This is a genomic window from Kocuria marina (assembly GCA_014652975.1).
Taxonomy (GTDB): Bacteria; Actinomycetota; Actinomycetes; order Actinomycetales; family Micrococcaceae; genus Kocuria; species Kocuria marina.
Genome location: BMZV01000002.1, coordinates 56,822 through 172,164, shown reverse-complemented (window position 1 = coordinate 172,164; position 115,343 = coordinate 56,822). Strand labels below are relative to the sequence as shown.

Sequence of the window (115,343 nt, the reverse complement as noted above, 5' to 3'; positions counted from 1 at the left end):
GGGTGCACCTCGGCGTCCTCGGGGACCGTGAGCGCGAGCAGGTCGCGCGGCGGGTGCGGGTCCTGGCCGCGGACGACGACGAGCCCGCGCACAGCGTCATCGAGCACCTCCGCGGTGGGCCCGGGCAGCGCGGCGTCGCCTGTGTAGACGCAGCGCAGGAACCAGCGCGGACCGTCGATGCCCACGAAGCGTGCGAGCCGGAATCCGTTCTCGCCGGAGGGTGTGACGCCCGCGAACTGCGCGTTGACCTGCATGCCCAGGGGACCGTCGGAGACCGTGGGGTCGCCCCCGTCCCGCCGCAACCCGGCCACGAGCTCGGCGCGCACCTCGTCCCACAACCCGGAGGACTTGGGGGCCGTGAAGACCTGCACCTGGACGGAACCGCCCCCGAAGTCCATGTTCACGGCCCGCGGCACCCGGTCCCGCGGATCCAGCTCGACGCGCACGTCCACGCGCGCGACCGGCTTCAGCAGCAGAGCCCCGAGATCCAGGTACTCGGCGCGCTCACCCGGCATCTCGCTCTCGTCCCACGGGCCGTTGGCGCGAGGATTCGGCGCGTCCTGGTCCGGGGCGGCCTCGGTGGCAGCCGACGCGGTCGTGGACTCGGTCGGTGTCTGCTCCGAGGCCTCGCGGTTGCGCTTCTTACGTCCGAACATCAGTTGCTCCAAGAGTGGGTGGGGAATCTGCGGGGGCGAGGGCCGGCGATCAGCGGGCCCCCGTGGACCCGAATCCGCTTGCACCGCGCTCGCTGTCGGGGAGTTCGGTGGTGAGCTCGAAGCGGGCGGTGACCACTTCCTGGATCACGAGCTGGGCGATCCGCTCACCGCGGCGCACCGTGTAGCTCTCATGCGGATCCGTGTTGAGCAGGCACACCTTGAGTTCGCCACGGTAGCCGCTGTCCACGGTGCCCGGTGCATTGACCACGGTCAGCCCATGCTTGGCCGCGAGCCCGGAGCGCGGGTGCACGAGACCCACGTATCCCGCGGGGATCGCGAGCGCCACCCCTGTGTCCACGAGCGCGCGCCGACCCGGGCCGAGTTCGACGTCGTGGCGGGCGCGCAGGTCCGCCCCGGCGTCACCGGGACGTGCATAGGCGGGGGCGGGCAGGTCCGGGTCCAACAGATGCAGGGCCACGGTCACCGCGGCCGACTCGCTCATTTTGGTCACAATGCCCCACTGTAACGCGCGGGCCTGACGGCGCGGACGCGGGCGGCGTCCAGGGGGAATGTGTCAAGGTGGGGGCATGAGTTCCCACCCAGATTCCGGGGCGGCCGCGGCGTCCTCACCCGCAGAGCACCCGTCCCACGCCCAGGAGAACGTCCGAGCGGACGTGCAGTACGAGGAGAAGCTGATCGTCGCGTGGTGGGTATGGCTCATCGTGGTCTTCGTGGGTGCGGCCGGATTCGTGGCCGTGGCACCCATCAGCATCGCCGTGGGCGTGATCGTCGCGGTGGTGCTGATGGTCGTGATCGGGCTCGTGCTGCACCTGGGGGCGCCGAGCATCGTGGTCACCGACAAGGACCTGCGCGTGGGCCGGGCGTACATCGAACGGCAGTACGTGGGCAATGCTCGTCCGCTGGTCGGCGCCGAGGCGCGTGCTGCGCGCGGACCCGACCTGGACGGGCGCGCCTTCATGAACTTCCGTGTGTCGATGCCGGACCTGTGCCGGATCGAGATCGTGGACCCGGTGGACCCCACCCCGTACTGGCTCACCGCGACCCGCCACCCCGAGCGGTTGGCCGAGGCGATCAATGCGGGCTCCCGCTCGGCGAGCGACCGCGGCGACCGGGTCTGACGAGCACGATCACGGACGAGCAGAAAGACGACGGGCGCTCACCCGAGGGTGAGCGCCCGTCGTCATGCGGTCGTGGACCCGGGGCTCAGCCCAGGCACTCGTGGCAGTACTTCACGCCATCGCGCTCCTCGGCGAGCTGCGAACGGTGGCGCACCAGGAAGCACGAGCCACACGTGAACTCGTCGTCCTGGGCTGGGAGCACCACGACGGACAGTTCCTCGTTGGAGAGGTCCGCGCCGGGGAGCTCGAAGCTCTCCGCCGCGGTGGCCTCGTCCTCGTCAACGCTTCCGGACTGTTGGTCCGACCGCCGGGACTGGAGCTCCTCGATGGAGTCTTCCTTGAGGTCTTCGTCCTGCTTACGCGGTGCGTCGTAGTCTGTGGCCATGTGTCTATCCGCTCCAACCGGTCTTCACGAAAATCCCTGCGAAAAACAACTCCCGAGCGCTCTACCCCCGGGCCGTGTCGCGTAGATTGTTCACCATGGGCGCGGAAAAAGCCAGTGGCGACGCCGAGGTTTTCTCGCAGAGCAAGATTTCCACCTCGGGCGGTGGATCCGCTCGTCCGGATGACACACGCGGTGCCCGTGCGGGTGGCCGTCCCGCCGGTCCCGGACGGCGCCCGGGCGTGCCACTACACTGACGCTACGAGCGCGCCGAGCGCACCCCGGATCGCGTGGTGCCCCCAACGGCGAGGGAAGGACAGCATGGAGCAGTTGCGCCTGGTAGGAGTGCACGACGACGGTGAGCACCTCATCGTGGAGACCCCCGATTCGACCCGCTACCGGCTGAAGATCGACCAGCAATTGCGTCAGACGATCCAGCACGCGCGCCGCAAGCCCCCCTCTCATGGGCGCGGCGGAGGGTCCTTCGGTCCGCGTGACATCCAGGCCCGCTTCCGCGCCGGCGCGAGCGTCGAGGACGTCGTGGCCGAGTCCGGGTGGGAGGCCGAACGCGTCAAGCGGTACGAGTGGCCCATCCTGGCCGAACGCTCCCACGTGGTCGCCGAGGCGTGCCGGGTCACGGTCTCCGGGACCAACCCCTCCCACGAGGGCTACCGCTCCGTGTTCGAGGGCGAGCCCCGCACCCTGCGCGAGACCGTGGACGAGCGTGCCGCCGAGCTCGGGGTGGACCGCTCGTCCTTCGACTGGGACGCGTGGTTGCGCGAGGACCAGTTGTGGACCGTGCAGCTGAGCTTCTCCGCGGAGGACGCCTCGCAGGACGCCCCGGACATCCCGGGTCCCGCCCAGTGGAGTTACAACCCCGCGAACCGGACCGTGCGTCCGGAGAACGACTGGGCGCACGCGCTGGGTCAGGAGCACCAGGAGACCGGCCCGCTCGGCGCGGCCGCCCACGCGCTGCCCCCCGCACCCACCGCGACATTGCGGCAGTTGCAGCACGAGGCGAGCCAGGCGGACGACCTGCTCGACGTCCTGCAGTCGCGCCGCGGACGGCGGATCGGCTCGGACGAGGCGGGCGACGACCGGCTCGCGGAGATCCTCGGCCGCGGCATGGGTCAGGTGGACCAGCGCCCGCGCCCCATCGACGCCCCGGAGGATTCCACGGTGTTCGACCGGCCCATCCAGCCGGCCGCCTCGCAGGTCGCCGAGGCCCAGGCACTCGCCCAGGACGACGGGATCGAGATCGTCGACGATTCGACCCCCCTCGAACACGACGACGCCACCCCCTCCCGGAACGCAGCTGCCCCCGCCGTGCCGTTCGGGAAGGGCTCGTACGACGACTCCCCCGCAGCCTCCCGGAACGAGAACGTCCCCTCCGCCGTCACGGACCACCAGCCTGCGGATTGCATTTCCGAGGATCCCGCGCCTGAGGACTCCGGGTCGGAGAACTCCGGTGAGGACGAACACGCGGCCACGGAGACCGAAGCGCGCGGCACGACGTCGGATAGCGCGTTCGCCGTCGACGCCTCCGGCACGGCCACGGACGTGGCGGACGAGGACGAGCCCGCCGCGCAGGACACCGACGAACCGGCCCGTTCCGGCGATGCGGACACCACGGACGAATCGGGATCGAGCGACCGTCCCGCCCCGGGCCCGCGGGGTCGCACCCCCAAGGCCAAGCGGTCTTCCGTGCCGAGCTGGGACGACATCGTCTTCGGGGCCAACCGGTCCTGACGTCGGCGCTGCGCTCTCACGAGCGGTTGTGCGCGGGGAAGCCGGCACGCGGTAAAGTCACGTGAACGCACCGGGCCCGGGGAGAACACGGTCCGGTCGTGGACACGCACGGGCGATCTCGAGGGAATTTTTGCATGGGCAACTCCATCCAGGACGATTTATTCGGTGAGGACACTCAATCCCCCGAAGGCACCGCGACTCCGGCCCCCTCGGGTGCCCGGCGGTACATGGCCCCCGTCACGCTCGGTGGTGCGGCCCTGCTCGTCCTGGTGGGTGTGGGGGCCGTGGCTTTCACCGGTTTGTCGGGTTCGTCCGACGACGACCCCGCGAACTTCGCGACCGAGCCCCCCACCGTGACCCCCTCCCCCACCGTGACCCCCTCCCCCACTCCGAGCGCCACCCCGAGCGTATCTCCGACGCCGTCGCCGCAGATCACGCCGTTGGTCCCGCCCTCGAGGCCCGCGGAACAGTACTACGTGCCCGCTCCGCCCCCCGTGGTTCCCGCACCCCCGGTCGCTCCCGCACCGCCCGCCGCGCCGGTACCCCCGGCGCCCACGAGCACCCCTCGGCCCGTTCCGTCCACGGCTACGCCCGAGCCCACGAAGAGCCAGGCACCGGAACCGACCCGCGCACCTCGGCCGCCCCAACCACCGGCGCCCACGCGGCCGGCGGCGCCGACCGCCGATCCGGACCCCACGCAGAAGGAGACTAAGCCCGCGCCGATCACCACACCAGGGAAGGGACAAACCTCTCCTGGTCGGTGAGCGACCCGTGCTGGCCCACCATAGCCAGGGGCCGGGTTCCTTGTCGGGAGACGTCGTACAGGGCGATGTCCTCGCGGGCCAGCACCCACACGTCGCCTGCTCGTTCGAGCAATCCTTGATCCGGTTCGGGGCCGAAGTACCCGTGCGCGGCAAGGTGCTGCTTGGTGGCCACCCACACGACGTCCCCGTAGTGCGCGCTCCAACGGCTTGCCAGTTCTTCCGGATCGGTGTCCGCGTCCGTGTGCAGCTGCACCGCCCGGGGCTCACCCGCGGTGAGCCGCACCCCGGCCATGAGCTCGGGGACCGCACTGTAGTCCACGCGGTGCTCGGGGGCCACGTCCACCATGCCATGGTCCGCGGTGAGAATCACCCGGGTGTTGGCGGGCAATTTGGTCACGAGCCGCTTGAGCGCGGAATCAAGTTCCTCGAGGGAGCGTAACCAGTCGTCCGAGCGCCACCCCGCTTTGTGACCGGTCTTGTCCAGCTCGTCCCAGTAGAAGTACACGAGCCCGCGCCTGCCCTCCCGCAGTTGCTCGAGGGTGCGCGCGGTGCGGGCGTACACACCGTGGGCGCCCACGAAACGGCCACCACGCAGCACGGCCCTCGTAAGGGCGGAGGACTCGAAGCGTGGTGAGCTCACCGTCACGGCGTCCGCGTGCTGCGCGGCGCGCTCCAGGACCGTGGGCTCGGGTTGCCAGGCAAGCGGGTCCACGTCTGAGGGCCAGTTGCCGAGCATGTTGACCACGCGGTCGGAGGCGGGGTCCACGACGTCGTAGCCGAGCATGCCGTGACGCCCCGGTGTGGCTCCGGTGCCCAGGCACGAGAGCGAGACGGACGTGGTCGTGGGGAACGCGGCATCGAGCTCACCGAGTGACTGGGCCGCGCGCAGGGTGGGCGCGTAGCTCGCCGTCTCCCTCAGCAAGCGCGAGCCGAGACCGTCCACGAGCACCACCACATAGCGTTGCGCGGACGGCAAGCTGAGGGCGTTGCGGAAACCGGGGATGCCCAGGGCCGCGGCCGCGGAACCCATGACCTCCGCGACGCTGCGCGAACCGTAGCGCGGCGCACGCGGCAGCTCCGGGGCGGCGGGATCCTCCACATTCACGCGTTGCGCCCCGAATCGCGGCCGTTGAACCGGTGACCGAACCGCGGTCGCGGTGCCGGCGGTTCGGGACGGGCCGCGGTGGGGTGCTGCGGCGGGGACTGCGCGATCTGCGCACCGGAATCCGTCAGCGGTGCCACATTGGCCCGGCGCAGCGTGCGCGCGAACTCGCGAGCACCCTCCACGGCCTCCTGCCCGTCCGCCTCGGAGCTGATGCGCATGACCACGTCCTCGCTCGCGGCAGTGCCCGTGTAACCGTGGTCCGCCTGGCACTCGGGGTCCTCGCACATCGCGGGATACAGCTCGAGCTGTTGGGTCCCGGTCCAGCTCACGGCCAGGTTCAGCTCCATGATCGCGGTGCCCGGGACGTAGTTCTGCGGCTGGTGGTACGCGTAACTCAGCGTGACCGAGCGGATCTGGGAGATCGGCACGGTCTCGGACGAGACCCGAGCCACGGTGTCCGAACCGTTCTCGTCATACTGTTGGTCGTCCACGTGCGTGATGTGCAGGACGTCCTCCGCGAGCACGAGGGCCGTGATGTGCCGGTGCAACTCCGTGTTGGTGAAATGGGTTTCCAACTGCACCAGGTGGGACACCGGGCGCCGCCCGTCCAGGGAGTCCATGACCACGTCCGTGACCAGTTGCGGATAGAAACCCGCCTTCTCGATGTCCTGGACCAGGCGCGATCCATCGGGTGCTGAGTATGTCATGGCGCCATTGTCCTCCACCGCGCCGCCCGGGGCACATTGCGACCCTTCGCGGTCCGGCACACGGCGCAACCCTCCGCCGCCCGGCGCCTCACGGGGCCACCACGCACGAAACTGTGCCGTCCTCGAGCTTCGAACAGATCGGGGTCACGTCCGTGGTGGGCGCCGGTTCCGGGTCCCTCGTGGGAGAGATGGTGGGGGCCGGTGTCTGCACCGGTGACGGATCACCGCCCCACTGCACCAGCACGGGGCCGAGCCACAGGTACCCCGCGGCGAGGGCCAGGAGCGCGAGCGTGAGCGCTAGGACCCACCACGGCCAGCGGACCGCTCGCCGAGCGTGCGGCTCCCGTTCGTCCGCCGTGCCACCCGGGTCCACGCCGCCACCGGCTCCCGTGTCCGCTTCCCGCCCTCTGGCAGCCAGGCCGGTGGGGTTCACGCCCGTGAAGCCCGCAGGATCCACGATCGTGATCTCCTCGGACCGGTCCGGGGCGCTCGCCCCTCCCGAGGTGCCCACGGGGTGCCTTTCGAGCATCGCGGGCGTGCCCTCCACGGGGTTCAGCCGCTCGGTCGTGTCCTGCCCGGCACCGGTTCCGATCGCGTGCGCAGCGGTCACCTCGTTCACGGGGGCGAAGGGGCGCAACCGGTCACCGCCGCGCTCGGCCATGGGCCGGTGCTCACCCCCGGCGATTACCTTCCGGTGCACCGCGTGCCACGCGATGGGCGCCTCCGTGGTCCCGCCCGCCCCGGGAGGTAACCGCGCGGCGTCGAGCACCGGGGACAGCTCACGCTCCGTGGTGGGTTCGAGGACGTCGAAGACCTCGAACGGCTCGCCATCCACCGTCTCGCTGGGCCGGTCCCGGCGGGCGGCCGCCGTGGCCGTGAGACTCGCGAGCAGCTGGTCGGCGGCGCGCGTGCGCTCCGCGGGCACGATGCTGAGCAGTCCGGCCACGCCCGCGTGTAACAGCGGGGAACCCCCGAACAAGCCGAGGCGGGCCACGTCCTCCGGGCGCAAGGGGTCGCCACTGAGATCCACCTCGGGCAGGACCATGCGCACCGCCGTGACCCCGGCGGCATAGAGGTCCATGGTGCGAGACGGATTCCCCGGGGCGTACGCCTCGGTCGGCAGGTACCCGGGGGTACCCACCACGGTGCCGGCGTGCGTGAGGCGCGCATCGGTCACGCGCACGGCGATCCCGAAGTCCGCGAGCCGGGCCACGGGGGTCCCCGAACCCGTGGGTTCGAGCAGCACGTTGGCGGGCTTGACGTCCCGGTGCACCCAGCCGTGCTCGTGGACGAAGCGCAGTGCCTCGAGCAGCTGACACATCAGCTCCTCCGCGAGCCAGTCCGCCACGGGACCGTTGTCCTGCAGCGCGGCCTCGAGGGTGCCCCCGGACACGAGCTCCATGGCGATGGCCACGTGTTCGTCCTCCGCGGCCCAGCCGTACGGAGCCACGACGTGCGGGTGCTCGAGGTCCACGGACTGTTCCCGCACGAAGCGCAACAGCTCCGCCGAATCACGCTGCCGCAACACCTTGGCCGCGCATTCCCTGCCCCGGCGCAGGTCGTGGGCTCGCCACACGGCCCCGCTGCCACCCTCGGCGATGGGTGTCAGCAGTTCGAAGCGTCCGGCTATCGTGTCCCGCACTCGGTTCGCGGTCCCGTGCTAGCCCAGCATGGCGCGCCGGGCGCTGTCCGTGCGTTGTCCCGGGTCCCCGATCTTGACCGCGGCAGAAAGCACCGTGACGACGGATCCGGAGAGCACGACCGGGTTCAGTTCCAGGAACGCGATCTCGGGGAAGCGGTCCTTGAGAAAGGCCACATGGTTGATCAGCTGCTCCAATCCGGTGGTGTCCACGGGCGGGACGCCCTGGTAGCCGAACAGTTTCCGCGCGGCCTTGGGCGCGCGCACCATGCGAGTGATGTCCCGGTCGGTCAGCGGGGGCACGCGGTGGGCCCAGTCGTCCAGCAGGTGCACGGCGTCCCCGGCCATCCCGAAGGACAGGACGGGACCGATGAGTGGGTCCTCCGCGGCGCGCACCACCACGGTCTGACCCGTGGGCGCCATGGACTGCACCTCGAAATCGCTCGCGTTCCAGCCCGCGAGCGTGCGCTTCATGGTCTCGATCGCGGCACCCAGTTGGTCCGCGTTCGCGATGTTGAGCACCACGCCACCCAGGTCCAGGCGGTGGCGCAGGAACGGGTCCGTGGACTTCAGGGCCACGGGGTAGCCGAGCCGTTCGGCGGCGGCGTACGCGGCCTCCGGGTCCGTGAACCGCACGGACTCGAGCACGCGGATCCCCGCGAGACCCAGCAGCTCGTTGCGCTCGGCGATCTCCAGTTCGTAGAGCGCGTCCCCGCTGATCTTCTCGCGCAGCCGTTCCAGGAACTTCTCGACGCCGTCGGAATCGAACTCCTCGGGCGACACCATCACGCCCTGGTCCTGCGAGCGCCATGTCATGTAGTCCACGACGCTCGCAAGCGCGCGCAGGGCGGCGCCGGGCGAATCGAAGCACGGCAGGGCGGCGTCGTCCGCGGTGTGCACGGACGTGGTCATGGCCTCGGGGCCGTGCTGACCCGTGAACACGACCACGGTCGTTCGGTCGGCGTCGCGCGCGGCCCGGGCGACGTCGCTCGCGAGCGTCGCGGTGTCCAGGCCGCGCACGGGCATGAGCACGAGCACGACGCTATCGACCGCATCCGACGAGAGCTGAGCGCGCACGGCGTCCAGGACGGCCTCGTGCGCCCGCTCGGGCCCGTTGGAGGTGTCCACGGTGCCGTCCACGACGGCGGGGTCGAGCCGTAGGCGCAGAGCCGTGTCCTCGGCGAGCTGCGCGAGCGCGAGCGCGTTGGAGACCACGGCCACGCGCGGGGAGGCGGGCAGCGGCTGGCTCTCCGCGATCGCGGCGATGTCGAGCAACTGCTCGGCCGTGGTCGCACGGATCACCCCGGCCTGGCGAAACATCGCGTCGAGCGCGCCGGTCGGGGCCTGGGTGACCCGGCCCGTGTGGCCCGGCGGGAGCCGCAGGCCGGTGACCTCGGACTTCGCGACGATCACGGGCTTGCTCAGCGAGAGCCTGCGCGCAATGCGCGAGAACTTGCGCGGGTTGCCCACCGACTGCAGGTAGAGACCGCACACCGTGGTGGCGGGGTCGTCCTCCCAGTACTGCATGAGGTCGTTGCCGGAGACGTCCGCGCGGTTCCCCGCCGAGAGGTAGCTGGACATCCCCACGCCGTGGCGTTGCGCGGCACCGTAGAGCATGGTGCCGATCGCCCCGGACTGGGAGAACAGTCCCAGTCCTCCGCGGCGCGGCAACTCGGGCAGAACGGACGCGTTGAGCGAGACCTCCGGATCGGTCGTGAACAGACCCAGGCTCGCTGGGCCCACCACGCGCATCCCCGCGGCGCGGGCGATCCGCACCAGGCGGCGCTGGGCGGCCGCGCCCTGCGCACCGTCCTCGGCGTAACCGCCCGTCATCACGACGACGGCGCGCACTCCCGCCCTGCCGCACTGCGTCACGGTCTCCTCTACCGATTCGCGCGGCACCGCGATCACCGCGAGGTCCACGGTGCCCTCGATCTCGTCGAGGGACGAGACGAAGTGCAGCCCTTCGCGCTCGTACGGGGAATGACCTACGCCGTAGAGCGTGCCCGTGTACCCGCCCGTGAGGATGCCCTCGACCGCGTGGAACCCCGCGTGGTCCCGGTTCGCGGACGCCCCCACGACCGCCACGGTGGCCGGTGTCAGCAGGTCCGTGATGGACCGGGCCTCCGCGCGGTGCTCGCGCGCGGCCATCACCGCGAGCGACTTCTCGGTGGGGTCGATGTCGAAGTCCACGACCACCACGCCGTCCTCGAACTGACGGGAAACGTCGTAGCCGGCCTCCACGAAGACGTGGAGCATCTTGCGGTTCTCGGGCAGCACCTCCGCGGTGAAGCGGTCGATCCCGTTCTCGCGGGCGGCGGCGGCCAGGTGCTCCAACAGGATGGACCCGATTCCCCGCCCCTGGTGGTGATCGGAGATCATGAACGCGACCTCCGCCGAGCGCTGCGTGGTGCGGTCGTAGCGGCCCACACCGATCATCCGCTCCCCCAGGATCAGCACGAAGCACACGCGGTCCCGGTGGTCCACCGTGGAGAAGCGGTCCAGTTCCCGCTGGGACAGGGTCGGTTTGTAGGAGAAGAACCGCAGGTAGATGCTGTCCTCGGACTGCCCGGAGTGGAACTCCTGGAGCAGGTCCTGGTCCTCGGGGCTGATGGGGCGCAGGTGCGCGGTGGCGCCGTCGCGCAGGATGACGTCCGCCTCCCAGTACTCGGGGTAGGTCTGCTGCGGCGCGGCGTCGTCGGTGGTACCCATAGACTTCAGAGTAGCCAACCGCCTGCTCCGGTCACAGGAGCACGCCCTGATTTCAAGGAGTTACCCCTCGATGGCTCGTCGCCGCTCAGCCATGCGTTCTCCCCAGGACGAACTGCCCAAGGACTTCACCGAGCACATCGTGGACGTGGACGTCACGCAGGAGATGGAGACGAGCTTTCTGGAGTACTCCTACTCCGTGATCTACTCCCGCGCGCTGCCGGACGCCCGGGACGGTCTCAAGCCCGTGCAGCGGCGGATCCTGTTCATGATGGACCAGATGGGCCTGCGCCCGGACCGCGGCCACGTGAAGAGTGCGCGCGTGGTGGGCGAGGTCATGGGCAAGCTGCACCCCCACGGTGACGCCGCGATCTACGACGCCATGGTCCGCATGGCGCAGTCCTTCGCGATGCGCGTGCCACTCGTGGACGGGCACGGCAACTTCGGGTCGCTCGACGACGGTCCGGCGGCCCCGCGCTACACGGAGGCCCGGATGGCCCCGGCCGCGCGCACGCTCACGGGTGACCTCGACGAGGACGTCGTGGACTTCGTGCCCAACTACGACAACCAGTTCCAGCAGCCCGCGGTGCTGCCGGCCGCGTACCCCAACCTGCTCGTCAACGGGGCCACCGGGATTGCGGTGGGCATGGCCACGAACATGGCACCGCACAACATGCGCGAGGTCGCGGCCGGGGCCCGGCACCTCATCCTGAACCCCGAGGCCACGCTCGAGGAACTCATGCGGTTCATCCCCGGTCCGGACCTGCCCTCCGGCGGTCGGATCGTGGGCCTCGAGGGCGTGCGGGACGCCTACCGCACCGGGCGGGGTTCGTTCCGCACGCGCGCCACGGTCTCCGTGGAACAGGTCTCGCCCCGCAAGCAGGGCATCGTGGTGACCGAGCTGCCGTACATGGTGGGCCCCGAGAAGGTCACCGAGAAGATCAAGGACGCGGTCCAGGCCAAGAAGCTCGCCGGGATCTCGGACGTCGTGGACCTCACCGACCGCACCAACGGGCTGCGCCTGGTCATCGAGCTCAAGAACGGGTTCAACCCGCAGGCCGTGCTCGCGCAGCTGTACAAGCACACACCGCTCGAGGAGTCCTTCGGGATCAACAACGTGGCTCTCGTGGAGGGTCAGCCCCGCACCATGGGGCTGCTCGAGCTGTTGCGGGTCTACAGCGACCACCGGATCAGTGTGGTGCGCCGGCGCACCGCGTTCCGCCTGGCCAAGCGGCAGAACCGGTTGCACCTCGTGGAGGGGTTGCTGATCGCGATCCTCGACATCGACGAGGTCATCCAGATCATCCGTTCCTCCGAGGAGACGGCCGAGGCCCGGGACCGGTTGATCGCGGTCTTCGACCTCTCCCGCGCGCAGTCCGAGCACATCCTGGAACTGCGGTTGCGTCAGCTGACCAAGTTCTCCCGGATCGAGCTCGAGGCCGAGCGGGACACCCTGCAGCGGGAGATCGCCGAACTCGAGGCGATCCTGGGCTCGGAGACCGCGCTGCGCGGCGTCGTCGCGGACGAGCTCACCGAGACCGCGGAGAAGTTCGGCGACGAGCGGCGCACCGTGCTGCTCGAGGCCGAGGACCTGCCCGCGGTCACCGCGGAGAACGCGCGCGGGAAGAAGAACGCGGCACCGTCCGTGGCGCTCGAGATCAGCGACGACCCGTGCTGGGTGTTCCTGTCCACGACCGGGCGGATCGCCCGCAGTGCCGTGCGCACCCCGCTCGCGGACGGCTCCCGGCGCTTCAAGCACGACGCCCTGACGAGCGTGGTGCCCTCGACGGCGCGCGGGGAGATCGCCGCGATCACGTCCACGGGCCGGATGCTGCGCGTCTCGTGCGTGGACGTGCCCGTGCTGCAGGAGTTCGACGGCGTTCCCCGCCTCGCGGACGGCGTGCCCGCCGCGGACTTCCTGGGTCTGGACAAGAACGAGACGCTCGTGGGACTCGTGCCCAGCAATGCCGTGTTCGCGATTGGGACCGCGGACGGCGTGGTCAAGCGCGTGAACCCCGACTACCCGCTGAACCTGGACCAGTGGCCCGCGATCAAGCTCAAGGACGGGGACTCGGTGGTGGGTGTGGGTGCCGCGCCGGTCGACGCGGAACTCGTGTTGGTCTCCTCGGACGCCAAGCTGCTGCACTTCCCCGCATCCGCGGTGCGCCCCCAGGGCCGAACGGCCGGTGGCGTGGCCGGGATGAAACTCGCGCCGGACGAGCACGTGATCTTCTTCGGGGCGGTGGCACCGAGCGAGTCCACCGTGGTGGTCACCCAGGCCCGCAGTGACGGTCAGCTGCCCGAGATGGGCGAGGCGTCCGTGAAGGTCACCCCGCTCTCGGAATTCCCCGCCAAGGGCCGCGCGACCGCCGGTGTGCGGGCCCAGCGACTACTCGCGGGTGAGACCGGGTTGACCCTGGCGTGGGTCGGCCACGGGCCGGGCAAGGCCGTGTCCGCGGCGGGCGTCGCGCGATCGCTCCCCGTGGAGTATGGGCGCCGGGACGGTTCCGGTGTGGGCATCGACCGTGCGGTCGCGGCCGTGGGACCCGCGCTCAGAGGTCTCCCCGTGCCGGGGACCACGACGGATGGGGAGTCAGCCGCGGAGAACGAATGACCCGCGGACCGGGCGCCGCGGAGGAGGATGGATCGGCGACGGTCGGCGACCGACCCGCGCACGGGGCGACGGCGGCGTCACCCGCGGACGACCGACCGTCCGGGGCGTCGCGCCGCCCGGCGCGTGAGACGGCGCCGCTGCCCGAGCACACCACCTGAGGCGCTCAGGCGTCGATTTGCTCCTGGTTGAGCTGGGCGGCACCGGCCACGATGAAGTCCTTGCGTGGGGCCACCTGCGAGCCCATGAGCAGGGAGAACGCGCGCTCGGCGGCCTCGGCGTCGGACACGCGCACGCGCCGCAGGACACGGTGGCGGATGTCCATCGTGGTCTCCGCGAGCTGATCGGCGTCCATCTCCCCCAGGCCCTTGTAGCGCTGGATGGGCTCCTTGTACCGGCGATCCTGCTCCTCGAGGCTGCCCAGCAGCGTGTCGAGTTCGCGCTCCGAATACGTGTAGACCATCTCGTTGGGCTTGGAGCCCGGGTTGACGATCTGCACCCGGTGCAGCGGGGGCACCGCGGCGTAGACCCGTCCGGCCTCCACGAGTGGGCGCATGTAGCGGTAGAAGAGCGTGAGCAACAGGGTGCGGATGTGGGCGCCGTCCACGTCCGCGTCCGTCATCATGATGACCTTGCCGTAGCGGGCGGCGTCCAGGTCGAAGCTGCGACCCGACCCGGCCCCGATTACCTGGATCAGGGCCGCGCACTCGGCGTTCGCGAGCATGTCCGTGATCGAGGCCTTCTGCACGTTCAGGATCTTGCCGCGGATCGGCAACAGCGCCTGGTAGTTGGAGTTGCGGGCGAGCCGGGCGGTGCCGAGCGCAGAGTCACCCTCCACGATGAACAGCTCCGAGCGGTCCACGTCCGCGGAACGGCACTCCACGAGTTTCGTGGGCATCGACGAAGTCTCGAGCGCGTTCTTGCGCCGCTGGGTCTCCTTGTGCACTCGGGCCGAGATCCGGGACTTCATCTCCGCGACGACCTTCTCGAGCAGCTGACCGGCCTGGGCCCTGTCGTCCCGCTTCTTGGAGGTCAGCTGCTTGGTGAGCTCCGCCTCCACGACCTTGGCGACGATCTGGCGCACCGCAGGGGTGCCCAGCACCTCCTTGGTCTGCCCCTCGAACTGGGGTTCGGCCAACCGGACCGTGAGCACCGCGGTGAGCCCGGCCAGGACGTCGTCCTTCTCGAGCTTGTCGTTACCCGCCTTGAGCTTGCGGGAGTTGGTCTCCACCTGCTTGCGCAGGGTCTTGAGCAGCGCATTTTCGAAACCGCTTAAGTGGGTGCCACCCTTGGGCGTGGCGATGATGTTGACGAACGAGCGCACCGTGCTGTCGTACCCCACGCCCCAGCGCAGGGCCACGTCCACCTCGCACGTGCGATCCACGTCGGTGAGCCGGGCGTGTCCGGACTCGTCGAGCACGGGGACCCGCTCGGTGAAACTGCCCTGCCCCTGCAGCCGCCACACGTCGGTGACGGGCGCGTCCGCGGCGAGGAACTCCGCGAACTCCGAGATCCCGCCGTCGTACTGGAAGACCTCCTCCACGGGACCGTCCGCGCCCGGTGTACCCGGCAGGCGGCGTTCGTCCTGCACGGTGATCTTCAGTCCGGGGATCAGGAACGCGGTCTGGCGGGCGCGGCGCACGAGCTCCTCGGTGGAGAAGCGCGCGTCCGGGGTGAAGATCTGATCGTCGGCCCAGTAGCGGATCCGCGTGCCGGTGACGCCGCGCTTGGCTCTGCCCACGACCTGCAGGTGCGAGTCGGTCGTGAACGCCTCGAACGGTGCACTCGGGGACGGCGCCCCCTTGTCCGTGAACGTCCCGGGCTCACCGCGCTTGAACGACATCTGGTATGTCTTGCCGCCGCGGTCCACCTGCACGTCCAGGCGCGCGGACAGCGCATTGACCACCGAGGCACCCACGCCGTGCAGCCCGCCCGACGCCGTGTACGAACCGCCGCCGAACTTGCCGCCGGCGTGCAGTTTGGTGAACACGACCTCCACGCCCGTGAGGCCCGTGCGGGGTTCGGTGTCGATGGGGATGCCGCGACCGTCGTCATGGACCTCCACGCACCCGTCCCGGTGCAGGATCACCGTGATGTCCTGGCCGTACCCCGCGAGCGCCTCGTCGACGGAGTTGTCGATGATCTCCCACAGGCAGTGCATCAGACCGCGCGAGTCCGTGGAGCCGATGTACATGCCCGGGCGTTTGCGTACCGCCTCGAGGCCCTCCAGGACGGAGAGGTGGCGGGCGTTGTATTCGGAACGGGACGGTGTCACGGTGGTGCTACTCCGGGGTTCGGGGGCGGCCCGCGGGCGGTGCGGGACCATCCCACTGTAGTCGGCACCCGGGGTTTGTGCGCGGTGGGCGAAACAGGGCCTTCGTGGGAAGCATTGACTGCGCGCGTGGGTTGTACTGGTACGTGCGATCGGGGCGTGACACCCCTGATGGCCGTGCGGCGGCTCAGATGAGCGCCGTCGCATTCCGTACCCCGTGAGGAGGATCCCATGAACGCGACACTCGAAGCGCGTGAACTTAACGCGACCCACCGTTGCGACGCCTGCGGTGCCCAGGCATACGTCCGCGTGGTCCTCGAATCCACCGGTGGCGAGCTGCTGTTTTGCGCCCACCACGCTCGTGCGAACGAGGAGAAGCTGCGCCCGTTGGCCGCCACGTGGCAGGACGAGACGCAGCACATCGGCGCCTGAGCGACAGGCCCACCCGCGGCGTTCCGGTCCCCCGCCGGAACGCCCGGACACGAAGGAAGGCGCGCATCCTCGGATGCGCGCCTTCCTTGTCATGTGTCCTTCACATCATGTGTCCCTCACGGGCCGGGCTTGCGGCCCCACAGGATCACGTTGGTGCCCAGGTACTTGGTCTCGAAGTCCACGTCCGTGAAGCCGACCTCGCGCATGAGCTGCGCGACCTGCGCGGGCTGCATGAATCCGAGGGTGGAGCTCTCCAGGTAGGAGTAAGCGTCCTTGTCCTTGGCGACCACCCGTCCTAGCAGGGGCAACACAATCCGCATCCCCGCGGTGACCGCGAGCTTGAGCAGCCCCCGGGGCGGTGCCGTCTCCAGGACGACCACCCGCCCCCCGGGCGCGAGCACACGGAACTGTTCGCTGAGTACGCGCGGGACGTCGCTCACGTTGCGCAGCAGGTAACCGTGGGTCACCGCGTCGAAGGATTCGTCCGCGTACTCCAGCGAGTGGGCGTCCGCGAACTCCCACGCGATGCCGTCCGCGCCGGGCTTCGTGCGGGCGCGCTCGAGCATGTTCTCGGAGAAGTCCACCGCCGTGATCTCGGCGCGGGGTTCACGACGCCGCGCGGCCAGCGCGATCTCCCCCGTGCCCGTGGCGATGTCCAGCAGCCGGCCGCCCGGCGTCACGGCCGCCCGCCGGGCCACCTCGCGGCACCACTGGGCGTGCCGACCCAGGGTCATCAGCGTGTTGATCCGGTCGTAGGAGTCCGTGATCCGGTCGAAGATGCCCTGGACCTTCGTATCCCGTTCGGTCATGGAGTGCTTACCGTTCTTGTTCACCGAGGACATCAGTCCAGGTAGTCCCGCAGCACCTGCGAGCGGGACGGGTGACGCAGCTTGGACATGGTCTTGGACTCTATCTGGCGAATCCGCTCACGGGTGACGCCGTAGACCTTCCCGATTTCGTCCAGGGTCTTGGGCTGACCGTCCGTGAGCCCGAAGCGCATGGCCACCACACCGGCCTCGCGTTCGGAGAGCGTGTCCAGCACCGAGTGCAACTGCTCCTGCAGCAGCGTGAAGGACACGGCGTCCGCGGGGACCACGGCCTCGGAGTCCTCGATCAGGTCGCCGAACTCGGAGTCACCGTCCTCACCGAGCGGCGTGTGCAACGAAATGGGTTCGCGACCGTACTTCTGGACCTCCACGACCTTCTCGGGGGTCATGTCGAGCTCATTGGCGAGCTCCTCCGGGGTGGGTTCGCGCCCCAGGTCCTGCAGCATCTGGCGCTGCACGCGGGCCAGCTTGTTGATGACCTCGACCATGTGCACCGGGATGCGGATGGTGCGGGCCTGGTCCGCCATGGCGCGGGTGATGGCCTGGCGGATCCACCACGTTGCGTACGTGGAGAACTTGAAGCCCTTGGTGTAGTCGAATTTCTCGACCGCGCGGATCAGGCCCAGGTTGCCCTCCTGAATCAGGTCCAGGAACAGCATGCCGCGGCCCGTGTAGCGCTTGGCCAGGGACACCACGAGGCGCAGGTTGGCCTCGAGCAGGTGGTTCTTGGCGCGGCGGCCGTCGTGGATCACCCAGCGGTAGGCGCGGCGGGTGTCCGCGTCCATGGAGTCCTGTTCGTCCGCGAACTTGTGCTCGGCGTACAGCCCGGCCTCGATGCGCAGGGCCAGGTCCACCTCCTGTTCCGCGTTGAGCAGCGCGACCTTTCCGATCTGCTTGAGGTAGTCCTTGACGGGGTCCGCGGTGGCACCGGCGACGACCACCTGCTGGGCGGGAGCGTCGTCGTCGTCGTTGTTGGTCAGCACGAAGCCGCGCGCACTCTTGTCCTGGCGGCCCTTCATGAGCGGGGCCGATTCCTCCACTGAGGCCTGCTGGGACTCCTGGGTGTCCTCGTCCTCGAGGTCCTCCGGGGTGTCCTCGGGCACCAATTCGTCCTCGGCGAGCGCCTCCTCGACGGGATCCGCCTTCTTCCGACCGCGTCCGCCCGCGGGGGCCTTGGCGGCGGGCTTCGCGGCGGTTTTGGTGGTCTTGCGGGTACCCGTGGACTTGGCGGTGCCCTCCGCGGAGTCCGCGGTGGTCTTGGTGCGGGTCGTGGACTTGGTCGCCGCGTTCTTGGTCGCGGCCGTCTTCTTGGCGGCGGTCTTCCGGGTGGCGGTCTTCTTCGCCGCGGGCGCGGCGGTGTCTGTCTCGTTCGACGCCGCCGCGTCCGATGTGGCAGCGGTGGTCTGCGACGACGCCGCGGCGGTCCCCCGCGTGGCGGAAGCGCTCTTCTTAGCGGCGGTGCTCTTGCGCGCCACAGTCTTCTTGGCCGCGGCGGCCCGCTTCACGGCGGGCTTCTTAGCAGCGCCACTCGTGCTAGCGCCGCCCGTGCCTGCCTGAGAAGTGGTCTCAGCGGGGTCCGTCTGCGCCGTGGAGGCCTGAGAAGCGGACGCGGTCTTGCTGGCAGCTGGTGACACGGAGAACCTTTCGTTGGACAGATCTACGGGTGCGCACCGCATCAGCGGCCAACACACCTATGACCCTGTCAAGTCCGGCGTGGTGACACGGGGTCCCGCCGAGACTCTGAGGGCCTTATTCGCCCTAACACCGACCCTTCGCAGTTTGTTCCCGCACACCATGAAAAAATTTCGCCCGCCCCCGTTACCTCTAGCGATGTGCCCCCATCACCCCTGGTCCGAGGCACCGCGTTCCCACACGCCCCGGCCTGGCCACGCGGTACGCCGGTCCACGCACCACCACGGCGTGGGCTGGTGCCGCAACCGGTGCGCCACGTCGGCCGCCGCGGAACGGCCGGGCATCGCGGATCGTTCGGACCCCGCGGCACCCTCCCGGTTCGCGCAGCGTGCGAGCAACCGCGACGCCGTGTGGGCGCGACCCCGGTACACCTCGAGCTGCGCCAAGGTGGCCACGACGCTCGCGGCAGCCGCGGTCAAGGGTTGCCGGTCACTCGAGGGGTTTGGGTCACTTGACGGCTCTCGGTCACCCGACGTCTCCCGGGAATCCGACAAATCTCGAGGACCCAACGACTCCCGCGAGCCCGCCACGATCTCGGTGGGGTCGGCGAGCGGGTCGCGCCCCGCACCCAGGATCCCGTCCAGCACCTGCAACACCCGGTACGCACCGTCCAGGGTGTCCCAGTCCGGCGGGCCGTCCCATTCCCCGGCCACCGCGACCACGCAGCGCAGGGCCTCGTCGATCTCGTCCTGCGAGGGCTCGGACCCCGCGATGCCGCCGCCCAGTCGCACCATGGCGGCCCGCAACCCTGCGAGCGCCGCCGCGGCCCGAGCGGTGCTCCCGCTCAACCACGCGTACAGCAGCGCGTCCCTGACGAGGTCGTCGTGCACCCCCTCGATCAGCAGCGCGAGATGTCCGTCCGACAGACCCAGGACGGCATCCACCCAGTGCTGCCTGTCCGCCTGGACGCAACGCACCGCGCGGTGCCACGCCGTCAACGGATGCCGCGGATCGGGGTCGATGGTGGGCGGCGTCGGACCCGGCACCGTGGTCCGCGCAGGTGCGGAATCGCCGTCGTCCGTGCGCAGTCGCTCCCACGCACGCGTGACATGCTGTGCCCTCCGGGCGAACCGGTGCCGCCACCGCGGATGGTGCTCGGGCGCATCCGGTTCGGCAGCGCTACCCAGTGCGATCATCTGGGCGTTGACCGCGCTGTCCCGGATCAGCTCGACGGGCAACGCCCGGTCCGGTTCCGCGAGGTCCCACCAGTGCTGCGGACCCACCACGAGGGCGCGTAACACGGTGAGTCCCGCCCGTTCCACGGCGCACTCCCACCGGGCCGCGGCCACGGCCTCGCGATCCATCCCGCCCTCGAGGGCCTGGTCCGAGTACACCGTCACGACCACCTCCCCGCAGTGACGCACACGCGCGAGGACCTCGGCGAGCTCCGCACCGAGCTCGTACGGATCGGTCTCCACGGTGGGTGAGTTCATGCTCAGGCACAGGGCGCTGCTGTCGGCCACGGGGAAGAACAGCACCGAGGTGTTACGGGGCTGGCGACCCACCTGATGAGGGATCAGCGCGAGGAGGTCCTCGGTGCTGCGGATGCGAACGGTGTCGGCGGCTTCATGGGAAATGGTCATGACGCCACCCTGGCGACCGGACGCCCCTCGGTGGGGTCGGTCCGCGCGCATGTGCACGAGCTCGCTCCCGACACACCCCGGGGCGGTGCTGTGGAGGGCGCTTGCCGCGGTGGACGAAGTGGGGTGCCGTCGGCGGTGGAGCGGTAGGGCGTGGCGAGCCGGAGCCGTAATGGGACGCGCGGCGCGGGTTCCCACTCACCCAGGGGTCAGACGGAATCGGGGCCGTGCACCCGGCGCACCTTGCGTGTGCAGCGAAGGATCGCGACCGTGCCCACGAGGGCCACGAGAGCCTGGGCGGCGATCGCGGGACGGAACGCATCGGCGTCGTACAGCGTGGGTGTGATCCCGGCGCCGAACAGCAGGTCGAGCACGAGCCCCGTGACGTAGATCGCGAGCAGGGACGCCGCGAACCCGCCCACGTTGGCGAGTCCCGTGGCGGTGCCGTTGCGCTGCGGCGGGTTGAAGGAGCGCACGATGTCGAACGCCAGCATGGACGCGGGCAGGGACAGAGCGATCATGCACACGGCCACGTAGACGACCACGGCGGGGGCGTGGCCCGGCCAGACGAGCAGTGCCGTCCACCCGGCCCAGCTCACGAGCACGCATGCCAGGGACAGTGTGGAGCGCCGGCGCGCGAAGCGCGCACTGAGTTTGCCGATCACCGGCGCCACCGCCACGTTGAACACCACGTACACGGTCATCACGGCGGAGGCCTGCGTGGGGTCCAGCCCCTGTGCGTTCTGCAGGTACGGGTACGCCCACATGAGGGCGAACGTGTTGCCCACGAACTGCACGGTGAAGTGGACCCAGAAGCCCAGCTGGGTCCCCGGTTCCTTGATGGCCTGCCCCATGGAGGTGCGCACGGTCGCCAAGGAGATCGCGTCGTTGAGCTCACGCGCGCCCGGCGGGTTGCTGCGCAGGAACAGGCCGGAGAGCACCGCGGCGAGCAGGGCGATCGCCGCCATGACCGCGAAGGACGGCACCCAGCCGACCACGTGGAGCAACGCCGCGAACGGGATCACGGAGAAGAGCTGGCCCAGGTTGCCCGTCATGCCCACGACCTGGGTGAGCATGGGTACCTTCAGCGCGGAGAACCACACGGGGAGCAAGCGCATGACGCACACGAACGTGGCGGCGTCGCCGGCGCCCACGAGGATGCGACCCACCACGCCCTCGGCCACGGACTGCGCCGCGGCCAATTGCAGTTGTCCCGCCGCCATGGCCACGGCCCCCACGGTGATGAGGATGCGCGGGCCGAACCGGTCCACGAGCACCCCCACGGGCACCTGTAGTGCCGCATAGACGAGCACCTGCATCATGGAGAACAGGGACAGCCCCGAGGCCGCGGTCTGGAACCGGTCGGCGGCCTCCACCGTGGCCACGCCGAAACTCGTGCGCTGCGCGACCGCGGAGAAGTACGCGAAAACACCCACCGCGAAAATCAACCATGCGGTGGGTGAGTCCTTGTACCGGGACGGACGGGGTGCAACCGGTTCGGGCATGCGGATGGGCCTCCTACGGGCTCGGCGACGGAGGCCCGTGCATACCGGGTGCGGGGCCCTACTCTCGGTGGTCCTCCGGGTCGCTCTGCGCGGCCAGGAACGCCTCCGCGGCGGCACCGAGGTCGTCGGCGTCGGGCAGGTCGGCGTCGTCGGGCCCGGCGAGAATCGAACGACGGGCGGACGCGTCCACCACGTCATCGTATCGCCGTTCCATGTTCTGGATGACAGCCTGGACCTCGGGCGAGGAGTTCGCCTGCGCGTCGATCTGACGGATCACGTCCCGGGAGGCCTCCCGTAACTCGTCCGTGGGCAGAGTGCGCCCGGTCACGGCACTGAGATACTCGAGGGCCGCGACGGCCGCCTGCGGAAGGTAGGACTCCGCGAGGTACTGCGGCACGTGCACGGACAACCCCACGTGATCGATCCCACCCTCCTGCAATCGCAGTTCGAGCAGGTGCGAGGCGGATGCGCTGACCTCGAACGTGGGCTTGTTGCCGTCGATCCGGGGCAGCAGATCCGCACGCGGACCATGGGCGGTCACCAGGATGGGCCGCGTGTGCGGCACGGGCATGGGGATCCCTCCCACGAGCGCCACGAGACTCACCCGCAGTCGTTGCGCGAGCCCCACCACGGCGGAGCTGAACCGCTCCCACTGGGTGTCCGGCTCGGGTCCTGTGAGCAACAAGAAGTGCCGATCCAGCCCGTCGGTGACCACATGCAGGTTCAGCTCGGGCGCCTCGAAGTCCTCGAAGTGGTCCTCCGAGAACTTCACGTGGGGGCGCCGGGAGCGGTAGTCGTAGAGCTGGTCCAGGTCGAAACGGACCACGGTCTCGCTCGGCATGGAGTCGAGGATGACGGCCTCGATCTGACCGGCCAGGTGGCCGGCCTCCACGTATCCGGACAGCGCCACGATCATGGGCAGCCCACGCAATCGCTCGTCTCCCAGCAACGCGGGATTCCCCAGATACAGGGCCGTGGGATCCAGCACACTTCCTCCTCGTCGAATCATGGGCGCGGCACAGGGGCGCCGACGCTCGTGAGAAGGGAACGCCCGGAGCGACCCCGCCTATTCCCCGCTTCCCCGGGGCTGTGCTGGCTAGGATCGGAGTCGTGCGCGCCACACGAACGCCGCGCACGCCGCGGCCATCCGTACCGCGCCGCATCGTCGTCAGCCACCCGTGAAAGGACACGACAGTGACCACTCCGCAGGACATCCTGGCCACCCACGAGGTACGCCTCGAGAGCAGCACCAAGCCCCTGGGCACCTCCGCAGACGCCCTCGTGCTGGGGGTACGCCACGACGGCGAGCTCGCGGTACCGAGCGACGTCAAGGCGGGCGTGCGGCGTCGTCTGACGGAGCTCGCCGAACGGGCCCGGGTCTCCGGCGGGCTCGACCGCGTGCTCGTGGTGCCCGCCCCGGACGAGGTGGACGCGCGGTCCGTCGTGTTCACGGGACTGGGCCGTGGTGAGGACGACGAGCGTGGCGAGAACCTGCGCCAAGCGGCCGGTGCTGCGGCGCGGACCCTGCGCGGGGCGGCCGAAACCGCCGTGTTCGCGCTGCCCGTGGCCTCCGAGACCGAGGTCCAGGCCGTGGCCGAGGGGATCGGGCTGGGCGCGTTCAACTACGTCACGCAGAAGTCCCGCACGGCCTCCGAGGCCGACGTTCCGCTGAGCGCGGCGACCGTGGTCGTACCCAAGAACCTCGGCAAGACCGCGAAGGACGCCGTCATCCGGGCCGCCCAGGTGGCGCGCGCCGTGCGCCTGACGCGCACCCTCGTGGACCTCTCCCCCGACACCGCGACCCCCGAGTTCGTCGCGGCCGTGGCGACCACCGCCGCGAAGGGCACGAAGGTCTCGGTCGAGGTGCTCGCCGAGAAGGAACTGACCCGCGGCGGTTACGGCGGCCTGCTGGGCGTGGGGCGGGGCTCCGTGAACGGGCCGCGCCTGGTCAAGCTGCAGTGGTCCCCGGCCCGCGCCAAGAAGCACGTGGCGCTCGTGGGCAAGGGCATTACGTTCGACTCCGGCGGCCTGTCGTTGAAGCCGCCGGCCTCGATGATGACCATGAAGTCGGACATGGCCGGTGCCGCCGCGGTGCTCAGCACCGTCCTCGCGGCCGCTGCGCTCCAGTTGCCCGTGACCGTGACGGGCTGGCTGTGCCTCGCCGAAAACCTGCCCTCCGGCTCCGCGACCCGTCCGGGTGACGTGTTGAGCATGTTCAGCGGTCACACCGTGGAGGTGTTGAACACGGACGCCGAGGGCCGCCTGGTGCTCGCGGACGGGCTGTGGGCCGCGGGCCAGGAGAACCCGGACCTGTTGCTGGACATCGCGACCCTGACGGGCGCGCAGATGGCCGCGCTCGGCGTGCGTACCGCGGGCATCATGGGCGACGACGCCGCTCGCGAACGTGTCGTGCGCGCCGCTTCCCGCGCGGGCGAATCCGCGTGGCCCATGCCGCTGCCCGAGCACCTGCGTCCGTCCCTCGACTCGTTCGTGGCGGACCTGAAGAACATGGGCGACAAGTACGGCGGGATGCTCGTGGCCGGGCTGTTCCTGCGGGAGTTCGTCCCCGAGCAGCGTGGCCGGCGGATCCCGTGGGCGCACATCGACATCGCGGGCCCCTCCTTCAACGAGTCGCAGCCCTGGGGGTACACACCCAAGGAGGGGACCGGCTTCGGGGTGCGCACCATGCTCGCGGTGGCCCAGGACCTCGCCGAGTAGGTTTTCCCCGGTCGTGCGCCACGCTGCGGGGGTCCACCGGGATGCAATGTCTGGTGAGCCCCCCGGGGTGGCGTTAGGCTGGACCCCAACCGTGACCGCCCCACACACACCCAGGATCGGGACCCGGGCGGGCATCAGAAACCAAGAACTCGAACCCCGAGGGAGCCAACGTGGCCGACAACCAATACGACATTCTGGTCCTGGGCGGAGGATCCGCCGGGTACTCCGCCGCACTGCGCGCGGTGCAGCTGGGTTACAGCGTGGCGCTGATCGAGAAGGAGAAGCTGGGAGGTACATGCCTGCACTGGGGTTGCATCCCCACCAAGGCGTACCTGCACTCGGCCGAACTCGCCGAAGGCGCCCGGGAGTCGGAGAAGTACGGCATCAAGGCCTCCCTCGAGTCCATCGACATGGCGGCCGTACGCGAGTACAAGAACAAGGTCGTGCAGGGCAAGTACAAGGGTCTCACCGGGCTCATGAAGATGCGCAAGGTGGACGTGATCCAGGGCAACGGCAAGCTCACCGGCCCCAACACCATCGACGTGGACGGCACCACCTACACGGGTGAGCACATCATCCTGGCCACTGGTTCCTTCTCCAAGACCCTGGGCATCGAGATCGGCGGCCGCGTGATGACCTCCACCGAGGCCCTCGAGATCGACTTCGTGCCCAAGTCCGCGATCGTGCTGGGCGGCGGCGTGATCGGCTGCGAGTTCGCCTCCATGTGGCGCTCCTTCGGCGTGGACGTGACCGTGATCGAGGGTCTGCCCCACCTCGTGGCCAACGAGGACCCGGCCATCGTGAAGATCGCTGAGCGCGAGTTCAAGAAGCGCGGCATCAAGTACAACCTGGGCACGTTCTTCGAGAAGGTCGAGCAGAACGACGACGGCGCCAAGGTCACCCTCGCGGACGGCAAGGAATTCGAGGCCGAGATCGTGCTGGTGGCCGTGGGCCGCGGCCCCAACACCGAGGGCATGGGCTTCGAGGACCAGGGCATCCCCATGGACCGCGGTTTCGTGACCCCCGACGAGCGCCTGCACACGGGCGTGGCCAACATCTACGCGATCGGTGACATCGTCCCCGGCGTGCAGCTCGCCCACCGCGGCTACCAGCAGGGCCGCTTCGTGGCCGAGGAGATCGCCGGGCTCAACCCCGTGGTGGTCCCGGACATCAACGTCCCCAAGGTCACGTTCACCGAGCCCGAGATCGCCTCCGTGGGCTACTCCCAGCCCAAGGCGGAGGAGAAGTTCGGCAAGGACAACGTGGAGACCTTCGAGTACAACCTCGCTGGCAACGGCAAGAGCTCCATCCTGGGCACCGGCGGCATCATCAAGCTGGTGCGCGAGAAGGACGGACCCATCGTGGGGTTCCACGCGATCGGGACCCGCATCAGTGAGCAGATCGGTGAAGGCCAGCTCATGGTGAACTGGGAGGCCTACCCCGAGGACGTGGCGGCATTCGTCCACGCCCACCCGACCCAGAACGAGGCCATCGGTGAGGCAGCGATGGCATTGGCCGGCACTCCGCTGCACGGCTGATCCACTGCACCGGGTGCCCGCCCCACGGGGTGGGCACCCGGCCCCTCACCACCCCGGGACCGCACGGACCCGGGACACGTTGCACATTTTCCGATCTTTAGAGAGGGACGGACGACACAATGTCTGAAACCGTTAACCTGCCCGCGCTGGGCGAGTCTGTCACCGAAGGAACCGTGACCCGCTGGTTGAAGCAGGTGGGCGACGAGGTGGCCGTGGACGAGCCCTTACTCGAGGTCTCCACCGACAAGGTCGACACCGAGGTCCCCTCCCCCGTGGCCGGCGTCGTCGAGAAGATCCTGGTCGACGAGGACGAGGACGTGGAGGTCGGTGCCCCGCTGGTCGTCATCGGTGACGGCTCCGGTTCGGGTTCCGATGACTCCTCGGACGCTTCCGCCGAGGAGGTCGAGGACGCCGCGACCGAAGCCGATTCCGGTGAGAACACCGAACAGGCCGCGGAGACCGAGACCGAGCAGGCCCCCAAGGCCGACACCAAGCAGTCCTCGGGCAACTCCGTGGAGGTCACCCTGCCCGCGCTGGGTGAGTCCGTGACCGAGGGCACCGTGACCCGCTGGCTCAAGGAGGTCGGCGAGCAGATCGAGGTCGACGAGCCCCTGCTGGAGGTTTCCACCGACAAGGTCGACACCGAGGTCCCCTCCCCCGTGGCCGGGACCCTGCTGGAGATCAAGGTCCAGGAGGACGAGGACGCCGAGGTCGGCCAGGTCCTGGCGATCGTGGGCGACGAGTCCGCCGCCGGCTCCGGTGACTCCGACTCCGATAACGGTTCCTCCGACGAGTCGGGTGAGACCAGGGCCGAGCAGATCGAGGACGCCGCGACCGAAGCCGATTCCGGTGAGAACACCGAACAGGCCGCCGAGGCCAAGGCTCCCCAGAAGAGCTCCGGCTCCGAGGAGAAGCCCACTCCCGCCAAGCAGTCCGAGTCCGGTGCGTCCTCCGATTCCGGTGCCAAGTCCTCGGACTCCGGCACCAAGGACGTCCCCGGCTACGTGACCCCGCTAGTGCGCAAGCTGGCCCGTGAGAAGGACGTGGACCTGTCCACGATCACCGGCACGGGTGTGGGTGGGCGCATCCGCAAGCAGGACGTGCTCGCCGCCGCGGAGGAGGCCGCCAAGCAGTCCGAGGCTCCCCAGGTCCAGGACACCGGCGCCAACATGGCACCGGCCGTGTCCCGCCAGGGCTCCGAGGCCCAGCCGGCCTCCGCCCCCGCGCCGGACGCCAAGCGCGGCACCACAGAGAAGGCCCCCCGCATCCGGATGACCATCGCCAAGCGCATGCGCGAGTCCCTGGACGTCTCCGCCCAGCTCACGCAGGTGACCGAGGTGGACATGACCCGCGTGGCCCAGCTGCGTCAGAAGGCCAAGGACCAGTTCCAGAAGCGCGAGGGCGCCAAGCTCACGTTCATGCCGTTCTTCGCCAAGGCCGTGGCCGAAGCATTGCAGGCGCACCCCGTGCTCAACGCTACGTTCAAGGAAGAGTCCAAGGAGATCGTCTACAACGCCTCCGAGGACATCGCGATCGCGGTGGACACCCCCCGCGGGTTGCTTGTGCCGGTCGTCAAGAACGCCGGTGACCTGAACCTGGGTGGTCTGGCCAAGCAGATCGCGGAAGTGGGTGCCGCCGCCAAGGACGGTTCCATCTCCCCGGATCAGCTGACCGGTGGGACCTTCACCATCACGAACATCGGTTCCTTCGGTGCCCTGTTCGACACGCCCATCATCAACCAGCCGCAGGTCGCCATCTTGGGCACGGGCACGATCGTCAAGCGCCCCATGGTGCTCACGGACGCGGACGGCAACGACACCATCGCCATCCGCCACATGTGCTACTTGTCCCTGACCTACGACCACCGTCTCGTGGACGGCGCGGACGCCGGCCGGTTCCTGGGCACGCTCAAGAAGCGCCTGGAAGCGGGTCAGTTCGAGTCGGAGGTCGGCCTGTAAGGGTTGCCCCGTGACCCACCGCGGTCAACCGTTCGGTTGATATCCCGGCCGCCGGGATGTGTTCTGGATCACTCAGGACGCATCCCGGCGGTTTCGTGTGACGGGGCTCCGATAGGCTCGAATCATGTCTTTCCTCTTCAGCCTGATGTTGTTCCTCCACTTCCTCGGTCTAGCCGTCATCATCGGCACGTGGCTATTCACCATGAAGCGCCCCACCGTCACGTCCGGTCAGTTCTGGGCCGCGATCGTGATGCTGCTGACCGGTTTGGTCATGGTGGTCTTCCGCGAGATGCAGGACGGTTTCGCGGTCAACCACATGAAGATCGGCGTCAAGCTGATCATCCTGCTCGTCGTGGCCGTCGCGGCGTTCATCGGGATGCGCAAGACCAAGCGCGGTGAGCCCGTGTCCACCGGGCTGGCCCACGCGGTCGGCGGTCTGGCCGTGATCAATGCCGCCGTCGCCGTGTTCTGGTGAGCCACCCGCTTCCCTGAACGTCCCCCGTTCCCACCGCACGCCCCGGTGCCGCGCGTTCCCTTGGGATCGCGACGGCACAGGGGCTTCGCGTTGCGCGGGGGCCGTCATGGGCTGACTCTCACGGAGCGGCCTCGACCGGTGTGACGTCGGCGAGCCGCCACCCCCGCGGGGTGTGGGTCACCGAGATCCGCAGGGTCTGCAGGGCCTCGCCCCCCTGTCGGGTCACGTGGGAGCCCGTGGGTAACTCGCCGTGCCAGCCCCGCGTCCGGACCTCGGCGTCGTAGGTGCGAGTGCGGGCCGCCTCGGCGGGCGTGAGACCCGACCCGGCGCGGGGCCGCTGTTCGGTCAACCGGACGACGTCCATGCTCACACCGGACAAGGCCGTTAATCCCGATCCCGAGGTGTCCTGGGCCTTCGCGCGCCGGATCAGGTCCCGATCCCGCGCAGCGAGTCCCGAATCCGCGACGTACACTTCCGCGACGGCCGTCTCGTCCCCGGCCGCGAGCGCCGCCGCGCGGGCGGACACGAGGCCTTCAACGGCCCTTCGCGCCTCACCATCCTTGTCCTGCATGGTCTCTCCTGGCGCGGTGGCCGATCGCTCGGTGGCTTCCCTGGACGCCCCCGCAGCGTCCGGCACGGGGGTCGCCCCAGGGGACTGCGAGCTCGTTCCGGAGGGTGTCCCGGCGGTCGCATCCGGGGGCGACGACGCCGTCCCCACCCCGGCTGCCGACGTCGCACCGGATTCGGCGGGCCTGGCGACGGGCCCGCCACCTTCCCACGCGAGGAATCCCCACGCCAGGGCCGCTGCACCCAGGACTCCGGCGGCCGCGAGCCACGCCCTGCGCCGCACGGACGTGTCCACCCCGGCCACGGCGACGCCGCCCGGACTCATCCGAATCCGACGCGGGGGAACGAGCCGACGGGGAACGGGGCGCAGGGGCATGAGGCGGCGGGGCCGCACCACGGTGCCGTCCGCGCGGATGACCTCCGGGGTCATGCGTTCGGGTGGCCGGCCGACCGGTTTGCTCCGCGGTGCGGAGGCCGAGAAACCTGCGGCGAGTTCCTGCGCGGAGGGGCGCGCGGCGGGGTCGTCAGCCAGGGCGGCTTCGAGCATCAGCACGAGGTGACGCGGCGCGGCGGGACACATGAGCGTCAACGGCACCCGGTGCGACTCGGGGCCGGGGTGGCGGCCCGTGAGCGCGAGCCACCCCAGCACGCCCAGGGCATGCACGTCCTGCACCGCGGTGTATGCATCCTCCGCGGGGCCGAGCGCCACCCCGGGGTGCGCGGGCCGATCCGCGACACCCCATGGCACGGGCCCCACAGAGCTGCCCGCGGGAACGCCGTAGCCGTCCACGAGCGCGCGCCCGTCCGGCGTGAGGAGGACGTGATGCGCCGCGAGGTCCCCGTGCACCCAGCTGCGCTCGTGCAGGTGCGAAAGCGCACGAGCGACCGCCGTGAGAACCGGCGCGGTGTCCTCAGGCCGCAGCCGTCCCCGGTCGCGCACGGTGTCCTCAAGGGTCTGGCCGCGGACGTGGTCCGCCACGAGCGCCCGGGATGCGCCGTCCCCGCCGAGGGTCGCGCGCACGCTCACGAGCTCGGGATGCGGTGACTCCGCCCATGCCTCGACGAGGGCGGCGATCTGCTCCTCGCCGGCCCGCCGGTGTTCGCGGTCCTCGGTCACGACGAACGTGACGGTGTACTTCTCATGGGTCGTGCGTTCCCGGGCCAGCCACGTGCGGGACCCACCGCCCTCCCCGAGCTTCTCCACGAGTTCGAGACCGTCGCGCTCGACCGTCTCGGCGGCCGGATCGCTCATCGACTCGGGCGACTCCGCACGGTCGGCGGGCTGCACACGGTGGGCGGGTACCGAATGGCCGGCGGATACCGCACTAGCGGAGGGGGCCGCACCCGGGGACGCCGCGGCGTCGTCGTGTCCCTCGAGACCGTGACGACGCCGCTCACCCGCGCGCACGGCCCGCACGCGGTCCCGCGCGCTGTGCCCACGCGACGGCGCGGACGCGTCACGGGTCCTGGACGGTGCCTCGAGCTGCTCCGGTTCCTGCTCTGCGTTCATGACCCCACTGTGCCGGGAAACACGGCGGCCCGCTCGCGTTATCCACAGACGGGCGGAAGGGATAGGCTGGCGGAATGGCTCTGCACTTCGAACGCATCGGTCTGGCACCGGACTTCGTGAACTACCGCGAGTGCTTGGACCTGCAGCGGGAGGTCCACGGCGAGGTCGTGGCCGGAACCCGCGGCAACACGGTGCTGATGGTGGAACACGAACCCGTCTACACCGCCGGGCGCCGCACTGAGAAGCACGAGTACCCGTGGGACGGCACGGACGTGGTCCCGATCGGCCGGGGCGGGAAACTGACCTACCACGGCCCCGGGATGCTCGTGGGGTATCCCATCGTGCGCTTGCCGATCCCCTTGGACGTGGTGCGCTTCGTGCGTGTCCTGGAAGAGGTCATCATCGCCGTGGTCCGTGACTTCGGCGTGCCCGCGACCACCGTGGAGGGCCGGTCCGGCGCGTGGGTGCTCGCGGACGAGCGGGGCCCCGATCGCAAGATCTCGGCGATCGGCGTGCAGGTCTCCAAGCGTGCGACGATGCATGGTTTCGCCTTGAACTGCTCGAACGACCTGCGCCCGTTCGGCAAGATCATCCCGTGCGGGATCACGGACGCTGGCGTGACCTCGATCAGCCAGGAGACCGGGAATCGGATCGACCCGGCGGACGTTGTGCAGCGTATGGAGCAGGAACTCGCGGCCCGTGAGGCGGACCTGTGCGTCGCCTTCGAACCCGATGTCCCGGCACCGCCCGTGCGACTGCCGCACACGGGTGACTCCCGAGCGAGGGACGCCACACCCACCGCGGTGTCCTGACCGGGCCACAGCCACCGCACGAATCGCGGATCGTCGAGAACAGACCCCTGAGAACGGCCCGACCCGCTCATCCGCGTGGACCGGGCCCCGCCAGCGCCACCAGCGAGGAGTACTCATGACCATCGCCCCCGAAGGCCGCAAACTGCTGCGCGTCGAGGCACGCAACGCCGAGGTGCCCATCGAGAAGAAGCCCTCGTGGTTGAAGAACACCGCCAAGATGGGACCCCAGTTCACGGAACTGAAGTCCATGGCCCGGGGTCGCGGGCTGCACACGGTGTGCGAGGAAGCAGGGTGTCCCAACATCTACGAGTGCTGGGAGGACCGTGAGGCCACGTTCCTGATCGGCGGGGACACGTGCACGCGCCGCTGCGACTTCTGCGACATCGCCACGGGCAAGCCGGGCATGGTGGACGTCGCCGAGCCTCGCAAGGTCGCCGAGTCCGTGCGTGACCTGGGACTGCGCTACGCGACCGTGACCTCGGTGGCCCGTGACGACCTCGCGGACGGCGGCGCATGGCTCAACGCCGAGACCATTCGCGCGATCCACGCCCTGAACCCGAGCACGGGTGTGGAGATCCTGATCCCCGACTTCAAGGGTCAGCCGGACGCCCTGCAGCAGGTCATCGACGCCCAGCCCGAGGTCTTCGCGCACAACCTGGAGACCGTCCCCCGCATCTTCCGCCAGATTCGTCCCGCGTTCGCGTACGAACGGTCCCTGGACGTCCTGACCCAGGGCAAGGAGAACGGGATGATCGTGAAGTCCAACCTGATCCTCGGCATGGGCGAGACCGACGACGAGGTCTACGAGGCGCTGTGCGACCTGCACGACGCCGGCTGCGACATCATCACCCTCACCCAGTACCTGCGCCCCGGCCCCACGTTCCACCCGATCGACCGCTGGGTGAAGCCGGAAACCTTCGTGGAGCTGTCCAAGCAGGCCGAGGAGATCGGCTTCCTGGGCGTGATGGCTGGGCCCATGGTGCGTTCCAGCTACCGCGCCGGCAAGCTGTGGGCACGCGCCATGAAAAAGATGGGCCGCGAGATCCCCGAGCACCTGTCCCACATCGACGACTCGGGTTCCGCGAGCCAGGAAGCCTCCTCCCTGTTGGCCCGCCTGGGCTGACGCCCGCGTCAACACCGCTCCGCGGACGACGCCGCCCGCTTCCGGGCGGCGTCGTCCGTTCCGAGCGCCGCGCGGCACCCGGGAGGGCTTCCCTACGGACGAGACGCCGCGTCGTCGGGCCTCAGCGGATAGAATGGCGGAGATCCCCTGTGTCAGCGAGTGCGAGGAAGAACTGTGTCACCAGCCACGTCCACCAAGGCCAAGGCCGCCGAACGCGACCGTAAGCGCGAGGAGAAGCGCCAGCGCAAGGCCGCCAAGGGCCCGGGCATCTTCGCGCAGATGAAGCAGGTCTTCCAGATGACTCGCGAGCGCGAGCCGAACATCCTGTGGTGGATGATCCTGCTCGGCCTAGGCGTGCTGCTCGTGTTCCTGCTCATCGGTGTGCTACTCGGCAACTGGATCACGTGGTTGCTCATCGGCATCCCGTTCGCGGTGCTCGCCGCCGTGATCCTGCTGTCACGGCGGGCCGAGAAAGCCGCATTCTCGCGCATTGAGGGACAACCCGGTGCCGCGGGGGCCGCGCTGTCCACCCTCAAACGCGGGTGGATCGTGGAGGAGGAACCCGCCGCGATGGATCCCAAGTCCAAGGACCTGTTGTTCCGCGCCGTGGGCCGCCCCGGTGTCGTGTTCATCACCGAGGGCCCGGTCAACCGCGTGGACAAGCTCGTGAAGAAGGAACGCCGCCGCATCGGCCCGGTGATCCAGAACGTCCCCATCCACGTGCTCAAGTCCGGCAACGGCGAGAACCAGATCCCCCTGAGCAAGCTCACCAAGGAGATGAAGCGCCTGGAGAACAAGCTCACCAAGCAAGAAGTTCAGGTGGTCCACCGCCGAATGAACACCCTGCAGAACAAGCTGCCGATCCCCAAGGGCGTGGATCCCATGCGTGCGCGCCCAGATCGTAAGTCCATGCGCGGTCGCTGAACCAGCGCCCACGCGCCGTGGGGCGATCCGGCTGATCAGCGCACGCGCACCAGGACGGTGTCGACCGCGCGATCGTGCAGACCCCGTTGGTCCTCGTCCGCGATCAGCGCGGGGATCACCAGACACAACAGCAGCGTGCGAAGGGCCGCTCTGCCGAAACCGGCGGGGCGGCCCTTCATCGTCTGGACCTGCAACCCCATGATCCAGTGCCCCGGGGTGCGCCCGAAGAACCCGACCATGAGCACGCTGATCACGAAGAACACCGCGAGGTTCATCAGCCCCGACCCGTTCCACTGCGCCAGGAACAGCCCCGCGAGAACCACCGCAAGCACCCAGTCAATCACCAGGGCCACCAGGCGCGCAGGGAAGCGAGCGATCGAGCCCGGCCCCTCAGCGGGACGACCCAGACGACGACCGGGGTACGGCTGGCTTCCCTGGGGGGCGCCGTCGAGCCACGCGCCCATGTCCTGGCGAGAAATCATGACTTCACCCTAACGGGCCGACGTGGGAGCTCGCGCACCCGCCGGTAGACTGGGGCTCGTACTGACCGGTCGGCGAGCCCTCCGTGCATCACGCTCCGGGCGTTACACGGACGAAACATTCGTGTCATGGACGGGCAACGCCAGGTTCCTACGCTGGACATCAGAACCGAACGACCGCGGTGGTCCCCGCCACCGCGGCCTCGATCGGACGCCCACACAGAAGGAGAACAGGTCCATGTTCCAATCAGCCGAAGAAGTGCTCGCGTTCCTCAAGGACGAAGAGGTCATGTTCGTCGATCTGCGTTTCACGGACATGCCCGGTGTGCAGCAGCACTTCAACCTCCCGGCCAAGGCGGTGGACGAGGACTTCTTCACGGACGGGCAGTTGTTCGACGGTTCCTCCATCCGTGGTTTCCAGGGCATCGCCGAGTCCGATATGCAGCTGATCCCGGACCCCCAGTCCGCGTTCGTGGACCCCTTCCGGCTCGAGAAGACGCTCGTGGTCACGTGCTCGATCGTGAACCCGCGCACCGGCGAGCCCTACCACCGCGACCCGCGCGGTGTAGCCGAGCGCGCCGAGGCGTACCTGGCCTCCACCGGTATCGCGGACACCGCGAACTTCGCGTCCGAAGCCGAGTTCTTCGTCTTCGAGGACGCCCGCTTCCAGGTCTCCCCCGAGCACACCTTCTACCGGATCGACTCGGACGAAGCCTCCTGGAACAGCGGCCGTGAGGAAGAGGGCGGCAACCTCGCGAACAAGACCCCCGTGAAGGGCGGCTACTTCCCCGTGTCCCCCGTGGACAAGCAGGCGGACCTGCGCGACGCCATGTGCGTGGCCCTGGACGAGGTGGGCCTTGAGGTCGAGCGCTCCCACCACGAGGTCGGTGCCGCGGGTCAGGCGGAGATCAACTACAAGTTCTCCACGCTGACCGCCGCCGCGGACGACCTGCTCAAGTTCAAGTACGTGATCAAAAACACCGCGGACTCGTTCGGCAAGACCGTCACGTTCATGCCCAAGCCCGTCTTCAACGACAACGGCTCGGGGATGCACTGCCACCAGTCGCTGTGGAAGGGCGGGGAGCCGCTGTTCTACGACGAGAAGGGTTATGCAGGCCTGTCGGACGTGGCGCGCTGGTACATCGGCGGCCTGCTGGAGCACTCCTCCGCGGTGCTCGCGTTCACCAACCCCACCGTGAACTCCTACCGCCGCCTGGTCAAGGGCTTCGAGGCCCCCGTGAACATGGTCTACTCGCAGGGCAACCGCTCCGCGGGCATCCGGATCCCCATCACGGGCACCAACCCCAAGGCCAAGCGCCTGGAGTTCCGCGCGCCGGACCCCTCGTGCAACCCGTACCTCGCGTTCGCCGCGCAGCTGATGGCCGGGCTGGACGGGATCCGCAACCGCATCGAGCCGGCGGACCCCATCGACAAGGACCTCTACGAGCTGCCCCCGGAGGAGGCCAAGGACATCAAGAAGGCCCCGGGCACCCTGTCGGAGGCGCTCGAGGCCCTTGAGGCGGACCACGAGTTCCTGCTCGCCGGTGACGTGTTCACTGAGGACCTGATCGAGACCTGGATCGAGTACAAGCGTGAGGTCGAGCTCAAGCCGCTCTCTGTGGTCCCCCACCCGCTGGAGTTCCAGATGTACTTCGGCGTCTGATTCCCCGCTCCACACCAACGCCGCCCCGCTCCTCGTGAGCGGGGCCGCGTTCGCGTCACAGCACGGGCGACGTCGCCCGCTCGCCACGTGGGGGCCGCGCCACACGTCGGGTGGCCGGGTCCAGTAGCCACAGGTAGATGCCGTACGTCAGGGCCACGAGCGCGGCGATGACCCGCGCCGCGAAGAGGTTCAGGTCCAGATAAGGGAACACGTCCAGCTGGTCCGCCACGGCGTAGACCATGAAGAACGCGGTCACAAAGAACAGCACGTCCACCTGCCAGTCGTCGCGGATCCCGGAGATTGCGAACAACGGGATGAGCCACACCACGTACCATGCCTGGATGATGGGGGCCAGCAGCACGAACGCAGCGAGCGCCCACGCGAGCCGGCGGAACAGTTTGGCATCCCGCCCCACGAACATCAGCACGACCACCACCGCGGCGGAGAGCACCGTCCCGGCCGTGTGCACGGCGTCCATCCACGCGGAGCCGTTGAACCCCCACGAGCTGCCCACGAGCTGCGCGAACAACCCAAGCAGTCCGATCGGCGCGTACCAGATGTACACGGTGCCCGGTGTGGAGACCGCGGAGACCCACCCGAAACCGAAGCCGTTGACGAATCCCATGAGCGCCAACAAGGCCACGGAGTAGGCCAGTGTGAGGGCCCAGATCGCGAACCGGCGCGGCCACGACGCACCGCGCCCGGCCCAGAGCAGGCCCACGAACGGCAGGAAGATCAGTGTGATGGGCTTGATCGCCACAGACAGGGTCACGAGGGTCGTGCCCGCGATCCCACCCTTCCAGTTGCGGTGCATTGCCGCCACGTAGGTCCCGATCAGGGCCAGGGCCAGCATGATCGCGTCGTTGTGGGCGGCCACCACGAAGTTCGTGAGGAACAGCGGATTGGCCACCGATAGCCACATGGTCCGCCGCGGATTGACGCCGTGCAGCCGGGCCAGGCGCGGGATGACCCACATGCACGCGATCACGGACACCACGCACAAGGCCCGAAACAGCAGCACGGAGGCGTCCGGGTCCGCACCGGTCACGAGGACCACGAGCTGTTCGAGCCACAGGAACACCGGGCCGTACGGGGGCGGGGATTCCGCCCATAACTGGTCCGCGCCCAGTTGGAAGAAGTTGTCGATCGTGGAGACCCCGGACTCGTACGGGTTCAACCCGTTCGCTATCACGCGGCCTTGCCCGATGTACGAGTACACATCCCGACTGAACAACGGGATGCTCACGAGCATGGGCGCCGCCCACGCCGCGATCGAGATCAGCACCCAGCGGGCGCTCTCCGGTCCCCACGGTCTGAGTTTCTGGCCCAGGCGCAGCCACTGCCGCACCAGGAGCATGGCTCCGAGGGCGAGCATCACGACCGAGACCACCACGCCCACGGTCTCGAAGCGCATCCACATGATCAGCGGGATGCGCCGCAGCGAGGACACGCTCGCGAGCCATCCCACGCCCAGGGAGCCGAACAGTAGCATGAGCGAGCCCAGCGAGCCCATCACCACGGTGCGGGTCAATGACGCCGACGACGTCGCGTCTCGTCCCGGGGCTGCGTCCCGTCCGGTTCCGGGGAGCGTCGAGTGACGTTCCGTCCTGGACGTGATGCGCACTACGGGCCTCCCGGTGCTTCCGCGGTGGCCGCAGATGAGGGGTCTGGGAATCGTCCGCCGCGGCGCGCGGTGCGCGGGGGCGGCGTCGGGGTGATCCTACCGTGCGACGTCGTACGCCAACCGGATGCCCGGGGCGAGGCAGCGTCGCGGGGGTGCCCGCACGACGCGATAGATTGGAGGGCGTGACGACTGCAAACCGGAGAATAGTGTGGATCGACTGCGAGATGACGGGGCTGTCCCTGTCCGATGACGCGTTGATCGAGGTGGCCGCGCTCGTGACCGACGACGAGCTCAACGTGCTGGGCAGTGGCGTGGACGTGGTCATCAAACCCCCGCAGGCCGCGCTGGATCAGATGTCTTCTTTCGTGCGGAACATGCATGAGACATCCGGGCTGCTGCCGGAGCTCGAGAACGGCATGGACATGGCGCAGGCGCAGGACGCGGTGCTGGACTACATCCGCAAATGGGTCCCCGAACCGGGCAAGGCGCCGCTGGGTGGTAACTCCGTGGGGACGGACAAGACGTTCCTCACGCGGGACATGCCGCAACTCGTGGATCACCTGCACTACCGGGTCATCGACGTCTCCACGATCAAGGAGCTCGCGCGGCGCTGGTACCCGCGCGCGTACTTCCAGGCGCCCGAGAAGACGGGCAATCACCGTGCGCTCGGCGACATCGAGGACTCGATCGACGAGCTGCGATACTACCGCCACATCCTCTTCCCCGGCGATCCCGGCCCCACCTCCGACGACGCCCGCAAGATCGCCGCGCTCATCAAGGCCTCCCCGACCCGCTCGGGTTCCTGACCGGGACCTGACGCGTTCAGGCGCTCGATGCGGGAATCCGCCCGGGCGTGCGCTATAGTGGTCGTCGTTGCCCGGAGGGATCGAACGGTTCTTCCACGGGTTCAATGGTGGGCGTAGCTCAGTCGGCAGAGCGCCTGGTTGTGGTCCAGGAGGTCGCGGGTTCAACCCCCGTCGCTCACCCCATGCACGAGGTGCGAACATCGATCGGTGTACCGGTCGGGGTTCGCACCTCGTTCTCGTTGGCGGGTCAGTCCTGCATGACCTCGACCGCCCGCTTCCCAGCGGCCCGTCCGGCCTGACCACTCCCACCGCTGCGGCCATCCCCGCCACCCCGACCGCCCGCGCCCGCCGTCCAAATGCACGGTGGAGGAAAAGCAGCTTGGCGCGCGAATATCTGTTCTAACTCAGTAAAAGCACAGCCGGGGGTGCTCCTATGTTCTGAGTCAAACCGCGAGGGTGGTTGGTTCGGGGCTGGGGGTAGGTGCCATTGCGGAGCATCGCGTAGATGACGTTGCAGCGGCGGCGGGCGAGGCAGATGACGGCGGCGTGGTGTCGGTTTCTCTCGGCGCGCTTCCGGTCGTAGTAGGCCTTGGAGATCGGATCTGAGTCCGAGGCGACCCACGCGGAGTAGAACAGCGCGTTCTTCGGGCGTTTGTTGCCGGATCAGGCGGGGAACTCACTCCTGATCGAGGTCCCTGATCTTCGCGTGACCGGCGCGACGACGGCGTAGGCTGCGAGATGGCCTGCGGTCTCGAATGCGGAGCCATCGCCGATGGCCAGGAGGATCTGGGCGGCGGTCTTGATGCCGATCCCCGGCATGCTCATCAAGACCCCGGCGAGAGAGAAGTCCTCCAGCATAGCCTCGACCTCCCGGGCTACGGTCGCGCGTTGTTCCTTCAGCTCCTTGACCTGCCCGGCCACCCTCGGGATCACCAACTCCACGGCCGCGGTCGCTGGAACGACCACGGTCTGCTCGCTGAACGCCGTGAAGATCCGATCGACCAGCACCTCCGGGTCAGCGGGATGGATCTGTGTGGGCAGAGACCGGATCCGGTTCAGTGCCCGGGTGGTCTCGTGGGCGAGGTCCGCGGCCTTTCGCATCGCCAACCCGGGTAGGTAGGCCACCGCGCAGCCGACGTCGCGAGCGACTGCGATGGGCAGGGCTCCGATGGTGTTGGGCTGATCGACGACCATCAGCACGTCGCCGTGCTCCTGCAGGTGTGTGAAGAGGTCGCGCGGCTGGGCCTCGTCCTGCGGGAGGGGCTTGTCGAAGAGCCTGTTCCCGTCGGGGTCCAGCGCGCAGGCATGATGCCCGGTCTTCCCCACGTCCAGGCCGATTACGGCCGCGAATCTGGCGTTCATGATGTCGTCCTCGTTGAACGCATCACTGCTGGTCGCAGTCTTGAGACCCGATGCCGGCACCCACGTTACGAAGAGACCTCAGAGAAGCTGCCGTGTCCCTATGAGAGGTCAACGCGTGTCTCTCGACCGGGCGGCAACACCCCCCCGGACCATGGATGGCTGGGCAGACAAGCCATACCCGGTCGAGCACCAAACGCCCGGCGATCGGGGGTACTCACAACGTAACTGGCGGGCACCACGAAGCCCCTCCTACCTCCGAGCGCGCCGCGAGGTGGGAGGGGCTTCCTCGATCTTGCTTAGAACCGGAACGGAATGGGGATGGGCCCGCAGCAGCAGACTCCGCTCACGTCGCCGCGGCCCGCGGGGCCGAGCATGAGTGCCGCCCGGTAGCAGGCTGCGAAACGGAGCATCGTGGGGATGATCCCTCGGATCACGCCGTACTGCGCAATGATGCCGCGCACCGCCGCGGAGCAGGACTGCCCGCCCCGTGCCACGAGGTGCGCGCACGTGAATCCTTTACGCGGTGAGAGGTGGCGCTGGTATCCGCGGATGAGACGATCGACCCCACGGCGGGGTGCAGTGGCTACTCGAAGCAGTACGTCAGTCAAGGGCGACAGGCTCCTCTATCCAATCAGCATGGTCGTGGTGTGCACAGGGTCATGGCTTGAGGACCACCTTGATGCAGCCGTCCTTCTTCTCCTGGAAGATCTTGTACATCTCCGGTGCGTCCTCCAAGGACACGTGGTGGGTGGCCAGTGACTCGAGGCCGAGGACGTCGTCCGGGCGGCTCGCGATCTCCAGCAGCTCATCGGTCCAGTGGCGCACGTGGCACTGGCCCATGCGCATGCTGATGCCCTTGTCGAACATCTCCATCATGGGCATGGGATCCGCCATTCCGCCGTACACGCCCGACACCGAGACCGTGCCCGCGCGGCGCACGCTGTGGATCGCGGTGTGCAACGCGTCCAACCGGTCGATACCGGCCGTCTCGATGGCCTTGCGCCCGAGCGGCTTGGGCAGTCGCGCCGCACCGGCGACGATCTTCTCCGCAATGGGGTTGCCGTGCGCTTCCATGCCCACGGCATCCAGGACGCCGTCGGGGCCGCGCCCATCCGTCATGTCGACGAGCGTGTCGGAGACCTCGTCCACCTCACGCATGTCCACGGTCTCGATCCCCCAGCTCTTGGCCAGGGCGAGGCGCTCGTCCACACGGTCCACGGCGATGATCCGCTTGACGCCCTGCAGCTTGGCCGAACGCACCGCGAGCTGGCCCACGGGTCCGAGGCCCAGCACCGCGAGGGTGTCCTCCTCCCCCACGTTCGCGTACTTCACGCCCTGCCACGCGGTGGGCAGGATGTCGCTGAGGTAGAGGAAACGCTCGTCGTCGAAGTCCTTGGGCAGTTTCACGGGGCCGAAGTCCGCGTGCGGGACGCGCACCATTTCCGCCTGGCCCCCGGGGACCGACCCGTAGAGGGAGGAGAAACCGAACAGCGCGGCGCCCGTTCCCATCTCGCGGACCTGGGTGGTCTCGCACGCGGCGTACAGCCCGCGGTCGCACATCCAGCAGTGACCGCACGCGATCACGAACGGGACGACCACGCGGTCACCGGGTGCGAGGTTGCTGACCTCCGGTCCCACTTCTTCCACGATGCCCATGAACTCGTGACCCATCACGTAGTCCTTCTGCAGGTACGGGCCCAGCACGCCGTAGAGGTGCAGGTCCGAACCGCAGATCGCGGTGGACGTGACCCGCACGATGGCGTCGGTGGGATCCTGCAGAACGGGATCGGGGACGTTTTCGACCCGGACGTCGCCAAGTCCTTGCCATGTGAGCGCTCGCATTCACCCAGTAAAGCATGATCACCCCGCCCGGGCACCACCCCTGCAGGGGGGGGTCGAACCTGGGCGGCGCACCGCGTAGCGTGTCCCGTATGACCGCATCGCATCAGGTTGCCCTCGTGGCCGGAGCCTCCCGTGGACTGGGGCTGCTCGTGGCCAAGGAACTTCTCTCGCGTGATTTCGACGTCGCCGTGTGCGCTCGCGACGCCGCCGAGCTGGCCCGCGCGCGCGAGATGCTGTCCCCGTTCGGCACGGTGCACGACTACGTGTGCGACGTCGCCGAGGCGGACCAGGTCGAGGCCTTGGTGCGGGACGTGGAGCGCGATCTGGGACCGGTGGACGTGCTCATCACGGTCGCCGGGATCATCCAGGTGGGCTCGGTGGAGGGTGTCACGGTGGAGCAGTTTCGGGACGCCGTGACCACCATGACCATGGGTCCCGTGCACACCGCGCTCGCGGTGTTGCCCGGGATGCGCGAGCGTGGCCGCGGCCGGATCGGCACGATCGCGTCCGTGGGCGGACTGGTCTCCGTGCCGCACCTGTTGCCGTACTGCACGGCCAAGTTCGGCGCGGTGGGGTTCAGCGAGGGTCTCGCGGCGTCCCTGTCGGGGACCGGCGTCACCGCCACGAGCATCGACCCCGGCCTCATGCGCACGGGATCGCACGAGCGCGCCTACTTCACGGGCGAGTCGCAGAACGAGTACGCGTGGTTCGCGCCGTCCGCGTCCCTGCCGGTGTTGTCCATGAACGCCGACCGCGCGGCCCGCTTGATCGTGGACGGCGTTCTCGCGGGACGCCCGATCGTGCTGCTGGGGTGGTTGCCCAAGGTCGCCCAGCGAGTCCGGGGTATCGCCCCCGGGCTCACGATTCGCGCGTTGGGCGTGGTGAACCGGGTGCTCCCGTCCGCGTCCCCCCAGCAGACGGATCTCGTGGTGGGGGCCACCGCCAAGCAGCGCCTGGGATCCCGCGTGGTCAACGCCCTGAGCACGCTCGGCAGCAAGGCCGCACAGCGCAACAACGAGCGCTGAACGAACCGCGGTCGTCCGGCTCGCCGGTGCGCCCCGTGCCGGACGACGGCGCGCGCGGCGGCGGCATGCAGCGGCAGCGCCCGGCGGCGTGGTTCGCGACGGCTGTGCAGCATGGCGTGACGCGCCCTCACCAGCCGGGTCAGCGCCGTCGCACCCTAATCCCTCGGTACACGATGCCCAGCGCCAGCACGAGGACGCCGCCCGCCACGGACGCGATCGGGAGCGTGACCACGAGGACCACGCACAGCACCGTGCCCAGGACGGACACCGCGCGCGGGTAGCGGCGATGCGGCCCGGTCTGCGTGAGCGCACTGAGGTTGGCCACGAGGTAGTACAGCAGCACCCCGAACGACGAGAAGCCCACCACCCCGCGCACGTCCATGGTGAACACCGCGATCACGACCACCGCTGCCACCACGATTTCGATGCGGCGCGGGACGCCGTGGCGCTCGTCGAGCACGGCGAGGGGCGCGGGCAGATCCGCCGTGCGGGCCATGGCCAGGCCGGTCCGACCGATCCCCGCCGTGAGCCCCAGCAGCGCCCCGAGCGTGGCGGCAGCGGCCGCAATCGTGACTACAACCGTGGTCCACGGCCAGTCGGCGGCCGCGGCGAGGTCCGCGAGCGGCGTCGTCGTACGGGACAGGGCCTCGGGACCGAGGACGTGCAGCGAGAGCACCGCGAGTACGCCGTAGATCACGAGGACCGCGCTCAGGGAGATGACGATGGCCCGGGGGATGATCCGGGCGGGATCGCGCACTTCCTCCCCCATGGTGGCGATGCGTGCGTACCCGGCGAAAGCGAAGAACAGGAGTCCCCCGGCCTGCAGGACGCCGTACGCCCCGCCCGGCGGTGCCGCACCGAAGGTTGATGCGGCGGGGCCGGACCCGGCGAAGAGCCCGGCCACGAGGACCACGGCCAGGCCCGCGAGCACGATACCCACGAGCACCTTGGTGGCCGAAGCAGTGCGCGTCACGCCGAAGCAGTTGACCGCGACCACACCGAGCACCGCGAGAGCAGCGACGGGCCGTTGCCAGGGCTCGGGGACCACGTAGGCGGCGAACGTCATGGCCATGGCCGCGCAGCTCGCGGTCTTACCGGTGAGGAAACACCACCCGGCGAGGAACCCCGGCCAGGGGCCGAGGCGCTCGCGACCGTAGACGTAACTACCGCCGGCCACGGGGTACTGGGCGGCCAGCTGGGCCGAGGACAGTGCGTTGCACAGTGCGACGACCGCGGCCAGCACGAGGGCCAGCGGCAACCAGGCGCCCGCGGAGGCCGCAGCGGGAGCGAACACCACGAAAATGCCGGCGCCGATCATGGAACCGAGCCCGATGGTCACGGCGTCCGTCAGGCCAAGTCTGCGGTGCATGGCGGAAGGATTCGTCACGAGGCTCCCGGGTTTCACATCACGTGCCCGTGACACACCAATGGGCGGGCCGCGTATCGCGTCCCGCCCACGGTGGTGTCATGTGCACTTGTCTGTCGTGGCTCTCGAAGGTGGCCTAGAAGACGGGCTTGCCGCCGGTCACACCGATCACGGTGCCGGAGACGTAGGACGCCTCCGCCGGGCTGGCCAGGAACACGAACGCCCCGGCCATCTCGGAAGGCTGTCCCGCGCGGCCGAGCGGGGTGTCCGACCCGAACTGAGGCATGCTCTCGCCGGCCTTGGTCGCGGGCTGCAGCGGGGTCCAGATGGGTCCGGGGGCCACGGCGTTGACGCGGATCCCCTTCTTCCCCAGCTCGCTGGCCAGGTTGACCGTGAAGTTGTTGATCGCGGCCTTGGTGGAGGCGTAGTCGATCAAGTTCTCGGACGGGTCGTAGGCCTGGATGGAGCTCACGTTGATGATCGAGGAACCACTCTTCAGGTACTGCAGCGCCTGCTGGGAGACCCAAAACAGGGCGTACAGGTTGGTCTTGAAGACGCGGTCCATCTCCTCGGTCTTCAGACCCTGCAGACCGCCGTCACGGCGGGCCCATTGGAAGCCCGCGTTATTAACGAGGATGTCCAGGCCGCCGAGCTGCTCGGCGGCATCGTCCACGACCTGACGGGCGGTGGCTTCCTCGCGCAGGTCCGCGGGCAGCAGGACGGCCTTGCGACCGGCCTTCTCGATCCACTGCTTGGTGTCCTGCGCGTCCGATTCCTCGTCCGAGAGGTAATTGATGGCCACGTCCGCGCCCTCACGGGCGAACGCGATAGCCACCGCGCGGCCGATGCCGGAGTCGCCACCGGTCACGAGGGCCTTGAGACCCTCGAGGCGACCGCGGCCCACCCAGTTCTCCTCGCCGTGGTCCGGGAAGGGCTGCATGTCCGTGGACAGGCCGGGCGGGGTCTGTTCCTGCTCGGGGAAACCGCCCTCTTCACCGGCGAGTTCCCGTGCTTTCCTGGCTGCTGCGTACTTGTCTTCGGTCATGTGTCCATTGTGCCCCGCCGTACCCCGGGCTGTCGCCCACCCGGGAGGATGAAACCGCTGGTCGGTCCCGGATGACTCTGCGGGTTAGACCGCGGTCGTGCGCTGCTGCTGACCCGTGGGATCCATCCCGTGCTGGACACCCCACAACACGGCCTGACTGCGTCGCTCCACGCCCATCTTGCGGTAGGCGGAACGGATGTAGGACTTCACGGAGTTGATGCTGAGGTAGCAGTGCCGGGCGATTTCGTCATTGGTGAACCCCTGGGTGATCAGCGCGATCACCTCCGCCTCACGCGCGGAGAGCCCCTCGGGCCGGCCGGGCCAGTCCGGCAAGGTGATGTCCTCCCGCACTGGTTCGGGGGCCACCACGCGCTCCCCCTCGTGCACGCGCACGAGGGCGTCCGCGAGTTCGTCCGCGGTGAGCTCCTTGGAGAGATAACCGTGTATGCCCAGATCGAGTGCTTCGTCAACGTGCTCGGCGCGCACGTGCCACGTGTACATCACGACCTTGAGGCAGTGGGGGTCATCCAGTAGGCGCATCACGTCATGGGTGCCACGGTCCTTCGCGGCGAACGCGTCATAGAGCACCACGTCCGCGTCCGTGTGCGGCAGACACCCGGAATCGAGTTCCACGACCCGCAGGCGCGGATGACCCTGCAGCATACTCGCCACACCCTGGAGGACCACGGGATAGTCGTTGATCAGGGCCAGGGTGATGACAGGGCGTTCGGAACTCACACCCCGAGCATAATCGTATGCTCACGCATCATCGGTCGAACCCTGTTCGAAGACGTGCCAGTCCTCCCCTGCGCGTGTCAAGACCCCCAAGTTGCCGAGTTCCCGCAGCCACCCCTCCATGGGGTCGAACCCCCACGTACGGCGGAAGAGGTTGGCGTTGCGGGCGATCGCCGCGGCGTGCTGGACGGGCGGTGACTGGGTCGGGTGGTACTGGTGGTACGCGGCGGCTCCGCCGAGCCACCACAGGCTCCCCCCGCTCGCGGCCAGGCGCTGACCGAAATCCGTGTCCTCGCCCCCGTAGCCCACGTAGCGCTCGTCGAATCCGGCCGCCGCATGCCACGTCCGTACCGTGGTCGCCATCGTCAGCGACCACAGCATCCGGGGGTCGCCCTCGACCAGTTCCCCGGGCTCCGGCAGCACGCGGGCGGCGTGATCCCGTCCCGCGCGGGCGACGCCCTCGGGCGTGTAATCGGCCTCGGTCATTCCCTCCGGGAGGTACTGCACGCGCCCGCTCACCACGGCGCGCTGGTCTGCGAGCCGCTCGAGGGCGCGCGTGTAATCGGCCATCAGGTCACGGTGGGGAAGGCAGTCCACGTCCAGTAGCACCACGGTGTCCGCGCCCAGCTGCTCCGCGCGTGCCACGCCGGCATTGCGCGCGGCGGCCAATGGCAGTTCGGCGGCCGGCGGCAGTTCCACGAGGTCGGTGGGCAGTTCCGGCCGTTGCTCGAGCACTCCGCGGATCCCGGGATCGCCCATGCTCACGACCACATGGGTGATCGGGGGTTCGCTCTGCGCGGCCACCCAGTCCCGTTGCCGCCGCAGGTGGGTGTGCCGTCCGCTCACGATCGTGATCAGGGCAGCGGCCGTCACGACGTGACCCCGTGCAGCAGGTCCTCGAGCGCGCGCGCCGCACGGTATGCGCCGTCGCCATGGCGCCACGCGTCCCAGCGGGAGCCGCCGAGTTGCCGGGCACGTGCGAGCAACCGGGGCCACGCGGCGGCGGCGGGCCAGTGCTGCAGGCCCACGCAGATTCCCGCGCGCTCGAGCGCGGCGGCCGTGGCGGCTTGCTCGTCGTGCGGTCGCGGCTGGGCGACGACGACGGCGCGCGAGTGCGCCGCGGACAGCTCCGCCACGGCGTTGTTGCCCCCGTGGGAGACGACGACGTCCGCCTCGTGCAGTTCGCGCCACAGGTCCGGGGAGGGGTTCTCCGGCGAGCGCACGGTCCACGACCACCCGGGGGTCGCCGCGCGAGCCGCCTCGATCTCGGTGTCCCCCACATCGGTCCCGCCGCGGCCCCAGACCACCAGGACGCGTTGGCCGCCGACGTCGCTCGCGCCACTCCCGCTCGCACCTCGCGTCGCGGTGCGCTCACCGGGAGCTGGTTCGCCGGAAGAGTACGCGCCGGGAACGTGCTCGGCGGAGGAGCCCGGCACCCGCACGGGGACGTCGAAGCGGGAGATGGCCCCCGTGAACGTGGTCTTACGGGTCCATTCCTCGGGCCAATAGGTCTCCGCGGTCTCCCGGGACCACGGCGCGATCAGAGCGGTCGCGGCGTCGTACGCCGCACGGTGGGTGCGGTCGGTGCGATCCCCCCGCATGGCCATGACCACGGTGGGCACACCCAGCAGACGCGCGAGCAGGGTGACCTCCGCGGAGGTGTCCGTGACCATGAGTTCCACATCCGAGCGCAGGCGCTGCGCCATGAGACCCATGCGTTCCCGGTACCCGGGATGCTCGAGAGGCGCCCAGTGCAGCACGTCGTTGGCGGTGGGGTCCACGGGGTCCTGGGCGACATCGGGGGGCAGCTGGACCCACTCGCCGGGCCACGCCTCCGGGCGCTCCAGGGAACTGAACCCCGTCACGGGCACCGTGAGTTCCCGGGCGATCTGGGTGGCCCGGTTGCGGTGGCCCAGGCCCTGGTGGTGGATGTAGTACCCAATCACGCGCTCACCAGTTCCCGGTAGAGCGCGGCGTAGGCGTCCACGGTGACGTTGAGGGAACAGTGCTCGAGCGCGTAGTGGCGCACCCTGGTGCGGTCCAGGGCCACCACGCGGGGCAGCTCCGCGACCGCGGACGCCACCGTCTCCACCTCGCTCGCCCCGGGCTGGGACGTGTGCCCACCGGGATCGCGCACGATCTCGCTCAGGCCGCCGCGGGCCACCGCGAGCACGGGCGTGCCGCACGCCATGGCCTCCGCGGCCACGAGGCCGTAGGGCTCCTCCCATGCGGGCGTCACGAGGCTCGCGGCGCTATTGCCCACCAGGGTGCGCAGCTGCTGCGTGTCCAGGTGACCCACGTAGGTGATGTCCTCGTTGAGCAACGGCTTCAGCCGCGCCTCGAAGTAGTGCCGATCCGCGATGGGCCCGGCGATCCGCAGTTTCCACCCGGCCTTGCTCGCGATCAGCGCCGCGATGTGCGGGGCCTTCTCCGGGACCACGCGCCCGGACCACACGAGGGCATCCCCGCCGGGTCCCGGCCGCCACTCGTGCGGGTCCACGCCGTTGCGGATCACGCGGGCGGGCGTGACCTTGCTCCACATCTGGGCCACCGAATCGCTCACGGCCACCGTGGGTGCCGTGGGCGTGAGACGCAGCGCGGGTTCGAGCCACGGGGTGGCCGGGGTGTGAAGGGTGGTCAACAGAGGTTGTGGGATGGCCGGGGACATCACGATGGGCAGGAAGTGCAGCGAATTGTTGTGCACCACGTCGATGTCCGGGCGGCGTGCGAAGTCCCGCATGACCTGCAGGTACGAGAAGGTCTCCCGCACCTGCGCCTCCGGTGGCATGGCGACGTCGTTGCGCGCCTCGTCGCTGAGCACGAGCGGTTCCACGTCCAGTTCCTCGACCCCGAGCTCGGGGTCGGAACCCGGCGCGGCGAAGACCACCACCTCCATCCCGCGGCACTTGAGCCCGCGGGCCAGGTGCCATGTGAAGGACTCGAGACCCCCGGAGAACGGCGGGGCGATCGGGAACCGGTCGTGCGCGAGCAGTGCCACCTTCATGCGGCGTCCCCTTTCCCGGCCTCCCGGACCACGACGGCGCGGCGGTAGACCTCGGCGTGGGCTGCGGCGATGCGACGTCGTTGTTGGGTGCGTTCCAGGGCGCTCGCCTGCCAGGGCGCGTTCCCGCGCAGACCCGCGAGCGCTTCCCGGATCTGATCGGCGTCCGGCTGACCGTCCCGGCCCCAGTCGAAGCGCAGCACACCCGGATGCTGCTCGTGGTAGAACCCCACGGACGGCGCCAGGACATGGGTGCCCAGGTCGTAGCACAGTTCGAGCCACCCGGAATGGGTGCCGAAGCGGTACGCGAGCACCGAGAGATCGAGCCCGCGCAGGTACTCCCACAATTGCTCGTCGGTGTAGAACTCGTGGACGTTGACCTGAACGTTGTGTGTCCGACGCGCGGTCTCCAGTAGGTGACTCACCACGGGGTCGTGGTGCGGGGTGCCCCGGGTGACCACGTCTGTGTGGACGTCGAGCTGCAACCGGATCTCCCCGCGGGACGCGCATTCGAGCAGCACGCGCGCCACCGGCAGGGGGTTCATGTTCGCCCGCATGCTCTTGAGGTTGAGTCCCACCACGGGTACGGATCCCACGGGCGCGTGATCGCGCCACCGGTCTAGCGGGAGCAGGTGCGGGTGCGGGATGACCGTGGCCCGGCGGCCCCAGCGCCGCTCGATCACGCGTGCGGCGCCGTCGGTCAGGGTAATCAGTTCGTCGGCGGCCGGGATCAGCACGTCCAGGGCGGCGTCCTGGGCAGCGGGGTCCGTCTGGTGGGGGTTGCGCAAATCGTGCACCGTGTAGACGAACGGTTTGCCCAGCTCGTGCAGGGTGTCCACGATCCGTCGCAGCTCCGCGGGTGAGGTCTGGTCGAACCCGAAGTGCAGGTGGTAGATGTCGAACTCGTGTGCGTGCCGCCGGATCCAGGCCTCGCTCAGCATCACGAGGGGCCACCACGGAGCTCCGGGGACCGGGTGTGCGGGCGCGGGGTCCGGCAACCGGTGGACGGGCTGCACGGCGCCGGGGTCACTGAGGTGCTCGACGTACACGTGACCGTGGGGTAGGGACGCGACCCTCACTCGATGTGACCTCCTGCGCAGAACTGACGTGAACGGATGGGACGCCCGCTGGCTGTGCGGACCGGGAACGGCGCGGGATCCGGCGCCTGAGCCGGTTGTGTGCACGGCCCCCGGCGACGATACACACATTACTGATGGTCAGGGACACGATATATTGTCCTCCGTCCGCCCGCCCTCCGCGCGGCCGCGCGGCGTGGGTCCAGGGACCACGCCCACATATGACGTCCACCCGTGAATCCCGAGGTGCTCTCCGCATGACCGTCCGTCCCATTGTGATCTCCGGTAACCCCGTGCTGCATCGCCCCGCGGCCCGGGTGACCAACTTCGACGACGCCCTGCGCGAGCTCGTGGCGGACATGCATGAGACCATGGACGCGTCCCACGGCGTGGGTCTGGCGGCGCCGCAGATCGGGGTGGGGCTGCGGATCTTCACCTACATCTTCGAGAACGAGGACGGTGTGCCCCCGCGCGGCACGCTTGTGAACCCCGTCCTGAGCACCGGGCGGATCTCCGAGACCGCCCCGGACCCGGACGACGAGGCCGAGGGATGCCTCTCGGTGCCCGGCCAGTCCTGGCCCCTCAAGCGGGCGGACTGGGTGCGGATCGCCGGGCAGGACGAGAACGGGGACCCCGTGGCGTTCGAGGCCAACGGCTGGTTCGCCCGGGTCATGCAGCACGAATACGACCACCTGGACGGGAAGCTGTACGTGGACCGGCTCAACCGCAAGTGGTCCAAGAAGGCCCGCAAGGCCATCTCCGCGGAACAGTGGGGCACGGATTCGACGTGGCTGCCCGGTGTGGACGAGGACCCGTTCGGGCACTGACCCGCTGAGGGGATCCCGCATCACGGACGCGCCGTGGCGGCAGGCCCCGTCTCAGCGCCCTCGTCAGGCGAGCCGGTTGCTGCCCGTGGCTTAGCGCGGCTTGGTTACTGCGGATCCAACACGATCGTGAGCGTGCCCGCCGTGCGGGTCGTGGGTTCGGTCAGTTCCACCGTGAACCTCTCGGCCAGCGCCGCGCTCACCTGCCCCACGGTGTCCAGCGGACGCCCCGCTCCCCCGATCTCGCACAGCGCACGGGCCACGAGTCCCCGCGTGTGTTTGGCGTGATGTGACACCACGGACCGGCTCCCGTCCGGCTTGAGCTGCTCGACCCGTACCGTAACGGTCCGCGCGGCGGGAGGTTTCCACGCCGCGGCGTAGGCCGCCGAGCGACAGTCCACGATCACGCCGTCGGCGGCGAGCGCGTTCAGCACCGGGGTCAATCGCGGTTTCCACCACGCACCGAGCTTGCCGGTGTCCGGCAGCGCGGTCCCCATACTCAGGCGGTAGGCGGGAATGCGGTCGGTGGGTCGCACCGCGCCCCACAGTGCGGAGATCACGAGCAGCGACGCATCGGCGACCTCGCGGGCCTCGGGGGCGAGGGAGCTGACATCCAGCGCGTCGTAGAGCACCCCCGCATAGACGTCGGGGGCGAGCGCGGCAGGTGCGGTCGCGAGTTCACGGTTGCGGGCGACGTCGTCCGCGAGCGACGGCCCCACACCCAGGATCTCTAGGGCGTCCGGGCGTTCGCTGACCTCGGCGAGGTGCTCTGCCAACACTGCGCGATCACGTGAGAGCTCGGGGAAGCTGAGTTCGGCGGGCATGACGGGATTCCCGGTCGCGGGCGCGGTCTTGGACTCGGAGGGAGGCAGCAGAATCAGCACCCCACGAGTGTAGAGGGACAGGTGGGCCTGTGAGCCGGGTTCTGTGCCGCGGGCGGTTACCCGCACCGCGGTGACGACCATCCATCTAGACCGTGCGTTGCCGCACGGCTCGAGCAGCCTACCCGGACGCTCGGGCGAGCAGCCCTCGAACGCGCCCTGCATGGCCTTGCTCCGGACGGGGTTTACCGAGCCGCGCCGGTCACCCGGCGCGCTGGTGGTCTCTTACACCACCTTTTCACCCTGACCCGCTCGCGGCGGGCGGTCTGTTTTCTGTGGCACTGTCCTGCGGGTTACCCCGAGTGGGTGTTACCCACCGTCCTGCTCTGCGGAGCCCGGACTTTCCTCGAGACGCCGTCCTTCACGACGACGCCGCGCGGTCGCCCGGCCCACCTGTCCGCTGTCGATCCTACCGCGCCGCCGGGCCACCCGACGCTCAGCGCCTGGCACCCCTAGCGCGAGGCACCCGAGTCAATGCGAGCGGCCAACGAGGAGCGGGCCGCGCAGTTCAGGACCGGACGCGCGCGAACCCGGGCTCACACCAGCAGCAGTGCGGAACACTCGGGGCACTGCGGCACGATCTGCTGGGGAGTATTCGTCAGCGTCGCGGCGTCGGCGGGGCTCAACCGGGTGCCGCACGCCCCGCACGTTCCGGTCTCGAAGCGTGCGACGGCGATCCGGCCTCCCCCGCGGGCGGTGCGCAGGCCGTCGTAGCGGCTCAGCAGGGCGGGATCAGTGAACTCCGATACACGCGTGGAGCGCTCCGCGGTCAGCCGCGCGTGCTCCTCTTTGAGCCGGGACAGCTCCGCGTCCCGCTCGGCCACCGCCGCGCGGGCCTCAGCGTCCGCGGCGCGCAACAGGGGCAGCTTCCGGTCCCGGTCCGCGGTGACCTCCTCGGCGTGGTCCATGGCCTGCAACTGCGCGTCCTCGGCCCGTCCGCGCTGCGCGGTGAGGGTGTCGATCTCGTGCTGGATGCCCATGAGGTCCTTGGCGGAGCCGCCGTGGTTGAGCCGCTCGGTGTCCTTGTCGATCCGGTCCTGGATCCGGGTGACCTCCAGCTCCGCCTCGGCCACCGCCCGCTCGGCCTCCTGCTGGGCGGTCTCGAGGGCGCGGGCCGCCGCGATCGCCTGCGTCCGCCGGGCCATGAGGGAAGCCACCCGCTCGGAGGTCTGTAACTCCTTGGCCCGGGCCATCACGGTGAGCAACCGGGAGTCCACGGACTGGAGTTCCAACAGGGCGGGAAGGGCCGAGCGGGGCGAGGTCATGGCGTTCTCCTGGGGTGCGGCTGGTTGAGTGCGGTGGCAGGTCCGCGTGTGCTTCAGGTCCCGGGCGTGTCGATCCGGAAGTCCCACGGATCGGTGCGCAGCGAGCTGACGGAGGTCTCCACGGCGAATCCCCGCCGCTCGAGTTCGTGCCGCAGGTCCTCGGCGGCCCACGGCAACCACAGGGCCTCGCTCGCGGAGTGGGCGGCGTCGATCAGGGCCGGTGTGCCCGATCCCCCGGGGCCCAGGGCGGCTTCCCGCGCTTCGGAGGCCGGGTGGTGGCGCAGGTCCGCGGTCACGAACACGTCCGCCCCGTGGGCCCGGACCTCGTCGAAGAGGGAGTCCCCGGAGCCCCCGCACACCGCCACGGTGCTCACGGGTCGCTCGGGATCGCCGGCCACGCGCAGGCCCTGCGCCGTGGGCGGGATCCGCTGCGCGAGTCGGTCCGCGAGTTCGCGCAGCGTCACCGGCGTGGTCAGGGTCCCCACCCGACCCAGCCCCACGCGGGGGTCCATGTCGTGCGGGACGAGCGGAGCGGCGTCGTCGGGAGAGACACCGCACGCCGCGATCAGCGCGTCCGACACGCCCCGGCGCGCGGAGTCCGCGTTCGTGTGGCAACACAGCAGGGCGCAGCGGTTCTCGATGAGGTCGTGGATCGCGCGGCCCTTGAACATGTGCGCGGCCACCGACGTGACCCCGCGCAGCAACAGCGGGTGGTGGGTCAGCAACAGGTCCGCGTCCCTGGAGACGGCCTCGTCCACCACGGCGGCCACGGGATCCACCGCGAAGTGGATCCGCCGGATCGGCTGCTCCGCCCGCCCCGTGACGAGCCCGGACGCGTCCCAGTCCTCCTGCAACGGGAAGGGCCACAGAGTGTCCGCGGCGGCGAGCACGTCCTCGAGCGTGGGCGGGGCGTCGGACGGGCGTTCGGTGCTCATGGCCTCATCCTAGGAGTTCGCGCTGGGCGAGCGGCGGGAATCTTCTGGCGCGTCACGCGTTGTACTGGGCATGACTTCATCGACACCGCAGACGTTCGTGCTGGCCGGTGGCTGCTTCTGGTGCCTGGACGCCGTCTATCGCAGGGTGCGCGGCGTGCAGAGGGTGCGCAGTGTGTACACGGGAGGGCACACGGACCACCCCGACTACGAGTCCGTGTGCTCGGGCACCACGGACCACGCCGAGGCCGTGGAGGTCACGTTCGATCCCTCCGTGGTTCCCGCCGACGTGATTCTGGACCTGTTCTTCACGGGCCACGACCCCACTACGCTCAACCGCCAGGGCTACGACGTGGGCACGCAGTACCGCTCCGCCATGTTCCCCGCCGACGACGAGCAACGGCGCCTCTTCGAGGCCGCGATCTCCCGGGCGCAGACCCTGTTCGACGATCCCGTGGTGACCACCATCGAGCCGCTCGGGCCCGTGTACGAGGCAGAGGACTTCCACCAGGACTTCTACGGGAACCAACCATTCAACGGCTACTGCCAAGTGATCATCAACCCCAAGCTCGCGAAGGTGCGCCAACATTACGCCGTGTGGCTGAACGACTGAGCCGCCACCCGGGCCACCGATACGCTGGGAAAGATTCTGTGCGGGGACCGGCACGTGCGCCATGCCCCGCGGACCGACTGAACAGGAGACATGTCATGGGCAAGATCTACAACGACGTCACCGAGGTCGTGGGAGGCACTCCCCTCGTCCGCCTGAACCACCTTGACAAGGACCTCCCCGGCAACGTGGCCGTGAAGCTCGAGTTCTACAACCCCGCCAACTCCGTGAAGGACCGGATCGGCAAGGCCATCGTGGATGCCGCCGAGGCCTCCGGCCAGCTCAAGCCCGGTGGGACGATCGTGGAGGGCACCTCCGGTAACACGGGCATCGCCCTGGCCATGGTGGGTGCTGCCCGCGGGTACAAGGTCATCCTGACCATGCCCGAGACCATGTCCACCGAGCGCCGGGTCATGCTGCGCGCCTACGGTGCGGAGATCGTGCTGACCCCGGGTGCCGACGGCATGCGCGGCGCCGTGGACAAGGCCCAGGAGATCGTGGACTCCTCGGACAACGCGGTCCTCGCGAGCCAGTTCGCCAACCCGGCCAACCCCCAGGTGCACTACGAGACCACGGGCCCCGAGATCTGGAACGACTCCGACGGCGCCGTGGACGTCTTCGTGGCCGGTATCGGCACGGGCGGGACCATCTCCGGCGCCGGCAAGTACCTGCGCGAGCAGAAGCCGGACATCCGGCTCGTGGCCGTGGAGCCCTCCGACTCCCCGCTGCTGACCGAGGGCAAGGCCGGCCCCCACAAGATCCAGGGTCTCGGCGCGAACTTCGTCCCGGACGTGCTCGACCGTGAGATCTACGACGACGTCTACGACGTCACCGTGGAGAACTCCGTGAAGTACGCCCGCGAGCTCGGCACCCAGGAAGGCATCCTGGGCGGCATCTCCTCGGGCGCCATCGTGTGGGCCGCCCTGCAAGAGGCCGCCAAGGAGGAGAACCGGGACAAGCTCATCGTCGCCGTGGTGTGCGATTTCGGTGAGCGCTACATCTCCACGATCCTGTACGAAGACATCCGGGGCTGATCCACTCGACCCGACCGTGCGGGTGTCCGGGATGCGCACCACAAGTGAGGCGCACCCCGGGCACCCGTTCTTCACGGCGGGCGGCCCACCCCGGCACACCACGGAAGAGGAAACACACGTGAGCTTCTGGCGCAGACTCAACGAGGACCTCGACACGGCTCGGACGCACGACCCCGCGGCGCGGTCCAACCTGGAGATCGCTCTGAACTACTCGGGGCTGCACGCCATTTGGGCCCACAGGTTGTCCCACCGGTTGTGGCGCAACCCGGACCGCCGGTTGCTGGCGCGCACCGTGTCCCAGCTCGCCCGCTGGGCCACGGGCGTGGAGATCCACCCGGGCGCCACGATCGGTCGGCGCTTCTTCATCGACCATGGCATGGGTGTGGTGATCGGTGAGACCGCGGAGATCGGTGACGACGTGATGATCTATCACGGCGTGACCCTCGGTGGTCGCTCCTTGGAACCCGTCAAGCGTCACCCCACGATCCAGGACCGCGTGACCATCGGTGCCGGTGCCAAGATCCTGGGTCCCCTGACCGTGGGCCATGATTCCTCCGTGGGCGCCAATGCCGTGGTGGTCAAGGACGTCCCCGAGGACTCGATCGTGACCGGCATCCCCGGCAAGGTGCGCCGGCGCACCCCGGAGAAGCAGGAACCGCTCGTGGACCCCGCGACCTACATCGATCCCGCGATGTGGATCTGAAGCTGACTACCTGACGGGTTCGACGAGAACGGGCCGGGTCTCCACGTGGGGGCCCGGCCCGTTCTCGCTACCACCCCCTGTCTCGGGAGCGGTCGACGGTTCACGTGCTCAGGACACGACCTCGGAGCGGTCCCCGCTCCACAGCACGTGGAAGCTGGAGTCCGGGTCGTCGATGCGCTTGTACGTGTGGGCACCGAAGTAGTCCCGCAGGCCCTGGGTCAGGGCGGCGTTCAGCCGCGGGCGGCGCAGAGCGTCGTAGTACGCGAGCGCGGAGGAGAACACCGGGGCGGGGATGCCGCGTTCGACGGCGCGTGCCACCACGCGGCGCCACGACGGCAGTGCGTCCTCGATGGACGTGATGAATTCGGGCGCGAACAGCAGGTTCAACGGGGCCTTGTCCCCCTGGTAGGCGGCCATGATCACGTTGAGCAGTTCGGCGCGGATGATGCAGCCGTTGCGCCATAGGCTCGCGATGGTCGCGAGGTCCAGCTGCCAACCGTACTCCCGCCCGGCCATGGTGAGCATGTCCAGGCCCTGCGCGTAGGACACGAGCTTGGACGCGTACAGCGCCTTGCGCACGTCCTCCACGAACCCGGGGTCCTTCACGACGTCCTCGGTGGTGTCCCCGATGCCGGCTGGCAGCACCTCTTGGGCCTCCTTGCGCATCACGGGCTCGGAAGATGACAGGGCGCGGGCGAACACCGACTCGGCAATCGCGGTGACCGGTGAGCCCAGTTCCAGGGCTTCCTGCACGGTCCAGCGGCCGGTGCCCTTCTGACCCGCGGCGTCCGCGACGACGTCGATGAAGGGCTTGCCCGTCCGGGAGTCCACCTGACGCAGCACCTGCGCGGTGATCTCGATGAGGTAGGAGGACAGCTCGGTGGCGTTCCATTCCTCGAACACGTCCGCCTGCTCGGCGGGCTCCAGTCCGGCCACGGAACGCAGCAGCTCGTGCGCCTCACCGATGACCTGCATGTCCGCGTACTCGATGCCGTTGTGCACCATTTTCACGAAGTGACCCGCGCCGTCAGTGCCGATCCACGCGCAGCACGGAGCGCCGTCGTCCGCCTTGGCGGAGATGTCTTCGAGCATGGGGCCCAGGCTCTTGTAGGACTCCTCGGAACCACCCGGCATGATGGACGGGCCGTTGAGGGCGCCCTCCTCACCGCCGGAGACACCCACGCCCACGAAGTGCAGGCCCTTCTCTGCGCACTCGCGCTCACGACGCCGCGTGTCCTGGAAGTAGGAGTTGCCACCGTCGATGATGATGTCGCCCTCGTCCAGCAGCGGGGTCAGCTGCTCGATCACGGAATCCACGGGCGCGCCCGCCTTGACCATGATCAGCACGCGGCGCGGCTTCTCGAGGGAATCGACGAGCTCCTCCATGGTCTCGGTGGGGATGAAGTCCCCCTCGGAACCGTGCTCCTCCATGAGGGCCGTGGTCTTGCCCTCGGAACGGTTGTGCAGGGCCACGGTGTACCCGTGGTGCGCGAAGTTGCGGGCCAGGTTGGCGCCCATCACGGCCAGGCCGGTGACGCCGATGTGAGCTTTCTTTTCTGCTGCCATGGTCCCTAGCCTACGCATCTGCCCTGTGGGGTTGCAGCGATTGCCGCCTGTTCCCCCGGACACGCTCGGACATGCAGAAATCCCCGGGACCTGAGTCCCGGGGATTTCTCGAAGTGGTGGAGACCGACGGAATCGAACCGCCGTATCTGTCACGCCCGAAAGCGATCTAGCGCACCAGCGTCCCCTCAAGCAAGACACGTCACCGAGCGCGTTTGCATCATCAGCTTAACGCATCGTGACCGCGCGGTGTCAAACGCGACGCCGAACGGGGAACCTATGGTGGTCAACATCACACACGGACTCGTGCATCGTGTTGGGTCCCGCCGTGACCTGCGGGTAGGCTGATCCGCAATCGGGTGCTGGCAGCTGGTCCAGTCGTGCCCACCCGATCCCGGGCCTTTAGCTCAGCTGGTAGAGCGCCACGTTTACACCGTGGATGTCATCGGTTCGATCCCGGTAGGGCCCACCACGCGTACGACGAACGGACGTCAAGTCCACCGCGCTGGGGTTACGGCATGGCCCCGGCCTATCTCCTAGGACGAGCGATGCAGGTCTACTGAGACGGTGGGGACTCTCCGAGCACATCGTGGACGGCGTCGTCGACACGAGTATCAACGGCACGTTCCTGAGCCCCGTGGCCGCATTGGTCGCTAGCAGCATCGAACTCGCACAGGTGCGCAAGGCGCATCTCAGGGCGATCTCCGCGGGACCCGGAGGGAACCTTCCGGTCCCTCACGCCACGGGCGGGCGCCACATCCCGATCGCGGGGACCGTCCCGCGGGACGGCACCGGTCCCCGGGAGATGAACCCGAAACGCGAGTAGAAGGGCACGAGGTCCAGCGTGGAGGCCTCCAGGTACGCCCCAGTGTGCTCGCGGTCGATGTGGGCGAGCCGTTCGTTGAGCAGCATGCTCCCCACGCCCGTCCGCTGCAGATCGGGCAGGGTCCCCACGGCCTTGAGGTACCAGTGCGGGGTAGCTGGATGCTGGCGATGGGCCAGGAACTCGGTCGCAAGGGCATCCGGGAGGCGATCACGGAACACCCGCGCGTAGGCCAGCAGACCCGGAAGCATCCGAGGGATCGAGACCTTGCTTCCGGGGGCCTCCCACAGGGCCACGCCCAACGGACGCTCCTCACCCCGCCGCTCGGCGAGATACGCGTGGCCGCCCGCCTGCAGGGTCTCCCGCACGATGCGCTCCCACAGGACGGTCAGGGACCCGATCACGTCACCGGGCGGGAGCAGACCCACCACGTGGGGGTCCACCGAGAACGCCCGGGCCAGGGTCGCGGCGGCGCGCTGCGTGTCCGCGGCGGCCGCGGGGAGGATGTCGATCTCCTGCGCGGCGTCGTGGTCGGCGCCCTGAGTCGTATGCACAACCAGAGAGTAACAGCACGCCCCTAAGAGCGGGCCGGGTGCCGAACCCGTCCATGACGAGCTCGTTCACCCAGCAGGCAAAGGACGTGCGACGCTCAGAGAAGCCGCGGCTGCGTGGGCGTCTCCGCCGGTTTCTTGGCCCGACGACGCCGCGTCGGAGCGGTCTTTTTCGGTGCCGTGTCGTCCTCGGGGGCCTCCGCGGCAGTGTCCTCCGACGCCGCGTCCGTGCCCTGCGCGGGGCGCCGGCCCGAGCGACGTCGTACGCCACCGTTGGTTCCCGGACCCGCAGCGGGAGGAACGAGGGTCTGCTGACCCGCGAGCTCCGCCTGCTGATCGCGCAGCACGTTGATCGCGCGCTCAAAGTCCTCGAGGTCGTCGAACGCCTGGTACACGGACGCGAACCGCAGGTAGGCCACGACGTCCAGGCGGCGCAGGGGCGGGAGGATGGACAGGCCCACGTCGTGCGCCTCGACCTCCGCACTGCCCGAGGCCCGGATGGATTCCTCGACCTCCTGGGCGAGCATCGCGAGGTCGTCCTCGCTGACGGGGCGACCCTGACATGCCTTGCGCACGCCGTTGACGATCTTCTGGCGGTCGAACGGTTCGGTCACCCCCGAGCGCTTGATCACCGAGATGGTCGTGGTCTCGAGCGTGGAGAAGCGTCGGCCGCACTCGGTGCACCGGCGGCGTCGGCGGATGGATGTGCCGTCGTCCGAGGTGCGCGAATCCACCACCTTGGAGTCGTTGTGCCGGCAGAACGGGCAGTGCACGGCTCAGCCTTCCCGGCCCGGTGCGGCGGCCTCGGAGCGGATCGTGACGGCCCGGCCGTGCGCGGGCAGATCCTCGGTGTCCGCGAGCGCCACGATGTCGTCCTCGAGCTGCGCGAGCGCCTTCTCGTTGTACTCGATGACCTGCACGGCCTTCATGAACGACGCCGCCTGCAGTCCCGAGTTGAACACCGCGGTCCCGCCCGTGGGCAGCACGTGGTTGGAACCGGCGGCGTAGTCCCCGAGGGGCACGGGACTGTACGGGCCCACGAAGATCGCGCCGGCGTTGCGCACTCGCGCGGCCACCACGGCGGCGTCCCGCGTGTGGATTTCGAGGTGTTCGGCGGCGTACGCGTCCGCAACCGCCACGGACTGGTCGAGGTCGTTCGTGAGCACGACCCCGGACTGGGGTCCACCCAGTGCCGTGGCGATCCGCTCACGGTGTTTGGCGGCGGGCACCTGGACCGCGAGCTGCTCCTCGACCGCCCGGGCCAGGTCCTCAGAATCGGTGATCAGCACGGACCCCGCAGCGGGATCGTGTTCGGCCTGCGAGATGAGATCCGCGGCCACGAACCTCGGATCCGCGGAGTCGTCGGCGAGCACCGCGATCTCGGTGGTGCCGGCCTCGGCGTCCACGCCCACCACGGAGCGCAACTGCCGCTTGGCCATGGCCACGAAGATGTTGCCCGGGCCGGTCACGGTGTTGACGGGTTCCAGGACGTCCTCACCATCGGTGATCCCGTAGGCCAAGGCGGCGAGCGACTGCGCGCCGCCTACGGCCCACACCTCGTCCACACCGAGCAGACCGGCCGCGGCCAGGATCACGGGGTGGGGCAGTCCGTCGAAGTCCTTCTGGGGCGGCGAGCACAGCACCACGGATTCCACGCCCGCGGCCTGGGCCGGCACGACGTTCATGACGACCGAGGACGGGTACACGGCCAACCCACCGGGGATATAGAGCCCTGCGCGACGCACCGGGGTCCACCGGTGGCGCAGGACGGCACCGGTGGCGACCTCCACGCTCACGTCCTGCGGCCGCTGCGCCCGGGCGAAGGCGCGCGTGCGCTCGATCGCGGACTCCAGTCCGTGGCGCACCGCGGGGTCGAGTTCGGCCACCGCGCGCTCGATCTGCTCGGGCGCCACCCTGATCCGCTGCTGGTCCACGCCGTCGAACGTGAAGGCGAGATCCCGCAGCGCCTGCGCGCCGCGGGAGCGGACGTCCTCGATGATCGAGCGGACGCTGTCCTCCGCCTCAGCGACCGACGACGCCGCTTGGCGCGGCACCGCCGCACGCAGCTCGTTCCAGTCCAGGTGCCGTCCCCGCAGGTCGATGACCCGCAGGTGGGAACCGATGGTCGCCGGGGATGCGGATTCAAGGCTGTACTCACTCACCCGCCCAGTCTACAATCGCGCCCCGCGCGGACCGCTCGGGCAACACCCGCACACGGCTAGAACCCACGCACCGGGCATGCCGAGGTCACGCAGCGTCAAGTCCGACGCCGCGCGGCGGCCTGGGCAGCGTCGCGCAACTACCCGTGCGGCGTCGAACCGCGGCCCGTTCGACGCCGCCCGTTCACGAGCGCCCGGTGACGCGCCCGGCGCCGCGTCGTCACGCCTCGAGGCAGGCCGGGCCCAGGAGGACCTTGAGGTCACCGAACAGGGCCGGCGACGGGTTGACCCGGTACTCGGGGCCCAGGCGCATGACCTGGACGCTGCGATGCGTGTCCAAGTGGATCCGCACCTCCGAGTCCCCCTTGTGATTGCGCAGCACCTCCCCGATCCGGCGGATCACGGCCTCCGTGGCCCGGTGCTCGGGCAGGGCCACGCACACGGGTCCCGAGGAACCATCCACGCTCAACTCGGGCACCGTGAGTTCCTGGGCGGAGATGGAGATGGAACCGTCGTCGCGGCGCTGCATACGGCCCTTGATCACGCAGATCAGGTCCTCGGCAAGGACCCCGGCGATGGGCGCATATGCCTTGCCGAAGAACATGATCTCGATGGATCCCGAGCGGTCCTCGAGCTCCACGCGCGCGTACGCGTTGCCGGACGACTTCGCGATCCTGCGGGACAGGGACGTGATCATCCCACCCACGGTAATCACCGCACCGTCGGGACGGGTGTTCTCCTCGGTGAGCAGCGAGGCGATCGCGGTGTCCGTGTACTGGCCCAGGGCGTCGTCGAGCCCGCGCAGGGGATGGTCGGAGACGTAGAGACCGAGCATCTCGCGCTCGAACGCCAGCAGGTCCTTGCGCTCCCACTCGGGGACCTCCGGGACCTCCACGGAGAACGTCTCCTGCTCGGCGTCGTCGGCGCCGCCCATCGCGAAGATGTCGAACGTGAACTCGCCGTTGTCCTCCTTCTTCTTCTGCGCGACGACGTCCTCCACGGCTTGCTCGTGGCACATCACCAGGCTGCGGCGCGTGTGACCCAGCTGGTCGAACGCACCGGCCTTGATCATGGACTCGATGGTGCGCTTGTTGCACACCACGGCCGGGACCTTGGCCAAGAAATCGGTGAAGGACGTGAACTTGCCCTGCTCGGTGCGCGCGTCCACCATGGCCTGCACCACGTTGGACCCCACGTTGCGCACCGCGCCCATGCCGAAGCGGATGTCGGTGCCCACCGGGGTGAAGTTCAGTTCGGACTCGTTGACGTCCGGGGGCAGCACCGTGATCCCCATGTGGCGGCACTCGGTCAGGTACATGGCGAGCTTGTCCTTGTCGTCACCGACCGAGGTGAGCAGCGCGGCCATGTACTCGGCCGGGTAGTGCGCCTTGAGGTACGCCGTCCAGTAGGACACGAGCCCGTAGGCCGCGGAGTGTGCCTTGTTGAACGCGTAGTCCGAGAACGGCAGCAGGATGTCCCACAGCGCCTTGATCGCGTCCTCGGAGTACCCGCGGTCGATCATCCCCTGGTGGAAGCCCTGGTACTGCTTGTCCAGCTCCGCCTTCTTCTTCTTGCCCATGGCGCGGCGTAGGATGTCCGCCTGACCCAGGGAGTAGCCGGCCACCTTCTGGGCGATCGCCATGACCTGCTCCTGGTACACGATCAACCCGTACGTGGTGCCCAGGATCTCCGACAGCGGTTCCGCGAGCTCCGGGTGGATCGGCGTGATCTCCTGCGCGCCGTTCTTGCGCAGCGCGTAGTTGGTGTGCGAGTTCGCACCCATGGGCCCGGGGCGGTACAGCGCGATGGTCGCGGAGATGTCCTCGAAGTTGTCGGGGCGCATCAGTTTGAGCAGCTGACGCATGGGCCCGCCGTCCAACTGGAACACCCCGAGGGTGTCACCGCGCGCGAGCAAGTCGTAGGAACCAGCGTCGTCGATCGGCAGGTGCTCGAGGTCCAGGACGAACCCGTCCCGGTTGAGCGTGATGTTCTCGAGGGCATCCGAGATGATCGTGAGGTTGCGCAACCCCAGGAAGTCCATCTTGATCAGCCCCAGCCCCTCGCACGTGGGGTAGTCGAACTGGGTGATGACCTGCCCGTCCTGCTCGCGGCGCATCAACGGGATGATGTCGATCAGCGGGTCCGAGGACATGATCACACCGGCCGCGTGCACACCCCACTGGCGCTTGAGCCCCTCGAGGCCCTGGGCGGTCTCGAAGACCTTCATGGACTCGGGGTCGTCCGCGAGGATCTCGCGCAGCTCCCCCGCCTCGTCGTAGCGCTTGGCCTCCTGGTCGTAGACGTCCTGCAGGGAAATGCCCTTGCCCATGACGTCCGGCGGCATGGCCTTGGTCAACCGCTCCCCCATGGAGAACGGGTAGCCCAGCACGCGGGAGGAGTCCTTGAGCGCCTGCTTGGCCTTGATGGTGCCGTACGTGACGATCATGGCCACGCGCTCGTCGCCGTACTTCTCGGTCACGTAGTGGATGACCTCGGAGCGGCGGCGATCATCGAAGTCGACGTCGAAGTCGGGCATGGACACGCGGTCCGGGTTGAGGAAGCGCTCGAAGATCAGCCCGTGCTGCAGCGGGTTGAGCTCGGTGATGCGCATGGCGTACGCGACCATGGACCCCGCACCGGAACCACGGCCCGGACCCACGCGGATCCCGTTGTCCTTGGACCAGTTGATGAAGTCCGCGACCACCAGGAAGTAACCGGGGAAGCCCATCTGGATGATGATCTTCTTCTCGTACTCGGCCTGCTCGCGGACGTCGTCCGGGATGCCCCCGGGGAAGCGGTAGTGCAGCCCTTTCTCGACCTCCTTGATGAACCACGAGGTCTCGTCCTCGCCCTCCGGGGTGGGGAAACGCGGCATGTAGTTCGCGGAGGTGTCGAAATCCACCTCGCAGCGCTCGGCGATCTCCAGGGTGTTGTCGCACGCCTCCGGGAAGTCCCGGAAGAGCTCGCGCATCTGTTCCGGGGATTTGAGGTAGAACTCGTCCGCGTCGAACTTGAACCGCTTGGGGTCCTGCAACGTGGAACCGGACTGCACGCACAGCAACGCGGCATGGGATTTGGCGTCCTCCGCGTGCGTGTAGTGCAGGTCGTTGGTGGCCACGAGCGGCAGGTTGAGCTCTTTGGCGAGCTTGAGCAGGTCCTGCGTGACCCGCTTCTCGATCCCGAGCCCGTGGTCCATGAGTTCGCAGTAGAAGTTCTCTGCGCCGAAGATGTCCCGGAACTCGGCGGCCGCCTGCACGGCCTGGTCGTACTGACCCAACCGCAAGCGGGTCTGCACCTCACCGGACGGGCAGCCCGTGGTGGCGATCAGACCCTTGCCGTACTGGTTGAGCAGTTCCCGGTCCATACGCGGCTTGTACAGCTGACCCTCGAGCGACGCCTTGGTGGACGCGCGGAACAGGTTCTGCATGCCCTCGCTCGTCTGCGCGAGCAGGGTCATGTGGGTGTAGGCACCGGCGCCCGAGACGTCGTCGCGCCCGCCGTCCGCGAACTTCACGCGGGAACGGTCCTGCCGCGCGGTGCCCGGGGTCAGATAGGCCTCCACACCGATGATCGGCTTGATCCCCGCGGCGCGCGCCTTGTTCCAGAAGTCGAACGCCCCGAAGACAAAGCCGTGGTCCGTGGTGGCCAGGGAGTCCATGCCCAACCGGTGGCATTCCTCGAAGAGGTCGGTCAGGCGCGCGGCACCGTCCAACATGGAGTACTCGGTGTGCACGTGGAGATGGGTGAAGCCTTTTTTGCCGGTCGCCGAAGTCACCGCCCCAGTCTAGGACCCCGCACCGACCCGCTGAGGGTGGACGCGGTGGAGATCCGTCACAGCTGCGGGCCGCCCTCCCGCAGCGTCTCCACGGCATAGGCGAGATCCGCGGGATAGGGGCTCGTGTACTCCACGTCCTCCCCCGTGTCGGGGCTCGTGAACCCGAGCCGCGTGGCGTGCAACCACTGCCGCGTGAGCCCCAGCCCCGCGGACAGCGCGGGATCCGCCCCGTACGTGAGATCCCCGCAGCACGGGTGCTGCAGGGCGTTGAAGTGCACGCGGATCTGGTGGGTGCGCCCGGTCTCCAGGTGCACCTCCACGAGGGACGCCCGCCCGAAGGCCTCGAGCACCTCGTAATGGGTCACGGAACGGCGACCGTCCTGCAGCACCGCGAAGCGCCACTCGTGTCCCGGGTGCCGCCCGATTGGGGCGTCGATGGTTCCCTTGAGCGGATCCGGGATGCCCTGGACCACCGTGTGGTAGACCTTGGTGACCGTGCGCTCCTTGAAGGCGCGCTTGAGCACCGTGTAGGCGTTCTCGTCGCGGGCGACGACCATGAGCCCGGAGGTCCCCACGTCCAGGCGGTGCACGATCCCCTGTCGCTCGGGAGCCCCCGAGGTCGCAATCGTGATCCCAGCCCCGGCCAGCGCCCCGGCCACGGTGGGTCCCTTCCACCCGGGCGAGGGGTGCGCGGCAACCCCTGCGGGTTTGTCGATCACCACGTAGCCCGGGTTCACGTGCACCAGGCGTAGATCCGGAACGTGCTGCGCGGCGATGCGGTGGGGGTCCTCGGGCACCGGGACCTGGACCGTGTAGGTCTCGGCCGCACCCACCCTGTGGGACTTGGGCGCGGGCCGCCCCCGGAAGCTCACCCGCTCCTCGGCGCACAACTGTGCCGCCGCCGAACGGGACAAACCCGTCCAGGCGGCCACGGCGGCGTCGAGCCGGGAACCTTCCTGCTCGGCCGTGGCCGTGAACCGCTCGCTCACGTACTCGGGTTCGGAACCGGTGGGGCGAGTGTGCTCAACGGCCACGGGGCACCTCCATCTGGCGATTGGTCATGATCAGCACGAGGATCAGCACCACGCCCACGACCACCCCGCAATCGGCCACGTTGAAGATCGCGAAGCGGGGCACCGCGATGAAGTCCACCACGTGTCCGTGCGCGAAGGAGGGCTCCCGGAACAACCGGTCGGTGAGGTTGCCCGCGGCACCGCCCAGGACCAGTCCCAGGGCGAGCGCCCACAGCGGGTCCCGCACCCGGCGCAGGTTCCACAGGATCGCAACGATTACCACGGCCATCACGATCGTGAAGACCCACGTGAAGTTGGAACCGAGGGAGAACGCCGCGCCGCTGTTGCGGATGTGTTCCCACCACAGCAGGCCGGGGATCACGGGGTACTGCCGGCCGATCGGGAGGTTCTCCACGACCCACAGTTTGCTTAGCTGGTCCGCCGCGTACCACGCTGCGGCCACGAGCAGGGAGATGACGAGGCAGCGGCGGCCCACCCGGGAGGTCCCGGGGGCCGCCGCCGCGTCAGGGGTATGTTCCGTCACCGGCGCTTACTTGGCGCCCGTGCGCTTGGTGGTCGCGGAGACGGGAGCGTCAGCGGGCTCGAGCGATCCGGTGTTGGCGAGATCGTTCAGCTGGGCGTTGAGGAAGCTCTTGAGGTTGCCGCGGTAGTCCTCCTCGAAGCTGCGCAGCTGCGCCACGGAGGCCTCGAGGTCCACCTTCTCGCGCTCGAGCGAGGACAGGGTCTCCTCCTTGGTGCGCTTGCCGTCCGCCACGAGCTGGTCCGCTTGGGTGCGGCCCTCGGTGATCAGGCGCTCACGCTCGGCCTGGCCCTGCGAGACGTAGTCGTCGTGCAGCTTCTGCGCCATGGCGAGCACCGCGGCCGCGGACTCGGCGGACTCGGTGGTCGGGACGTTCTGCGTCGCAGCAGGCTGGGCGGCGGTCGACGACGTCGTGCCCGCGCTCGGAGCGACCGTCGCGGCGGTGCTCGAGGACTGCTCGTCCGTCACGCGCACGGGCTCGGACACCGTGGTCGTCTCGGAGGTCTCGGTCACCGAGGCGGCCGGAGTCGCCGTGGTCTCCTGGACGTCCTCGGTGGACTGCGAGACCGCGGAGGTCTCCACGGCGGACTCCTCGGGGCGCCCACCCAGGGTCTCGACCTGCTTGCGCAGGGCGTCGTTCTCCTGGTTGAGGCGACGCAGCTCCACGACGATCTCGTCGAGGAAGTCGTCCACCTCGTCCTGGTCGTAGCCCTCACGGAACTTGGTGGGTTGGAAGCGCTTGTTGATGACGTCTTCGGGTGTCAAAGCCATGAGATGTCCTCACTCCTCTAGATGAATTGAACCGCTCGGATGGTGACCGTGCCCGGTGGTGACTGCCGCCGTTGCGCGGTGAATTCTGGCCCAGGATACAGCCGCGTGGCCGCGCCCGGGGCACGGACCGCTCAGCCGCGCAGCAGGAAACCGGCCAGGACGGCCTGCAGGATGCTGACGGCGAAGACCAGGATCAGGAACCCCAGGTCCAGCGCTACCCCGCCGAAGCGCAGCGGCGGCACGAGCCGGCGCAGCGCCTTCATAGGGGGATCGGTCAACGAGTAGATCGTGGACGCCGCCACGAGCGCCATACCCTTGGGACGCCAGCCGCGCGCGAACATCTGTACCCAGTCCAGCACGAGGCGGCCCAGCAGGGCGATGTAGAGCACGTGGACCACGAGGTAGACGATCGACAGCACCAGGCCCATGCTCAGCCCTCGACCCGCTGGACCGAACCGGTATCCTCGTCGATCTCGTCCGAGTGGCCCTGGTCGAGGACCTCCACGAAGGACGGGGTCAGCAGGAACACCTTGGCGGTGACCCGTTCGATGGACCCGTGCAGGGCGAAGACCAGCCCCGCGGCGAAGTCCACGAGACGCTTGGCCTCGGCCTCACCCATGTCGGAGACGTTCATGATCACCGGTGTGCCGTTCCGGAACGCCTCACCGATGGATTTGGCGTCGTTGTACGACCGGGGGTGCACAGTGGTGATGGTGCGCAATTCGTTGTCGTCCTCTCGGGAACTGGGAGCCCGCTTGATGGGGGTCACGGGGGCTCGGTACTCGGGGGACCGGCGGGCCATGGAGGTGCTGCCAGTCTCGCTCACCGCAGTCGTGGAACCGCTCGAGGCGTGCTGGGGGGTCTCCCGAGGGCGGGGGGTTTCTTCGGAGTGGTACTCGTCGTCGCTCTCGGCCAGCCCGAGATAGACCATGGTGCGACGCAGCGCTCCGGCCATATTCTCTCCTCAATCACAGAACGGACCGACTCAGGTCGGCCCGCATGTCGTCCGTCCTTACGCTACCGCACGGCGGGCCGCGGCCCGAGAACATCCGAACCGATCCGCACGTGCGTGGCCCCCGCGGCCACGGCTGCTTCGAGGTCTGCGCTCATGCCTGCGGAGATCGCCCGCGCGTCCGGGAATTCCCGCTGCATTTCCTGGGAGAGACGCCACAGTGTCTCGAAGGCCTCCCGCGGCTCGGCGCCCAACGGGGCCACCGCCATCACACCGCCCACGCGCAACCCCTCGGTCCCCGCGAGCGCCCGCGCGAGCTCCAGGACGGTGTCCGGGTGCGCTCCCCCGCGGTGACCGTCCGGCTCGGCAGCCGGGTCCAGGTTGACCTGCACGAGACACGGCAGATCGGCGTCGTCGCACGGGGCGGGCCGCGCGTCCCCCGCGAGGGCCGCGTCGCGGTGCGAACGCACCGCCTTGCCGAGCGCGGTGACGAGCGAAGGTCGGTCCACGGAATGCACCCAGGACGCGTACTTGACCACGTGCTTGGCCTTGTTGGACTGCAACTGCCCCACGAAGTGCCACGCGGGAGGGCTCACGGGAGGCTCCTGTCGGGCGAGGGTCTCAGCGACCTCCGCGGCCTTGGGCCCGGCCTCCTGGTCCTTGTTCTCCCCCACCGCACGCACGCCCAGTTCCCGCAGGCGCAGGACGTCCTGGGCGGGGAAGAACTTGGTCACGACCACGAGCGAAGGCAGCTCGCCCCCGCGGGCGCGCTCGGGCGCGCGGTCCTCGGCCGCGCGCAGGATCCGTTGGCGCACCGCGGACAACCGCTGCGCGAGTTCCGCGGTGCGACCCGCGTCCTGCGGATCAGTGGTGTCCATTATGCGGTGCCCCTCCCGTTGCGGGCCCACACGAGCCCGGCCAGTCGTTGCGGTGTGGTGTCCCGGCGGTACGAGTACAGCGCGCGGTGCTCGAGCGTGCACCAGGCCTTGCGATCCGTGCCTGCGGTCGCGACGCTCACGCCCCGCTCACGCAGCAGCGCGTCCGCGGCACTCGGCAGGTCCAGGCCGGGGGTGCCCCACGCCGTGGTGGTCGCGATTCCGGGCAGCGCGGCCTCGGCCGCCTCGGCCATCTCCGCGGGTACCTCGTAGCAGTCCCCGCACACCGCGGGGCCGATCCACGCGGTGATCCCGGTGGCACCGCGGTCCTCGAGCGCGCCGACGGTGTGCTGCAGGACCCCGTCCAGCAGACCCTTGCGGCCCGCGTGGGCCACCGCGAGGACCGGCGCCGCGGCGTCGTCGTCCGTGCGGCCCACGAAGACCACGGGAAGGCAGTCCGCCGTGAGGATCCCCAGGGGCGTGCCGTCCGTGCTCACGGCCGCGTCCGCCTCGGGGGCCTGTTCGGGGGCGTCGGTGCCCGTGGCGTCGTGCACGGTGGTGCCGTGCACCTGGTGTACGAACCGCACGCCGCGCGCCCCGGTGCCCAGCTCGCGCTCCACCGTACGACGCCGCTGCCGCACCACCGCGGGATCGTCGCCAGTGTGCGTGGCCAGGTTGCCCTCGGTCGCATCCGTGAACGCGATCCCCACGCCGTGGTGCTCGCTGCGGAACCACATGCCGCTCTCCTTCCAGTGCCGCGCCTCGCGATGGGCGCGGGAACGTCGGCGGGGTGGTCACCTCAGCGGTGACCACCCCGTCGTGCATCCGTGGGCCGTTCGTGCCGTGGGGTGCTCGGGCGCCTCGGTACCGCGTGCCCGCGGCCACCGGACCCGGTGTCAGTCCCCCGGAACGGTGCGCGCGACGCGCACCGCCGGACTCACTTCAGGAAGTCCGGGAAATCCAGGGAGTCCTTGCGCCCGGAGGTGTTCGAGGACGACGGCGCGTCCGACTCCGCGGGCAGGTCGACGTCGAAGCCCGCGTCGTCGGGGATGTCGTCGTCCTGGTTCTGCCGGGACCCGAAGCCCCCGGCGGGAGCGCCGTAGGACGAGCCGCCGCGCTGCGGGGAACGACCCAGACCCGAGGGCCGGGTCGCGTCCCCGCCGAAGGCCGCGCGGGTGTTCTCCGCCTGGCGCTGCGCGGGCGAGGAGTTGTTGGCGTTGGTCTCCTGCGAGACCGAGTCGAACCCGGCGGCGATGACCGTCACGCGGGCCTGGTCCCCCAGGGCGTCGTCGATCACGGCACCGAAGATGATGTTGGCCTCCGGGTGGGCGACCTCCTGCACGAGGCGCGCGGCCTCGTTGATCTCGAACAGACCGAGGTCTGAACCACCCTGGATGGACAGCAGCACACCGTGGGCACCGTCAATCGAGGCCTCGAGCAGCGGGGACGCGATCGCGAGCTCCGCGGCCTTCACGGCACGGTCCTCGCCCTGGGCGGAGCCGATGCCCATGAGCGCCGAACCGGCACCCTGCATCACGGACTTGACGTCCGCGAAGTCCAGGTTGATCAGGCCCGGGGTGGTGATCAGGTCAGTGATGCCGGAGACACCGGACAGCAGTACCTGGTCCGCGGACTTGAAGGCGTCCAGCATGGACACGTTGCGGTCCGAGATGGACAGCAGGCGGTCGTTGGGGATCACGATGAGCGTGTCCACCTCGTCCCGCAGGGTCTCGATGCCGTTCTCGGCCTGGTTGGACCGGCGCCGACCCTCGAAGGTGAATGGGCGGGTGACCACACCGATGGTCAGCGCGCCGAGCGAGCGGGCGATGCGGGCCACGACGGGCGCGCCACCGGTACCGGTTCCGCCACCCTCGCCGGCGGTCACGAAGACCATGTCCGCGCCCTTGAGGACCTCCTGGATCTCCTCCTCGTGGTCCTCGGCGGCCTGGCGTCCCACGTCCGGGTTGGCGCCGGCGCCAAGACCGCGGGTCAGTTCGCGGCCAACGTCCAGCTTGACGTCCGCGTCCGACATCAACAGTGCCTGGGCGTCCGTGTTGATGGCAATGAACTCGACGCCACGCAGACCTTCTTCGATCATGCGGTTGACGGCGTTGACACCGCCGCCGCCGATGCCGACCACTTTGATGACGGCCAAGTAGTTCTGGGGGGTTGAGGAGTCCATATGCACCTAACTCGCGTGGGCTTGCGGGAACGTGGGATGTTCGGTTGGGGTAAAGTTTCAACCCTGAGGTGAAACTCCCGGGATATTGGCACCCGCGGGTGCAATATCCTGATCAGGGTAAGGATAACAACCCCGCTCTGTTCTCCGTATCATGCTCCCACGTGTTACCGGAGTTTGCCATACATCCCCTGGTCGCGCCCAACTTTAAAGTCTCAGGCATGGGTTGAGAAAATGCGCTGGATTCTCACCGGACCACGGGGTGCAACGGTGCGGAGACGTCGATGAGCGAGGCGTCCTTCGAGGCGTCCGAGTTCACCAGGGCGGCCACGACCTGCGACTTCAGTTCGCTCTCCCCCGCATCCCCCCATAGGACCTTCTTGCCGTCCTTGAGAGTGAGCTCCACGGCCGAGCCGGACGGGGCGTCGGCCGCGTCCAAACGGGACAGCACGTCCGCCGGCAGGGCGGCCAGGACCTCGGAGATGTCGGTGAACTTCTGGGTGCTCAACACGCCCCGGCCACCGGCCACGAGGGGCACGTCAGGGCGCTGGGCACGGGGCACGGTGCTGAGGGACTTGCCCTCCGAGTCCACGAGCACCAGGTCGGACCCGTCCTCGACCACGGCCACGCCCACGCGTTCGTGCAGGTGCACCGTGATGGTGTGCGGGGGCCGCAGCACCACGTCCACGGACTTCACCTGGGGGACGTCACCGACCGAGTCCATGATCTCCTGCTTGGAGATCCGGGGCATGGGGACTCCCTCGTACCCGGCCAGGGCCTGCTCCACCGTGCGGGGGTCCGTGAGGGTCGCACCCTGCACGTCGATCGTGCGGGTCGCGAACAACGGCGAGAAGAAGACCACGAGCGCCAGCGCCGCGAGCACCACGAGGCTCAGCAGTAGTGCGAGCAGACGGCGGCGCCGGGTGCGCCGGTGCTGGCTCGGCGGGAACGGCACGACGGTCGTGGAGTCGTCGTCGGCCTCGGCGGCGGTGTCCTCGGGCGCGTCCTCGGCGGCACGCGCCGCCCGGCGCTGGGCCCGCCACGTCGAGAACCGTCCCCCGGCACTCGGCACGGCCTCGAGTTCGTCCGTGGCCACACGCGTGACCTTGGCACCGCCGTGCACGCGGACGGGGGTCTGTTCGTCCGGGGCGACGCCCATCGCGTCCTCGGGCGCGCTGCCGCGGCCGCGCGCGGACCTCGACCCACCCGAGGACGCACCGGGCGTGCGTCCCCGCGATCCCCGACCCACGACCGACGACCCCATTCCGGTGGGACCCGACGTCGGGAACGGGAGGTCCGCGTCCCACGGGGTCGAGGCGTCCGTCCCGGTCCCGGAGATGTCAGAGATGCCGGACGTGTCGGCGGTTCCGGACGGGTCGGCGGCCCCGGTGTCAGGCTCGGCACCGGACGGATCGACGGTGTCGCGCGCGGCGGCGTCGTCCGCGTCGAACGGAGCGCCGCCCACACGGGGCTGGTGCGGAGGGACGGAGCGTGCCATCAGCGCTGCGCCAACGCGGAGAGGATCCGCGGCCCGAGAGCGGTCACGTCACCGGCGCCGATCGTCATGATCACGTCCCCGGGACGCGCGCGGGCCACCACGGTCTCGATCGCCTCCTCGGCGCTCGGGGTGGAGACCACCCGGTCGTCGGAGGCGTGTCCGGTGATCGCGGCGCCGGTGATCCCCGGCTGGGGTTCCTCGCGCGCGCCGAAGACGTCCGTGACGCACGCGAGGTCCGCGATCTCGAGGGCGCGGCAGAACGCCTCCGCGAACTCCCGGGTGCGCGAGTACAGGTGGGGTTGGAACACGGCGAGCACGCGGTGACCCTGGGCGACGTCGCGCGCGGCCGTGAGCGCGGCGGCGACCTCCGTGGGGTGGTGAGCGTAGTCGTCGAAGACCCGCACCCCGCCGTCCTCGCCCTTGGGGTCGAAGCGCCGTGACGAACCGTGGAACGAGCCCAGGCCCTCGGCGAGCAGGTCCGGGTCCGCGCCCGCGGCAAGGCCCGCGGTGAACGCCGCCGCGGCGTCGGCCACGTTGTGCGCTCCGGGAACGGCGAGCGTGAGCGCCACGGTGCGCCGGGCGCCGTCGCGGTCGAACGTGAGCGTGCAGGACGAGCCCGTGCCGTGCGGCGTGGCGTCCGAGACGACGACGTCCGCGGCCGGGTTCTGCCCGTACGTGAGCGCGGCCTCCCCGCGGTCCCGACGACGCCGCGCGAGTTGCTCCGAGCCCGGATCGTCCGCGCACGCCACGAGGGTCCCACCGGGGCGGATCGTGTCGCAGAACTCGTCGAAGGCGGCGTAGAACGCCTGGGCGCTGCCGTAGTGGTCCAGGTGGTCCGGTTCCACGTTGGTGATGATTGCGATCCGCGGGTGGTAGGTCAGGAAGGAGCCGTCCGACTCGTCGGCCTCAGCCACGAACCAGTCGCCGGAACCGAAGCCCGCATTGGCGCCGAGATCCGGGACGTGGGCGCCCACGGCCCAGGACGGGTCCATGCCGGCCGCCTGCAGGGCCACGGCGGCCATCGAACTCGTGGTCGTCTTCCCGTGCGTCCCCGCGACCGCGATCACGTTCCTGCCGTGCATCGCCGCAGCGAGTGCCTGCGAGCGGTGCAGGATCCGCGCACCCGCGGCACGTGCGGCGGCCAGTTCCAGGTTCGTCTCCTTAATTGCCGTGGAGACGACCACCGTGGCGGCGTCGGCCACGTTGGCCGCGGACTGCCCCACGAACACCGTGGCTCCCAGCGCCTCGAGCTGCCGCAACCCGGCCGAGTCCTTCGCGTCCGAACCGCTCACCGCCACACCGCGCGCGAGCAGCAACCGCGCGACCGCGGACATGCCCGCCCCGCCCATGCCGATGAAGTGCACGCGGCCCAGGCCGTGGGGATCGAGGGGTTGCTGGGTGTTCACTGGTTCTCCTGGGGACATGGGGGGGGAAGGTTTTCAGCGGCGGGCGTGGTCGAGGGTGAGCCGGGCCATCACCTGCGCGGCGTCGCGGACACCGTGGGCAGCGGAGGCCTGGGCCATGCGATCGAGCCGGGGAGCGTCGGTCACGAGCGGGACCACGGTCTCGCGGTAGAACGCGGCGGTGAACTCGGCGTCCCGCACGATCTCGGCACCACCCGCGGCTACGATGGAGCGGGCATTGAGTGCCTGCTCACCGTTACCGATGGGCAGGGGCACGAAAACGGCGGGCAGACCCACGGCGGCGACCTCGCACACCGTGGCCGCGCCTGCGCGGGCCACGAGCAGGTCCGCGGCCGCGTAGACCTTCTCCATCCCGTCCACGTACTCGGTCTGGACGTAGTTCGGCGCGCGCAGCAGCTCGCCGTCCGGGGTGCGCACTTCCTTGGCGCGCCCCGTCACGTGCAGCAGCTGGTACCCGTGCCGCGCGACCTCCCCCGCAATCGCGGCCACGGTCCGGTTCAGGGACTGGGCACCGGAGGAACCACCCGTGACCACCACGGTGGGCAGGTCCGGGTCCAGCCCAAGCGCCGCGCGGGCCTGCGCGCGTTCCGCGGTCCGGTCCAACGTGGCGATCTCACGCCTCATGGGCATGCCCACGGTGCGCGCACCACGCAGCGGGGTGTCCGGGAAGGCGGTCGCCACGACGGACGCGAACCGGGCGCCCACCCGGTTCGCCATCCCGGGCTTGGCGTTGGCCTCGTGGATCACCACGGGGATCCGACGCCTCGCGGCCGCGAGGTACACGGGCGTGCACACGTACCCGCCCACGCCCACGACCACCGTGGCCTGTTGCGCGTCCAAGATCCGGCCGGCCTGGCGCACCGCGGCGGACAGCCGACGCGGCAGGCGCGCGAGGTCCAGGGACGGCTTGCGGGGCAGGGGCACGCGGTCGATCAGTTCGAGGGGTACACCGGCCTGCGGGACGAGCCGCGTCTCCATGCCGGAGGCAGTGCCCACGGCGCACACCGTGGCGTCCGCGCGCAACTGCTGCACGGCGTCGGCGATGGCCAGCAGGGGGCTGATGTGCCCCGCGGTGCCGCCACCGGCGAGCACCACGCGGGCGGATCCGGCCCGCTTTTGCTGGTGGTCGATGTCGTGCGTGGTTGTCATTCTCGTCCCTTTCCGAACCGCTGGGTCACGCGCTGCGCCCACGACGTCCGGGGGCGTTCCGGTTGCGTGGCCAGCCCGCGCTCGTAGGCCTCCTGGTCGTCCAGGATCTGGGTGCCCGATGCCGCCCCGGACCGTCCGGGACCCACACGCACCGAGCGCGGGACCCGGGCGAAAGACATGACCACGCCCACGGCCGCCATGGTCATCAGCAGCGCGGATCCACCGTAGCTGATGAAGGGCAGCGGGATACCGATCACCGGGAGCAGGCCAGTGACCATGCCCAGGTTCACGAAGGCCTGGCCCACGAGCCACGTGGCCACGCACGCGGTGGTGATCCGCACGAACGTGCTGCGGGTGCGCAACAGGATCCGGGCCATGGCCACGACCATCACGATGAACAGCGCCAGGATGATCACGGTGCCCACGAGGCCGAGTTCCTCGCCGATGATCGAGAAGATGTAGTCGTTGTGGGCCTCGGGCACGTAGTTGTATTTGAGCCGGGACTGGCCGAGCCCCACGCCCCACCAGCCGCCAGTGGCCAGGGCGTTGAGCCCTTGCTGTGCCTGCCAGCACGCGTCCGTGGCGCCGCACTCCCCGAACAGCCACCCGGTGATCCGGTCCAGACGGTGCGGCGCAGTGATCACGAGGAACAACCCGCCCAGGACGAGGCCGGCCGCGCCCACGAGGAAGATCTTCAGGGGTGCGCGCGCGAACCACAGTGCCGCGGCGTAGATGAGGCAGAACACGATGGCCGTACCGGCGTCCCCGCCGGCCAGCGTGAGGAGGGTGGGGACCAGGAATCCCACGACGGAGGGCCACAGGGCCGGCTTCCAGTGCTGCGCGACCGCATCTCCCTGGCGCGCGAACATCGCCGCGAGCCAGATGCACAGCGCGAGCTTGGCGAACTCCGAGGGCTGGAACGACTGACCGCCCAGCACGAGCCAGTTGCGGTTGCCGTTGACCTCCCGCCCCAGGGGTGTGAACACGAGCAGGGACACGAGCACGCTAAGACCCCACAGCACCCACGCGATCCGCGTGTAGAAGTGGGATGGCACCATCGACAGCGCGAACATCGCGATCAACCCCACGACCCCGAACAGCGCCTGGCGCGCGAACAGGGCGTACGCCGAGCGACTGTCGGAGATCGATTCCACCGCGGACGCGGAGAGCACCATCATCACGCCGATGCCGGTGAGCAACACCACGCACCCGGCCAGGGCGTAGTAGGAGTGGAAGAGCGGGCCGTCGGTGAGCTGGTGCCACCAGCCGCGCATCCTGGTGCTCAGGGCGGTCGATCGGGTGCCCGGCTCCGCGAGCTCGGCTACCCGGGGACGTTCGGGGGTGCGGGTGGCCATCAGAACCCCAATTCTTCGTGCACGACGTGCATGAACGCGTTGCCGCGGTCCGCGTAGTCGGCGAACTGGTCCATGGACGCGGCCGCCGGTGCCATCAGCACGGTGTCCTTGGGCTCGGCGTGTTCACGGGCCAACCGCACGGCCCGGCGCATCACGGCGTGCCCGTCGGTCGGGTCGATGCCGGAGTCGTCCGGTGCGGTGCCGCCCTGGCCCGGGGTCGCCGCGAGGACGGGCACGTCCGGGGCCAGGCGGGAGAGCGCATCCAGCAGGGCGGCGTCGTCCGTGCCGATCACGACGACCGCGCGCAGCCGGCCTGCGTTGCGCTCCACGAGGGTGTCGTACGTGACGCCCTTGGAGAGCCCGCCGGCGATCCAGACCACGGAGTCGAACGCGGACAGGGACGCCTGCGCGGCGTGTGGGTTGGTGGCCTTGGAGTCGTTGATCCAGCGCACCCCGTCCGATTCGGCCACGAGCTGGATCCTGTGTTCACCGGGGCGGTGGGCGCGCAGTCCGTCCCGCACGGCCTCGGGGCTCACCCCGGCGGCGCGCGCGAGCGCCGCGGCGGCGAGCGCGTTGGCCACGATGTGGCGCGTGGGGATGGAGCCGGTGTCCTCGATCGATCCGATCTCGGCGGCGGTCGTGATGCGCTCTGCGACGAACGCTCGGTCCACGAGCAGGTCGTCCACCACGCCCACCATGGACAGCCCCGGGGTCTGCGTGGTGAAGCCCACCGCGCGGCAGCCCTCGAGCACGTCCGCTTCCTCCACGAGTTCCTCCGCGCCGTCCTGTTCGGCGTTGTACACGCACGCGACCCGCGTGTTCTCGTACACACGGGACTTGTCCGCGCGGTAGTTCTCGAAATTGCCGTGCCAGTCCACGTGGTCCTGGGCCACGTTGAGCACCACGGAGGCCAGGGGCGAGACGGAGTGCGTCCAGTGCAGTTGGAAGCTGGACAATTCCACAGCCAGGACGTCGTACTCCACAGGATCGCGCAGTGCGTCCAGGATGGGCGTGCCCACGTTGCCCACGGCCACGGCCTTGAGCCCGGCGGCCTGCAGGATGGAGGCGGTCATGCCCACGGTCGTCGTCTTGCCGTTCGTGCCCGTGATGCACACCCATTCGGGGGTCTTGCGCCCTGCGCGGCGGTTCACGCGCCACGCGAGTTCCACGTCACCCCAGATCTGGATGCCCTCCTCGCGCGCCGCGGCGAGCAGCGGGTGGGTGGGCGGGAAGCCCGGGGACGTGATCACGACGTCCGGGCGGGCCCCGGCCACGTCCGGGACGCTCGTCATGGCGTCCGGCCCCAGGACGACGTCGCTCGCGCCCACGATCTTCAGGGTGTCCGCGCTCTGCCGATTGCGTTCGGTGTCCCGGGAGTCCAGGACGGTGACGAGCGCACCGAGTTCGATCAGGGTGTCCGCCGCGGCGAAACCCGAGACCCCGATCCCGGCGACCACGGCGCGCAGACCGGACCAGGGCGCGTCCCAGCTGGTCAGCTCCGCGAGGCGGGGGTTGTCCAGGACGGGGTTGTCGTTGCTCGCGTGCATCATGTCTGGTCTGTGCCTCATCCTCGTGTCGGTCGTGGGTGGTCTCGCGGGTGACCGGCGCGCTCCGCCGCCCGAGAGCGGGGTGCGCGCCGCGCGGTCAGTGCAGCGCTTCCGCGCCGGGGAACGCGCCGCCGTTGTGCAGCAACCAGTCACCGTAGAACACACCGAGCGCGGCGGCCACGAACAGACCGGCGATGATCCAGAATCGGACCACGATCGTGACCTCCTGCCAGCCCTTGAGCTCGAAGTGGTGTTGCAACGGGGCCATCTTGAAGATGCGTTTGCCGTGGGAGAGCTTGAAGTAGCCCACCTGCAGGATCACGGACAGGGTGATGATCACGAACAGGCCGGCGATCAGGATCAGCAGCAGTTCGGTGCGGGAGAGCACCGCGAACGCGGCGAGCGCGCCGCCCAGGCCGAGCGAGCCCGTGTCCCCCATGAAGATCTTCGCCGGGGACGTGTTCCACCACAGGAACCCGATGAGCGCACCCACCAGGGCCGCGGCCACGATCGAGAGGTCCATGGGATCCCGAACCTCGTAGCACGCCGCCTGTGCCACGTTCTCGCACAGGTGCCCGGCCTGCCACAGTGTGATGAGCATGTACCCGCTGAACACCAGGATGGACGCGCCCGTGGCGAGCCCGTCCAGACCGTCCGTGAGGTTCACGGCGTTGGTGGTTCCGGTGGCAATCAGATTCACCCAGATCACGAACAGGATGGCCCCCACGATCGGCCCGGCGAATGCGAGGTCCACGCCGGTGTCCCGGGTCCAGGAGATCGCCGTGGAGGCCGGGGTGTGACCGGCCTCGTCCGGGAAGAACAGCACGAGCAGCGCGAACGCGATCCCGATGGCCCCCTGCAGGGCCATCTTCCCGGCAGCGGTCAACCCGAGGTTCTGTTTCTTGGAGATCTTCTTGAAGTCGTCCAGGAACCCCACCAGCCCCATGCCGAGCATCAGGCCGAGCGCCAGGACGCCCGAGAGGGTGATCCCACCGTTCTCAGGCCACGCGATCACGCTGATCAGGTGGGTCACCAGATAGGCGGCCACGACCGAGAGCAGGATGGCCACGCCACCCATGGTGGGGGTGCCGCGCTTGGTCTGGTGAGACGTGGGTCCGTCGTCCCGGATGTACTGACCGTACCCGCGCCGGGCGAGCACCCGGATCAGGGCGGGCGTACCGAAGATCGAGAACACGAGGCCGAGCCCCGCTGCCACGAGCAATTGGATCACGGGCTCAACCCTCCTGGTGGTTCGTGTCGGTGGTGGCCTGGGCCACCCGGTCCCCCAGGTGCTGCAACCCCGCGGCGTTGGACGCCTTGAACAACACGATGTCCCCCGGACGCAGCGTGTCACTCAGGTACTGCTCGGCGTGCTCGGTGTCCGGGACCCAGGCCGCTTCCTCACCCCACGAGCCCTCCAGGGTCGCAGCGGTGTAGACCGGCCGGGCGACCTCCCCCACGGCCACGACATGCGAGACGTTCAACCGCACGAGCAACTGCCCGAGGTCCGCGTGGGCGGTGATGGACTCGTCACCGAGTTCGAACATGCCACCCAGCACGGCGATCGTGCGCCGCGCGGGGTGCTCCTCGTCCCCGCGGCCCAATTGGGCCAGGGTCTGCAGGGCGGCCCGCATGGACTGCGGGTTAGCGTTGTAGGCGTCGTTGATCACGGTCACGCCGTCCGGGCGCTCCGTGCGTTCCATCCGCCACCGCGAGCGGGGGCCGCGGCCCGTCAGACCCGCTGCGATCTCGGCCGCGGGGACCCCGGCGCCGAAGGCCACGGCGGCCGCGGCCAGCAGGTTGGTCACATGGTGCGCACCGATCAGCTGCGAGTGCACCGGGTGGGCGGAGCCGTCCGGGAAGTGCAGCGTGAAGGCGGGGCACCCGTCGGTACCGACGGTCACGTCCTCGGCCCACACGCGCGGGTCCTCGTGGGCCGGGTCGTGGGCGTCGGGTCCCTGCCCGAAGGAGATGATGCGCGCGTCGGTGCGCTCGCGCATGGCACGCACGCGGGCGTCGTCGTCGTTGAGCACCGCGGTGCCGTGCGCGGAGAGGCCCTCGACCATCTCGCCCTTGGCGCGCGCGATGTTCTCCACGCCACCGAACTCGCCCGCGTGGGCCGAACCCACGCACAGTACGGCGCCCACGTCCGGGCGGACGGTGTCGCACAGGTAGCGGATGTTGCCGATGTGCGTGGCGCCCATCTCGATCACGAAGTACTCGGTGTCCTCGGTGGCCGTGAACACCGTGAGCGGGACACCCACCTCGCCGTTGTACGAGTTGCGCGGCGCGACCGTGGGGCCCTGCGCGGCGAAGATCCCGTGCAGCAGGTCCTTGGTGGTCGTCTTGCCCACCGAACCCGTCACGGCCACCACGGTGACCGGGTGCGCGGCACGCAACTGCTCGAGCACGTGGCTCGCGAGCGCGCCCATCGCGAGCACCACGTCCGCCACGACGACGCACGGGTACGGAGCCCCCGCGTCGTCGGTCACCACGCGTTCGGTCAGGTGCAGCACCGCGCCGGAGTCCGCGGCGGCCGGCACGAAGCGGTGCCCGTCCGTGGTCTCGCCCGGCTTGGCGACGAACAACGCGCCGTCCGTGACTTCCCGGGAATCGGTCGTGACGGAGGTGACGGTCACGGACTCGGGGTCCGGGACTCCCGCGAGCTCACCGTTCACGGCCCGCGCGAGCTGCGCGGCGGAAATGGCAATCATTGCTGCTCCTTCGTGTCCGCGTGCAACGCCGCCAGGGCGTCCCGCAGCTCTTCGCGGTCGTCCAGGTGCACGACGACGCCGTTGAAATCCATGGCGGTCTCGTGACCGCGGCCCGCCACGATGATGGCGTCGTCCGGGTGGGCCATGCGCACTGCGGTGCGGATCGCGGTCGCGCGCGGTTCGATGACCAGAACGTCCGTGGCGCGAGCATGGTTCGCGACGGCCTCACGAGCGCCCTGCGCGACCTGCTCCCGGATGGGCGCGGGTTCCTCGGCGTGGGGATCGTCGTCCGTGATGATCACGACGTCCGCCTCCTCCGCCGCGACCCGGCCCATGATGGGGCGCTTGGTGGTGTCGCGCTCGCCGGTGGCGCCGAAGACCACGATCACGCGACCGCGCCCGTCCTCGGGGGTCACGGCGCGCAGCGAGCGCGCGAGCGCGTCCGGGTTGTGCGCGAAGTCCACGAGGGACGTGGGCCGCGTGCCCACAAGTTCCATGCGTCCGGGCACGCCCGCGCTCAGGGGGTCGTGCTCGTCCAGGACGCGTTGCAGGGTGTTCAGTGCCACGCCGGAGTCCAGGACCATGAGCACGGCCAGCGCCGCGTTGGCCACGTTGAACTCACCGGGCAGTCCCGTGTGCATGTCCAGCGCGCGCCCGTCCGTGTGCTGCAGCGTGAACGCGTGACCGATGCCCCGGCGGGTCAGCGAGCGCAGGGTCCAGTCCGCGGCGTCCGACCCGCCGGTCCCGACGGGGGCGGTGCCTTCCGCATCGCTCGCGTCCTGACGCGTTCCGTCCGAGCCGCGCAGGGCAACGGTCGTGACGTTCTCCGCACCCAGGTTCTCGCGGGCCCGCTGCGCCATCGCGGCGCTCCACGGGTCCCCGTCCCCCAGCACGACGACGCCGCGGCTCGTGCGCTCGCGCGTGAACAACTGCGCCTTGGCCTCGAAATACTCGGCCATGGACCCGTGCAGGTCCAGGTGGTCCTGGGTGAGATTGGTGAACCCAGCGACGTCGTAGTGCACCCCGTCCACCCGGTGGAACTCGAGGGCGTGGGACGAGACCTCCATGGCGGTGGCGGTGATCCCGCGTTCACGGGTCAGGGCCAGAAGGGAATGCACGTGCGGAGCCTCTGGCGTGGTCATGTGTGACGGGATGGGGGTGTCCCCCGCGAGGATCTCGATGGTGCCGATCAACCCGGTCATGTGGCCCAGGGCGCGCAGGATCGAGGTGATGAAGTAGGTCGTGGTGGTCTTGCCGTTGGTGCCGGTCACCGCGAAGAGCTCCTGGCCGGTGCCGTCCGCCGGTTGGGAATCGTAGACCGCGCGGGCCACCGGGCCCACCCATGAACGGGGTTCGGGGCTCACGAGCACCGGCAGGCCCACGCCCGCCTCGGCCACGGACCGCGCGCCGTCCGGATCGGTGAGGATCGCCACGGCACCGGATGCGGCGGCGTCGGCGGCGAATCGCGCCCCGTGGACCTTGGCGCCGGGCAGCGCGGCGTAGAGATCACCCGGCTGCACCTCCCGCGAGTTCAGGACCACTCCCGTGACGGGAGCGGTGGTCCCCGTGGGGGCGGGGACCACCCGCGCGCCCGTGAGCCGCGCGAGCTCCTCGAGCGAGTGGGCCACGGGCCGGGACGGACGCAGACTCTGCGCGTCGGTCCCTTCTTGGGCAGATGCCACCATAGAAATCCTCTTCGAACCTGTCTGTGGACGTACCCCGTCCACCCGGGCCGGTGTCTCACCGGTCGTTGCTGCCGCCATGTGCTTCTGTGTGGGAAGTTTAGTCCTGGGACTCGTCCCTCCCCGGCTGCGGCCACGTTTGCTCGAGCGCGTTCGTGGGTGTCACGTCCCGGTCCACCTTCTGCGGCACCTGCATGTCGAACGTGGGCCCCGTGGTGGTGGAGGGCGCCACGTTGAAGTGGTGCAGCACCTGGGACATGATCGTGGAGAACGTGCTCGTCACGCCCAGGGTGCGCACGTCCCCCTGGGGGCGCTGCATGGTGACCGCCACGAGGTACTGAGGGTCCTCCATGGGGGCCACACCCACGAAGGACGTGGTGTAGCCCTCGTACCCGCCGCCCTCGCTCGGCGCCTCGGCCGTACCCGTCTTACCACCCACGCGGTATCCCGGCACGGCCGCTTCCTTGGCGCCGCCCTGCGTGACCACGTTCTCCATGATGTCCAGCGTCTGCTGCGCGGCGGACTCGGAGAGCACCTGTTTGGGTTCAGGACGTTCGGGGTGCGTGACCGTCCCGTCCGGCGCGGTCACGGAGTCCACGAGGCGCGGTTCGATCTGACGGCCCTTGTTCGCGACCGCCTGGAAGATCGACGCCGTGCGCAACGGGGTCTGGGACACGCCCTGACCGAACAACACCGTGTACTCCTGACGCGGGTCCCATTGATCCGAGGGCGCCAGGATGCCCGTGGACTCCCCCGGCAGTTCGATGCCCGTGGCGGAACCCACCCCGAAGTTCGCGAGGTTGTCGTGGCGGGCCTGCTTGTCCATCTTGGAACCCATGATCACGGTGCCCGTGTTCATGGAGTCCGCGATGATCCCCGCGACCGTGCGGTTCTGGGTGCCGTGGTCGAACGCGTCGGTGATCTTCTCGGAACCGATCTGCAGGTACGGCGGGACCGTGATCTCCGTGGTGGGGGACACGATCCCCCGGTCCAGGGCGCCGGCCACCGTGGCGATCTTCTCCGTGGAACCGGGCTCCACGGCCTGGGACACGGCGCGCGAACCGAGGTCGGCGGCGTCGGCCTTGCCCGGGACGTTGGGGTCCACCGAGGAGGTGTCCGCGAGCGCCAGGACCTTGCCGGTCTTGACGTCCATGACCACGGCCGTGCCCCATTCGGCCTTGAGCTGCTTGGCCCGTTCGCGCACGGCCTGCTCCGCGAAGAACTGGACGTCGCTGTCGAGCGAGAGCTTGACGTTCGAACCGTTCTCGGCGGCCTTCTGTTCCTGCGGGGCCACGGGGATGCGCACGCCGTCGCCGGAGATCTCGAAGCGGCGCTCGCCGTCGGTGCCGCGCAACAGGGAGTCCTGGGTCTGTTCGATCCCGCCGAGGGCCTGGTTGTCCCCGCCCAGGAACCCGACCACGGAACCGCCCAGGGAACCGTCCGGATAGCTGCGCTGGAACGTGGGCTGGCCGTAGATGTACGGCAGGTTCAACTCCCGCAGGGCGTTGTACTGCTCGGGGGTTACGCCCCGCGCTACGTAGTTGAAGCTCTTGTCCCCGTCCAGCGCGGCCTTCACGTCCGTGTCCTTCATGCCCAGGGCGTCCGCGATCTTGTACACGGCCTGCGTGGGGGTCACGGTCTCGGTGGAACCGTCCTTGTGGGGCACGGTCACGGCGGCGACGGCGCTCTGGTCCACGGTGATGTCGTAGCGCTGCAGGGTGCGGGCCAGCACCGTGCCACGGCTGTCGGTGATCTCCCCGCGCACCGCGGGGATGGACTCCACGAGCGTGCGCTGGGCGGCCGCGGCCTCGGCCCGGCCCCCGGGGTCCAGCCCCTGGACCCAGAACAGGCGGCCCACCACGAGAAGCAACAGGACCAGCAGGAAGGCGATGCCCACGTGCATGCGCGAATAGGGCCGGAACACTCGGTTCTTGCGCGCTGACGATGCTGACACGGTCTTCCTCGATTCCTGGACTTCAGCGTGGTGGGGCCACCTCCGACGGGTTCTACTCCCGGTCCGCGGCGCGGACCGGCGCGTTCACTGGCCAGGCGCGCGCTGCGACGGCGCGGGGATGGAGCCCCCGTTGAGATCCCGGGACTCGTCGGCCTTCTGGGCCGCTTTACGCTGGGCGGTCTTCTTGTCCGCTTCTTCCTTGGCGCGCTTCTCCGCGCGTTCCTCGGCGGCGATCCGGTTCGCCTCCGCGGCGTCGGAACCCTTCATCTGCGCGGGCGGCACGAGGATGTTCTGCGCGTCCGTCTTCTCCGCGGGGGCGCTCGGGGCCGTGACGGCACCCGTGCCGAGCTGGATGCTCCCCACATCCTTGGCCGGGACCATGCCCAGGTCGTTGGCGCGGGCGGCCAGGTTCTGCGGCGCGGAATTGGCCTCGATATCCTGCGTGAGCGACTCGTTCTCCTGGGAGAGAGCGCGCTGCTGACCCGTGAGCTCGGTCAACTGGTACTGCCCCTGGGTGATCTGGATGTTGAGCAACAGGATGCCCACGAGAGCTGCGGCCAGGGCGAGGGTGCACATGACCACGGTGGAGACCCGGCTGCGGCGGGCCGCGCGGCGCGGCACCACGGAGAGCGGCCTACGCCCGTCCGCCCTCCGGCCCGAGGGGTCACCCGACGACGGGTGCGAGGCCGACGTCGCACTGCTCATCGCTCACTCCCTGGTCTCGTGGTCTCCCGGAGCCGCTCGACGGCACGCAACCTGGCCGAGGCGGCCCGGGGGTTGTCCCGGACCTCCTGCTCGCCGGCGCGTTCCGCCCCGCGGGTGAGAACCTTCAGCGTGGGCTGGTGTTCCGGCAGTTCCACGGGAAAACCTCTGGGGGCCGTGGAACGTGCACCGCGAGCGAACTCCTGCTTGACAATTCTGTCCTCCAGGGAGTGGTAACTCATGGCGAGGACACGCCCTCCCACCCTGACAGTTTCCACGGCGGCGGGCACGGCACGCTCCAGGACGTCGAGTTCCTCGTTGACCTCGATCCGCAACGCCTGGAAGGTCTGTTTGGCCGGGTGGCCCTTCTTGTGCTGGGCCGCGGCGGGGACCGCGGAGCGGACCACGTCCACGAGCTGGGCGGTCGTGCGCAGCGGGGCCTCGGTACGGGCGGCGACGATGGCGCGCGCGATCCGCGGCGCGAAGCGGTCTTCGCCCCAGCGGTAGATGATGTCCTTGAGCTGAGCCTCCGAGTACTCGTTGACCACGGTGTACGCGGACAGTTCCGCCCGGGAGTTCATGCGCATGTCCAGGGGGGCGTCGAACGAGTATGCGAAGCCGCGCTCGCGTTCGTCCAGCTGCAGTGAGGACACCCCGAGGTCGAACAGGATGCCGTCCACCCGGTCCACACCGACGGCTGCGGCGGCCTGATCGATGTGGTCGTACGTGGTGTGGATGCCCGTGAACCGCTCCCCGAAGTGCGCAAGGCGTTCCCCGGCGAGTTCGAGGGCCTGGGGGTCCCGGTCGATCCCGACCACGCGCAACCCCGGGAAGCGTTCGAGCATGGCGTGGGTGTGCCCGCCCATGCCCAGGGTCGCGTCCACGACCACGGGGTGTTCGGTGTCCAACGCCGGCGCGAGCAGGTCCAGGCAGCGCTCCAGCATCACGGGGATGTGTCGTTGCTCGGCGGGGGCGTGGTCCATGCCGGGCTCCTGGTCTGTCGCGGATCGTGCGGGTACTACGGGTCGCAGGTCTCGGTGCGCACGGCACCGATGTCCTCCGGGGGAATCCTACGGTGCGCCCGGACACCAGATCCCCATCCGCCGCTCGCCCCTCGAATCCGGCCTGACTCGGGGGAAGTCGAGTCAGGACGGTGACGTGGGCGGCTGGAGATCTCATGTCCGGGGACGGCACCGGCGGGGGTCCCGCGCGGTGGTCCTCGGGTGATCAGAACAGCCCGGGTATGACCTCGTCCTCCGTGGCGGAGAAAGCCGCTTCCTTCTCCGCCAGGTACTGCTGCCACGAGGCCGCATCCCAGATCTCGGCGCGGCTGCCCGCCCCGATCACCGCCAGTTCCCGGTCCAGGCCCGCGTACGAGCGCAGGGACGCCGGAATGGTGATGCGACCTTGCTTGTCCGGGACCTCGTCCGATGCCCCGGAGAGAAAAACGCGGATGTAATCCCTGGCCTGCTTGGACGACAACGGGGCCGCCCGCATCTGTTCGTGGACCCTGGCGAACTCCTGCGCGCTGAACACGTACAGGCAGCGTTCCTGCCCTCGGGTCAGCACGAGTCCGTCCGCCAGTTCGGCCCGGAACTTGGCCGGGAGAATCAGCCTGGCCTTGTCGTCCAAACGCGGTTCGTATGTTCCGAGAAACACAGCCACCGCCTTCGAACCAGGGTCAGCCCAACCCTCGCTTCTCTACCACCCTCCACTTTACTCCACTGCCCTCCCCCGTCAACGCGGATCCCCTCCACGGCACGCCACGACGGCGCTGCCCCGGGGCGTCGTCGACACACCTTTCCCGGCGTGGTCTGCGGGCACGCCGGAGACGATGGGTCCGGACATGAAAGAACTCCCCGGCGCGGTGCCGGGGAGTTCTCGGAAGTTTTACGGGCTGGACGGCCTGCGGGGAGGCTCAGCGCTAACCCTGATTGCGTTTGTCCCACTTCTCCTCGAGGTTCTGGAGGAAAGTGGAGGACTTGCGTGGACCGGAGGGACCGCGGCCGAACGGCCCGCCATGGGACGGCCCGCTCCCGGGGCCTCCGGGATTGGCCGCGCCCTTGTCCGGGGTGGCCCGGCCCCGCACGGTGGCCACGTACGCGCCGGCGGCCATCACGATGAAGCCCAACACGCCCACGATGATCAGGTGCATGGCGACCCCGGCGAGCAGGACGCCCAGGCCAACCACTGCGATCACGACCCCCAGCACGACGTTGCGCATGGACCCGCGCCCCCGAACCGCTTCGGTGTGCATGGTCGACGCGAAGCGGGGGTCGTCGTCGTGCAACTGCTTCTCGAGCTGGGCGAGAAGCTGTTGTTCGTGCTCGGAGAGAGGCACGATTCCTCCTGTGGTGTTGAGGGAGCGAGGCGGGGGCGGTACGGCTGCCTTCCTCACGTACCGTCCAGAATATCCCGTGCGGGACGGATTGGCATCGTCGTTTCCATGAGTTTGGCTGGGCGCACAATTCCGGGGCCGAATCGGTGGTGCACGCGGTCCATGGCTTCCTCCGCGGCACCCCATTCCTCCTCCCGTCCGTCCAGGCTCAACTGGAACGCGCGATCGGCCCCGGTGAGCTTCTCCGCCCTGATGCCCACGAGCCGCACGGCCTGCGCTCGCGGGCCCAGACCGTCCAGCAGCGCGCACGCTTCGGTGTAGAGATCGTGGGCCGCGGTGACGGGGTGACTCAGCGTCCTGGAGCGGGTGATGGTCGAAAAATCGGCGTAGCGCAGCTTGAGTCCCACGCGCCCGGCGCGCAGTCCGTGCCTGCGCAACCGGACCGCGGTGTCGTGGGCCAGGCCCAGCAGCACACGTTTCAGAGCCGCACTGTCGGCGACGTCGCGCTGGAACGTCCGTTCGGCCCCGATGCTCTTCTCCTCGCGCGCGGGCGTCACGGGACGGGGGTCGTGGCCGGTGGCCAATTGTTTCAAATGTGTCCCGGACGCGGTGCCCACGAGCGCGTGCAACCGGGGCAACGGCGTGGCGGCGATGTCCCCGACCGTGGACAGCCCGGCGGACTGCAGGATCTCGGAGGTGCGCTTGCCCACCCCCCACAATTTGCCCACCGGCAGCTGTGCCAGGAACGCGAGGGTGTGCTCGGGCGTCACCACGAGCAGCCCGTCCGGTTTGCAGTACGCGGAGGCGATCTTGGCGACCGTCTTGTTCTCCGCGACCCCCACGGAGGCGGTGAGTCCCGTGCGTTCGTGGATCACGCGCCGCAGGGTCCGGGCGATCTCGACGGGCGGTCCGCTGCGCCGGATCGCCCCGGACACGTCCACGAATGCCTCGTCCACGCTCAGCTGCTCCACGCGGTCCGTGACCGAGCGGAAAATGTCAATCACGATCCGTGAGTAATGGGTGTACGCCTCGCGATGCGGTTCGAGCACCACCGCGGAGGGGCAGCGAGCGCGGGCCTGGGACACGGGCATCGCGGAGTTCACGCCGTACCGGCGGGCCTCGTAGGACGCGGAGAGCACCACCGAGCGCGGACCGGAACCGGCCACGATCACGGGGCGGCCGCGGTACTGGGGGGCGTTGAGCAGTTCCACGCCCACGTAGAACATGTCCATGTCCACGTGCAGGATGGCGCAGCGCCGGTACTCGGCCAGTTGCTGCGGACTCGGCCCGCCCATGGCGCCTCCTTCCACGACCCTCCGGCATCGGGAACCCATCGCCACGCGGGACCCGTCCGGATCAAGACCCGTTGATGACGGACATGCCACCCGCGCGGGATCTGGTTCGTCTTCCCTAAGCCTAGGAAGGGGCTCCGACACGCACACGGGCCACGGCACCACGAACTTGTCCGGCCCCGGGCCGCTCGACAGGGCGGCACCGATACGCATCCGCGGCGCCGCGTCCGGTTAGGCTGGTTGGGCGCCCGCGGGGCGGCCCGGCGTCGTGGAGCCCGTGCCCGTGACGCCCGCCGCGCCCCGCGGTACCGCGCAGCGCGGCCGACAGCATCCCCTCGATCAAAGGTGCCCTGGCATGACCCCTTCCGACGCGTCCGTCACCGCGACGCAACAGGACCGTGACTTCTCCGCGCTCCTGGACGAGCGGATCACCGAGTTCTTCGCGAGGGAACGCGAACGGGTCACCGGGATCTCCCCGCACGCGACCGTGCTCGTGGACGCGATCGAGGACCTCACGCGCGGCGGCAAGCGCCTGCGCGCACGGCTGTGCTACTGGGGCTGGCGCGCGGCTGGCGGGGCCGTGGCGGACGACGTCGCCGTGGCCGCCGCGGCGTCCCTCGAACTTTTCCAGACCGCGGCGCTGATCCACGACGACATCCTGGACCGCTCGGACACGCGCCGCGGCAAGCCCAGTGTGCACCGCGTTTTCGAGGCCCTGCACCGCGAGGCCGGGTGGTCCGCGGACGCCGCCCACTTCGGGGTCAGCGCGGCCGTCCTCACCGGGGACATGAGCCTGTCCTTCGCGGAACAACTCTTCGCCGACGCCACCGCGCGCGTCGCCGCGGACGCGGCCGCGACCGCACGGGAGATCTTCTCCACGATGCGCACCGAGGTCATGGCCGGGCAGTACCTGGACATCCACGCGGAGGTCGCTCCCGCCGTGGGCGACCCCGAGGAACAACTCGAGCGTGCCATGACCGTGCTGCGCTACAAGTCCGCCAAGTACTCGGTGGAGCACCCCGTGGAGATCGGCGCGGCACTCGCCGGCGCGGACCGCGAGTTCCTCGCGGACTGCTCCGCGTTCGCGCTGCCGGTCGGCGAGGCTTTCCAATTGCGCGACGACGTCCTGGGGGTCTTCGGCGACCCGGAGACCACGGGCAAGCCCGCCGGGGACGACATCCGCGAGGGCAAGCGCACCGCGCTGATCGCACTGTGCGCGGCATCAAGTTCGACCGAGGACATCGCGTGGCTCGAATCGGTGCTCGGCCGCGCGGAACTCACCGAGCAGGAGGTGCACCGCGCGCGGGACCTCATGCGGGACAGCGGTGCCCACGCGCGCTCGGAGGAACTCATCGCGTCCCTCGTGCGCACCGCGGACACGCAGCTGGCGCGCTTGCGCACCGACGACGTCGCCCGGGCCGGGCTGCAGGCGCTCGCCGGCGCCGCCGTGCGCCGCGCCAAGTAGGCCGCCTCAGCGGGCGGGTGTCACCAGCCCAGGGCCTGGGCCCTGCGGCGCACCTCGGTCTTCTGGCCACGGCGCAGCGCGTCGATGGGCCGCCCGGGCAGGGACTCGTCCTCGGTGAACAGCCAGCGGATCGCCTGGGCGTCCGTGTAGGCGGCATCCCGCAGGACGGCCACGGTCCCCTTGAGGGAGTCCACGGGGCGGTCGCCGTCCATGAAATCGGCGGGGACCACACGCACGCGGTCTTCGGGTCGGCGCACCTCGAGCAGTGCGCCGTCGTCCACGAGCCGATGCACCCGGGTGATCTGGATGTCCATGGCCTCGGCGATGTCGGGAAGGTAGGTCCACTCACCCACCAACGAGTCGAGTTCGGCGAATTCCTGGGCGGAGAGATCGGTTGAGTAGTTCACGAACCCTACTGTGCCACGGCGCACCGACCGGCTCACACACCGGTCGCGACCAGGGGTCGGGTAATCTGGGGGCACCGTGCTGTACCGGAGGGTGCCGCCGGATCTTCCCCCGCTCACCCGTCCCGAGGTAGGAATCGCGAACATGCCGGTTGACCCGCCCCACGACCGCCGGTCCCCCCGTTCCACATGGTCCCGCCGCGCCGCGCAGGGCTCCGCCGCCGCGCTGGCCGCCCTCACCGCCCTGGGCACCGTGGGTTCCGCGCACGCCGCGCCGGCGCCCGCCCCGAACGTCCACGTGGCGCAGCATGCCCAGTCCACGCACGTGACCGTGGCCCCCGGGGACTCCCTGTGGTCCCTGGCGACCGCCCACGGGGTGCGAGTCCAGGACCTGATGAGCGTCAACAAGCTCCCGGCCCACGGCATGATCCGCCCCGGCCAGCGGCTCGTGATCCCGGGATCGGACCGCGCTCCCGCCTCCTCCTCCGCGGCCGCATCGCGCGCCGACGACGCAGACCCGGCCGGCTCCGACCGCGGCGGCTCCCGGCGCCACACCGTGGCCGCCGGTGACACCCTGTGGGACCTCGCGCAGCGCTACGGCGTGAGCGTGGCCGAGCTCATGCGGGCCAACGGGGTCTCCGCTGCCTCCGTGTTGCGCCCGGGCCAGGGACTCACGATCCCGGGCGGGGCGGCGGGACCCGCCCGAGCGGCGTCGTCGTCCGAACCCGCCGCGACGGTGCGTGACGCTGGCACGGCCGCGGCCCCGAAGCCCAAGGCCGCCGTGGGTGACACGTTCGCGGGCCGCACGTACCCCCGCGAGGTCGTGGAGTCCGCGAACCGACACCACGCCCAGTTGCAGCAGCGCCAACTGCCGGCCCCGGAGCAGATCCGGGAGATGGTGCGAGCGACCGCCCAGGAGTTGGGTGTGGACCCGGCGCTCGCGCTCGCCCACGCCTCGCAGGAATCCGGGTTCCGCCACGGGGTGGTCTCCCCCGCGGACGCCGTGGGCACCATGCAGGTGATCCCGTCCGCCGGTGAGTGGGCGTCTGCGATGGTGGGTCGGGACCTGGACCTGCTGGACCCCCAGGACAACATCACCGCGGGGGTCGCGCTGATCCGGGAGCTGCAGGCCAAGGCCCCCAACAAGGCCGCGGGGATCGGCGCCTACTATCAGGGACTGCACGGCGTGAAGACGTACGGTATGTACCCCGACACCAAGGCGTACGTGAAAGCCGTGAGCGCACAGGAACGAGAATTTGCCCAGTAGCAGCATGAACGACCACCGCGTGGGATCCCTGCTGGAGGGCCGGTACCAGGTCCGCCGACTGATCGCCCGCGGTGGTACGGCCACGGTCTACGAGGGGCTCGACGAACGGCTCGAACGTCCCGTGGCCCTGAAGATCATGCACCCCCACGTCGCGGACGACCCGTCCTTCGTGGCCAGGGCACGGCGTGAGGCCAAGTCCGCCGCGCGCCTGCACCACCCCAACGTGGTGGCCGTCCTGGACCAGGGTCACACCGCGGATGGCGTGCTCTACCTGGTCCTGGAATACGTGGACGGGCCCACTCTGTGCGACGTCGTGGCCCATGAGGCGCCCATGACACCGCGCCGCACGCTCGACCTGCTGATCCCCGTGCTGCGCGGCCTCACCCAGGCGCACCGGATCGGCCTGGTCCACCGGGACGTGAAGCCCGAGAACGTCCTGCTGACCCGGGGCGGGCAGGTCAAGGTTGCCGACTTCGGACTGACCCGCGCCGTGGACGAGCACACCACGAGCACCACGGTCATGGGCACGGTGGGCTACGCCGCCCCCGAACTCGTGGGGGACGGCCCCGTGGACCAGCGCAGCGACGTCTACGCCGTGGGGATCATGGCGTACGAGATGCTCACGGGCTCACGCCCGTACACCGGTACCGCCCTGCAGGTCGCGACCGCCCACGTGAGTCGGGACGTCCCCGCCCCCGGTGGGCTCGCGCAGGGCTTCCCCGCCGCGCTCGACGAGTTCGTGTTGCGCGCGACGTCCCGCGACGCTGCCCAGCGCCCCGCCGACGCCGCGGCGCTGCTGGACCTCGCGCTGGCCATCCGACGCTCGCTGCCCGGGCAGATCGACCCGCCCTCACTGCGGGACACGGACACGGTCGTCCTGGGAGGCGGGTCCCACGCCTCGACGGCTGCGGCGGCGGTCGCCGGAGGGGCACTGGCCGGCGCTGCGGGAGCGTCCGCCGCTGCCGGCGCGGCCACCGTTCCCACCGCGGGAGGCGACGCCGCCGAGGCGCCGACGCAGGCACTCGGCGGAGTACCCACGGAGGCCCTCGGCGATGCGGGAGCGGATCCCACCGGGGAGAACGCCACCACCCCGCTCGGTACCCAGCACACGCATGGAATGGGCCGTCCCGGCGAGCGCGGGGCCGGTGCGCCGATCCTGCCCGCCTTCGAACCCGACGCGACCGGGACCATCGCCATGACCCAGGTGGGCTCCACCGCCCACCGCTCCCGCGACACACCCCGGGTCCGGCTGAACCCCCAGCCCCCTGCCCTGCACCTGGCCGTGGGCGCCGTGGTCTTCGCGCTGCTGCTCTCGGTGGCCGGATTCCTGGGCTGGTGGCTCGGCTCGGCCCCCGGGACGGCGTCCGCGACCGTCCCTGCCGTCGCGGGTCAGGACACCGCGACCGCGGAACGCGCCCTCAACAGCGCGGGCATCTCCAACGTGGGCGTGCGCTCGACCACGAGCCCCGAGGTCCCGCAGGGCATCGTCATCGCCACGGATCCCGGGGCCTCCACCACCGTGCGCGGTATCGAGCAGGTCAACCTGGTGGTCTCCGAGGGTCCCGCCCGCGTGAGCGTTCCCACCGTGGTCGGTTCAGCGGGCGACGACGCCCGGGCCGCGATCACCGGCGCCGGGCTGCGCGTGGGCGAGATCTCGCGGGAGTACTCCGCGCAGGCCGTGGACACCGTGCTCGGGCAGTCCCCCGCTGCGGGGACGAGCGTGGACGAGGGCACGACCGTGGCCCTGACCCTCGCCGCGGACACCCCGCAGGGTGCACCGCCCAACGTGGTGGGCCAGGACGCGGACTCCGCCCGGCAGAGCCTCGAGGAGCAGGGGTACACGGTGGAAATCAACTCACCCGTTGGTTCCCACCTCAATCGGGTGGTGCGCCAGCGTGAGGACGGGAACACGGTGATCCTCACCGTGTTGTGACGGTCGTGCGGACACGACCGCATGAGTGGCGACCGTGCTGTCACGACCACGCCGTGACACCCGCGCCCCGAAGGCGATGACGACACGGACGCCTGACACACGAAAGATGACCCCGGCACCAACGGTGCCGGGGTCATCGCATGTCAACGGATCAGTTCTGCTGGGAGAGGTACTCCGCGACAAGGAACGCGATCTCCAGGGACTGCATGTGGTTCAACCGGGGGTCGCACAGCGTCTCGTAGCGTTCGGCGAACGAGGACTCGTTGACCGGGTCGGACCCGCCCAGGCACTCCGCGACGTCGTCACCGGTCATCTCCACGTGGATGCCGCCCGGGAACGTACCCAGCGCGCGGTGCACCTCGAAGAAGCCGCGGACCTCATCCACGACGTCGTCGAAGTTGCGGGTCTTGTACCCCGAGGGCAGCGAGACCGTGTTGCCGTGCATGGGGTCCGTGACCCACACGGGCTTGGCACCCGACGCCTCCACGGCCTGGATCACCGGGGGCAGCTTCTCGCGGATGTTCTTGGCACCCATGCGGGTGATGAACGTCAGACGACCCGGCTCGCGCTCGGGGTCCAGGGCATCGATGAGCCGCAGGGCGTCGTCGCCCGTGGTGGACGGGCCGAGCTTGACGCCGATGGGATTGCGCAACCGGGAGAGCAGGTCCACGTGCGCGCCGTCGAGTTCGCGCGTGCGCTCCCCGATCCACAGGAAGTGCGCGGATGTGCCGTACGGCAGGTTCGTGCGGGAGTCGATGCGGGTCAGTGCACGCTCGTAGTCAAGCAGCAGCGCCTCGTGACCCGCGAAGAACTCGGTGGTCTTGAGAGCGTCGAAGTCGGAGCCGCACGCGGCCATGAACTTCACCGCGTGGTCGATCTCGCGCGCCATGGACTCGTAGCGGGCGTATGCCGGGTTGGCCGCGAAGCCCATGTTCCACGCGTGCACGCGGCGCAGGTCCGCGAACCCGCCCTGGGTGAAGGCGCGAATCAGGTTCAGCGTGGACGCGGACGTGTGGTAACCGCGCACCATCCGCTTGGGATCGTGAACGCGGGACTCCTCGGTGAAGTCGAAACCGTTGACCATCTCCCCACGGAACGAGGGCAGGGTCACGCCGTCGCGGGTCTCGTCGTTGGACGAACGCGGCTTGGAGAACTGCCCCGCCATGCGCCCCATCTTGACCACGGGCAGCGACGCGCCGTACGTGAGCACCACGGCCATCTGCAGCAGCGTGCGCACCCGGGCCGAGATCTTGTCCGCGGTGGCACCGGCAAACGTCTCGGCGCAGTCGCCGCCCTGCAGGAAGAACGCCTCACCGTTGGCCACCTGGGCCAGGCGCGCGCGCAGCCGGTCGACCTCCCCCGCGAACACGAGGGGCGGGACGGCGTTGAGCTCCTGCATGCTGCTCGCGAAGTCGGGGTGCTGCGCCCACTGGGGGTGCTGACCGATCGTCTTGTCCCGCCACTCGTCCAGGCCGGGATAGTTCGCCGCGCTCGGGGAGGGGGACGACACGGTTCGGATCTGTTCAGGCAGGGTTATGGAACTCATTCGGACAGTCTAGGCGGATTCCTTGGGACCGCGCTCGTCCGTTCCGTCATGTGAACGTCCCTGCAGTTTGGCGCCCAGGTTGCTCGCCTGCTGGGACACGGCGTCCGTGACCGCGCGTCCCTTGTCCCGGGTGGCCTCGACGACGTCGCGGGCCTGGTTCTTGAGCGCTGCGGTCTTCTCCTCGGCGAGCGCGCGCTTGTGATCGGCAGCGTAGACGTCCGCCATCTCCTGGCCAGAGATCTTCTGGATCGCGGCCATGATCTCGTCCGTCACGCGGCGCATGGTCGCGTGGTCCCCGCGCCGGGACATCAGGTCCGAGAAGTCCATGGGCTCACCGAAGACCGTGGTGACCTTGGCACGGCGCGGATCCGGGAACCGTGAGCCCAGGGGCTGCATCTTGTCCGTGCCGAACATCGCCACGGGGATCACGGGGGCCCCGGTCTCCAGCGCGAGGCGGGCCACACCGATCTTCCCCTTGTAGAGCCGACCGTCCGGGGAGCGTGTGCCCTCCGGGTAGATCCCGATCAGCTTGCCCTCGGCGAGTGCCTGGCCACCGGCACTGAGCGATTTGGCGCTGGCCTTGCCACCCCTGCGGTCCATGGGGATCTGGTTGATGGCTTTGAAGAACGCGCCGATCACGCGCCCCTTGAGTCCGGGGGTCGTGAAGTACTCGGACTTGGCCAGGAAATACACCTGGCGCGGCACGGCCACGGGCATAAAGACGGCGTCCGGGACGGACAGGTGGTTGCTCGCGAGGATCGCGGGGCCGTGCTCGGGGACGTTCTCCAGACCCACCACGGTGGGTCGGCACACCAGGTTGACCACGGGGCCCACCACGTAGGTCTTCAAGAACATGTACACCATGAGCGGGAGCCCTTTCGTCATCGCGGGAGTCACCGGATGCCCGCGGTGGCCCGGCCGTGCACCGGTGCGCACACGCGGCACCGTGCCTTTGTTCCGCCACATTCTCTCACGAGTTCTCGCGGCGGCTGGCACAATGGCGCCATGTTCTCCGATCAGCAACTCCACGGCCCCCTGCACCTTCCCGGCTCCTCCTCCGTGGGGGTCCTCCTACTGCACGGCTTCACGGCCACCACGGCCTCCGTGCGGGATTGGGCGCACGCCGTCCACGAGGCCACCGACGACGCCGGAGCCCACCCGGGCGTGCGCGTCCCCCTGCTGCCCGGGCACGGGACGCAGTGGGAGGAACTGGCCGAACAACCGTGGCAGGCCTGGCGGGACGCCGTGGACGAACAGTACTGGGCGTTGCGCCGCGAGCACGACCGCGTGGTCGTGGGCGGGCTGTCCATGGGCGGCGCGCTGGCCCTGCACACCGCGGCCCGGCGGGAGGTCGCCGGGGTGCTGCTCGTGAACCCCGCGCTGTCCCTCGTGAACCGGATGGCGCGGTTCAGTCACCTGATGAGTCCCGTGGTCGCGTCCCTGCCCGGGATCGGTGGCGACGTCAAGAAGGAGGACGTCCTGGAGTCCACCTACGACCGCACGCCCCTGGCCGCCGTCGCGCAGTTGAACGTGCTGATGCACCGGACCGTGCGCATGCTCCCTGCGATCACCGCGCCCACCGTGGTGTTCCGTTCCGAGGTGGACCACATCGTCTCCGGGGGCTCCGCGGACCTGGTGGCCGAGCACAGTTCCGGGGACGTCCGCGTGGTCGCTCTGCAGAACAGCTACCACGTAGCCACCCTGGATCACGATGCCCCACTGCTCGAACGGATCTCCCGGGACGCGGTCCAGCGGTTGTCCCGGGGCGAGCAGTTCCTCCCCGAGGACCCGTCGTGAGTTCACGCCAACCACCGGAGGACCCGTTCGAGCGGATCATCCGCGGCAACTCGTGGGACGACGTCCCCCGCGACGACGAGGACCTCGAACCGTGGGCCGAGGACTTCCCGTGGGAGCCCCGCGAGCAACCGGCCGAGGAGATCCCCGTCGAACTGCGGGACACCCGGGAGGACGAACGCTACGAGCCTGATCCCGGGCCCGTTACGAGCGGGATCTCCCCCGCCATGCTGCGCGCCCTGAGCACCGTGCTCGCGGTCATCGTGATCATGGTCGGACTCGCCCTGTTGCCCGGTCCCCTGCCCCCGGTTATGTGGCTGCTGGGCCTCGTGGGTCTGGTCGCGGGTCTGTACCTGGTCTTCCGCGCGCTGCCGCAGGACTCCCCCGAGGACGACGACGGCGCCGTCGTCTGACGCGTCCGCGCGGCGCGTTCCAGCGGGGCCGGCTCCCCGGACGCGGGCGTCTCCGCCACAATCCTGCCGGGGTCGCCGTCATGTGGTGGACACGTCCAGTATATGCCGGGAGTGAGGCGCGACACACAGTAGGCTGAGAGCCGTTCCCATCAGGAAGGTGCCCCTCCATGCGACGCGTCAGCGCCCCGGCCATCGTCGATCCCCTGCCGTACCCCGGCATCGCCCACATCCTCGCCGAACGCGCCGAGCAGAAACCCGACACGGTGCTGTACACCGTGCTCGCAGAAGGGCGCGAGCGGGACGTCACGGCGCGACAGTTCCGTGACGAGGTCGTGGCCCTGGCCCGTGGGATCGCCGCGAAGGGCATCCGCCCCGGCGAGCGCGTGGGCCTGCTGAGCCGCACGCGCTACGAGTGGACGCTCGTGGACTTCGCCCTGTGGTGGGTCGGCGCAGTGCCGGTGCCCGTCTACGACACGTCCTCCCCCGATCAGATCGCCCACATCATGTCTGATTCGCAGGCCGTGGCGATCTTCGTGGAGACCGACGAACTGGCCGAACGCGTGCAGCGGGCCACCGGGATCACGGAGTTCGCGGCCGCCCGGCGAATCTGCGTCTTCGACACCGCCTCCAGCGAAAACTCCCTGGAGGCCATGATCGCGGGCGGCGCCGACCGCACGGATCTGCAGACGCCCTACGACGGCGTGACCCTGGACGACGTCGCGACCCTCATCTACACCTCGGGGACCACGGGTGCGCCCAAGGGCTGCGAACTGACCCACCGCAATTTCGTGTCGTGCTCGCAGAACACCATCCCGGTGGCCGGTGCCGTCATGGCCGGGGGGTCCCGCACCCTCATGTTCCTGCCGCTCGCGCACGTGTTCGCCCGGTTCGTGGAGGTCACGTCCCTGGACGCCGGGATCACCCTGGCCCACACGCCGGATGTCTCCCACCTCATGGACGACCTCGCCCGGTTCAAGCCCACGTTCATCCTGGCCGTGCCCCGCGTGTTCGAGAAGATTCTGGTGGGCGCGCGGTTCAAGGCCCAGGCCGGTTCGCCCGTGAAGAAGCTGATCTTCGAGCGGGCCGTTGCGACCGCCGTCGCGTGGTCACGCGCCGCCGTGAAGGGCCCCGTGCCGCCGCTGCTCGAAGCCCGCCACCGCCTCTACGACAAGCTCGTGTACTCCACGCTGCGCCAGGCCATGGGCGGGGACGTGCGCTATGCCGTCTCCGGGGGTGCGAGTCTGGGCGACTACCTCGCGCACTTCTTCAACGGGATCGGTGTGTACGTGGTCGAGGGCTACGGGCTCACCGAGACGACCGCCCCCATCGCGGCGAACTTCCCGAGCCTCAACCGGCTCGGCACGGTGGGCCACCCGATCCCCGGCAACGAAGTCGCGATCGCCGCGGACGGGGAAATCCTCGTGCGCGGCGCCAACGTGTTCAAGGGCTACCACGGGCTGCCCGATAAGACCGCCGAGGCGTTCTTCGACGGTTGGTTCGCCACCGGGGACCTGGGCCACCTGGACGACGAGGGGCTGCTCACGGTCACGGGGCGCAAGAAGGAGATCATCGTCACCGCGGGCGGCAAGAACGTGATCCCCAACCAACTCGAGGACCCCATCCGCGCCTCCGCGACCGTGGGGCAGATCATGGTCGTCGGGGACGACCGCCCCTTCGTGGCCGCCCTGATCACCCTGGACCCCGAGACGCTGCCCAAGGTGCTGCCCGGACTCGGGCTGGATCCGCACATGAGCGTCGACCGGGCCGCACGCGAGGAGGCCGTCATCGACCACGTCAAGAAGATCGTGGACCACGCCAACGCCAAGGTCTCCCGCGCGGAGGGCATCAAGGCCTTCCGCATCCTGGACCGTGACCTCACGATCGAGGACGGCCACCTCACTCCGTCCATGAAGCTCAAGCGGGCCAAGGTCGCCCAGGACTTCGCGCGCGAGATCGAGGACATCTACGCGCGCTGACAGCCCGCCGACGCCGTGGGGTGCCCGGGCCAGGAACTGCGCTTCGCATACCGGGCTCCGGGGGCCCGGTTTAGTCCTCCGTGCGCTGCCCGGGGACGTCCAGACCCAGTAGCGCGTTCTCCACCACCTCCGCGAGCGCGGGGTGGATCCAGTACTGGCCGCGTGCCATTTCGTGGGCCCGCAGCCCGAAGGACATGCCCTGGACGAGCGGCTGGATCAGGTTGGAGGAATCGCGGCCGATGAGGTGTGCCCCCAGCAGCTCGCCGGTGCGGGCGTTCGCGATGAGTTTGCAGATCCCGGCGTGGTCCTCCATGGCCCAGCCGTAGGCCACGTCCCCGAAGTCCTGTTCCTTGATCGTGATCCGCTCGTCGTTCCGGGCGGCCCAGTCGCGGGCCTGGACCTCGGTCATGCCCACGGACGCGATCTGCGGTTCAGTGAACACCGCGGACGGCACGTAGCGGTGATCGGTCGCGCGCAGATCCTGCGGGTGCACCACGTTGTGGGAGACCGTGCGGGCCTCGGCGTTGGCCACGTGCTTGAGCTGGTACGGGGAGCACACGTCCCCGAGGGCCCACACGCCGGTCACGGGTTCCCCGTCCGAGAGCACACGCTGGTACTCGTCCACGGCGAGCAGACCGCCGCCGGTGACGTCCAGGTGGGCGGCTTCCGGGCGCAGCGTGTCCGCATTGGGGACGCGCCCCGTGGCCAGCAGGACGACGTCGGCGGTGCCGTCCCAGTGCTGTGCGGAACCGTCGGAGGCCTGCGCCGACACCGTCAGGCGGCCGTCCTCGGCACGCTCGATCCCGGAGAGCGTCCACCCGAGTTGTAGGTCCCACTGTTCGGCGGCCTCGCGCGTGAAGCGTTCGGCGATCGTGTCGTCGTGTTCGCGCAACAAGCGCTGCGAACGGTTGAGCTGGGTCACGGAGGCGCCCAGTCCGCGGAAAACGTGGCAGAACTCGGCGGCCACGTACCCGCCGCCCACCACGATGACGTCTCGGGGGAACTCGTCCAGGCGCATCACGGTGTCCGAGGTATGCACCCCGGGCAGGTCGGTACCCAGCACGTCGGGGATGCTGACCCGCGAACCGTTGGCCAGCACGATCTCATCGGCGGTGATCCGCTGCCCGGACTCGGTCTCGAGGACCTTGGGTTCCACGAAGTGCACGTACTCCTGGATCACCGTGACGTTGTCGAGCGACTCGCGGTACTGCAGCCCGTTCTTGGAGATCGCGTCGATCCGGGCGAAGATGCGATCCCGCATGCCGGGCCAGTCCACACCCTCGATCACGGCGTCCAGGCCCAGCCGTATGGCGTCCCGCGCTTGGTCCCCCACGGTGGCCGGGTACGCGTACATCTTGGTGGGGATGCACCCCACGTTCAGACACGTCCCCCCGAACCGGCCGGGTTCCACGATGGCGACGTCGAGGTCCGCGTACTCGTCTGTAAGGATGGAGTTGCCGGAGCCGGAGCCCACGATGATCAGGTCGAAAGAACGCATGTGCCCCATCCTAGGCCGCCGCCCCGCGCGTCCGAGGACAGGCGGGGCGGCGGGATCCGTCACTCGGGATCGATCACCAGCACCAGGTCCCCGCCGCTGACGTGCGCGGTGTCCGCAAGTGCCACGCGGGAGACCGTGCCCGAGACCGGCGCAGTGATGGACGCCTCCATCTTCATGGCCTCGATCGTGGCCACTGAGTCCCCCGCGGCGACCTTTGCCCCCTCGGAGACCGTGACCGTGACCGCACCTGCGAAGGGTGCCGCCACGTGCCCGGGCTTGGAGGTGTCCGCCTTCTCGGTCTCCACGGCCTGGGACTTCACCGACTCGTCGCGGATCTCGAGCAGGCGCAGCTGACCATTGAGGGTCACCATGACCGTACGCATCCCCTTCTCGTCCGGTTCGGAGATCGCCTGCAGGGTGACCAGCAGCCGCACCCCCTTGCCGAGCGAGATGACGTGCTCGTGGTCCTGTTTCAGCCCGTACAGGAAGTCGCGGGTGTGCAGGAGGGAGATGTCCCCGTACTTGGTGCGCGAGTTCTGGTAGTCGCGTGTGGGGCCGGGGAAAAGCAGCCGGTTCAGGGCCGCGCGGCGCACCTCGCCCGGCTGGGCGAGCTCCTCGACATCCTGCTCCGAGAGCTCCTCGTCCGCCAGGTGCACGGTGCGTCCCTCCAGCGCCTTGCTGCGGAACGGTTCCGGCCAGCCCGCGGGCGGGGTGCCGAGCTCGCCGGCGAGGAAGTTGATCACGGAGTCGGGGATGTCGAACTTGCGGGGATCGGCCTCGAACTCGGCGGGGTCCACGTCCATGCCCACGAGCTGCAGGGCGAGGTCGCCCACCACCTTGGACGACGGCGTGACCTTGACCAGGTGCCCCAGCATCCGGTCCGCGGCGTGGTACATGTCCTCGATCGCCTCGAACTTCTCCCCGAGCCCCAGCGCGATGGCCTGCTGGCGCAGGTTTGAGAGCTGCCCGCCCGGGATCTCGTGGCGGTACACGCGGCCGGTGGGCCCGGTCAGCCCGGACTCGAAGGGCTTGTAGATGGAGCGCACCACTTCCCAGTAGGGCTCCATGTCGCTCACGGCGTCCAGGTCAAGTCCGGTGTCCCGGTCCGTGTTCTCGAGCGCGGCCACGAGCGCGGAGCCCGAGACCTGGGACGTGGTGCCGGCCATGGACGCGGATGCGGCGTCGACGGCGTCGACCCCGGCCTCCGCAGCGGCGAGCAGCGTGGCGAGCTGCCCGCCCGCGGTGTCGTGGGTGTGCAGGTGCACCGGCAGATCGAAGCGCTCGCGCAGGGCCGCCACGAGACGCCGCGCGGCCTCCGGGCGCAGCAACCCCGCCATGTCCTTGATCGCCAGGATGTGCGCGCCGGCGTCCACGCACTGCTGAGCGAGGTCCAGGTAGTAGTCGAGCGTGTAGACGTTCTCCTGCGGGTCGAGCAGGTTGCCCGTGTAACACAGGGTCACCTCGGCCACCGCGGTGCCCGTGGCCCGCACCGCCTCGATGGCCGGGCGCATCTGCTCGACGTCGTTGAGCGCGTCGAAGATCCGGAAGATGTCGACGCCGGTCTCGGCCGCCTCCGCGACGAACGCGTTGGTCACCTCCACCGGGTACGGCGTGTACCCCACGGTGTTGCGCCCGCGCAGCAGCATCTGGATGGGGATGTTCGGCATCGCCTCGCGCAGCAGCCGCAGCCGCTCCCACGGGTCCTCCCCCAGGAAGCGCAGCGCAACGTCGTACGTGGCACCGCCCCAGGCCTCGACCGAGAGCAGCCCCGGCAGCAGGTGCGCGTACGCGGGTGCCGCCGCGAGCAGGTCGCGGGTGCGCACACGGGTGGCCAGCAGGGACTGGTGGGCGTCACGGAACGTGGTGGACGTCACTGCGAGCGGTTCGTAGTTCCGCAGGGTGCGCGCGAAGCCCTCGGGCCCCTGCTCCTGGAGCACCTGGCGCCAGCCGGAGGGCACCTCGTGGGAGGACGGACCGTCGAACGGGCTGCGGAAGGGTTCGTCCCGCTTGTCCCCCGGGTAGTGCGGGAGCTTGTCGCGCGGGTCCATGCCGTCGATGCGCTCGCCGTGGGGCTTGTTGACCGTCACCTCCGCGAGGTAGTTCAGCGCGCGGGTGCCGCGGTCCGCCGAGCCCTTGCCCTTGAGCAGGTCCGGGTGGTTCTCGATGAAGTCCGTGGCCACGTCCCCGGCCAGGAAGTCCGGATTGTGCAGCACGGCCTGCAGGAACTGGATGTTGGTGGCGATCCCGCGGATGCGAAACTCGGCGAGCGCACGGCGGGCGCGGTGCACCGCGGTGGTGTAGTCGCGTCCGCGGCACGTGAGCTTCACGAGCATCGAGTCGAAGTGCGGGGAGATCTCCGCGCCCGCGTAGAGCGTGCCGCCGTCCAGGCGCACACCGGCGCCACCGGCGGAACGGTAGGCCGAGACCTTCCCCACGTCCGGGCGGAAGTCGTTGGCGGGATCCTCCGTGGTGATGCGGCACTGCAGGGCGGCCCCGCGCACGCGCAGCGCGTCCTGCGAGATGCCCAGGTCGTCCAGGCTCTCACCGGCGGCGATGCGCAACTGGGACTGGACCAGGTCCACGTCCGTGATCTCCTCGGTCACGGTGTGCTCCACCTGGATCCGGGGGTTCATCTCGATGAACACGTGCTGCCCCGCGCGTTCCCCCGCGGTGTCCACGAGGAACTCCACGGTGCCCGCGTTGACGTAGCCGAGCTCTTTGGCGAACTTCACCGCGTCCCGGTGCAGGGCGTCACGGATCTCCTCGTCCAGGTGCGGTGCCGGGGCGATCTCGATGACCTTCTGGTGCCGGCGCTGCAATGAGCAGTCCCGTTCGAACAGGTGCACGATGTTGCCCTCATTGTCCGCGAGGATCTGCACCTCGATGTGCCGCGGACGCAACACGGCCTGCTCGATGAACACGGTGGGGTCACCGAACGCGGTGTCCGCCTCGCGCATCGCGGCGTCGAGCGCTTCCGCCAACTGTTCGGGCTTCTCCACGCGCCGCATCCCGCGGCCACCGCCACCGGCGACCGCCTTGACGAACACCGGGAAGCCGATCTTCTCCGCGGCCTCGATCAACGTCTCCTTGTCCGAGGAGGGGTCCGAGGACTCGAGCGTGGGGATGCCCGCGCGCCGCGCGGCCCGCAACGCCTCGACCTTGTTCCCGGCGAGTTCCAGGATCTCGGCGCGCGGACCCACGAACGTGATGCCCTCCGCCTCGGCCGCGCGCGCCAGGTCCGGGTTCTCGGACAGGAAACCGTAGCCCGGGTAGATGGCGTCCGCCCCGGACTCCTTGGCCACGCGCACAATCTCGGCCACGTCCAGGTACGCGCGGACCGGGTGGCCCTCCTCCCCGATGTGGTAGGCCTCGTCCGACTTCTGGCGGTGGATCGAATTGCGGTCCTCGTACGGGAAGACGGCAACGGTCTTGGCGCCGAGTTCGTACGCCGCTCGGAACGCGCGAATGGCAATCTCGCCGCGGTTGGCCACCAGGATCTTGGAGAACATTACTACCGTTTCCGCACGCGGCGCCCTGTGGGGCCCGCGCACTGAGTGAGGAGACGACTACCGGGACAGCTTACGTGAGCCACGCCTCGGTAGGGTAGCCCGGATTTCGTGTCCCCTGCGCCGGTCCAGGCAACATCCGCCGCTCGTGGTGACACCTACCGCTCATGACGACGACGCCGCGCGGCACCGCCCGGCCCGGCTCGCGACGTGCGGTGATCCACCCACTAGCATGGAACAGGCTGGTGGACAGCCCCCATTTCAGGTGACAGAAGGGTGATCCGTGCAGATCGTCAGCATCAGCAGCCTCAAGGGCGGGGTGGGCAAGTCCTCCGTGGTCCTGGGGTTGGCCTCCGCCGCTCTCGAAGCACACGTCCCCACGCTCGTGGTGGACCTGGACCCCCACGGCGACGCCTCCACGGCGCTCGGCGTCCACGCCCGCCCGGGGCACGAGGTGGGCACCGTGCTGCGCCGCCCCCGCATGGGTGCACTGGCCTCCGTGGCCACGGCGTCCTCGTGGACCAAGCATCCCATCACCCCGCACACCGTGCCCGCGGGCCCGGGCGCGCCTGCCGACGGGTCATCGACCGGGGACGGCGCACGAGCCGTGCTGGACGTGGCACCCGGCTCCGCGGCGTCGTCGCACCTGGACCACGCCGCGTTCCGGACCAAGGACCTCAAGCGTCTCGAGACCGCGCTGCGGGGACTGGCCCGCTACGAGCTCGTGCTGATCGACTGCCCGCCCACCCTGAGCGCGCTGACCCGCATGGCGTGGGCCGCGTCCCACAAGGTGCTCTCCGTGGCCGAGCCGTCCCTGTTCTCCGTGGCGGGTACCAAGCGCACCATGACGGCGCTCGCGCAGTTCGAGACCTCGCGGATCTGGGCCGTCCCGGAGGCCGGGGTGGTGATCAACCGCGTGCGCGACGACTCGGTCGAACAGCGTCACCGCATGCGGGAACTGCAGGAGTTGTTCGGACCGCTCCTGGTGGATCCCGTGCTGCCGGACCTGTCCGTGATGCAGCAGATCCAGGGGGCCGCGTGGCCCGTCCACCGCTGGCCGGGTGCCCCGGCTCAGGATCTCGCGCAGCGCTTCGGCACCATTCTGGCGGGCCTCACGCGCTGATCCCGCAACCCGCGGCGGCGGGGTGCGGTGGCGGGTCAGCCCGCGTTCTTCTTGCGACGGCGTGCGCGCCGGGCGGACAGCTCGTCCTCCGGGAACGGATCCGCGGCGGGGGCCCCGTCCAGGCTCGTGTGTTCGCCCGGCATGGAGGCCAGCGTGCCCTCGACCTCGCGCCACACCCGACCCACAGCGATCCCGAACACGCCCTGACCGCCCTGGACCAGGTCGATGACCTCGTGGGGGGACGTGCATTCGTAGACGCTCGCGCCATCAGACATGAGCGTCAACCGCGTGAGGTCCTCGATGTTGCGCAGCCGCAGCGCGCCCACCGCCGAGCGGATCTGCTGCAGGGAGACACCGGTGTCGAGCAGGCGCTTGACGACCTTGAGCACCAGGATGTCCCGGAAGCTGTAGAGCCGCTGCGACCCGGAGCCCTTGGCGCCGCGCACGGTGGGTTCCACGAGATCGGTCCGGGCCCAGTAGTCGAGCTGGCGGTACGTGATCCCCGCGGCCTTGCACGCGGTGGGACCGCGGAAGCCCACGGTCTCGTCGTAGCCGCCCAGGTTGTCAGTGAACAACATCTCCTGGGTGCCGCCGGCGAGGGAAGATGCGCGCAGCCGTGCCGCGTCCAGCGGCAGCTCCGGATTGCTCAAGCGTCCTCCTCATGCGTGGGTAGGGGTGTCCGATCCCCCGGACACGGGCACCAGCTCGCTGACGCCTCCTCGACGGTAAACCCACGGGTGGAGCGGGTCAAAGACATTGCCCACGGGCGGGCCCGTGTCGTCAGCCTACCCGCACGGGGCCCGGACGGGGTGGAATCAGGACTGGAAATCGTCCGGATCCACGTGGTCCAGGAAATCCCGGAATTCCCGGACCTGGGCCTCGGCCTCCTGCGGCTGGTCCCCCGCCTGTTCCCGCAGCTCCCCGTCCGGGCTGAGCACCAGACCGGCCTCGTCCAGCACGGCCGCGGCGCACAGGATGGGGCACGACGTGCGCGCGGCGATCGCGAGGGCGTCCGAAGCGCGGGCGTCCACCACGGTGCCGTCGTCGAAGGAGATGGCCGCGTGGAACACCGTGTTCTCCACCGTGTGCACCACGACGTCCCGCACGCTGCGCCCGAGCTGGTCCACCACGGAAACCAGGAGGTCGTGCGTAAGGGGGCGCGGGGGCTCGATGCCCTGCAGCGCGAACACGATGGACGTGGCCTCGTTGGTCCCCATCCAGATGGGTAGACGCCGGGCGCCCTGGAGTTCGCGCAGCACGACCACGGGCTGGCCCGTGGGCACGTCCATGCGCACCCCAGCGATCTCCATGCGCACGTTCGGGCTCATTGCGCGCTCCCGTCCGTGTCCGGCGAGGCGAACGGTTGCACCGTCTCCTCCACCTGCGAGGTCACAAGCGCGGTCATCACGGTGAGGCACAGCGAGGCGATCTCTCGAGCCCGCTGCACGGCCCTCCGCCGCGTCTCGGGGTCCCTGCGGTTGCGCAACGGTGAGATGCTGCCCTCGACCAGGGCGATCACGCGCTCCGAGGCGCCCCGCAGCACCCGCAGGTGCCGCGGTTCGATCCCGTACCCGTTGAGCTTGCCCGCAGCCACGGCCACGGTAAGTGCGTGGCCGTCGAACGCGCCGACCCGTTCCACGAGCAGGCCGTGGTTGAGCAGTTCCCGCAGCAGCGGCACGTCCTTGCCCGACCGCGCCGCGAGCTCGCGCAGGGTGTACCGCCGACCGCCGTCCGGAACCGGTGAAGTGGGTTCGGGGTCGACGCCGTCCCCGGAGCGTCCGGTCCCTGGTTCCTGCCGCTCGGTGTCCTGCGCGGGATCCTCGCCCCGGTCCAAGCGGTCACGGATGACCCGCAACGGGAGGTAGCGCTCACGCTGCAGCGTCAACACGGTCTCCAACCGGGCGACGTCCTCGTGCGAGTACTTGCGGTACCCCGAGGCGCTCCGCAACGGGTGCACGAGTCCCTGGTCCTCGAGGAAGCGCACCTTGGACGCGGTCAGTTCAGGGAACTGCGGCTGCAATCGGCGCAGTAACGCCCCGATACCCACCCGCGGGATCTGCGGTCGTTCGGAATCAGGCATGGAGCGCGTCAGGAACCGTTCTGCACGGAGTGGTAGTACGTAAACCGGAACTTGCCGATCTGGACCTGGTCGCCGTTCTCCAACACCTTGGTGGCGACCCGGTCACCGTTGACGTAGGTGCCGTTGAGGGAGGACTGGTCCACTGCCTCGAACGTACCGCTGCGTCGGATGAACTCCACATGACGGCGGGACACCGTGACGTCGTCCAGGAACACCGAGCACGCCGGGTGACGACCCGCGACGATCTCGTCCCGGTCTAGCAGGAACCGGGCACCGGTCAGCCCGCCGTTCGTCTCCAGCAGCAGCGCGGAGCCCGGGGGCAGGGAGGCCACCGCGTTCTGCTCGCTCTCGGAGAGTTTGTGGTGAGCGGCATGGGCCAGCACATCCCCCACGATCTGGATGGATGTGGTCTCCGGACCCGCCTGGGTACCGGATTTCTCATGGTTCGACATCAGGGTTCCCTCACCTCACGTGAAGTTGGCGTATTCAGTCCAGCAACTGCTGGTAAGCATCGGCGTCCAATAGCTGCCCGGTGGCATCCGAGGAGTCCACGCGCACGGTGAACAGCCAGCCGGATCCGTACGGGGACTCGTTGAGCGCGCCGGGGTTGTCCACGAGGTCGTCGTTGACGCTCACGATCTCGCCGCTGACGGGCGCGAAGAGATCGCTCACGGACTTGGTGGACTCGACCTCCCCCACCACGTCCCCGGCGGAGACGGTGTCCCCGACCTCCGGTAGCTGGACGAACACGACCTCGCCCAGTTCGTTCTGTGCGTGGTCCGTGATGCCCACGCGGAAAGTGTTGTCCTCGTGGAGGTCCTCGACCCACTCGTGTTCTTCGGTGTACGCGAGTTCCGCGGGAATGTTGGTCATGTCGGTCAGTTTAGGGCACGACTCACGCAGTCGGGTTCATCACACGTGCGCGTGTGCAGCGCGCCGGTGTCAGCTGAACGGCCTACGAGGTTCAGGCGCGCTCACGCGGCGCTCAGCCGGTACCGCCCCGGCGGGTGTATTTTGACCCCGTGCCCATCACCGAGGCCCTCCGCCAGGCCGCGATCCGCGCGCGCACGCACGGGTCCAGGATCCCCCGCGCCGTCCCCCTGAGCCGTCGACGCCGCGATCCGCTGCACCTGCACGAGCTCACCCCCGCCCGGTCCGCACGGATCATCGTCACGGCCTTCCTGGTGGCCGTGCTCGCGGGCACCGGGCTACTCATGCTGCCCCCAGCCACCACGGCTCCCGGGGGCACGGACGTGCTCACGGCGGCGTTCACCGCGACTTCCGCGTTGTGCGTGACCGGCCTGGTCACGGTGGACACCGCGACCTACTGGACGCCATTCGGTCAGGTGGTCATCATCTGTCTGATCCAGGTGGGTGGCCTGGGTGTCATGACGTTCACGACCATGCTGGGGATCCTGCTGGCCCGTAAATTCGGCCTGTCCTCCCGGTTGCTCGCCAACGCGGAGACGAAATCCCGCGGCGGAGCGCGCAAGGTGGTCGCACGCATCGTGGCGACCACCGCCGTGATCGAGAGCATCGCGGCGCTCATCCTGTTCCTGCGGTTCTGGGGCCACTACCACTACCCGCCGGGCACCGCCCTAGCCCACGCGGGGTTCCACGCCGTGTCCGCGTTCAACAACGCGGGATTCGCGCTGTACACGCTCAACGTCATGGACTTCGCGGGCGACGCCTGGATCCTGCTCACGCTCGCGGCGTGCGTGATCCTGGGCGGGCTAGGCTTCCCGGTGCTCTACGAACTGCGCCGCCACATCCGGGTGCCCCGGCGCTGGAGCATGAACACCCGGCTCGTGCTGCTCGCGACCCCCGTGCTGCTCGCGGGAGGCACGCTGTTCCTGCTGATGCTCGAGTGGAACAACCCGGGCACCCTGGGCGGCCAACCGCCCGCGGTCAAGCTGCTCAACGCGTTCTTCCAGTCCACGATCTCCCGCACCGCGGGCTTCAACAGCATCGACATCGGTCACATGCACCCGGTGTCGTGGCTCGGGATGGACATCCTGATGTTCATCGGCGGCGGCCCCGCGGGCACGGCCGGCGGTCTCAAGGTCACGACGTTCGGGGTGCTGTTCTTCGTGGCCCTCACCGAAATCCGGGGTGGCGCCGCGGTACCCGTGCTCGGCAAGCAGCTCTCCCGCTCCGTCCAGCGCGAGGCCATCACGGTCGTGGTGCTCGCGACCGTGGCGGTGATCGGTGGCACGATGCTCATCATGCTCACGGACACCGGCCTGGGCCTGGACCGTGTCCTGTTCGAGTCCGTCTCCGCGTTCGCGACCGTGGGACTGAGCACGGGGATCACCCCCACGCTCGCCCCGTTCGCGCAGTGGGTGTTGATCGCCCTGATGTTCACGGGCAGACTCGGCCCGGTCACCGTGGCCGCGGCCATCGCATTCGGCCGCCGCCCACCCCGTTACGAACTGCCCAAGGAACGACCGCTCATCGGATGAGCCCGGGCCAGCCCGCGCCACCCGTGGACCCGGTGCTCGACGACCACGACCCACGAAGGAAGCCCCATGTTCGGATCCCACCCCGCCGCGTCATCCCGCAACGCCATGGCCAACGCCGTGGTCGTGATCGGGCTGGGCCGCTTCGGCGGTGCCCTGGCCACGGAACTGATGCGCAACGGCACGGACGTGCTGGGCGTGGACATGGACGAGACGGTGGTCCAGCGCTTCAACGGCAAGCTCACGTCCGTGGTGCGCGCGGACGCCACGGACGAGGACGTGCTGCGGGAGCTGTCCGTGGACGAGTTCGACCGCGCGGTCGTGGGCATCGGTTCGGACATCCAGGCGAGCATTCTCGCGGCGTCCCGGCTCGTGAAGTTCGGGTGCCCCGCGATCTGGGCCAAGGCCATCACGGAGCCCCACGCGGAGATCCTGACCCAGATCGGCGTGCAGCACGTGGTCAATCCCGAGAGCGACATGGGCACGCGTGCCGCGCACCTGATCCAGCACCGGATCCTGGACTTCGTGCCCATCGACGCGGACTACGCCCTGGTGCGGTGCACCCCGCCGGAACCCATCCAGCAACGACCCATGGACCTGCTCAACGTGCGGCGTCGGTTGGGGGTCTCGGTGGTGGCCGTGTGCCGCCCGGGCGGTCAGTGGGAGCCCATCGAACCCGGCACCATGCTCTACGACGACGACCAGATCCTCGTGACCGGGCCCACCGCCAAGGTAGAGCACTTCTCGAACCTGACCTGAGGGTGTTCCTATAGGAACCGAGTCAGTCGGCGCAGCTCACGGGCCGTGGCCGCGGGAGCGCCGTCGGGGCGCACTAGGGCGTCGAGGCGGCGGCGCAGTGCGGCGTCGTCGCGCTCCAGGCCGATGGCCACGACCCGGGACCGCGCGGGCTCGTCGGAGGGCCGTGACACCCGGTCCACCGAGACGTATCCCGCCACGGAGTGCGCCACGAACCGGCGGATCCCCCGGCCCACGGCGACATCCACGATCGCCTTGATCCGGTGGACGGACGCGGGCGGGTCCTCGAGCAGCTCGGCGAACGCCGCGGGGTCCACGACCGAGGGCGCGTCCAGGGCCGTGGCGCGGTGGTGGACGTGGTGGTCGTGGTCGGGGGCCCGGCCGAACTCCCACAGCGCGAGCTGGCCGCCCTCGGGTACGGGGTGCTCGGCGGCGTCGAAGAACAACCGGGGATCGGCCGCCCCGTGGGGCGCGTCGATGACGAGCGCATGCGGATTGGCGTGCGCGATCCGTTCGCGCACCGCGGCGGTCTCCCGGGGATCGGCGAGGTCGGTCGTGGTCAGCAGCACGACCGCTGCGGCCTTGACGTGCTGCGCGAGGTCCCAGCCGCTGGCCTCCGCGAGCGCCACGCGGGCCACGGCGATCACCTCGACGAGCCCGCCGAAGCGTACGTCGCGCACCTCGCTGCCCAGGACCATATGGATGAGCCCCGGGGGCTCGGCGATCCCGGAGCCCTCGATCACGACCGCGTCGAGCTCGAGGGAGGGCCGGGACAGCGTACGCAGGGCGTCGTCGAGCTGGCGGGGGTCCTCGATGCAGCACAGGCACCCGCCCGCGATCGACACGGGTTCGGCAACGTGCCCCGCCACGAGCGCGGCATCGACATTCATGTCCCCGAAGTCGTTGATGATCACACCGATCCGCGCGCCGCCGGTCGCGAGGAAGTGGTTGAGCACCGTGGTCTTGCCGGAACCCAGGTAGCCGGTGAGGATCAGGACGGGAAGCGAGCTCGGCATGGGTCCATGCTTATCAGTCCGCGAGCATGTCCCGCACGAGGGGCGCAACACGCGTGCCGTAGAGCTCGATGCTACGCATGAGCTTTCCGTGGGACAGCGGGCCCGTGGAGATCTTCAGGTCGAAGCGCGAGGCACCCAGGGCCCGCACGCCCGCGGCGATCTTACGGGCCACGGTCTCGGGAGATCCCACGGCCATGGACCCGTGCTCCACCTCCTCCAGGAAGGACTCCTCGGTGGGTGCGGGCCACCCGCGCTCGGCTCCGATGCGCTCGGTGGAGATCGTGTAGGGGCGGAAGAACTCCTCGCGGGCCTGCTCGTCGGTGTCGGCGACGTACCCGTAGGAGTGGTAGGCCACGGGGTTGTCGGAATGGCCGAACTCGGCGAGCGCGCGGCGGTAGAGGTCGCTGAACGGCGAGAACCGCTCCACGGGCCCGCCGATGATCGCGAGCATGAGCGGGAGGTCGTAGTGCGCGGCCCGCACAACCGATTGCGGGGAACCACCCACCGCGATCCACGTGGGCAGCGGTCCGTTCTCGAGCGGCGGGTAGAGGCTCACGTCCCGCAGGTCCTGGGTCAGCGTGCCCTTCCAGGTCACCGGCTGACTCGTGCGCAGCGCCGCGAACAGCGCGAGCTTCTCCTCGAACAGTGCCTCGTAGTCCTGCAGGTCGTATCCGAACAGCGGAAAGGACTCGGTGAACGAGCCGCGGCCCAGCACGACCTCAGCCCGCCCGTGGGACAGCGCGTCCAGCGTGGCGAAGCGTTCGTACACGCGCACGGGGTCGTCCGAGCTGAGCACCGTCACGGCCGTGCCCAGGCGCAATCGCTCGGTGCGCGTGGCGATCCCCGCGAGCACGACGTCCGGGGCGGAGATCGCGAAGTCGTCCCGGTGGTGCTCCCCGATCCCGATCGAGTGCAGCCCCACCTGATCCGCGAGCACCGCTTGCTCCACCACGTTGCGGACGGTCTGCGCGTGCGAGACGGGGCGGTCGTCGTCGTCCCACGTGACGTCCCCGAAGGTGTCGATTCCCAGTTCAACGGCCATGCCACGCACAACATTGTGGACACGTCAGCTATTCCGGTGGCGGCCCCATGCGGGTGGCCGGTCGCTTCCCCACCCCGCGGGCTCTTGCTAGGCTCGATCGCGATGCCCACGTTCCCGATCGTCACTGCCGCGCGCCCGCACGCCGTCCCTCGCGGCAGCGTGTCTCCGGGTCTGCTCGTCCGATCCGTGGGTACGAACGGCCAGGTGTCCTCGTGGGGCGCCAACCAGGCCGGCGCACCGCCGTCGGCCTCCGTCCACTGACCCCGGAGCCGTTGCCGGCGCTCGTGAGCGCCCACACCGTCCTCCGGCCCGCTCTGACCTCATGTCACCCCGGACCTAGGTGGACCCTTGCTACTTGCCTGCCTCGCGGGCGCACTCCTCACGTGCGCGCTCGCCCCTCTATTGACCCGCGCGATCGGCCGCAACGTCGGATGGCTGCTCGCGGTGCCCCTGCTCGGCGCCGCGGCGCTGATCGCGCTGGGGTACGACGACGCCGCGCACTCCCCCGCCGAGCCCACCCCCGCGGTCGTCGAGTCGCTGCCGTGGATCCCGTCCCTGGACGTGGGGCTCGACGTGCGCCTGGACGGACTCTCGCTGGTCTTCTCCCTCCTGGTCCTGGTGATCGGGGCCGCGGTGCTGTGTTACGCCACGCGCTACCTCGAGCGCACGGACCGGGCCGATCGCGGGAAGCACGCGGGGTTCTATACGCTCATGACGGGCTTCGCGGCGGCCATGCTGGCCCTCGTGCTCACGGACGACCTCGTGGTGTTCTACGTCGCGTGGGAGGCCACCACGCTGTGTTCGTTCCTGCTCATCGCACGCTCGGGGGACGGTGCGCGGGAACCCGCGATCCGCACGCTTCTCGTGACCGTGGCCGGCGGACTCGTGCTGCTCGCGGCCGTCACCGTCATGATCGTGGCCACCGGCACCACCCGGATCAGCGCCGTCCTGACGCACGACGTGTGGGGTGCGCAGTCCGGGCTGACCACGCTCGTGGCCGTCCTCGTGGCGGTCGCCGCGTTCACCAAGTCCGCGCAGTTCCCGTTCCAGGCGTGGTTGCCGGACTCTATGGTCGCGATCACCCCGGTCTCCGCGTACCTGCACGCCGCGGCCATGGTCAAAGCCGGCATCTACCTTCTCTTGCGCTTCTCCCCCGTCTTCTCCGGAGTTCCCGCGTGGACCGTCCTGCTCGTCACGGCAGGACTCGTCACCGCGGTGTTCGGTGCCGTGGCCGCGCTGCGCCGCTACGACCTCAAGGAACTGCTGGCCTACTCAACCATGAGCCAGCTGGGTCTGTTAACCGCGATGATCGGGGTGGGCACCACGGCCGCACTGTCCGCCGCGGTGGTGCACACGATCGCGCACGCGCTGTTCAAGTCCGCCCTGTTCATGGGCGTGGGCGTGATCGATCACAGCGCCCACACCCGGGATCTGCGCGAGCTGGCCCGGATGAACCCGCGGATGCCCGTGACCGCCACCCTCATGGTGCTGGCCGCCGCCTCCATGGCGGGGATCCCGCTGTTGCTCGGTTTCGTGAGCAAAGAGTCCATGCTCGCGGCCTTCCTCGAGGCTCCCGGTCCCGCGTGGGCCCCGTGGCTGCTCACCGCCACAGCCGCCCTCGCCTCGGTCTTCACGGTCGCCTACGCTGCGCGCCTCGTGCTGGGCGCGCTCGGTGGCCGCAACGGCACCGTGGTGCGCGAGGCCCCGGTGTCCTTCTGGGCCGCGCCCGCCTCGGGTGCCCTCGCGGGGCTCGTCCTGGGTCTCGTGCCGTTCCTGCTGGACGGACTCGCCTCCGCGGGTGCGAGCGCGGCCGCCGGGTCCACCGTGGAGAAGCACCTCGCGGTGTGGCACGGCCCGGTCCCCGAACTGTTCGTCTCCCTCGCCGTGCTCGCCTCGGGTGCCGCACTCGTCCTCACCCGACGCCGCGTGCACGCCGTCCTGGCCCCGCGCGCCTTCCCGTTCTCCGCCCTGGACGGCGTGGACCGGGCGCGCGATGGGACCATCCGGCTCGGCGGCGTCGTGGGCTCGTGGACGAACAGCCCCGCCCCCGCGCGGCACCTGTCGATCCCCGCGGTGTGCCTGAGCGTCGTCGCGCTGCTCGCCGTGTGGAGCACGACCGAGTTGCCGCCGGTGCGGATCGCGGCGAGCGAGCCCTTCGACTGGCTGCTCGCGCTGCTGATCGCGTGCGGTGTGGCGGCCATGATGAACGCGCGCAGCCTGATCTCCGCGATCGTGGTGACCGGGGTGGTGGGCTTCTCGATCACCGTGTGGTTCTTCGACCTGGGCGCCACGGACGTGGCCATGACCCAGCTGCTCGTGGAGATTCTCACGGTGTGCGTCATGGTCCTATTGCTGCGCCGCCTGCCCGCGCGCTTCTCCTCTCCCGGCGCACGACGCCGCGTGGTCGCGCTGCTCGTGGCGGGCGCCGCGGGGCTGGCGACCACCGCGGGCGTGTGGATGCTGACCGGACGGCGCGAGGCCTCACCCGCGTCCGAGTACTACCTGACCCACGGCTACAACGAGACCGGCGGGTCCAACCTG

General features: G+C 69.6%; 96 protein-coding genes, 3 tRNA genes, 1 other RNA gene and 1 pseudogene (2 of these 101 running past the window's edge). 31 read left to right on the top strand and 70 right to left on the bottom strand.

Annotated features, from left to right (window positions below; genetic code table 11):
- Both IE157_RS05930 and dut read right to left on the bottom strand, forming a co-directional pair.
- Nucleotides 1–656 carry the 5' portion of a DUF3710 domain-containing protein gene (locus IE157_RS05930; protein ID WP_193519425.1) on the bottom strand. Its footprint begins 109 nt before the window's first position, so 656 of the gene's 765 nt are visible here — the first part of the coding sequence; its start codon is at nucleotides 654–656; its stop codon lies off the left edge, out of view.
- 49 nt (nucleotides 657–705) lie between these two features.
- Nucleotides 706–1,158 (bottom strand): dUTP diphosphatase, encoded by a 453-nt coding sequence (dut, locus tag IE157_RS05925; RefSeq protein WP_098054510.1) that lies wholly within the window; start codon nucleotides 1,156–1,158, stop codon nucleotides 706–708.
- Nucleotides 1,159–1,243: 85 nt separating this feature from the next.
- Between dut and IE157_RS05920 the strand changes: the two genes are divergently transcribed.
- Nucleotides 1,244–1,795 (top strand): DUF3093 domain-containing protein, encoded by a 552-nt coding sequence (locus IE157_RS05920; RefSeq protein WP_277424955.1) that lies wholly within the window; start codon nucleotides 1,244–1,246, stop codon nucleotides 1,793–1,795.
- Between the two features lie 85 nt (nucleotides 1,796–1,880).
- On the opposite strand, the gene IE157_RS05915 is transcribed toward IE157_RS05920, so the two are convergent.
- A complete protein-coding gene (locus IE157_RS05915; protein WP_064847393.1) occupies nucleotides 1,881–2,180 on the bottom strand; it encodes a DUF4193 domain-containing protein in 300 nt (99 codons plus the stop codon).
- Nucleotides 2,181–2,498: 318 nt separating this feature from the next.
- On the opposite strand from IE157_RS05915, the gene sepH reads away from it, so the two are divergent.
- Nucleotides 2,499–3,926 carry a septation protein SepH gene (gene sepH, locus IE157_RS05910; RefSeq protein ID WP_193519424.1) on the top strand — a complete coding sequence of 476 codons (1,428 nt, stop codon included), beginning with the start codon at nucleotides 2,499–2,501 and terminating at the stop codon, nucleotides 3,924–3,926.
- 723 nt (nucleotides 3,927–4,649) lie between these two features.
- On the opposite strand, the gene IE157_RS05905 is transcribed toward sepH, so the two are convergent.
- From IE157_RS05905 to IE157_RS05890, 4 genes are all read right to left on the bottom strand, one after another.
- A complete protein-coding gene (locus tag IE157_RS05905; protein ID WP_193519632.1) occupies nucleotides 4,650–5,720 on the bottom strand; it encodes an alkaline phosphatase family protein in 1,071 nt (356 codons plus the stop codon).
- Between the two features lie 71 nt (nucleotides 5,721–5,791).
- Nucleotides 5,792–6,502 carry a DUF5998 family protein gene (locus IE157_RS05900; RefSeq protein WP_035961403.1) on the bottom strand — a complete coding sequence of 237 codons (711 nt, stop codon included), beginning with the start codon at nucleotides 6,500–6,502 and terminating at the stop codon, nucleotides 5,792–5,794.
- 88 nt (nucleotides 6,503–6,590) lie between these two features.
- A complete protein-coding gene (locus tag IE157_RS05895; protein WP_193519423.1) occupies nucleotides 6,591–8,144 on the bottom strand; it encodes a serine/threonine-protein kinase in 1,554 nt (517 codons plus the stop codon).
- Nucleotides 8,145–8,162: 18 nt separating this feature from the next.
- Nucleotides 8,163–10,853 carry a bifunctional acetate--CoA ligase family protein/GNAT family N-acetyltransferase gene (locus IE157_RS05890; protein ID WP_193519422.1) on the bottom strand — a complete coding sequence of 897 codons (2,691 nt, stop codon included), beginning with the start codon at nucleotides 10,851–10,853 and terminating at the stop codon, nucleotides 8,163–8,165.
- 70 nt (nucleotides 10,854–10,923) lie between these two features.
- Here IE157_RS05890 and IE157_RS05885 point away from each other — a divergent pair, with 70 nt between their 5' ends.
- Nucleotides 10,924–13,464 carry a DNA gyrase/topoisomerase IV subunit A gene (locus IE157_RS05885; RefSeq protein ID WP_193519421.1) on the top strand — a complete coding sequence of 847 codons (2,541 nt, stop codon included), beginning with the start codon at nucleotides 10,924–10,926 and terminating at the stop codon, nucleotides 13,462–13,464.
- A gap of 163 nt (nucleotides 13,465–13,627) precedes the next feature.
- On the opposite strand, the gene IE157_RS05880 is transcribed toward IE157_RS05885, so the two are convergent.
- Entirely contained in the window at nucleotides 13,628–15,736 is a 2,109-nt protein-coding gene (locus IE157_RS05880; protein ID WP_064847256.1) for a DNA gyrase/topoisomerase IV subunit B, read from the bottom strand.
- Nucleotides 15,737–15,964: 228 nt separating this feature from the next.
- Between IE157_RS05880 and IE157_RS05875 the strand changes: the two genes are divergently transcribed.
- Entirely contained in the window at nucleotides 15,965–16,165 is a 201-nt protein-coding gene (locus tag IE157_RS05875) for a DUF7455 domain-containing protein (RefSeq protein ID WP_035961388.1), read from the top strand.
- Between the two features lie 116 nt (nucleotides 16,166–16,281).
- On the opposite strand, the gene IE157_RS05870 is transcribed toward IE157_RS05875, so the two are convergent.
- The 5 genes from IE157_RS05870 to IE157_RS05850 form a co-directional block, all read right to left on the bottom strand.
- Nucleotides 16,282–17,007: a ubiquinone/menaquinone biosynthesis methyltransferase gene (locus IE157_RS05870; protein WP_318281351.1), complete on the bottom strand. Its 726-nt coding sequence runs from the start codon at nucleotides 17,005–17,007 to the stop codon at nucleotides 16,282–16,284.
- A complete protein-coding gene (locus IE157_RS05865; RefSeq protein ID WP_085105950.1) occupies nucleotides 17,007–18,626 on the bottom strand; it encodes an RNA polymerase sigma factor in 1,620 nt (539 codons plus the stop codon). The genes IE157_RS05870 and IE157_RS05865 overlap by 1 nt, the downstream gene beginning before the upstream one ends.
- A 207-nt stretch (nucleotides 18,627–18,833) precedes the next feature.
- Nucleotides 18,834–20,267 (bottom strand): DUF4192 family protein, encoded by a 1,434-nt coding sequence (locus tag IE157_RS05860; RefSeq protein WP_064845179.1) that lies wholly within the window; start codon nucleotides 20,265–20,267, stop codon nucleotides 18,834–18,836.
- 206 nt (nucleotides 20,268–20,473) lie between these two features.
- Nucleotides 20,474–21,769, bottom strand: coding sequence for an MFS transporter (locus IE157_RS05855; protein WP_064845178.1), 1,296 nt, complete (start codon nucleotides 21,767–21,769; stop codon nucleotides 20,474–20,476).
- 58 nt (nucleotides 21,770–21,827) lie between these two features.
- Entirely contained in the window at nucleotides 21,828–22,757 is a 930-nt protein-coding gene (locus IE157_RS05850) for a proteasome assembly chaperone family protein (RefSeq protein ID WP_193519420.1), read from the bottom strand.
- Between the two features lie 206 nt (nucleotides 22,758–22,963).
- Between IE157_RS05850 and IE157_RS05845 the strand changes: the two genes are divergently transcribed.
- The 4 genes from IE157_RS05845 to IE157_RS05830 all read left to right on the top strand — a co-directional run bounded on the left by IE157_RS05845 (nucleotide 22,964) and on the right by IE157_RS05830 (nucleotide 28,458).
- Entirely contained in the window at nucleotides 22,964–24,487 is a 1,524-nt protein-coding gene (locus IE157_RS05845) for a leucyl aminopeptidase (protein ID WP_064845176.1), read from the top strand.
- A gap of 170 nt (nucleotides 24,488–24,657) precedes the next feature.
- Entirely contained in the window at nucleotides 24,658–26,025 is a 1,368-nt protein-coding gene (lpdA, locus tag IE157_RS05840) for a dihydrolipoyl dehydrogenase (protein ID WP_064845175.1), read from the top strand.
- A gap of 119 nt (nucleotides 26,026–26,144) precedes the next feature.
- Nucleotides 26,145–27,983, top strand: a complete 1,839-nt coding sequence (sucB, locus tag IE157_RS05835) for a 2-oxoglutarate dehydrogenase, E2 component, dihydrolipoamide succinyltransferase (protein ID WP_193519419.1) — start codon at nucleotides 26,145–26,147, stop codon at nucleotides 27,981–27,983.
- Between the two features lie 124 nt (nucleotides 27,984–28,107).
- Nucleotides 28,108–28,458, top strand: a complete 351-nt coding sequence (locus IE157_RS05830; protein WP_035961358.1) for a hypothetical protein — start codon at nucleotides 28,108–28,110, stop codon at nucleotides 28,456–28,458.
- A gap of 118 nt (nucleotides 28,459–28,576) precedes the next feature.
- Here the strand turns inward: IE157_RS05830 and IE157_RS05825 are convergent, their stop codons facing one another.
- Nucleotides 28,577–30,535, bottom strand: coding sequence for a serine/threonine protein kinase (locus IE157_RS05825; RefSeq protein ID WP_193519418.1), 1,959 nt, complete (start codon nucleotides 30,533–30,535; stop codon nucleotides 28,577–28,579).
- Nucleotides 30,536–30,609: 74 nt separating this feature from the next.
- On the opposite strand from IE157_RS05825, the gene lipB reads away from it, so the two are divergent.
- From lipB to IE157_RS05810, 3 genes are all read left to right on the top strand, one after another.
- Entirely contained in the window at nucleotides 30,610–31,347 is a 738-nt protein-coding gene (gene lipB, locus IE157_RS05820; protein WP_064845172.1) for a lipoyl(octanoyl) transferase LipB, read from the top strand.
- Nucleotides 31,348–31,462: 115 nt separating this feature from the next.
- Nucleotides 31,463–32,470 (top strand): lipoyl synthase, encoded by a 1,008-nt coding sequence (lipA, locus tag IE157_RS05815; protein WP_064845171.1) that lies wholly within the window; start codon nucleotides 31,463–31,465, stop codon nucleotides 32,468–32,470.
- A 174-nt stretch (nucleotides 32,471–32,644) separates the two neighbouring features.
- Nucleotides 32,645–33,394 (top strand): DUF4191 domain-containing protein, encoded by a 750-nt coding sequence (locus IE157_RS05810; RefSeq protein ID WP_035961354.1) that lies wholly within the window; start codon nucleotides 32,645–32,647, stop codon nucleotides 33,392–33,394.
- Between the two features lie 35 nt (nucleotides 33,395–33,429).
- On the opposite strand, the gene IE157_RS05805 is transcribed toward IE157_RS05810, so the two are convergent.
- Entirely contained in the window at nucleotides 33,430–33,876 is a 447-nt protein-coding gene (locus IE157_RS05805) for an RDD family protein (RefSeq protein ID WP_193519417.1), read from the bottom strand.
- A 235-nt stretch (nucleotides 33,877–34,111) separates the two neighbouring features.
- On the opposite strand from IE157_RS05805, the gene glnA reads away from it, so the two are divergent.
- Nucleotides 34,112–35,536: a type I glutamate--ammonia ligase gene (gene glnA, locus IE157_RS05800; protein WP_064845161.1), complete on the top strand. Its 1,425-nt coding sequence runs from the start codon at nucleotides 34,112–34,114 to the stop codon at nucleotides 35,534–35,536.
- A 55-nt stretch (nucleotides 35,537–35,591) separates the two neighbouring features.
- Here the strand turns inward: glnA and mptB are convergent, their stop codons facing one another.
- A complete protein-coding gene (gene mptB / locus IE157_RS05795) occupies nucleotides 35,592–37,160 on the bottom strand; it encodes a polyprenol phosphomannose-dependent alpha 1,6 mannosyltransferase MptB (protein ID WP_193519416.1) in 1,569 nt (522 codons plus the stop codon).
- 182 nt (nucleotides 37,161–37,342) lie between these two features.
- On the opposite strand from mptB, the gene orn reads away from it, so the two are divergent.
- The gene (gene orn / locus IE157_RS05790) at nucleotides 37,343–37,966 is read left to right on the top strand and encodes an oligoribonuclease (RefSeq protein ID WP_098054541.1); all 624 of its coding nucleotides are present in this window, start codon (nucleotides 37,343–37,345) and stop codon (nucleotides 37,964–37,966) included.
- Between the two features lie 107 nt (nucleotides 37,967–38,073).
- A tRNA-His gene (locus IE157_RS05785) sits at nucleotides 38,074–38,149 on the top strand.
- Between the two features lie 216 nt (nucleotides 38,150–38,365).
- Here IE157_RS05785 and IE157_RS05780 read toward each other — a convergent pair.
- The 3 genes and pseudogenes from IE157_RS05780 to IE157_RS05770 all read right to left on the bottom strand — a co-directional run bounded on the left by IE157_RS05780 (nucleotide 38,366) and on the right by IE157_RS05770 (nucleotide 41,170).
- Nucleotides 38,366–39,328: pseudogene (locus IE157_RS05780) on the bottom strand (IS110 family transposase).
- Between the two features lie 296 nt (nucleotides 39,329–39,624).
- On the bottom strand, nucleotides 39,625–39,936 hold the full coding sequence (gene yidD / locus IE157_RS05775) for a membrane protein insertion efficiency factor YidD (RefSeq protein WP_231885405.1): 312 nt from the start codon (nucleotides 39,934–39,936) through the stop codon (nucleotides 39,625–39,627).
- Nucleotides 39,937–39,985: 49 nt separating this feature from the next.
- A complete protein-coding gene (locus IE157_RS05770; protein ID WP_098054543.1) occupies nucleotides 39,986–41,170 on the bottom strand; it encodes a zinc-dependent alcohol dehydrogenase in 1,185 nt (394 codons plus the stop codon).
- A gap of 89 nt (nucleotides 41,171–41,259) precedes the next feature.
- Between IE157_RS05770 and IE157_RS05765 the strand changes: the two genes are divergently transcribed.
- Entirely contained in the window at nucleotides 41,260–42,195 is a 936-nt protein-coding gene (locus IE157_RS05765; protein WP_064845157.1) for an SDR family NAD(P)-dependent oxidoreductase, read from the top strand.
- A gap of 139 nt (nucleotides 42,196–42,334) precedes the next feature.
- On the opposite strand, the gene IE157_RS05760 is transcribed toward IE157_RS05765, so the two are convergent.
- The 7 genes from IE157_RS05760 to IE157_RS05730 form a co-directional block, all read right to left on the bottom strand.
- Complete coding sequence (locus tag IE157_RS05760) at nucleotides 42,335–43,582, bottom strand: APC family permease (RefSeq protein ID WP_098054545.1); 1,248 nt, start codon at nucleotides 43,580–43,582, stop codon at nucleotides 42,335–42,337.
- Nucleotides 43,583–43,697: 115 nt separating this feature from the next.
- Nucleotides 43,698–44,606 (bottom strand): SDR family oxidoreductase, encoded by a 909-nt coding sequence (locus IE157_RS05755; RefSeq protein ID WP_193519415.1) that lies wholly within the window; start codon nucleotides 44,604–44,606, stop codon nucleotides 43,698–43,700.
- Between the two features lie 84 nt (nucleotides 44,607–44,690).
- On the bottom strand, nucleotides 44,691–45,344 hold the full coding sequence (locus IE157_RS05750) for a response regulator transcription factor (protein WP_085105935.1): 654 nt from the start codon (nucleotides 45,342–45,344) through the stop codon (nucleotides 44,691–44,693).
- A 21-nt stretch (nucleotides 45,345–45,365) separates the two neighbouring features.
- Nucleotides 45,366–46,214 (bottom strand): glycosyltransferase family 2 protein, encoded by an 849-nt coding sequence (locus IE157_RS05745; protein WP_193519414.1) that lies wholly within the window; start codon nucleotides 46,212–46,214, stop codon nucleotides 45,366–45,368.
- On the bottom strand, nucleotides 46,211–47,287 hold the full coding sequence (locus tag IE157_RS05740) for a glycosyltransferase (RefSeq protein ID WP_193519413.1): 1,077 nt from the start codon (nucleotides 47,285–47,287) through the stop codon (nucleotides 46,211–46,213). The genes IE157_RS05745 and IE157_RS05740 overlap by 4 nt, the downstream gene beginning before the upstream one ends.
- A complete protein-coding gene (locus IE157_RS05735; RefSeq protein WP_193519412.1) occupies nucleotides 47,284–48,345 on the bottom strand; it encodes a glycosyltransferase in 1,062 nt (353 codons plus the stop codon). Before IE157_RS05735 ends, IE157_RS05740 begins: the two co-directional genes overlap by 4 nt.
- Nucleotides 48,342–49,550: a glycosyltransferase family 4 protein gene (locus IE157_RS05730; RefSeq protein WP_193519411.1), complete on the bottom strand. Its 1,209-nt coding sequence runs from the start codon at nucleotides 49,548–49,550 to the stop codon at nucleotides 48,342–48,344. Before IE157_RS05730 ends, IE157_RS05735 begins: the two co-directional genes overlap by 4 nt.
- Nucleotides 49,551–49,675: 125 nt before the next feature.
- Here IE157_RS05730 and def point away from each other — a divergent pair, with 125 nt between their 5' ends.
- On the top strand, nucleotides 49,676–50,245 hold the full coding sequence (def, locus tag IE157_RS05725) for a peptide deformylase (RefSeq protein ID WP_193519410.1): 570 nt from the start codon (nucleotides 49,676–49,678) through the stop codon (nucleotides 50,243–50,245).
- A gap of 104 nt (nucleotides 50,246–50,349) precedes the next feature.
- On the opposite strand, the gene IE157_RS05720 is transcribed toward def, so the two are convergent.
- From IE157_RS05720 to IE157_RS05705, 4 genes are all read right to left on the bottom strand, one after another.
- Nucleotides 50,350–51,126 (bottom strand): YaaA family protein, encoded by a 777-nt coding sequence (locus IE157_RS05720; RefSeq protein WP_193519409.1) that lies wholly within the window; start codon nucleotides 51,124–51,126, stop codon nucleotides 50,350–50,352.
- A 14-nt stretch (nucleotides 51,127–51,140) separates the two neighbouring features.
- Nucleotides 51,141–51,519, bottom strand: an RNA gene (gene rnpB / locus IE157_RS05715) — RNase P RNA component class A.
- A 140-nt stretch (nucleotides 51,520–51,659) separates the two neighbouring features.
- Complete coding sequence (locus IE157_RS05710; protein ID WP_193519408.1) at nucleotides 51,660–52,388, bottom strand: zinc ribbon domain-containing protein; 729 nt, start codon at nucleotides 52,386–52,388, stop codon at nucleotides 51,660–51,662.
- Between the two features lie 53 nt (nucleotides 52,389–52,441).
- Nucleotides 52,442–53,323, bottom strand: coding sequence for a Nif3-like dinuclear metal center hexameric protein (locus IE157_RS05705; RefSeq protein WP_193519407.1), 882 nt, complete (start codon nucleotides 53,321–53,323; stop codon nucleotides 52,442–52,444).
- 70 nt (nucleotides 53,324–53,393) lie between these two features.
- On the opposite strand from IE157_RS05705, the gene msrA reads away from it, so the two are divergent.
- From msrA to epsC, 3 genes are all read left to right on the top strand, one after another.
- Nucleotides 53,394–53,933 carry a peptide-methionine (S)-S-oxide reductase MsrA gene (gene msrA, locus IE157_RS05700; RefSeq protein WP_193519406.1) on the top strand — a complete coding sequence of 180 codons (540 nt, stop codon included), beginning with the start codon at nucleotides 53,394–53,396 and terminating at the stop codon, nucleotides 53,931–53,933.
- 95 nt (nucleotides 53,934–54,028) lie between these two features.
- On the top strand, nucleotides 54,029–54,964 hold the full coding sequence (gene cysK, locus IE157_RS05695) for a cysteine synthase A (protein ID WP_144996844.1): 936 nt from the start codon (nucleotides 54,029–54,031) through the stop codon (nucleotides 54,962–54,964).
- A gap of 118 nt (nucleotides 54,965–55,082) precedes the next feature.
- Nucleotides 55,083–55,667, top strand: coding sequence for a serine O-acetyltransferase EpsC (gene epsC / locus IE157_RS05690; protein WP_035961303.1), 585 nt, complete (start codon nucleotides 55,083–55,085; stop codon nucleotides 55,665–55,667).
- A gap of 108 nt (nucleotides 55,668–55,775) precedes the next feature.
- Here the strand turns inward: epsC and gndA are convergent, their stop codons facing one another.
- Nucleotides 55,776–57,233 carry an NADP-dependent phosphogluconate dehydrogenase gene (gene gndA, locus IE157_RS05685; protein ID WP_098054562.1) on the bottom strand — a complete coding sequence of 486 codons (1,458 nt, stop codon included), beginning with the start codon at nucleotides 57,231–57,233 and terminating at the stop codon, nucleotides 55,776–55,778.
- Nucleotides 57,234–57,347: 114 nt separating this feature from the next.
- A tRNA-OTHER gene (locus tag IE157_RS05680) sits at nucleotides 57,348–57,418 on the bottom strand.
- Between the two features lie 208 nt (nucleotides 57,419–57,626).
- On the opposite strand from IE157_RS05680, the gene IE157_RS05675 reads away from it, so the two are divergent.
- A tRNA-Val gene (locus tag IE157_RS05675) sits at nucleotides 57,627–57,702 on the top strand.
- 263 nt (nucleotides 57,703–57,965) lie between these two features.
- On the opposite strand, the gene IE157_RS05670 is transcribed toward IE157_RS05675, so the two are convergent.
- The 26 genes from IE157_RS05670 to dinB all read right to left on the bottom strand — a co-directional run bounded on the left by IE157_RS05670 (nucleotide 57,966) and on the right by dinB (nucleotide 88,527).
- A complete protein-coding gene (locus IE157_RS05670) occupies nucleotides 57,966–58,607 on the bottom strand; it encodes a GNAT family N-acetyltransferase (protein ID WP_193519405.1) in 642 nt (213 codons plus the stop codon).
- Nucleotides 58,608–58,702: 95 nt separating this feature from the next.
- Nucleotides 58,703–59,377: a transcriptional regulator NrdR gene (nrdR, locus tag IE157_RS05665; protein ID WP_193519404.1), complete on the bottom strand. Its 675-nt coding sequence runs from the start codon at nucleotides 59,375–59,377 to the stop codon at nucleotides 58,703–58,705.
- 3 nt (nucleotides 59,378–59,380) lie between these two features.
- The gene (hisD, locus tag IE157_RS05660) at nucleotides 59,381–60,766 is read right to left on the bottom strand and encodes a histidinol dehydrogenase (RefSeq protein WP_193519403.1); all 1,386 of its coding nucleotides are present in this window, start codon (nucleotides 60,764–60,766) and stop codon (nucleotides 59,381–59,383) included.
- Nucleotides 60,767–60,983: 217 nt separating this feature from the next.
- On the bottom strand, nucleotides 60,984–64,478 hold the full coding sequence (gene dnaE / locus IE157_RS05655; RefSeq protein WP_241246733.1) for a DNA polymerase III subunit alpha: 3,495 nt from the start codon (nucleotides 64,476–64,478) through the stop codon (nucleotides 60,984–60,986).
- A 116-nt stretch (nucleotides 64,479–64,594) separates the two neighbouring features.
- Entirely contained in the window at nucleotides 64,595–65,572 is a 978-nt protein-coding gene (locus IE157_RS05650) for an RluA family pseudouridine synthase (protein ID WP_085105923.1), read from the bottom strand.
- Entirely contained in the window at nucleotides 65,562–66,095 is a 534-nt protein-coding gene (gene lspA, locus IE157_RS05645; RefSeq protein ID WP_098054566.1) for a signal peptidase II, read from the bottom strand. Before lspA ends, IE157_RS05650 begins: the two co-directional genes overlap by 11 nt.
- 6 nt (nucleotides 66,096–66,101) lie before the next feature.
- Nucleotides 66,102–66,863: a DivIVA domain-containing protein gene (locus tag IE157_RS05640; RefSeq protein WP_193519402.1), complete on the bottom strand. Its 762-nt coding sequence runs from the start codon at nucleotides 66,861–66,863 to the stop codon at nucleotides 66,102–66,104.
- 131 nt (nucleotides 66,864–66,994) lie between these two features.
- Nucleotides 66,995–67,291: a YggT family protein gene (locus IE157_RS05635; protein ID WP_064845731.1), complete on the bottom strand. Its 297-nt coding sequence runs from the start codon at nucleotides 67,289–67,291 to the stop codon at nucleotides 66,995–66,997.
- Between the two features lie 2 nt (nucleotides 67,292–67,293).
- Nucleotides 67,294–67,818, bottom strand: a complete 525-nt coding sequence (locus tag IE157_RS05630; protein WP_064845732.1) for a cell division protein SepF — start codon at nucleotides 67,816–67,818, stop codon at nucleotides 67,294–67,296.
- A gap of 62 nt (nucleotides 67,819–67,880) precedes the next feature.
- Complete coding sequence (locus IE157_RS05625) at nucleotides 67,881–68,693, bottom strand: YggS family pyridoxal phosphate enzyme (RefSeq protein WP_193519401.1); 813 nt, start codon at nucleotides 68,691–68,693, stop codon at nucleotides 67,881–67,883.
- Nucleotides 68,693–69,427, bottom strand: a complete 735-nt coding sequence (locus tag IE157_RS05620) for a polyphenol oxidase family protein (protein ID WP_064845734.1) — start codon at nucleotides 69,425–69,427, stop codon at nucleotides 68,693–68,695. The genes IE157_RS05625 and IE157_RS05620 overlap by 1 nt, the downstream gene beginning before the upstream one ends.
- A gap of 200 nt (nucleotides 69,428–69,627) precedes the next feature.
- Complete coding sequence (gene ftsZ, locus IE157_RS05615; protein WP_064845735.1) at nucleotides 69,628–70,872, bottom strand: cell division protein FtsZ; 1,245 nt, start codon at nucleotides 70,870–70,872, stop codon at nucleotides 69,628–69,630.
- Between the two features lie 244 nt (nucleotides 70,873–71,116).
- Nucleotides 71,117–72,367, bottom strand: a complete 1,251-nt coding sequence (locus tag IE157_RS05610) for a cell division protein FtsQ/DivIB (RefSeq protein ID WP_318281349.1) — start codon at nucleotides 72,365–72,367, stop codon at nucleotides 71,117–71,119.
- Nucleotides 72,367–73,773 carry a UDP-N-acetylmuramate--L-alanine ligase gene (gene murC / locus IE157_RS05605; RefSeq protein ID WP_318281348.1) on the bottom strand — a complete coding sequence of 469 codons (1,407 nt, stop codon included), beginning with the start codon at nucleotides 73,771–73,773 and terminating at the stop codon, nucleotides 72,367–72,369. Before murC ends, IE157_RS05610 begins: the two co-directional genes overlap by 1 nt.
- Before the next feature lie 33 nt (nucleotides 73,774–73,806).
- On the bottom strand, nucleotides 73,807–74,940 hold the full coding sequence (murG, locus tag IE157_RS05600) for an undecaprenyldiphospho-muramoylpentapeptide beta-N-acetylglucosaminyltransferase (protein WP_052160655.1): 1,134 nt from the start codon (nucleotides 74,938–74,940) through the stop codon (nucleotides 73,807–73,809).
- Nucleotides 74,937–76,295 (bottom strand): putative lipid II flippase FtsW, encoded by a 1,359-nt coding sequence (gene ftsW, locus IE157_RS05595; protein ID WP_193519399.1) that lies wholly within the window; start codon nucleotides 76,293–76,295, stop codon nucleotides 74,937–74,939. The genes murG and ftsW overlap by 4 nt, the downstream gene beginning before the upstream one ends.
- The gene (gene murD / locus IE157_RS05590; protein WP_098054570.1) at nucleotides 76,295–77,845 is read right to left on the bottom strand and encodes a UDP-N-acetylmuramoyl-L-alanine--D-glutamate ligase; all 1,551 of its coding nucleotides are present in this window, start codon (nucleotides 77,843–77,845) and stop codon (nucleotides 76,295–76,297) included. Before murD ends, ftsW begins: the two co-directional genes overlap by 1 nt.
- Before the next feature lie 94 nt (nucleotides 77,846–77,939).
- Nucleotides 77,940–79,073, bottom strand: coding sequence for a phospho-N-acetylmuramoyl-pentapeptide-transferase (mraY, locus tag IE157_RS05585; protein WP_064845739.1), 1,134 nt, complete (start codon nucleotides 79,071–79,073; stop codon nucleotides 77,940–77,942).
- A gap of 4 nt (nucleotides 79,074–79,077) precedes the next feature.
- Nucleotides 79,078–80,556, bottom strand: coding sequence for a UDP-N-acetylmuramoyl-tripeptide--D-alanyl-D-alanine ligase (locus IE157_RS05580; RefSeq protein WP_193519398.1), 1,479 nt, complete (start codon nucleotides 80,554–80,556; stop codon nucleotides 79,078–79,080).
- On the bottom strand, nucleotides 80,553–82,241 hold the full coding sequence (locus tag IE157_RS05575) for a UDP-N-acetylmuramoyl-L-alanyl-D-glutamate--2,6-diaminopimelate ligase (RefSeq protein ID WP_193519397.1): 1,689 nt from the start codon (nucleotides 82,239–82,241) through the stop codon (nucleotides 80,553–80,555). The genes IE157_RS05580 and IE157_RS05575 overlap by 4 nt, the downstream gene beginning before the upstream one ends.
- A 97-nt stretch (nucleotides 82,242–82,338) precedes the next feature.
- On the bottom strand, nucleotides 82,339–84,192 hold the full coding sequence (locus tag IE157_RS05570; protein ID WP_318281347.1) for a peptidoglycan D,D-transpeptidase FtsI family protein: 1,854 nt from the start codon (nucleotides 84,190–84,192) through the stop codon (nucleotides 82,339–82,341).
- A gap of 84 nt (nucleotides 84,193–84,276) precedes the next feature.
- The gene (locus tag IE157_RS05565; RefSeq protein ID WP_193519396.1) at nucleotides 84,277–84,897 is read right to left on the bottom strand and encodes a hypothetical protein; all 621 of its coding nucleotides are present in this window, start codon (nucleotides 84,895–84,897) and stop codon (nucleotides 84,277–84,279) included.
- The gene (gene rsmH, locus IE157_RS05560; RefSeq protein ID WP_193519395.1) at nucleotides 84,894–85,877 is read right to left on the bottom strand and encodes a 16S rRNA (cytosine(1402)-N(4))-methyltransferase RsmH; all 984 of its coding nucleotides are present in this window, start codon (nucleotides 85,875–85,877) and stop codon (nucleotides 84,894–84,896) included. The genes IE157_RS05565 and rsmH overlap by 4 nt, the downstream gene beginning before the upstream one ends.
- A 244-nt stretch (nucleotides 85,878–86,121) precedes the next feature.
- Nucleotides 86,122–86,553 (bottom strand): division/cell wall cluster transcriptional repressor MraZ, encoded by a 432-nt coding sequence (gene mraZ, locus IE157_RS05555; protein ID WP_035961210.1) that lies wholly within the window; start codon nucleotides 86,551–86,553, stop codon nucleotides 86,122–86,124.
- Between the two features lie 265 nt (nucleotides 86,554–86,818).
- On the bottom strand, nucleotides 86,819–87,235 hold the full coding sequence (locus IE157_RS05550; RefSeq protein WP_193519394.1) for a DUF3040 domain-containing protein: 417 nt from the start codon (nucleotides 87,233–87,235) through the stop codon (nucleotides 86,819–86,821).
- A gap of 53 nt (nucleotides 87,236–87,288) precedes the next feature.
- Nucleotides 87,289–88,527, bottom strand: coding sequence for a DNA polymerase IV (dinB, locus tag IE157_RS05545; RefSeq protein ID WP_193519393.1), 1,239 nt, complete (start codon nucleotides 88,525–88,527; stop codon nucleotides 87,289–87,291).
- A gap of 352 nt (nucleotides 88,528–88,879) precedes the next feature.
- Between dinB and IE157_RS05540 the strand changes: the two genes are divergently transcribed.
- Nucleotides 88,880–89,989, top strand: a complete 1,110-nt coding sequence (locus IE157_RS05540) for a polyprenyl synthetase family protein (protein WP_064845746.1) — start codon at nucleotides 88,880–88,882, stop codon at nucleotides 89,987–89,989.
- A 20-nt stretch (nucleotides 89,990–90,009) separates the two neighbouring features.
- Here the strand turns inward: IE157_RS05540 and IE157_RS05535 are convergent, their stop codons facing one another.
- Entirely contained in the window at nucleotides 90,010–90,396 is a 387-nt protein-coding gene (locus tag IE157_RS05535; RefSeq protein ID WP_064845747.1) for an Rv2175c family DNA-binding protein, read from the bottom strand.
- 142 nt (nucleotides 90,397–90,538) lie between these two features.
- Here IE157_RS05535 and IE157_RS05530 point away from each other — a divergent pair, with 142 nt between their 5' ends.
- The gene (locus IE157_RS05530; protein ID WP_064845748.1) at nucleotides 90,539–91,660 is read left to right on the top strand and encodes a lytic transglycosylase; all 1,122 of its coding nucleotides are present in this window, start codon (nucleotides 90,539–90,541) and stop codon (nucleotides 91,658–91,660) included.
- A gap of 4 nt (nucleotides 91,661–91,664) precedes the next feature.
- Nucleotides 91,665–93,593, top strand: a complete 1,929-nt coding sequence (locus tag IE157_RS05525; RefSeq protein ID WP_193519392.1) for a protein kinase domain-containing protein — start codon at nucleotides 91,665–91,667, stop codon at nucleotides 93,591–93,593.
- A gap of 151 nt (nucleotides 93,594–93,744) precedes the next feature.
- Here IE157_RS05525 and IE157_RS05520 read toward each other — a convergent pair whose 3' ends face one another.
- Both IE157_RS05520 and IE157_RS05515 read right to left on the bottom strand, forming a co-directional pair.
- Complete coding sequence (locus IE157_RS05520; protein WP_064845750.1) at nucleotides 93,745–95,139, bottom strand: class II 3-deoxy-7-phosphoheptulonate synthase; 1,395 nt, start codon at nucleotides 95,137–95,139, stop codon at nucleotides 93,745–93,747.
- A 9-nt stretch (nucleotides 95,140–95,148) separates the two neighbouring features.
- Nucleotides 95,149–96,024 carry a lysophospholipid acyltransferase family protein gene (locus tag IE157_RS05515; protein ID WP_318281345.1) on the bottom strand — a complete coding sequence of 292 codons (876 nt, stop codon included), beginning with the start codon at nucleotides 96,022–96,024 and terminating at the stop codon, nucleotides 95,149–95,151.
- Between the two features lie 120 nt (nucleotides 96,025–96,144).
- Here IE157_RS05515 and IE157_RS05510 point away from each other — a divergent pair, with 120 nt between their 5' ends.
- The 3 genes from IE157_RS05510 (at nucleotide 96,145) to IE157_RS05500 (ending at nucleotide 99,322) form a co-directional block, all read left to right on the top strand.
- Entirely contained in the window at nucleotides 96,145–96,936 is a 792-nt protein-coding gene (locus IE157_RS05510) for an alpha/beta hydrolase (protein ID WP_193519391.1), read from the top strand.
- On the top strand, nucleotides 96,933–97,346 hold the full coding sequence (locus tag IE157_RS05505) for a hypothetical protein (protein WP_064845753.1): 414 nt from the start codon (nucleotides 96,933–96,935) through the stop codon (nucleotides 97,344–97,346). Before IE157_RS05510 ends, IE157_RS05505 begins: the two co-directional genes overlap by 4 nt.
- A gap of 167 nt (nucleotides 97,347–97,513) precedes the next feature.
- Nucleotides 97,514–99,322: an AMP-dependent synthetase/ligase gene (locus tag IE157_RS05500; protein WP_193519390.1), complete on the top strand. Its 1,809-nt coding sequence runs from the start codon at nucleotides 97,514–97,516 to the stop codon at nucleotides 99,320–99,322.
- Nucleotides 99,323–99,392: 70 nt separating this feature from the next.
- Here the strand turns inward: IE157_RS05500 and IE157_RS05495 are convergent, their stop codons facing one another.
- Together IE157_RS05495 and IE157_RS05490 are read right to left on the bottom strand one after the other, a co-directional pair.
- A complete protein-coding gene (locus tag IE157_RS05495; RefSeq protein WP_064845755.1) occupies nucleotides 99,393–100,820 on the bottom strand; it encodes a mycothione reductase in 1,428 nt (475 codons plus the stop codon).
- Between the two features lie 59 nt (nucleotides 100,821–100,879).
- Complete coding sequence (locus tag IE157_RS05490) at nucleotides 100,880–104,329, bottom strand: pyruvate carboxylase (protein ID WP_064845756.1); 3,450 nt, start codon at nucleotides 104,327–104,329, stop codon at nucleotides 100,880–100,882.
- A 280-nt stretch (nucleotides 104,330–104,609) separates the two neighbouring features.
- On the opposite strand from IE157_RS05490, the gene IE157_RS05485 reads away from it, so the two are divergent.
- Entirely contained in the window at nucleotides 104,610–105,449 is an 840-nt protein-coding gene (locus IE157_RS05485) for a ParA family protein (protein WP_193519389.1), read from the top strand.
- Between the two features lie 35 nt (nucleotides 105,450–105,484).
- Here the strand turns inward: IE157_RS05485 and IE157_RS05480 are convergent, their stop codons facing one another.
- The 5 genes from IE157_RS05480 to gcvH form a co-directional block, all read right to left on the bottom strand.
- Nucleotides 105,485–106,027, bottom strand: a complete 543-nt coding sequence (locus IE157_RS05480; protein WP_064845778.1) for a MerR family transcriptional regulator — start codon at nucleotides 106,025–106,027, stop codon at nucleotides 105,485–105,487.
- A 237-nt stretch (nucleotides 106,028–106,264) separates the two neighbouring features.
- A complete protein-coding gene (locus IE157_RS05475) occupies nucleotides 106,265–106,777 on the bottom strand; it encodes a bifunctional nuclease family protein (RefSeq protein ID WP_193519388.1) in 513 nt (170 codons plus the stop codon).
- Nucleotides 106,774–107,529, bottom strand: coding sequence for a transcriptional regulator FtsR (ftsR, locus tag IE157_RS05470; RefSeq protein WP_193519387.1), 756 nt, complete (start codon nucleotides 107,527–107,529; stop codon nucleotides 106,774–106,776). The genes IE157_RS05475 and ftsR overlap by 4 nt, the downstream gene beginning before the upstream one ends.
- 8 nt (nucleotides 107,530–107,537) lie before the next feature.
- Complete coding sequence (locus IE157_RS05465) at nucleotides 107,538–107,981, bottom strand: FHA domain-containing protein (protein WP_064845760.1); 444 nt, start codon at nucleotides 107,979–107,981, stop codon at nucleotides 107,538–107,540.
- Nucleotides 107,982–108,015: 34 nt separating this feature from the next.
- On the bottom strand, nucleotides 108,016–108,402 hold the full coding sequence (gene gcvH, locus IE157_RS05460; RefSeq protein ID WP_064845761.1) for a glycine cleavage system protein GcvH: 387 nt from the start codon (nucleotides 108,400–108,402) through the stop codon (nucleotides 108,016–108,018).
- Between the two features lie 149 nt (nucleotides 108,403–108,551).
- On the opposite strand from gcvH, the gene IE157_RS05455 reads away from it, so the two are divergent.
- Nucleotides 108,552–109,991, top strand: coding sequence for a TrkH family potassium uptake protein (locus tag IE157_RS05455; protein ID WP_193519386.1), 1,440 nt, complete (start codon nucleotides 108,552–108,554; stop codon nucleotides 109,989–109,991).
- Between the two features lie 66 nt (nucleotides 109,992–110,057).
- Complete coding sequence (locus tag IE157_RS05450) at nucleotides 110,058–110,747, top strand: potassium channel family protein (RefSeq protein ID WP_064845762.1); 690 nt, start codon at nucleotides 110,058–110,060, stop codon at nucleotides 110,745–110,747.
- Nucleotides 110,748–110,755: 8 nt separating this feature from the next.
- Here IE157_RS05450 and IE157_RS05445 read toward each other — a convergent pair whose 3' ends face one another.
- Both IE157_RS05445 and IE157_RS05440 read right to left on the bottom strand, forming a co-directional pair.
- Entirely contained in the window at nucleotides 110,756–111,760 is a 1,005-nt protein-coding gene (locus IE157_RS05445) for a CobW family GTP-binding protein (RefSeq protein WP_193519385.1), read from the bottom strand.
- A 13-nt stretch (nucleotides 111,761–111,773) separates the two neighbouring features.
- Nucleotides 111,774–112,802, bottom strand: coding sequence for an LLM class flavin-dependent oxidoreductase (locus IE157_RS05440; RefSeq protein WP_098055229.1), 1,029 nt, complete (start codon nucleotides 112,800–112,802; stop codon nucleotides 111,774–111,776).
- A 102-nt stretch (nucleotides 112,803–112,904) separates the two neighbouring features.
- On the opposite strand from IE157_RS05440, the gene IE157_RS05435 reads away from it, so the two are divergent.
- Nucleotides 112,905–113,063: a hypothetical protein gene (locus tag IE157_RS05435; RefSeq protein ID WP_193519384.1), complete on the top strand. Its 159-nt coding sequence runs from the start codon at nucleotides 112,905–112,907 to the stop codon at nucleotides 113,061–113,063.
- Nucleotides 113,064–113,150: 87 nt separating this feature from the next.
- Nucleotides 113,151–115,343, top strand: partial view of a DUF4040 family protein gene (locus tag IE157_RS05430; protein ID WP_193519383.1) — the 5' portion only. It continues 759 nt past the right edge of the window; 2,193 of the gene's 2,952 nt are visible here — the first part of the coding sequence; its start codon is at nucleotides 113,151–113,153; its stop codon lies beyond the right edge, outside the window.

What these genes read in the sequence shown, in the direction of transcription:
- dut (WP_098054510.1), bottom strand. Translation starts at nt 1,158, where the DNA reads ATGAGCGAGTCGGCCGCGGTGACCGTGGCCCTGCATCTGTTGGACCCG.
- IE157_RS05920 (WP_277424955.1), top strand. Translation starts at nt 1,244, where the DNA reads ATGAGTTCCCACCCAGATTCCGGGGCGGCCGCGGCGTCCTCACCCGCA.
- IE157_RS05915 (WP_064847393.1), bottom strand. Translation starts at nt 2,180, where the DNA reads ATGGCCACAGACTACGACGCACCGCGTAAGCAGGACGAAGACCTCAAG.
- sepH (WP_193519424.1), top strand. Translation starts at nt 2,499, where the DNA reads ATGGAGCAGTTGCGCCTGGTAGGAGTGCACGACGACGGTGAGCACCTC.
- IE157_RS05905 (WP_193519632.1), bottom strand. Translation starts at nt 5,720, where the DNA reads ATGGGTTCCGCGGCCGCGGCCCTGGGCATCCCCGGTTTCCGCAACGCC.
- IE157_RS05900 (WP_035961403.1), bottom strand. Translation starts at nt 6,502, where the DNA reads ATGACATACTCAGCACCCGATGGATCGCGCCTGGTCCAGGACATCGAG.
- IE157_RS05890 (WP_193519422.1), bottom strand. Translation starts at nt 10,853, where the DNA reads ATGGGTACCACCGACGACGCCGCGCCGCAGCAGACCTACCCCGAGTAC.
- IE157_RS05885 (WP_193519421.1), top strand. Translation starts at nt 10,924, where the DNA reads ATGGCTCGTCGCCGCTCAGCCATGCGTTCTCCCCAGGACGAACTGCCC.
- IE157_RS05875 (WP_035961388.1), top strand. Translation starts at nt 15,965, where the DNA reads ATGAACGCGACACTCGAAGCGCGTGAACTTAACGCGACCCACCGTTGC.
- IE157_RS05870 (WP_318281351.1), bottom strand. Translation starts at nt 17,007, where the DNA reads ATGTCCTCGGTGAACAAGAACGGTAAGCACTCCATGACCGAACGGGAT.
- IE157_RS05860 (WP_064845179.1), bottom strand. Translation starts at nt 20,267, where the DNA reads ATGACCATTTCCCATGAAGCCGCCGACACCGTTCGCATCCGCAGCACC.
- IE157_RS05855 (WP_064845178.1), bottom strand. Translation starts at nt 21,769, where the DNA reads ATGCCCGAACCGGTTGCACCCCGTCCGTCCCGGTACAAGGACTCACCC.
- sucB (WP_193519419.1), top strand. Translation starts at nt 26,145, where the DNA reads ATGTCTGAAACCGTTAACCTGCCCGCGCTGGGCGAGTCTGTCACCGAA.
- IE157_RS05830 (WP_035961358.1), top strand. Translation starts at nt 28,108, where the DNA reads ATGTCTTTCCTCTTCAGCCTGATGTTGTTCCTCCACTTCCTCGGTCTA.
- IE157_RS05825 (WP_193519418.1), bottom strand. Translation starts at nt 30,535, where the DNA reads ATGAACGCAGAGCAGGAACCGGAGCAGCTCGAGGCACCGTCCAGGACC.
- lipB (WP_064845172.1), top strand. Translation starts at nt 30,610, where the DNA reads ATGGCTCTGCACTTCGAACGCATCGGTCTGGCACCGGACTTCGTGAAC.
- lipA (WP_064845171.1), top strand. Translation starts at nt 31,463, where the DNA reads ATGACCATCGCCCCCGAAGGCCGCAAACTGCTGCGCGTCGAGGCACGC.
- IE157_RS05805 (WP_193519417.1), bottom strand. Translation starts at nt 33,876, where the DNA reads ATGATTTCTCGCCAGGACATGGGCGCGTGGCTCGACGGCGCCCCCCAG.
- glnA (WP_064845161.1), top strand. Translation starts at nt 34,112, where the DNA reads ATGTTCCAATCAGCCGAAGAAGTGCTCGCGTTCCTCAAGGACGAAGAG.
- IE157_RS05770 (WP_098054543.1), bottom strand. Translation starts at nt 41,170, where the DNA reads ATGCGAGCGCTCACATGGCAAGGACTTGGCGACGTCCGGGTCGAAAAC.
- IE157_RS05765 (WP_064845157.1), top strand. Translation starts at nt 41,260, where the DNA reads ATGACCGCATCGCATCAGGTTGCCCTCGTGGCCGGAGCCTCCCGTGGA.
- IE157_RS05755 (WP_193519415.1), bottom strand. Translation starts at nt 44,606, where the DNA reads ATGACCGAAGACAAGTACGCAGCAGCCAGGAAAGCACGGGAACTCGCC.
- IE157_RS05735 (WP_193519412.1), bottom strand. Translation starts at nt 48,345, where the DNA reads ATGAAGGTGGCACTGCTCGCGCACGACCGGTTCCCGATCGCCCCGCCG.
- IE157_RS05730 (WP_193519411.1), bottom strand. Translation starts at nt 49,550, where the DNA reads ATGTGTGTATCGTCGCCGGGGGCCGTGCACACAACCGGCTCAGGCGCC.
- def (WP_193519410.1), top strand. Translation starts at nt 49,676, where the DNA reads ATGACCGTCCGTCCCATTGTGATCTCCGGTAACCCCGTGCTGCATCGC.
- IE157_RS05710 (WP_193519408.1), bottom strand. Translation starts at nt 52,388, where the DNA reads ATGACCTCGCCCCGCTCGGCCCTTCCCGCCCTGTTGGAACTCCAGTCC.
- IE157_RS05705 (WP_193519407.1), bottom strand. Translation starts at nt 53,323, where the DNA reads ATGAGCACCGAACGCCCGTCCGACGCCCCGCCCACGCTCGAGGACGTG.
- msrA (WP_193519406.1), top strand. Translation starts at nt 53,394, where the DNA reads ATGACTTCATCGACACCGCAGACGTTCGTGCTGGCCGGTGGCTGCTTC.
- cysK (WP_144996844.1), top strand. Translation starts at nt 54,029, where the DNA reads ATGGGCAAGATCTACAACGACGTCACCGAGGTCGTGGGAGGCACTCCC.
- gndA (WP_098054562.1), bottom strand. Translation starts at nt 57,233, where the DNA reads ATGGCAGCAGAAAAGAAAGCTCACATCGGCGTCACCGGCCTGGCCGTG.
- dnaE (WP_241246733.1), bottom strand. Translation starts at nt 64,478, where the DNA reads ATGTTGGACGGTGCCGCGCGCCTGACCGACCTCTTCGAGGAATGCCAC.
- IE157_RS05640 (WP_193519402.1), bottom strand. Translation starts at nt 66,863, where the DNA reads ATGGCTTTGACACCCGAAGACGTCATCAACAAGCGCTTCCAACCCACC.
- IE157_RS05635 (WP_064845731.1), bottom strand. Translation starts at nt 67,291, where the DNA reads ATGGGCCTGGTGCTGTCGATCGTCTACCTCGTGGTCCACGTGCTCTAC.
- IE157_RS05630 (WP_064845732.1), bottom strand. Translation starts at nt 67,818, where the DNA reads ATGGCCGGAGCGCTGCGTCGCACCATGGTCTATCTCGGGCTGGCCGAG.
- IE157_RS05625 (WP_193519401.1), bottom strand. Translation starts at nt 68,693, where the DNA reads ATGGACACCACTGATCCGCAGGACGCGGGTCGCACCGCGGAACTCGCG.
- IE157_RS05620 (WP_064845734.1), bottom strand. Translation starts at nt 69,427, where the DNA reads ATGTGGTTCCGCAGCGAGCACCACGGCGTGGGGATCGCGTTCACGGAT.
- ftsZ (WP_064845735.1), bottom strand. Translation starts at nt 70,872, where the DNA reads ATGGACTCCTCAACCCCCCAGAACTACTTGGCCGTCATCAAAGTGGTC.
- IE157_RS05610 (WP_318281349.1), bottom strand. Translation starts at nt 72,367, where the DNA reads ATGGCACGCTCCGTCCCTCCGCACCAGCCCCGTGTGGGCGGCGCTCCG.
- murG (WP_052160655.1), bottom strand. Translation starts at nt 74,940, where the DNA reads ATGACAACCACGCACGACATCGACCACCAGCAAAAGCGGGCCGGATCC.
- ftsW (WP_193519399.1), bottom strand. Translation starts at nt 76,295, where the DNA reads ATGGCCACCCGCACCCCCGAACGTCCCCGGGTAGCCGAGCTCGCGGAG.
- murD (WP_098054570.1), bottom strand. Translation starts at nt 77,845, where the DNA reads ATGATGCACGCGAGCAACGACAACCCCGTCCTGGACAACCCCCGCCTC.
- IE157_RS05580 (WP_193519398.1), bottom strand. Translation starts at nt 80,556, where the DNA reads ATGATTGCCATTTCCGCCGCGCAGCTCGCGCGGGCCGTGAACGGTGAG.
- IE157_RS05575 (WP_193519397.1), bottom strand. Translation starts at nt 82,241, where the DNA reads ATGGTGGCATCTGCCCAAGAAGGGACCGACGCGCAGAGTCTGCGTCCG.
- IE157_RS05565 (WP_193519396.1), bottom strand. Translation starts at nt 84,897, where the DNA reads ATGAGCAGTGCGACGTCGGCCTCGCACCCGTCGTCGGGTGACCCCTCG.
- rsmH (WP_193519395.1), bottom strand. Translation starts at nt 85,877, where the DNA reads ATGGACCACGCCCCCGCCGAGCAACGACACATCCCCGTGATGCTGGAG.
- dinB (WP_193519393.1), bottom strand. Translation starts at nt 88,527, where the DNA reads ATGGGCGGGCCGAGTCCGCAGCAACTGGCCGAGTACCGGCGCTGCGCC.
- IE157_RS05540 (WP_064845746.1), top strand. Translation starts at nt 88,880, where the DNA reads ATGACCCCTTCCGACGCGTCCGTCACCGCGACGCAACAGGACCGTGAC.
- IE157_RS05530 (WP_064845748.1), top strand. Translation starts at nt 90,539, where the DNA reads ATGCCGGTTGACCCGCCCCACGACCGCCGGTCCCCCCGTTCCACATGG.
- IE157_RS05525 (WP_193519392.1), top strand. Translation starts at nt 91,665, where the DNA reads ATGAACGACCACCGCGTGGGATCCCTGCTGGAGGGCCGGTACCAGGTC.
- IE157_RS05520 (WP_064845750.1), bottom strand. Translation starts at nt 95,139, where the DNA reads ATGAGTTCCATAACCCTGCCTGAACAGATCCGAACCGTGTCGTCCCCC.
- IE157_RS05515 (WP_318281345.1), bottom strand. Translation starts at nt 96,024, where the DNA reads ATGACGAAAGGGCTCCCGCTCATGGTGTACATGTTCTTGAAGACCTAC.
- IE157_RS05510 (WP_193519391.1), top strand. Translation starts at nt 96,145, where the DNA reads ATGTTCTCCGATCAGCAACTCCACGGCCCCCTGCACCTTCCCGGCTCC.
- IE157_RS05500 (WP_193519390.1), top strand. Translation starts at nt 97,514, where the DNA reads ATGCGACGCGTCAGCGCCCCGGCCATCGTCGATCCCCTGCCGTACCCC.
- IE157_RS05495 (WP_064845755.1), bottom strand. Translation starts at nt 100,820, where the DNA reads ATGCGTTCTTTCGACCTGATCATCGTGGGCTCCGGCTCCGGCAACTCC.
- IE157_RS05490 (WP_064845756.1), bottom strand. Translation starts at nt 104,329, where the DNA reads ATGTTCTCCAAGATCCTGGTGGCCAACCGCGGCGAGATTGCCATTCGC.
- IE157_RS05480 (WP_064845778.1), bottom strand. Translation starts at nt 106,027, where the DNA reads ATGTTGTTCACTGACAACCTGGGCGGCTACGACGAGACCGTGGGCTTC.
- IE157_RS05475 (WP_193519388.1), bottom strand. Translation starts at nt 106,777, where the DNA reads ATGAGCCCGAACGTGCGCATGGAGATCGCTGGGGTGCGCATGGACGTG.
- ftsR (WP_193519387.1), bottom strand. Translation starts at nt 107,529, where the DNA reads ATGCCTGATTCCGAACGACCGCAGATCCCGCGGGTGGGTATCGGGGCG.
- IE157_RS05465 (WP_064845760.1), bottom strand. Translation starts at nt 107,981, where the DNA reads ATGTCGAACCATGAGAAATCCGGTACCCAGGCGGGTCCGGAGACCACA.
- gcvH (WP_064845761.1), bottom strand. Translation starts at nt 108,402, where the DNA reads ATGACCAACATTCCCGCGGAACTCGCGTACACCGAAGAACACGAGTGG.
- IE157_RS05450 (WP_064845762.1), top strand. Translation starts at nt 110,058, where the DNA reads ATGTTCGGATCCCACCCCGCCGCGTCATCCCGCAACGCCATGGCCAAC.
- IE157_RS05445 (WP_193519385.1), bottom strand. Translation starts at nt 111,760, where the DNA reads ATGCCGAGCTCGCTTCCCGTCCTGATCCTCACCGGCTACCTGGGTTCC.
- IE157_RS05440 (WP_098055229.1), bottom strand. Translation starts at nt 112,802, where the DNA reads ATGGCCGTTGAACTGGGAATCGACACCTTCGGGGACGTCACGTGGGAC.
- IE157_RS05435 (WP_193519384.1), top strand. Translation starts at nt 112,905, where the DNA reads ATGCCCACGTTCCCGATCGTCACTGCCGCGCGCCCGCACGCCGTCCCT.